Here is an 84,654-nt window from a genome sequence, read left to right on the forward strand (position 1 = left end):
TTGGGCGCCCAGGGATTCCTGCTACGCAACGACCAGCAGTTCCACTGGCGCAATGACGGCTACAAGACCTTTGATGATTTCCTGGGCTCCCTGAACTCCCGCCACCGCAAGGCGATCAAGCGCGAGCGGCGCGAGGCGGTTTCCGCCGGCATCACCATCCACCGCCTGACCGGTGCCGATATCACCGAGGAGGCTTGGGACGCCTTCTTTGCGTTCTACATGGAGACCGGCTCGCGCAAATGGGGCCGGCCGTACCTCACGCGAAAATTCTTCTCGCTGATCGGCGAGAGCATGAGCCGGGACGTGCTGCTGGTGATGGCGCGGCGGAGCGGCCGCTGGATCGCCGGCGCCATCAATTTCATCGGCTCCGACACCCTGTTCGGCCGCAACTGGGGCGCGGTCGAACATCATCCGTTCCTGCATTTCGAGGTCTGTTATTATCAGGCCATCGAGTTTGCGATCGAGCGCGGTCTGACGACGGTGGAAGCCGGCGCGCAGGGCGAGCACAAGCTGGCGCGCGGATATCTGCCGCAGACGACCTATTCGGCGCATTACATCGCCGATCCCGACCTGCGCCGGGCGATCGCCGACTACCTGAAGCGCGAACGCGCCTATGTGGCCGAGGTCGGGCGGGAACTCACCGAGGCCGGGCCGTTCCGCAAAGGCGCCGACGAGGCTTGACCTTTACAATATCGATCCGAGAATGAGACCAAACCGAGGGAACCGCTATGTCCGCCGCCTATGACACCAACAACATCTTCGCAAAGATCCTGCGCGGCGAGTTTCCCTGCCACAAGGTCTACGAGGACGAGCATGTGTTCGCCTTCCTCGACATCATGCCGCGCTCGCCCGGCCATACGCTGGTGCTCCCGAAGGCCGCTGCCCGCAACATCCTCGACGTCACGCCCGACGACTACGCCCATGTCGCCCGCGGCGCGCACAAGATCGCGGCCGCCGCGATGAAGGCCTTCAAGGCCGACGGCATCACCATCCAGCAATTCAACGAACCCGCGGGCGGACAGGTCGTGTTCCACCTGCACATGCACGTGTTGCCGCGCCACGAGGGCGTAGCCATGCTGCCGCCCGCCAGCCGCAAGGAAGACGTCAAGGTGCTGGAAGATAATGCGACCAAGCTGATCGCGGCGTTGCAGGGGTAGCGCGCACGTTTCTGCTCCGTCATTGCGAGCGAAGTGAAGCAATCCATACCTCCGCGCAGGAAGTATGGATTGCTTCGTCGCTGCGCTCCTCGCAATGACGGATGAAGGAACTACTCCGGCTCGAAGTCTCCGGCCTGCGGCGTGAATTCGCAGCGGTCGGGCTTCAGGTCGATCAGCGGCGTCTCGTCGAGGCAGTCGAGGCCGCGCACCAGCACGACGTTACCCTCGACGCCGACCAGCTTGACGATCGAGGTGCCGATCGGATTGGGCCGCACCGGCGAGCGCAGCGAGAACGCGCCGCGCGTGTTGCCGTTGTTCTTCGGGCTTTGCAGCACGAGGTCGCGGCGCGACTGGTGCAGCCAATACAGCACTTCGAGGTTGGAATAGAAATCGACGCCCTTGATCGCGGGCACCCAGGGCTCGAAAATCTCCAGCCGGCACACCGGGCCGTCGTGACGGCCCTGCCGCGGGGTTTCCAGCCGCGATTTCCATGGCGTGCGGATGCGGCCGATGAACACCAGGCCGGCATCCCTGGCCGGCGGCATGTCGACGGTGAGTTCGCCGTCGCGGATTTCGTTTTCTCGAACCATATCCTAATGCTCGTAAGTTTGACGCGTTTTCTTGACGCGAACCGGTGCCCACTTCGCTCGAAAACGCTAGTCCAGTGAGATGTTCAGGGCCTTGATGACACCGGCCCAGCGCGCGCGGTCGGTGGCGATGAACTGGTCGATCTCGGCCTGGCTGCGCGGCCGCAACGGCGGAAAGCCGACCTTGTCCAGCGAAGCGCGGAACGTATCATCGGCCAGCGCCTTGTCGAGGCTGGCGGTGATTTTTTTCGCGATATCGTCCGGCAGTTTTGAAGACGCGGAAACGCCGTACCAGACGCTGACGCCATAATCAGGGTAACCGCTCTCGGCCATGGTCGGAACATCGGGCAAATCAGCGATGCGTTGCGCGGAACTGACCGCCAGCGGGCGCAACAACCCGCCTTTCACCGGCGGCAGCGCGGTGCCGAGCGTGTCGAACATCAGCTGGATATTGCCCGATATCAGATCTGTCAGCGCGGGCCCCGCGCCCTTGTAGGCGACATGAACCATGTCGACGCCGGCCATCTGCTTGAACATCTCGCCGGCCAGATGAATGGTGCCGCCGGTGCCGGCCGATCCGAAATTGAGCTTGCCGGGGTTCTGCTTGGCATAGGCCACGAACTCCGCGACCGTCTTGGCCGGCACGGAAGGATTGATCTCCATGACGACGGGCAGATCGGTGATCAGCGCCAGCATGCGGAAATCCCGCTGCGGATCATAGGGCAGCTTCTTGTACAGCATCGGGTTGAGCACGAAGATCGATGCCGCCGTGAAGAACAACGTATAGCCGTCTGGCTCGGCCCGTGCCGCCGCCTCGGCGCCGATCGCGCCCTGCGCGCCGGCCTTGTTCTCGATCACCACCGGCTGCTTCAGGTCGCGACTGAGATATTCGCCGACCATGCGCCCGAGCACGTCGGTAGGCCCACCCGCCGCATAAGGCACGATGAGTTTGATCGCGCGGGTCGGATATTCGGCGGCCTGCCCTTGCGGCGCGGCTGCAAACAATCCGAAGGCCAGAGCCACCACTGCGCGCCAATTCATGTCGTTTCCCTTACCGTTTCTGAGTTGAAGGGACACTACCGGATTATGCGGCGGCTGCAATCAACCGAGCCACCATTTTCCCGCCACCATCGCGACCTCGCCCGAAACGACGCCGGCAAAGATCGAGCGACGCGTCAGCATGAACACCGTAAAGCCCGCGGCGACCGCGCCGTAGCGCAGCCAGTCCGACACGCTTGCCAGCGCGCCCGGCGGCTGCACCAGGATCTGCGAGATGACACCGGCGAGGATCGCGGTCGCTACCGCCCGCACCCAGATCAGCACTTCCGATCCCTCGTCGACGCCGCCGCCGAGCCAGAGCCCGAGCATGCGCCAGACCTCGTTGGGCAGGAAACCGGCGATCACGAGCACCAGCAGCGCGTGCGGGTCGCCGAAAAAGTTTGCGAGCCAATCGCTCATGCGCGCGCCCGCCACCAATGCGCGCCGTAGGCGATCGTTCCGGCCGTAATGCCACTGATCAGGATGTCGACGCCGGTGTGCAGCATCGACACCAGCGGATACAGCGCCAGCCCGAGCACCAGCGCCAGCACGTCCGATAACTGGCGGCAGTTGCGCGCGGTGGAGAGCAGGAACGCCAACGGCGTCAGCATCAGGATCGCCGCGGCGAACAGCACCGGCAGATTGGCGGCCAGGCCGTAGCCAAGCGTGGTCGCAACCAGACAGACGGAGACTAGACCGCAGCCGAGCCCATGCGTGAACGCGATGCGCCGCGCGCGCGGCACCAGCGGCAACAGCCTGTAACATTCGACCCACAGCGTGACCGCGATGAAATGCGTTGCCAGCACGAGATGACGGCGTTTTGTCTCCGGCATCCGCATCAACGGCAATACCGACACCACGATCGGAAACAGCCTGACAGCGCTGACGGCAACCGCAATGGCCGCCTGCACCACAGTCGCACCGGAACCCAGCGTCGAGATCAGAATAATCTGCGCCGGTCCCGCCCAGACCAGAAGCGTGCTGCCGAGCACCCAGCCCAGGCTGAAATGGCTGTCATGCGCCAGAGCGCCGATGCCGAGATAGGTCGCGAACAGCACCAGTGTCAGGACCGTCGTCGCAACCGAGCGCATGCCCAATGCGAAGGCGCGCAACGGGGTTTGCCATTTCACAGAGTCGAGCGGAGGGAGCGCCACGTATACCCGGCCGAGGGTGAATCCTGGCGGGCATAACGGCGGTGAAACAAGGTCGCGTCAAGCGAGGCCCGCCTCAGGGCTGGCATGCAACCGCCCTCGCCCCTATGACGCAGCCATCTGCCGGACGGCGTCATCGTAATTGCCGAGCACGCGCTCCTCCAGATCGGTATCGCAATATTCGATCACCTCGGCGATCTTGTCGCCGCGAAACCGAAATACAAAGCAGTATTCATTGTTGTAGCGCTGCCCGCGCTTGGTCTGCACGTCGCCGCGGACTTCCGCCACAACGTAATCGCCCTCGGCGACCAGATTGATGGCGTGCGCGCGGTACTCGGTCGCGAACAGCGCGAACAACGGCTTCAGCAGCTTGTTGCGAACTTCGTCCTGACCGGAGAAGCGTTTCGACCAGCTGCTGTGCCCCGGAAACCGCCAGACGTAGTCAGAGTGCACGGACGCGCCGAACACGCTGCGATCGCCGGTCTGCAGCGCCTCATAAATGCGCCGGATGGTTTCCTTGTTCTCGATGGTTCCCATTTGAATTCTCCGTTGTGGGTGCAACGGTGATGCCTGAGCGGCGGTCTATTCGTCCAATCGATCGATTGTATAATTGCCATTCGCCCAGTGAATTCATCCCGGCACGCCCTTATTCCGCAGCACAAAGCACGCCCCGCCGGCGCGGCGGATGCGGTTGCAGAGATCGTCCGCCGCGGGCCGCGTGTCGGCGCCGATCCGTACCTGGTAGAAGGCCCGCGTGCCGCGGCTGCGCATCACAGAGCTGAGCAGGCTCGGGTCCTGGTCGCCGATCACGGCGCTCAACCGCTTCATCGCGCGCGCATACATGGCCAGCGCCTTGTCGCGGTTGAAGCCGGCCGCGAGCTGCACACCCCACACCTTGGCGGCAGAAAGCGTGATGCGTTGTTCGAGGCCCGTCACGAAGGGATTGGGTGCGCGCTTGAGCAAGGCCATCAGGTCGCGGCAACCGGAGGCCGGTGCGGCTTCCGGCATCTTGCCGCTGCGTCCCGCCGTCGACCACTCCTCGACGGTCGAGCCGGTGATCGCGACGACGTAGTTGCGGGTTTCCTGCGGCATGTAGCCGGTGCCGGCGAGCCATTCCTGCACCCGCCTCGGGCCGGCATTATAGGCCGCCGCCGCGAGGCCGAGATTGCCGAACTGCTCGCGCAACTCGCTGAGGAACTCGGCGGATTTCGGCAATGCCTGCACGGGATCGAAGGGATCGAGCAGCCGCCGCTCGCTCGCGGTTCCCGGCATGAACTGCGCAATGCCCTGCGCGCGCTGGCCGCTTCTGGTCATCGGCCCCACCGCATCGGATTGAAAGCGGCTTTCCTGCCAGATTACGCGCGCGAAGAATTCCAGCGGCAGATTGGCCGCCCGCGCCGCCGATTCAACCATCAGGCACAGCGCCTCGCGCGTATCGCTCTCGCGCGCGGTCTCCTTGGGCTGTTCCGGAGGCGCCGGGCCTGGGCCTGGCGTTGTCGCGGGTTGCTCGACGCCCGGCCGCGCGGCGTCGGTCGGCGCGGGTGACGCGTCCTGCGCGATCGCCTGCGCAGGCAGTGCCAGCATCGCCAACAAGCTCAAGGCGGCGCGGAGGCCCTGACCTGTTCGCCGTCTGATTTCCATCGGAAGTACTTAATACCGGCCGGACGGTGCCTGTTCCAGAGCACGTCGTAACCATGTTTGGGGCTCCGGAAGCCCTGAATCCGCGCCATCGCGGCCGATGTTGGTTTACGTTAACGGCGCATTTTGCCGGCAGAAGCCTTTCGCGGCCGATAAAGCGGCGTAAAAGTCTCCCTTTGATTGGGAGATATCGATGCGGGACCGACGCGAGAGCGCGCGCGACAAGGTGATTTACGGCGGTATCGCGGAAATCGGCGAGCACGGCGCGAGCCGCGAATGCATCGTCCGCAACATCTCCGACACCGGCGCCAGCGTCGAATTCAGCAATGCCGTCAAGCTTCCGAGCGAGCAGATCTCGCTGCGCATTGCGCGCAAGGGCCGCTCCTTCCTCGCCAGGGTGGTGTGGTGGCGCGACAATTTCGTTGGCCTTGCCTTTAGCGGCGAGCCTGCGGAGCCGGTTTCCGACCTGGAGGAGCGGCTGCGCAAGAGCGAAATCAAGAAGCGGCAGCTGCAGCGCCGCATCAAGGAACTGCTCGGCGAGCGCTGAGAGGTCTGACGCGTCCGCTGGACACAGCCCAGCAAAAAGCCGGCGGTCTTTCGACGCGCCGGCTTTTTCAATTCGCCAGTTCAGCAGCTAAGAATCCGCCGCTCAGACCTTAACCAGCGGCCCCCGCGAGGCCGGCCCCTTGGAGCCGCCGCCATTGGGACCGCCCGATTTCGGCTTCCGCTTGCGCGCACCGGGCAGTTTTTCCGGCTTCGGCGTCACCGGACCTTCGACGAATTCGAAGCCGATCTTGCCCTTGTCTTCCGCGTCCGCTTCGTCCTTGAGCAGAACGACGCGGACATGGCCGCCACCCTTGAGTTGACCGAACAGCACTTCATCGGCCAGCGGCTTCTTGATGTGCTCCTGGATCACCCGCGCCATCGGACGCGCGCCCATCTGCTCGTCGTAGCCATGCTCGATCAGCCAGGCCTTGGCGGGCTCCGACAATTCGATGGTGACGTCGCGGTCGGCCAGCTGCGCCTCGAGCTGAAGCACGAACTTCTCGACCACCATGCCGATGACGTCGGCATTGAGATGGGCGAACGAGACGATGGCGTCGAGCCGGTTGCGGAATTCCGGCGCGAACTGCCGGTTGATCGCTTCGTGGTCGTCGCCTTCCCGCTTGCTGCGCGTGAAGCCGAAGGCCTGGCGCGCGAGGTCGGCCGCACCCGCATTGGTCGTCATGATCAGGATCACGTTGCGGAAATTGACCTGCTTGCCGTTGTGATCGGTAAGCCGGCCGTGATCCATGATCTGCAGCAGCACGTTGTAGAGATCCGGATGCGCCTTCTCGATTTCGTCGAGCAGCACCACGCAATGCGGATGCTGGTCGACGCCGTCGGTCAACAGGCCGCCCTGGTCGAAGCCGACATAGCCGGGAGGCGCGCCGATCAGGCGCGACACCGTGTGCCGCTCCATATACTCGGACATGTCGAAGCGAATGAGTTCGACGCCGAGCGAGGCCGCGAGCTGTTTTGCCACTTCGGTCTTGCCGACGCCGGTCGGACCGGAGAACAAATAGGAGCCGATCGGCTTTTCCGGCTCGCGCAGGCCGGCACGCGCCAGCTTGATCGACGCCGACAGCGCGTCGATCGCCTTGTCCTGGCCGAACACCACGCGCTTCAGGGTCTGCTCGAGATGCTTGAGCACCTCGGCATCGTCCTTCGATACGCTCTTGGGCGGAATCCGCGCCATGGTCGCGATCGTGGTCTCGATCTCCTTGATGCCGATGGTCTTCTTGCGCTTGTTCTCGGCCACCAGCATCTGCGCCGCACCCGACTCATCGATCACGTCGATCGCCTTGTCCGGCAGCTTGCGGTCGTGGATGTAGCGTGACGACAACTGCACCGCGGCTTCGATCGCCTCGTTGGTGTATTTCAGCCGGTGATAATCCTCGAAATAGGGTTTCAGGCCCTTGAGGATCGCGATGGCGTCTTCGACCGTCGGCTCGTTGACGTCGATCTTCTGGAACCGGCGCACCAGCGCGCGATCCTTTTCGAAGTGCTGGCGGTATTCCTTGTAGGTGGTCGAGCCCATGCAGCGGATGGTGCCCGATGCCAGCGCCGGCTTGAGCAGATTGGACGCATCCATCGCGCCGCCGGAGGTGGCGCCGGCGCCGATCACGGTATGGATCTCGTCGATGAACAGGATCGCGTTCGGATGCGCCTCCAGTTCCTTCAGCACCTGCTTCAGCCGCTCCTCGAAATCGCCGCGATAGCGCGTGCCTGCGAGCAGCGTCCCCATGTCGAGCGAGAACACGGTCGCCGCGGCCAGCACTTCCGGCACTTCGGAGTCGACGATGCGCTTGGCGAGGCCTTCCGCGATCGCGGTCTTGCCGACGCCGGCTTCGCCGACGAACAGCGGATTGTTCTTCTGCCGGCGGCACAGCACCTGGATCGCCCGGTTGATTTCGGAATTGCGTCCGATGACGGGATCGATCTTACCGTCGCGCGCCTTCTTGTTGAGGTTGACGCAGTAGGTATCGAGCGCCTCGCCCTTTTTCTTGGCGTCCTCGTTGCCCTTGGTCTCGGTCTCCTCGTCGACGCCGCGAACCGGCCGCGCTTCGGAAACACCGGGACGCTTGGCAATGCCGTGGCTGATGTAATTGACCGCGTCGTACCGCGTCATGTCCTGCTCCTGCAGGAAATACGCTGCGTGGCTTTCGCGCTCCGCGAAGATCGCGATCAGCACGTTGGCGCCGGTCACTTCTTCGCGACCGGACGACTGGACGTGAATCACCGCGCGCTGGATCACGCGCTGGAAACCGGCGGTCGGCTTGGCGTCGTCGGCGCCATCCGTCACCAGATTCTCGAATTCGGTCTCGAGATAATTGACGAGGCTGGTGCGCAGCTTGTCGAGATCGACGCTGCAGGCACGCATGACCGCGGCGGCATCGGAGTCATCGACCAGCGACAACAGCAGGTGTTCGAGCGTCGCGTATTGATGATGCCGCTCGTTTGCAATCGCCAGCGCACGATGCAGGGATTGTTCAAGGCTTTGGGAAAAAGTTGGCATTCGCGTCCTCTGTGGCCCCCGGTCATCATGATCGCCATTACCCGGTCAGGCAACAACAACCTTCGTCGTCCCGTGTCATATAGTTACGCACGATCGTGGCGAAAGACAGGTTCCGCAAACAGTGGTTTTCCTCTAAATCTTCGCACCACCGCGTTACGAGAACCAACCCCGAAAACTACCGGGTCGCCGCCTGCTTGCGCCAGGGCCGACAATGCAAGACCCGTTCCTCTTTTAGCCGGGTCGAGGGTGACGCCGCGGCTATTTCTTTTCCATCACGCACTGCAGGGGGTGCTGATGCTTGCGTGCAAAATCCATCACCTGCGTCACTTTGGTCTCGGCGATTTCATAAGTGAACACGCCGCACTCACCGATACCGTGGTGATGGACATGAAGCATGATCTTGGTGGCGGCTTCCGCATCCTTCTGGAAGAACTTCTCCAGCACATGAACCACAAACTCCATCGGCGTGTAGTCGTCGTTCAGGATCAGGACACGATAGAGATTCGGACGCTTGGTCTTCGGCTTGACCTTGGTGATGACCGAAGTCGATGGACCGCCGGTCCCCGCATTGCGGTTTTCGTCATTGCTCATCCGGGGAGCAGAAACGGCTGTCGCGGCCGGCACGGACCAAAAGGCTTTGGAAGTTAACTGCAACATGGCTCAGGCGTTCGACATTCCGGACGAAAATCATTGCGGGAAACCGGACAGCGCATCATCGCACACCAGCGCAGGCCCAAGACGACCGACACAAGGTGTATCCAGCAACGCTTTCCAGATCGCCGCTCCCGGTCCGACCCAGCGGCGGATCGGCTTTGGGAATATGGGTCCAGTTGCGGATCGCCGCAAGCGCATCACCGCTGCTCTGCTGCGACCGCAACCGGCCCGAATCCCGGTCCGGCAATCCAGCCAAGGTTAATCGTTTCTGGCGGATTTGACAAAGGATTGGCCGCTGCCCGTTTAGCGGCCATTCAGGATAGAAGCCGCTTTTTGCCGGCCGGCTTCCCGATACATCGGGTTTGACCCGTTTTTGCGGGAACCGATTTACCACCTGTTCAGCGGCCCAGGCCGAAATACCCGTAGAAACCCCTATTTCGGTGAGAGCCATGCTCAATACAGCCATTTTCAGTCGTCTGCGTGCGGCCGCCGGGCGTTTTGCCAAGGCCGATCAGGGTAACATCGCGGTGCTGTTTGGCATCGCCGCCGTCCCCATCCTCACCTTCGTCGGCGCCGCGATTGACTATAGCCGCGCCAGCAGCGCCCGGTCGGCGATGCAGACTGCCCTGGATTCCACCGCCTTGATGCTGGCGAAAGACCTCTCGAACGGAACCATCAAGACCTCGGACATCAACACCAAGGCCGAGGCCTATTTCAGGGCGCTCTACACCAACACCGAAGCCAGGGGGGTAACGGTCTCTGCAACCTACACCGAAAACACCGGCAAGGGCTCGACCATCAAGGTCAACGGCTCCGGCAACATACCCACCGAGTTCATGAAGGTTGCCGGCTTCCCGAAAATCGGCTTCGACACCAGTTCCACCTCGCTCTGGGGCAACGTGCGCATGAGGGTGGCGCTTGCGCTCGACGTAACGGGGTCCATGAGTTCTGACGGCAAGATGACCGCGATGAAGCCAGCCGCCAAGGCCCTGATCGACCAGATCGGCGCGCTCGCCAAGAACACGGGTGACATCTATATCTCGGTCATTCCCTTCGCCAAGGACGTCAACGTCGGCGCCAGCAACTACGACCAGAGTTGGATCGAGTGGAGCGACTGGGATGCTGCGAACGGCACATGCAGCAACACTTACTACAAGTCACAAAGCTCCTGCCTGTCTGCCGGCAAGAGCTGGACGCCCAAAAATCGCGATACCTGGAACGGTTGCGTGACCGACCGTGACCAGGACTACGATACCAAGAACACGACGCCGAACTCCGACTATCATACCAAATTCTACGCCGAGCAATACAATGCGTGCCCGGCCCAGTTGGCGCCTCTCACTACCGACTTCGCCTCGCTCAAGACCAAGATCGACTCGCTGACCCCGAACGGCGGCACAAACCAGCCGATCGGGATCGCCTGGGGATGGCAGTCTCTGACCCAGGGCGCGCCGCTCAATGCGCCGGCCGAGGAACCCAATTACGAATACAAGAAGGTGCTGATCGTGATGTCCGACGGACTGAACACCCAGGATCGCTGGCCGTCATACGGCAACGGCCAGACCCAGTTCAACGGCGCGATCGACGCCCGCCAGCGCATCCAGTGCGACAATATCAAGGCCAATGGCGTCATCATCTACACGATGCATGTCAACACCAACGGCGATCCGACCTCCAGCGTGCTCCAGTATTGCGCCAGCGGTTCGGACAAGTTCTCTACCGTGACCTCGTCAAGCCAGATCGCGACAGCTTTCAGCGCGATCGGCACATCGCTGTCGAAGCTGCGCGTCGCGAAATAGCCATCGCCCTAACCGGCGCAAGAACAACGCAAAGAAAAAGCCCGGCCGAACGACCGGGCTTTTATTTTGAATAGATGGCGCTGCGATTAGTGCGTGGCGGGAGCGAACTTCGCGACCAGGCCTTCGTAGGGCTTGAAGGTCTGCTTGGCCAGATCGGTATAGAGGCCGGCGATCTTCTGCGACTCGGCGACAAACGTCTCATAAGCCGAGCGGGCGAATTCGGTCTGCGCTTCGAGCGCCTTGTCCACCGACTTCACGCCGGACAGCTTTTCAACAAACGACTTAGTGTCCTCGAACGACTTCTTGGCGTAGTCGCCGTAGGCCGTCGCGATCGCCTGAACGCCGCTCTGCAGGTTGCTCGCGGATGCGGCGACCGTTTCGAGATGCTCTTTTCCGTAGCTCTGAATGTCTTCAACCTTGACCATCTTGGAGTCCTTTCCCAGACTGAACGTAATTAATCGCCGGGAGGTCCCGGCTCCCTGACCACCCCCTCCTTTTAGTGCACCGCACAATGATGTCAAGGAATCTTGTGCGTCGCACAAATCTCGACGATTTGCGCCAAACACCGGAGTGTTACGCAACGGTTACTTAACCTTTTGGAAACTCGCGCCGCCTAACCTGATTCCCGGACGTGTTCGCCTTCCGACTGACAGCCTGAAAGCTGTTTGTAAACAGCACCTTAGCTAGAATAGCGACCTGATCGGCCAGCCGGGCCGGATTTGCAGCCCGGCCACGCGCTTCGACCAGGGAAGCGTCACCGGGCCGATGGGCACAATTTCGCCTCACGAACCGGTGATCAAGATAGAAATTGGGACGGGGAAGTAAATGCTTCGTACAACCTTAGCTTCCTCGCGCACCTTGCGAGTTTGCGTTCTCGGGCTGGTCACTCTCACTACTGCAGTCATCTACACCAGCGACAGCGCGGAAGCCCGCCGCTACCGGCAGCGCCACCATGCCCGGCACCACGCCGTGGCGAGCTATAGCCCGCAATTCGCCTCCATCATCGTCGACGGCAATTCCGGCACCACGCTCTCCTCCAACAATCCCGACGCCATCCGTCGCCCGGCGTCGCTGACCAAGATCATGACGCTCTATCTGCTGTTCGAGCAGCTCGAGCGTGGCAAGCTGAAGCTCGACTCCGAGCTGGAGGTGTCCGCGTATGCTTCCCGGCAGGCGCCGACCAAGCTTGGCCTGAAACCCGGCCAGACCATCAGGGTCGAAGACGCCATCAAGGGACTGGTCACGCGCTCCGCCAACGATGCCTCCGTGGTGATCGCGGAAGCCATTGCCGGCGATGAAGATGAATTCGCCAAGCTGATGACGCGCAAGGCGCGCGCGCTCGGCATGACCAAGACCGTTTATCGCAACGCCAACGGCCTGCCCAACGAGGAACAGGTCACCACCGCGCGCGATCAGGCGACGCTGGGCCGCGCCATCCAGGAACGCTTTCCGCGTTACTATCGCTACTTCGCGACCAACGTATTCCACTACCGCGGCCAGGCGATCCGCAACCACAATCGCCTGCTCGGCAACGTCGAAGGCGTCGATGGCATCAAGACCGGCTACACCCGGGCTTCAGGCTTTAATCTCGTCAGCTCGATGCGGCGCGGCAACCGCCATCTGATCGGCGTGGTGCTTGGCGGCCGCAGCGGCGGATCGCGTGACGCCACCATGCGCACTTTGCTCGCGGAGAACCTCGACAAGGGCGCCACCACCCGCACCGCCGCCGCCATCACCGAACGAAATTCCGCCGAGGCCAGTGTCGAGGTGGCCGAAGCCGCCAGCACGCCGCGTCCCGCCGAGGCGGTCCAGGCCAACAGTGCCGCCGCGGCCTCCGAGCCCAGCATGGCCGCAATGCACGCGACGCGCAGCGTTGCCCCGGCCAAGCCTTCGCTGATGGCCGCTGCTGCCGCCGCCCTGCCGGCGCCGCAACCCAAACCCGAACAGTCCAAGTTTGCAGCGCAGGCCAAGCCCGAACCGGCGCCGCTGACCAGCGGTGTGATTCAGACCCAGGCCATTTCGGCGATCCCGGGCTCAGCCGAGCCGATGAAGCCGGTCAAGGTCAAGACGGTTCAGGTCAAGGCCGGCCCGATGAAGCTGGCTTCGGCCGGCCCCTCGCAGACTGTTGCCTCTCCCGTGACCAACGCGATTGCGCCGCCGGCCCGCCCGGAAGTGGCGGAGACTTCCAGCGCCGTCGTGGCGCGGGCTGAGCCCAAATCTGACGCCATCAAGCCGGAGGTGATCAGGCCGGAAATGGCCCGTGCCGAACTGCCGTCGAAGCCCGCCAATCACGGTACCGGGCATGGCGTGCTCGGCGTGTTGCCCGCCGCCAGCGTGCCGGCCGCCGCCCCGCCGCAGACGCTCGCCTATGCCCAGCCACAGACGGTCCAGCAGAACGGCGCCATCAAGCCCGCGGCCAGCGCCACCCACACCGGCTGGATCATCCAGGTTGGCGCGCTGGAAAGCGAAAGCGAAGCCCGCGCCCGCCTCGATCAGGCGCGCAATCAGGCCCGCGGCCTGCTCGGCAAGGCCGATTCCTTCACCGAGCCGGTCGTTGCCAAGGATAATCGCAAGCTGTACCGCGCCCGCTTCGCCGGCCTCGAGCGCGATCAGGCCGAGGCGGTCTGCAAGACGCTGAAGCGCGCCGACATCTCCTGCATCACCGTCCGTAACTGATCCTTCTCTCTTGTTCGCAAAGCCGGCGCCGCAAGCGCCGGCTTTGTTGTTTCCAGGGCACAGTTGCGCGCGCTGTTCGGTCGCTTGGGGCAATTCGGCCCTGCGAAAACTTCTCGTCAAGAATTTACGGTTAAGTTTCCCGGAATGAAGGATCGACCACGCCGGCAAACGGCGGGCGACACGGGGCGTCAACCAGAGAACAAGGCAGAAGCAGCTTTCGGTTTGTAGCGTTTGATAGCGTGAGCCGGAGTTAGCTGAGATGCGTGCGAAGCAGAGTATCCTTGGCCTCGTTTACACGGGCAGCGAGGTACGTCGAGCCCCCCTGGTCGGGATGCAGTTTCTTCATCAGGGCGCGGTGCGCCCGGCTGATGTCGTCACGCCCCGCCCCCGGCTGCAGGCCAAGGATCTGATAGGCCTCCTCGTCCGTCATTTTGCTGCTCGACGCCGCGCGGCGCTGCCCCCCTGCCGCATCGCCTTGCGCGTTCTGACGCCAGGCGGGAAACCGGCGGTCCAGATAGCTTTCAAGTAACGCGACGCTCTCGGCGTCGAAGCCGGCCATGATCGTCGTCAGCTGCGGCAGGTCGAACTCGTCGAGCGAGCGGCCGGCATGGGGCCCGTCCACGATCTGGCCCGACAGCTCGCCGCTGTCGTGATCGAGGCTCATATCGAGAAACTGCGATCGGACCCGCGAGGTCTGTCCCGGCGAGCGCTGGGCGCCGCCACCGAATATCCCGCCGATGTTGCTGAAGCCGGACGGGCCGAAGGGCGACCAGCCGAGCAAGCCCGCGCCGAAGATGCCGAGCGGGATCGCCACCGCCAGTTCGCCCCTGAGCCCGGTAAAGGCCGCAACCGCCAGCGCGATGACGCCGCCGCCGATCTTGACCAGCCGCGCGAGCACGACCGGATTGGCTGCACGAAACATCTGCAGCAGCATGTAAAGCAGGACAACAGCGACGACGCCGGCAATCAGGGTTGGCATGGGCCTAATATAGTGGCATCGGCGGCAAAAAGCATGGCGATCCGCAACGGAAGAACCAAGGCGGCTTTCACTTCATCTGGCCGATCAGTTTGGCCGCGCCGCTGGCGGTCCTGGACAGCCGCAGCAGCGCTTCGCGTCCGCCCGCGGCATAGGCCGCGACCGCCCGCAACAGCTCGCGCAACTGGGCGGCGGCTCCGGGATCGAACCGGCACCATGCCCCGCCGGTGAGCCGCGCGATCTCGCGGAACGCCTGCTCGGCCGCAACGTCATGGCCTTCCTGGAACATGAACACCGGCACCTTGAGCAGGCCGAGTTCGCCGGCCTTGGCGCAGAGGTCGTCGACCGCCTCTTCCATCGCGTCGCCGACGAACACCACCGCGCGCACGCCGGAAGCGACCGCCTCGCGGCGGGCCTCCGAGAGCACCTTGCCGATCTGGGTATTGCCGCCCTGGCAATTGATCTTGGTCATCAATCTGGCGAGTTGCGCCGAGTCGGAGATCCATCCCGTCGCGCGGCATTCATTGAGGCCGCGGTAATACACCAGGCGGATGTCGAGACTGCCGAGCGAGGCCGCCTCGCGAAACATATCGGCCTGCAGCGCGCAGGCCATGTCCCAAGTTGGCTGCCGGCTCATGGTGGCGTCGAGCGCGAACACCAACCGTCCCTTCGCGCCGGTGCCATGCGGCGACATCGCGCGCGCCTTGGCGACAAAGGCCGCGATGTCCTCGGTGGCCGACGGCCGGGCTTCCGGCAGCGGAGAGCTGCGCGAATGCGCCGGCGAGACGTCGGCGGAAGATTTCGGTTTGGTGGGTTCGCCGGCCATGAGCGCTCGCAAATTGCAGCAAGCTCTATGTGGGACCGGCCATACAGGGCGTCAATGCGCCCGATCGGGGTGCGCCGGAATCCAGCCGCCAGAATCAGCCTTGGTGGTGGATCAGCCTTGGTAGTGAATCGGCCTTGGCGGGGCGGCTAGTTGGTTGCCGATTTGCCGGTGGACGGGTTGCTCGCCAGCGGCCTCGGGCCGGGCAGCGGCACCGGTCCCGGATGGCTCGCGAGCGGATCCGGCACTGTGGTCGGGACCGGCTTCAGGGCACTGCTGTCGCTGTTATCCACGATGAACTTGTCGAGCATCGTCTGGATCGAAGACTTTGCCGCATCGGGTCCGGTGTCGCGCATATCATTGTGCTGGTAGCCGGTGTTCACGACGGTAATACCGGCTTTCTCGCACTCCTCGTCATCCGGCACGACGCCCGGGTCCGGTTTGAACTGCGTATCCTTGGAGCGGAACGACAGGATCTTGAACTTGCCCTCGGTCAGGAACGGCACGCGCAGATTGTCCAGCGTCACCACCTTCTTGATCTCGTCGGGATATTGCTTGGCGAAATACATCGAGATATCGCCGCCCATCGAATGCCCCACCATGGTCACCCTGGCGTAGTCGGCGTTGGGCTGGACCTTCTTCATTTCCTCGATGGCAAAATGGATGTTGGCGACGCCGCGCAGAATTTGCGGCAGGCGGCCGACATAGAGTTCGCCGGCCTTGGTCACCATCGGCGGGTCGCTGGGCAGATCATGCTGCGGGCTGACCGCAAGATAGCCGCGCGCGGCGAAGGCGTTGGAGAGGAACGAATACTCGGTGTGCTTGACGGTGTTGCCGTGATTGATGATCGCAACCGGCAGCGTAATCATGCCGGCATTGGCCTGCATTTCCTTGTCGCGCCGGACGGCGATATTGACCGCAACCAAGCGGTTGTCCCGCGCCGGATCATGGAATGCGATAGTCTCGTGACGGATCGCCCACTTGCTCGCGGTGAAATACGCGACCGCAACCAGTACGGTAAGTGAAAGCAGAACGGCTATTCCACGTTTCATCGGCGTCCTCGGGCTCCCCCTGCGGGGGCTATGATCGTCGAGACTCTTCGGCCTCGTTCTTGATGATATATGTCACAGCGGCGTGACATAAAGACCAAATGTTGTGAATTGACCGCCTGATCGTTGTGCGACGCACCCATCGATTGTGCAAATGCTCACTACCCGGCCGCCAGTTCCAATCTCCCTATATGACGGTCCCAACCAAGCCTGGGTTCGACCGACCGATAAAACTCTAATGAAAACGGTATTCTAGGCGGTTGGTTCCCTTTCTTGCACGACGCGCCTGCCGGGGAAATCCCGAAAACCACGGGATTCAGCCGGCGGTATAAATGATCAGCTTCAGCGCCGGATCGTCATTGGCCTGGAAGCTGGCATATTCCAGCTTCAGCCGCCCCTTCCGGGGATGGCTCAGGGATTTCCGGCCGGCCGAGACGCCGCCGATATCGTGGGCCTCCCACCAGCCCGCAAATTCCGGACAGCCCTGCCGCAGCCGTGCGAGCAGTTCCTGGAATGCGGGATCGCCGGCCCACAAATCATGTGTCGCGCGGAACTGCGCCACGATGCGCCGCGCCTCTTCCTCCCATGAAGCGCCGAACAGCCGCCGCGTCGCGCGGTTGGTCAGCACGGTGAGGAGAATGTTGCGATCGCCCTCCGGCAGCTGGCTGAACGCAAAGATCTCATCCGCGGCCGCGTTCCAGGCCAGAATGTCCCAGCGGCGGCCGGTGACATAGGCCGGCAAATTGAGCTGCTCGACCGTTCGGCGCACCGCAGGCGGCACGGTTTCCGGGACGAAGGCGCGGCGGGCGGCATTCTCCGTCAGCGCCCGCAGATGCTTGTGCTCGGCTTTGCCGAGCCGCAGCGCGCGGGCCAGCGCGTCGATCGTCGCAGCCGACGGACTGACGGTGCGTCCCTGCTCGAGCCGGATGTACCAGTCGACGCCGATGCCTGCGAGTTCGGCAACCTCCTCGCGCCGCAGGCCGGGCGTGCGCCGCCGCCGCCCGACCGGCAGGCCGACCGCCTTCGGCGACAGCTTTTCCCGTCGCGAGCGCAGGAAGTCGCCGAGTTCGCTTTGCCTGGGGTTCACGGGCGGGACCTCGTCAGCGGGGGACTATTCAATCCTAGGATAATACCAGGTCTTGTTGGCGAAATGAAGCGTAGCGAAAATGGGCTCCTTGTTGCGAAAGGATGCCCCAATGAAAGCCGCCGTCTTGAAACAATTCGGATCGCCGCTCGTGATCGAAACCCTGCCCGATCCCGTCCTCGGCACCGGCGAAGTGATCGTCGACGTGATGGCGAGCCGGGTTCTCGCCTACGCCAATGAAGTCTTCAGCGGCGAGCGCAAATACCTGCTGGAATTGCCGGTCGTGCCGGGTCCCGGAGCGATCGGCCGGGTCCGCGCGATCGGTCCGGATGCGACCCACCTGGCCAGGGGCGACTGGGTCTATTGCGACCCGACCGTGCGCTCGCGCGATGATGCGTTGGCGCCCGACATCGCCCTGCAGGGCCTGACCGCCGGCGGCGAAGGCGGTCTGCGGCTGCAGCGATACTACCGCGACGGCGCATGGGCCGGACAAATGCGGGTGCCGACGGAAAACGCCATCCGGATCGGCAGCATTGCCGAAGCGGATGCCGCGCGGTGGTGTGCGCTGGGCACGCTGCTGGTGCCGTATGGCGGCTTCCTCGCCGCGCATTTGCAGGCCGGAGAAACCGTGCTGGTCAACGGCGCCACCGGCAGTTTTGGCAGCGCGGCGGTGGCCGTCGCGTTGGGAATGGGCGCGGCGCGGGTCATCGCGACCGGCCGCAACGAGAAGGCGCTGGCCGATCTCGTGCGCCGGTTCGGCCCGCGCGTTCGGACCGTGCCGATGCGCGGCGAGGAGGAAGACGACCGAAAGCGGATCCTGCAAACCGCTCCGGGCGCAATCGACTGTGTGCTCGACATCCTGCCGCCCGCGGCCAGTGCGATGCAGGCGCGGACGGCTATCCTTGCCGTGCGGCCGTACGGACGCGTGGTGCTGATGGGCGGCGTCGGCATGCTCGGCGGCGCCGGCCTCGACCTGCCCTATTCCTGGATGATGCGGAACTGCATCACGCTTCGCGGCCAATGGATGTACCCGCCGCACGCGAGCCTTTTGATGGTCGGGCTCATTCGCGCAGGCCTGGTCAGCCTGGGTCAATTCGAGGTCACGGCCTTTGCGCTCGACGACGCCAACGCCGCGGTCGCGCATGCCGCCAGCAACAGCGGTCCGTTCCGGATGACCGTGATCGAGCCGCCGAGATCGCGCTAAGATCAGGCGATGGTCGAGCGCCCGATCAGGCGCCGATGCCTTGTCAGGCGCCGATGATGTCGTGGACTTCGAGCGGCTTGTCGACCTGGGTGAACCATTCGGCGCGGTTGGCGGCCCGCCGCCGGCCGCGCTCGTCGAGCGGCAGCTTCAACTGACGGAGCAGGCTCGTCACCTCCTCGCGCGCCGTGACATGGCCCATGCTCGGCCGGGTGCCGAGCGTCGCCTCGTCGATGTCGTCGAGCGCGGTCAGCCCGCGCGGGAAGAATTCGCGGTAGACCACCCGCTCGGCAAGGCCGTCGATCGAGCGGAACCCCAGCCGCAACGACAGATCCTTCAGGCTGTCGGCGACCAGCTGCTTGTTGCGCGAGCCGATCATCGACAGCCGGTTGCGCACCACGATCCAGTCGGTGGAAGCGCCGTCGAGCTGGCGGCGCTTGCGCCTGACGTCGCGCACCATCTCCGCATAGTGGCTTTCGCCGGTTACCGAATAGGTGGCGGGGTCGACGGTGCCGAGCACGTCGAAATCGAGGAAGCTGTCGTTGATCGGCGTCACCAGCGTATCGGCCATCGAATGGGCCAGCCGCATCAGGTAGGAATCCGAACCCGGCGTATCGATGACGATGAAGTCGAAGGCGCGCTCGACGGAACTCACCGCTTCCATGAATTGCTGGAATTCGGAGTTTTCATTGTCGGCGATCTGCATCGTCTCGCCGAGCTTGATGCAAAAGTGCACTGGAATTTCGAGATCGAGGCCGGTGCGGCGCGCCCACGCGGTGCGGTTGCCGATGTACCGCGTAAAGCTCTGCTGGCGGCAGTCGAGGTCGATGGTGGCGACGCGTTGACCGGCTTTCATCAGGGCGACAGCGATGTGCAGGGCGGTGGTGGACTTGCCTGAACCGCCTTTCTCGTTGCCGAGCACGACCACGTGCGCCGAGCCTGATTGCCCCTGACTAGCCTGCAACAACATGATTCAACCCCTTTGATATCTTCAAATCACGCGCGGCTGCGGTCAAGTGAAATGCGCGACAACGGTTTCAAATCATTGTCGGTCTGCCTTAATCATGAATCGAGCTGACCGATGTCGCGCTGTCTGTGATCGAGCGCACGCTCGCCGCGCGCCAACCGAAGCAGTCGTGCACCCATGCAGCTACGTCGGGCTGCCCTGGTTGGTTGCACTGGCTGATCGCCTTGGCGGCGATCGCTCGGCCTTATAAGGTCGGCGTGCCCGCCGAGAGGCCGTGGCCAACGGCCCCCCTCACCTCACACCATCGTGCAAGAGATCGAGCCCAGATGCCGCGAAGTCCCATGGTCGTCCGTACCGTCCCCGCATTGCGCCGCGCCCTCGATGGCCTGCGCGCCAGAAAGGCCACGGTCGCGCTGGTGCCAACCATGGGTGCGCTCCATGACGGCCATGTGTCGCTGGTTCGGCTCGCCAAACGCCGCGCACAGAAAGTCGTGGTCTCGATCTTCGTGAACCCCACCCAGTTCGCGCCGACAGAGGATTTTGGATCCTATCCGCGGACCTGGAAGGCCGACGTCGCCAAACTCGCCGCCGAGAAGGTCGACCTGATCTGGAATCCGCAACTCACGGCGATGTATCCGGAAGGCTTCGCCACCCGGATCGTGCCCGAAGGTCCGGCCACCGCCGGGCTCGAAGACCGCTTCCGCCCGCACTTCTTCGGCGGCGTCGCCACCGTGGTCGGCAAGCTGTTCACCCAATGCCGGCCGGATGTCGCGATCTTCGGCGAAAAGGACTTCCAGCAATTGCGGGTGGTGAGCCAGATGGCGCGGGATCTCGATCTCGGCGTCAAGGTGATCGGTTCGCGCACCGTGCGGGAACGCGACGGGCTGGCGATGTCCTCGCGCAACGTCTACCTCGCGCCCGACGAGCGCCAGGCGGCGCCCGAGCTCTATCGCGTGATGAAGCTGAGCGCCGCCCGGCTGCGCGCCGGCGAAGCCGCCGACGCCGTCATGGGAGCTGGCGCTGACCTGATCCAGACCGCCGGCTTTGTGCTCGATTACTTCGAGGTGCGCCACGCCGCCACGCTGGCGCCGATCGCCTCGCTCAAGGACGGCCCGATGCGGATGCTGGTCGCCGCCAGGATCGGAACCACGCGGCTGATCGACAATATCGCGGTCTAGGCCGCCGAAGGCGCACCCCGCTTGCGCTGGCAACCTCCGCGTGAAATATATCCGCAGGGATAGCGGGGGAAGTGCCAGCATGGGTGTTGGATCGATAGCTGCGGCCATATTCGGCGCGCTAATCACCATTTTTGCGGCCGGCTCCGCCCAGGCTCAGGCGCCGACGCCAGGTCGGCCAGCGGTCGGCGGCATCGGCCAACTGCCTGATGCCATGATCTTCTACGTCGCGCGCGGCACGGTTGGCGCTTGCGGGCCGGGCTGCTCCGAATGGATCGCGGCCGAAGGCACCGTGTTGTGGGATACCCACAAGCGGCTGATCAACATTCTCGACAGGACCGCCGGGCGCAAGCTGCCTGTCGTGATCCATACCCGAGGTGATTCCGATGTCATTGTCGCGATGAGTCTCGGCAGGATCCTGCGCAGCCGCGGCATCGACGCCACGATGGGACCCACCGAAGTCGAAGCGTGCCGCGGCAAGACGGAGGCCGATTGCTTTGCGTTCAAGCGTCTCGGAGGGCCACTCGATGCGAAGCTGAAGCTCCCGCAGGACCCCTGCGATTTTGCTTGCGTGCTGATCCTGGCCGGCGGTGTCCATCGCACCCTACCGGCCGGTGCCCGGGTCATGCTGACCGGTTATTACGTTTATAACCGGATGGCGCCCAACCTTTCCAAGGACGAACGCGTCGGCCTGACCACACGGTATGATGAATTGTTCCGCGTCTACTTGCGCCAGATGGGCATTGAGACCGAGTTGATGGACATCGTCGACAAGACCTCCTCTGTCCGCCGCCGGATCGAACTGCCGCCCTCCGATTGGATGCGGCTGCATCTCGTTACCGCGGTGTCCCTGTGACGCCTGGCGACGCACGGTGGAGGCGGCCGAATTGATCCAGTCTCAGAGCAACCCGAGATCGCGCAGTTCCCGGCGCATCGGCTCCGGCATCGACGCCACGCTGGCCGCGGCGGCCTTGCCGAGATCGGCCGGCGCGCCATCCTCGTTCAGATAGCGCCAGCCCTGGAACGGGCGCATCGGCCGCGGCGAGACGGCAATGACCTTGGGCTGCATCACCAGGCGGCAGCGTCCGATGCCGTCCTTGTCGCGGAACGGTTCGATCGCGATCAGCTTTTCGCGCGCCGCGATCTCCCCCTTGATCACCCAGTAGAGCGAACCGCCGGCGAGCAGTTCCTCGTCGCGTTTCGGCGTCATCCGCGTGACGTGAATATGCCGGAGCGGCAGCCCCTTTTTCCTGGCGGTTGCCATCCGTTCGGCAACCCAGCCCTTGAGTTCTTTGACCGACTCGCAGCCAACGGCGAGCTTGATGAGATGAAGCGGCATGCGCGCCGGTTTAGCGGGCCGCGCGGACTTTGAAAACGATCATTCGTTGGCGGGCGCGGCGGCTGTGGATGACGTGCCCGGAGCCCCCGGCGCCGGCGAAAGCTGGACTGGAGCGGCCGGCGCGCGTTTCGGCGCCGGCGGCGGCTTCTTGGCCGCTGCCAACGCTGGTGCCGCTGCCGCGTTGGGTGCCGCGGCTGCGTTTGGTGCTGCGGCCGCGGTTGGTGCGGTGGCGGTGGCGGGCCGCTGCTGCGCCGGCGCGCCATTGGCCGCAGGCGCGGAGCGGATCGCCGGGGCGCTGGTCGGCTCCGCCGTCATGATGTTGACCGGCGGCGTCGAGGCCGCGCTCGGAAACTCGGCATTGGTGGGCTTGCCTGTCGGCATCGACGGCGGCAGCGCCGCGACCATGCCCGGGGCCATTGCTGCTTGCGGCGGCGCGTTCCATGACGGCGCGTAGCGCGTGATCAGGCTCTCGTAGAGCCGTTCATTCATATTGGCCACGACCTGCCGTTTGTCGGCCAGCGCGCCGAACGCCGCGCATGAAGCCGGCGTGCAATGGTCGCGCGCCATCAACACATAGGCCATCAGCCCATAGCGGTCGCGCTCGACGGCGCGGCGCAGCGCCTGCAGATCGGAACTTCCAGCTTGGTCGGCCGTGAGATCGCCGAGCCCGGTCAGGCGGGTGATTTGGGCCGCCGCATAGGTCACCGCGGCCGCGGCCGAGTCGGCGGAACCGAACAGCGTTTTCTCGCAGGCGTTGAGCACGGCATCGCCGGCGAGTTCGTCAATACAGGAGAGCTGCGGCAGCGCCGCGCTGACCGGAGCCAGCTGCCGGCTTTCAGCGGACGACATCCCGCTCCCCGGCCCGAAGCCGCGCAGGGTCGCGGTGACGGCGACGCCGATCGCGAGCAATGTGATGACCGTCAGCGTGCCATTGGCCACGGATTTGTCCGCGCGCAGCAGCGTGATCAGAACGATGATTCCGAAAAATCCCGCCGCGGCCAGTGTCAGCCACAGCGGAAAATTCGGTAAGCGCCAGATCTGATCCAGCGAAGCGGCCCAAGCCCAGTCCATGCGCGGTGTCCCTCACGCAGCATAAAACCCGATCAGCGGAAGTGTATGCGTGTTTGCCCGCACGCACTTCCGACAGAATGGTCCTGCGAACCGGGCCTTTTGACGGCAATCCAAAACGGAACCGCATCGACGGCGGCTTGCGCACAACTCAGGAGACCGCGAGTTGGTCTCAGGAGACCGCGAGCTGGCTTTCCTTGGCTACCCGTTCAAAAGCTTCGGTCGAGTTTTTGATGCGATACTGGCAGTCGTCGCCGTCGGTCGGAAGCAGCCGGATCACCTCATAGGTGCCGCTGGCGGCCGGTCGTGCAACGTTGCTGGCAGTAAAATAGACAGTCTCTCCAACGGAGTACTTATGCTTCAACGCCCTCTCCATCACGCAAGATTGTCGGCGGCGCTTAACGTCCCGCTGAGCTGTCGGCCGACTTGAGAACCCCTGCGGCAACCTAGCACACCGGGCCCCCAAAAAGCCAGCACCATCGAGGCATCGAGAACGCGAACATTCTGGAGATATTTCAGAGCGTTAAGTGCCCGTTTGGAGGAATTTGCATAGCCGCTATTCCGGCCCCAATTCCCCGTCCGCGGCCGTATCCGGCAGCCGGGGCGGCCAGTGGCCGGAACAGGAAGGGGCCAAACGCCCGCCTGTCTCAGATCGCCTCGAGCCGGTCGATCAGCATCGTTTCCGCCAGCCCGCCGCGGGTCCATTCCTGGAATGCCGGCAGCGCGTTCATCGCATCGACATAGGGCTGCGCCTCATCAGCGACCGGAATCGCGTAGGTGCGGAAGCGATGCACGACGGGTGCAAACATCGCGTCCACTCCACCGAAAGCGCCGAACAGGAACGGACCGTCCTTGCCGTAGCGCTGATGGCACTCGGCCCAGATCGCCTGGATCCGCGCCACATTGGCTCGCGCGTCATCCGACAGCGCCACCGCGCGGATCGGGCGGTGCAAATTCATGCCGCATTCGTTGCGCAGCGCCATGAAGCCCGAATGCATCTCCGCCGAGACCGACCGCGCATGCGCGCGGGCCGCGCGGTCCTCCGGCCACAGTTTTATTTGCGGGAATTTTTCGGCGAGATATTCGATGATCGAGAGCGAATCCCACACCGTGACGTCGCCATCGACCAGCGTCGGCACCTTGCCGGCATCGCTGAAGCTCAGGATGCGCTGCTTGTCGGCCGGGTTGTCCGTGTACAGAGGAATCAGGACCTCCTCGAACGGAATGTCGTTGACGCGCAGCGCCAGCCACGGCCGCATCGACCATGACGAATAGTTCTTGTTGCCGATGACCAGTTTCAACATTTCGAGGAAATCCTGTTTGATCGCCATCTTGGCATAGTGCACCGCAATCGTTCAACCTGTACATCTCGCGAGACTAGGCCACTACGGAGACAGCAGAATGAGCGGATACTGGGTCGATATCGCCGCCATCACGTTCTTCGTCGTGGAGTGGACGGTATATGCCTTCACCCTCGAACACACCGCCTATGGACGCGACAGCCTGTCCGCCCGTATGAACCGCTATCGCGAGGTGTGGGTGCGCAACCTGCTCGATCGCGAGGCCCGCATGGTCGACATGCAGATCATGACGAGCCTGCAAAACGGCACGGCGTTCTTTGCCTCCACCAGCCTGATCGCGATCGGCGGCGGGCTGGCGCTGCTGCGCGCCACCAATGACGCGCTGGCCGTGATGGGCGCCCTGCCGATCGACCTCACGCCCTCGCCCGCGCTGTGGGAAATCAAATGCGTCGGGCTGATCCTGATCTTCATCTACGCCTTTTTCAAATTCGCCTGGTCGTACCGGCTGTTCAATTATGTCGCGATCCTGCTCGGCGCGATGCCGCCGGTCTCGCAAAAGGACACGCCCGAGGCGGAAGCCCATGTCATCCGCACCACGCGCCTGTTCGAGGCCGCCGGCCGGCATTTCAACCGCGGCCAGCGCGCATTCTTCTTTGCGCTCGGCTATCTCGGCTGGTTCGTCAGCCCGTGGGTGCTGTTCGTGACGACGGCCGCGGTGGTGATCGTGACCTGGCGGCGGCAGTTCGCGTCGAATGCGTGGAAGGCGATGGGGAGCTGAGAGGGACGAGAACTTTCTCCCCGTCATTGTCTGCAACAAACGCGAAGCGTTTGTGCATGAGAGCGGAGCGAAGCAATCCATTGGGCGCCTCTATCTAAAATCCGTCATCCTGAGGTGCGCGCTCTTGCGCGCCTCGAAGGACGACGGCCCGGCTGTGGCCGATTCATCCTTCGAGGCTCGCTGCACTCGCACCTCCAGCGACAACGGCGAAGCCGTTGCGCGGGGATGACGGGGATATAGTTTCGCGTTCTCGCGGCTTGATGTGCCCGAGTCTTGCAAGAAATCTTTCGCCCCCAAATTCAGAGGGCGCAGGGAATGCCGGATGCGCGCTGCACCCGCGATCTCGTGTGCGTAGTGCACAAACAAAGGTGCACACGAGCATACAGGCTCTCGCGCCGTTCGTTATCGGCGCTACCAGCGTCCACCGCGACCCGTCCCAACGATCGTGACGATCATGATACGCCCCTCTGGCGGGACGGGATGGCGAAGATATAAACTGATTTTCATTTCTGTAAAAGCGAAATATTTTTTGTTATCTATAATTTTTGGCTTGACACGATTTCCGAAAACCGGAACTGATTTGCCCGTCGGGTTGATTTGTCGCACGCGACCCACGAGATTCCGCTTGCATGCGACGCGACGCAGTATGTAGGGCGGGCGCTTTAACCCGCCATCTCGCATGGAATGCGGCGGGTTAAAGCGAACCCGCCCTACACGCTAGACTTATCCCTGCCTCTATCAACCGCGACCCGTTTGCGCGCCTACTCGAAACCGACGAACACCGTGGCTTCGTCGACAGACTTTCGTTCGGACACGACCGCATTTGCCGGGAAACTTTCATCCGGCCAGCCCAGCGCGATGCTTTTCATGATGACCTGATCGTCGGCAATGCCGGCATGCTCGCGCACCACAGGTGATTGCATGATGCCCTGGCTGTTGATCACGGCGCCGAGCCCGCGGGACCAGGCAGCATTGACCAGGGCGGTCGCCACGGCGCCGCAATCGAAGGGCGTATCGTCGCTGCCATCCAGCACGCGGTCATAGGTCACGATCACGCATACAGGCGCGTCGAATTGGCGGAAGCCGCGCAGCACCCAGTCCTGGCGCTTATCCTTGTCATCGCGCGCGATCCCCATGGCGGAGAATAATTGCTTGGCGACCCCAACCTGCCTGTCGCGGTGCTGACCTGTAAAGGCCTGACCGGTGCGGAATTCGCGCGACTGAGGTATGCCTGTCACCATCCGCTCAGTGTTGCCGGCGCGGATTCGATCCAGCGGTTCGCCGGTGACGATGTAGAAATTCCAGGGCTGGGTGTTCATCGACGACGGAGCGCGCATCGCCAGACCGATGATTTCCGCAATCAGCGCCTTGGGTACTGGATCGGGTTTGTAACCGCGGATACTCCGGCGACCGAGGATAACGTCATCAAACTGCATTTGTCTTGGATTCCCCAGATGACTCTCTGAACCAGTCTGGATTTTCGCTGTTTCTTCGCCTTCACGCAAGCTGGAGGCAGGGGCTCGGTGGATGACGCGACCTGCGCCACGAAAGCGCATCTAAAACATCACGAACCCAAAAAATCCTGCGTCGTAAAACTGAGGTCGAGCACCTTCCACTCGCCGTAGCGGTCGACCGGCAACATCGCATAGGGCTGGCAGGCTTCCAGCGCGCTGATGGCGCTGCGCATCAACAGCGGCCCTTTGGCGGAAGCGCTGGCCTCGATCAGCTGCGGGCAATTACGGTGACAGTTCTGGACTGCACCCCTGGAATGAGACACGATAATTTCTGTGACAGAGAATTACGATGCACCGAACGCCAGAGTTAAGTGCACTGTCACCGTAATGCGCGTAATGCCGTAGCTCGCAGAGCGAAGGCGGAAGGCGTAATCCGCCGCCCCGGTACAACGCCAATATCCTTTGTACTGTCCTGCGCCATATCGAATTATTGTGGCGCGTGCGCAATTTGCGAGCGGCGATTGCGGCGAACAGCGATGATTTGCTTAGATGGCGGATTACGCCTTCCGCCTTCGCTCTGCGAGCTACGGCGGACAGGTCGGCTCCAATCCGCCTACGAGCTGTCACCGTAACACCAGATCCGATCAATGCGACATCAATGTCGGTTTGGTCATCGAAGCAAGCATACCACGTGTCGTCCCACCAAGTATAAATTCCCGCAGCCGGGAATGCCCGTACCCGCCCATGACAATGAGGTCGGCACCTGTATCGGCTGCATATGACAGGATTGCATTGAAAACATCGATCTTGCTGACGGGAATGCGCTCAATCGTGGCGTTTACTCCGTGACGGGTCAGATGGGTCGCGATATCCGCACCCGGAAGGTCTGCGCTTTTGGCGCTCTGAGTGTCCGCAACAACAATACTCGTCGTGCCGGAGCGGGTAAGAAACGGCATGGCATCGGCGACCGCTCGGGCGGCTGCCCGGCTGCCATCCCAGCACACCATGACATGATCGAGTTTGAGGCGCTCCTTCTGAATAAAAGGTACGATGAGCACCGGTCTTCCGGATTCGAACAGCGCTGCTTCAAGGACGATATTCGTGGTTCGATGATCCCGGTCCCCTTCAAATTGGCCAATGACGGAAAGATCGAATCGTCTTGCGATATGCGCAAACTGGGATGGTCCGTCGCCGCCGTCAGTTTCAATTCTGCGTGTTTCGGCTGAAACGCCGGCGCGACGCGTCGCCTCGTCAAACGCGGTGGCCACGGACTCTGCGCGTTCGTGAGCTTTAGCTTGCTGGGCTCGAATAAAGTTAGCCGACAGGTCAATGCCACCGACCACTGCCGGATAGAAGGCGGTCCCCATGATGTGTGCGCCGAATGTTTCCGCAACCGACAAGGCGTAATTGGAAACGCCATCTTGCGATGCACCGTAAGACAGATTGACAAGAATATCTTTGATCATGGGTCTGCCTCCAGTTAGGTGATCGCGCATCTACGTTAATTCCGGTGCCCATCTTTATCCCGGCGGCGCACCATTCCCGTGTCCCGGGAGCTGCGTGCAGGGCAAACGGGACCACGCTGAATGCTATCGAGACACTCCTCATTCGGCCGTCACCAGATGGCGGTCAGGCTGAGACTTCAAGCAACTACCCGTCCCATCAGGTCATGGGCGACCGGCTGATGCCAGCGATCGTGCCAGCAGTTGATGATCGGTCATCCGTTCCCAGGCTGCAAATGAGATCACCGATATACGGGACGGAAGTTCGATTTGATCGCTCTGTCTCCATGAGTGCAATGTGACTAAACGTATCAGTGCCGATCGCCTGCATTGATTCCTCGTGTCGCACGCGCGACATTGCCAAAATGAAAATGCATTGCTCAAACTCAAAATGCCATCTTTGCCTTCCGTAATTTTGGGCGATTTCGGTATTCCAATTTCACGAGTCGTAATCGCGCTCGGGCTGGTGTTCTCCCGGAAGTATATGATTGTGCGTACAGAGCTCACACTGGACGTCGGGATTACGGTTTTTCAAACGAGGCATGCCCTCGGATTTGATCAGGGTGCAATCCGGTTCGCGTCAAGAAAACGGATTATCACGAGCCCGGAAAATCCTGCGTCGTAAAACTGAGGTCTAGCACCTTCCATTCGCCGTAACGGTCGACCGGCAGCATCGCATAGGGTTGGCAGGCTTCCAGCGCGCTGATCGCGCTGCGCATCAACAGCGGCCCCTTGGCGGAAGCGCTGGCCTCGATCAGCTGCGGCTCCGCGGCGAGCTTGCCGTCCTGGCCCATGAACACGCGCAGCTTGACCTTGACGTCGTCGGAGCCTTTCAACGCGGGTGGAAGTTTCGAGCAGGATCGCAAGTGCCGCCGGAACGCCGCCACCACGCTCGAGCTAACGTCGGCGGACGTGGTCGCGGGTGCGTCGAAATTGTCTGTACCCTTTGCTTCGGATGATGGCGCGCCCGGCAAGATGTCCGGCGGCAGACCGAGCATGACGTTGTATTTGACCGTCAGATCAGGCTCGGGCGGCCGGTAGGCCGGCGGCGCCGCCGCCGCTTGCGGTGGCGCGGCGGGCTGCGGCGCCGGGGGCGGTGCAGCCACCGCCGCCTGCTGCTGCTGCTTTGGCGGTGCCGGCGGCGGCTGTTGAACCGCAGGCGCCTCCGCCGGGACAGGTTTTTCGAGTGCCGTGAAATCAGGTTGCGGCGTCGGCGTCGCAACAGGTTCGGGCGTCTTCTCGACCTCGGCCTTTTCGGGGACGTCCTGTTTTTCGGGAATGTCCTGCGGCGCCACGATATCGACCGCGATCGATTCAGGCGCCACCGCGCCGAACGGACGCACGTCGGAAAATACGAACAGCAACGCCAGCAGCGACAGATGGACAATCGCCGATGCCGTCATGTCCGAAGGTATGATCTGCCGCAGGTTCATCGTACCAGGATTATCGGAGGGCCTTGCGATGGGCTATCAGCATACCGCCCGGCGCGACTGTTGCTCAATCCCATTTCGGCGCGAAGGCGAAATCGGTGAGCCGGCCGCCGGCGCTGCCCATGCCGGAAATCTCGCGCATGTCTTCATCGGACAATTCGAAATCGAAGATCTCGATATTCTCCGACAATCGCTCCAGCTTCGAGGTCCGCGGGATCGCCGCCACGTTCTGTTGCACCAGCCAGCGCAGGCAGACCTGCGCCGCGGTTTTGCGATAGCGCTCACCGATCCGCTTCAGCGCCTGGTCATTCTTGATGCGGCCCTTGGCGACCGGGCTATAGGCCACGACAGCCATGCCATGGCGCGCGCAGGCATCCCTCACCTTGGCCTGGTCGAGATAGGGATGGTACTCGACCTGATCGCAAACCAGCGGCTCCGGGCACGCCGCCACCGCCTCCTCGATCAGCGCCACGGTGAAATTGGAAACACCGATATGCCGGGCAAGCCCAAGCTGCCTGGCCCGCGCCAGCGCACCCAGCGTCTCCGCCAGCGGCACCTGCGAATTGGGCCAGTGCAGCAGCAGCAGATCGACCTCGGTCAGGCGCAGTTTTACGAGGCTTTCCTTGGCCGATCGCTCCAGATCGTTGGGCGTGAAATGGCTGGTCCAGACTTTCGTCGTAACGAACACCTCGTCGCGCTTGACGCCGGAGCCGCGCAGCCCCTCGCCCACGTCGCGTTCGTTCTCGTAGACCTGCGCGGTGTCGATGTGGCGATAGCCGAGCCGCAGCGCCTGCTCGACCAGCCGCGCGCAGGTTCGTCCGCGCAATTCCCAGGTGCCAAGCCCGATCGCCGGGATTCTTGCGCCGTTGGCTTCGATGAAGATCATCGCCCATTATGGGCTGCCGACAATGCGCTGCCAATCCGCGAGAGCGTGAGTTGAGGCTAAATGGCAGCCGCGAAGGAACTGCGCCCCCTCTCCCGCGCTTGCGCTGTCGTATTCACACATCTTTCGGAGTCTATTCAACGAGTTAGAGGAAACCGCAGGGGACCGGTACATTTGCGCGAGGCCAAACCCACCAGAATTTTGGCTTCGTGCGGTCGCCAAGTCCTTGATGATGAGTCCTTTTTCGTCTCGAAACGATGTGTGAATCGAACAGCGCGCTTGCGGGGGAGGGTTGGGGTGGGGGTGCCTCCGCGAGCGACACTCTTCGTGGGGAGAGAGCCCCCACCCGCCGCGCTCTTCAAGCGCGTCGACCTCCCCCGCAAGCGGGAGAGGTGCAGCGAGTCTGCCGCCCGACCGATTCCAACTTCATCGCGGCTAGGCGGACGCGGGTTCCGTGGCCAGCGCCGCAAAGACCGTTTCCGGCGAGTGGGCAATGACGGCAAGCAGCGCCCGCGCCGGTCCGCGCGGTGCGCGTTTGCCCTGCTCCCAGTTCCGGATGGTCTCGACCGGCACGCCGAGGCGTGCGGCGAATTCGAGCTGAGTCAGGCGCGCGCGGCGGCGCAGATCACGAACGGCAAGCGGTGCGCTGTCGGGTGCGGCAAGCCCGGGCATCGCCGTAGCGAGCCTGGCCGGCGCGGGCGCGAGAGGGAACTCCTGCCCGTCCCGCAGTTCCACGATCCGTCCGTCTGCCTTGAGCCGCAAGCGCTGCATGGTCGATTCCCGATCCGGGAATCATCGGCCAAGCCCGTTAAGGCCCGATTAACGATAGCCTAAGCGTTTTCAAGCGAAGTGGATACCGGTTCGCGTGAGGAAAACGCGTCAAACAAAAGGGCGCCCCGCGCCTATTTGAGCCCGAACCACAACGTGGCGATGCCGAGGAACGAGAAGAAACCGACCACGTCGGTGATCGTGGTGACGAAGGTGCCGGAGGCCACCGCCGGATCGGCTCGCACCCGCTCCAGCGCCATCGGGATCAGGATGCCGCCAAGCGCGCCGGCGATCAGATTGCACATGATCGCCAGCCCGATCACGACACCAAGGCCGGGGATTTTGAACCAGGCCACCGCGGCGACGCCCGTGATCACGGCAAAGGCGAGCCCGTTGACGAGCCCGACCATCGCCTCGCGCAGGATCACACGAAGCGCGTTGTTGGAATGAAGTTCGCGGGTGGCGAGCGCCCGCACCGCCACCGTCATGGTCTGCGTCGCGGCGTTGCCGCCCTGGCTGGCCACGATCGGCGCCAGCACCGCCAGCGCCACCATCTTTTCGAGCTGGCCCTCGAACAGGCCGAGCACCGAGGACGCCAGAAACGCGGTGGCCAGATTAACCAGCAACCAGTTGAAGCGGGCGCGCGCGATGGTCCAGACCGTGTCGGACAATTCTTCGTCGCTGGTGACGCCGCCGAGCGCCTTCAGATCTTCGTCGGCCTCTTCCTCGATCACGTCGACGACGTCGTCGATGGTGATGACGCCGACCAGCCGGTTGGCGGTATCGACCACTGGGGCCGCGACCAGATTGTATTTGCCGAACATCCGCGCGACCTCTTCCTGGTCGTCGAGCACGGAGACGCGGCGGCGGTCTTCCTCGATCAGATCGGCGAGCGGCACCGGCCGCCTGGCCCGCAACAGCGTGTCGAGCGAGATGGCGCCCTGCCAGTGCTGGTCGGCATCGACAGCGTAGATTTCATAAAACCGCTCCGGCAGGTCCGGGGTGTCGCGCATGTAGTCGATCGCTTGGCCTACGGTCCAGTCCGGCGGCACCGCGATGAATTCGGACTGCATCCGGCGGCCGGCGGAGTTTTCCGGATACAGCAGACGGCGCTCCAGCACGATGCGCTCGGAGGGCGGCAGTTTGTCGAGGATCTCTTCCTGGTCCTCCTCGTCGAGGCCCTGCAGCAGTTCGACGGCGTCATCCGATTCCAGTTCGCGAACGCCTTCCGCGACCGTTTCCGGTTCCAGCTCTTCGAGGATCTCCTCGCGGACGGCGTCGTCGACCTCGTTCAGCGCCGAGAAGTCGAAATCGGTGCCGGTCAGTTCGACCAGCTGGACGCGGTCGTCAGGCTCAAGCGCGCCGATCAGATCGCCGAGATCAGCCTCGTGCAGCTCGGCCACGACCTCACGCAGCCGCGGCGCGTCGGCGGCCTTGATGGCGCGCGTAATCGCTTCGACAAATTCATGGCGGATTTGACCTTCGTCATCCCGCATCTGGTCGAGTGCGGACCCGTCCACGGGTCGCGCGGCGGCGGTGGCAGCGTCGATATCCTCGGCCATGCCGTGCCTCACCGGTTTGACAGAACTGGAGAACTCGTCTTGAGCTATTGCCGCCCGCATTACCCAATCGGCAACGCAAAGCGCAATGCTAAAGATGCACAACGGCCAATGACCGCAAAATTCACCCAAACGCTCTGCGCAGCCATCACGACGGCGTGGGCGGGGGCGGCACACGCCGCCGAATGCCCGCGCAAGGACGCGCTCGGCACCTCACGCGTTCTGCGCGTCGATGCCGCTACTTCACCGCGCGTCGGCCTGAAGAGCTTTCCGCAGACGCTGCCGCTGCAAGACCGCGAGGTGGTGCTGACCTTCGATGACGGGCCGTGGCCGGGCACCACGCCCCGGGTGCTGGCCGCGCTCGCGCATGAATGCGTGCGCGCCACGTTTTTCCTGATCGGCAAGTCGGCTGCGCAGCATCCGGAACTGGTGCGCAGGATTGCCGCACAGGGCCACACCATCGGGCACCACACCTGGTCGCATCCCCACATCAAAACCCTCAAGCCGGACGCGGCCGTGGCCGACATCGACAAGGGATTTGCGGCGGTCGAAAAGGCGCTTCACGGCACCGCCACGACGACCCCGGGGCTCGCAATTGCGACCCCGGAGATCGCAATTGCGACCCCGGAGATCGCAATTGCGACTCCGGGGATCGCAAGGGCGACTCCGAGCACGCCGTTCTTTCGCTACCCCTATTTCGAGATGACGCCAGCGACGCTCGACCTGCTGCAAAACCGCGGCATTACCGTGTTCGGCGCCGACCTCTGGGCCAGCGACTGGGAGCCGATGAAGCCGGAGCAGCAGTTGAAGGTGCTGACCGAGCGGCTGCAAGCCGCCCGCAAGGGGATCATCCTGCTGCACGATCCGAAGGCGCAAACCGCGGCCATGATGCCGGCCTTCCTGCGCTATCTCAAAGACAACCACTACCGCGTGGTCCATCTGGTCCCGGCAACCGGCGCGACCACGGCCGCAAGCACCCTCAAGCCGAAATAAGTGTGGTATTTCGGCGATTAAGGCGGCATTCATGGCCCCGCTGTAATGATTTCAAACATGCCATTTTTCGAGTGAACCGAATACCGGTCCGCGCGGACCAAAGTTCGATTGGGAATGAAGCCGGGGTTCTATGATCGCTAGCGCAGGTATGGGGCTCCGTCAGCGGGCATCGATTGCTCTTTCAGCCGCAATTTCAGCTGCAGTTTCTGCCGCAGTTTTCCTGGGCGTGCTGACCGGCGTCACGGCGCAGGCCGCCCCGGCCGCCAATTGTCCCGGCCATCCCGATGCGCTCGGCACGTCGCGCACGCTGGTGGTCGATCCGCGCCAATACCCTCTCATCGGCACCATGCAATATGCCAAGACGCTGCCGCTGGAGGACCGTGAAGTGGTGTTGACCTTCGACGACGGTCCGCTGCCCAAATACAGCAACCAGGTCCTCGACATCCTCGCCGCCCATTGCGCGAAAGCGACCTTCTTCCTGGTCGGACGGCAGGCCAACGCCAACCCCGAAGGCGTGCGCAAGATGCGCGATGCCGGCCACACCATCGCCACCCATACCCAGACCCATCCCGGGAATATGAACCGGCTGACGCTCGATCGCGCGCAAAAGGAAATCGAGGACGGGATTGCGTCCATCACGGCGGCGCTCGGTGACGGCACCACGCCGGCGCCGTTCTATCGCATTCCCGGCCTCGGCCGTTCCGATGTCATCGAGGCCTATGCCGAAGCAAAAGGCCTGCAGATATGGAGCGCCGATTTTCCTGCCGACGACTGGCGTCCGGTTTCCGCCGCGCGCGTCTACGACCTCGCGATCCAGCGGCTCGAGGCCAAGGGCAAAGGCATCCTGCTGCTGCACGACATTCAACCGCGCACCGTTGCCGCCCTGCCGCGGATCCTGAGCGAGCTGAAAGCGCGCGGTTACCGCCTCGTCCATGTCGTGCCGGCGACGCCGGACCGCCCGGCGACACCGACCGAGCCGTCGCAATGGCAGTTGCATCCGATCTCGGAGCAAGTGGCGACGTCACGCTGGCCCAGGATTCCGAATTTTGCCTATACCGCGACCGCCACCCTGCCCGCGCCCGCATTGTCGGATGTCGATTGGCGCAATACGGCGCCTGCGGATCGCGCGCAGCGGCGCGCCCTGCGCGACGCGTTATGGTCGCGGCAAGTGACGCTGGTGCTGGACCCGCCCGCACTGCCGGTCCCGGCGCCAGGCGTGTTCAAGCTTCCGGAATCGATCCGCGTGACGATGCTGTATTCGCCGCCATCCGCGAAGGCGGAACGGATCGCGCATGCCCACGCACATGAAGTGTCCGCCAGGCAGGCTCCGGCGCGGGCCGGCAAGGGCAAACACGCGGCGCGGGTCAAGCCGGCCAAGAAGAACGCGGCCAAGAACGCGGTCCGCGTGGCCGGCCTGAAGAAGCGCTAGAGCTTCGGCTCTGATGAAATCAGAACCGAAGCTCTAGATTCTTGTTTGGCGCGTTTTCTACCGCAGATAAGCCTACGCAATCCGCGTAAACTTGATTGCTGTGCGAACCGGTATCCACCCCCGGATCAAGTCCGAGGGCATGCTTCGCTCGAAAACGCGCTAACCCGCCGCCGACTGCGCACGGCCCAGCAACCCGCGTTGCTCGGCAACGGCGTGTGCTTCGTCGAGCGCCGCCGCCACGGCGTCCATCATTTCGTCGATCTGCGCCGGCGTGATGATCAGCGGCGGGCAGACGAAGACGGCGTCGGGACCGGCGCGGACGATGACGCCGCGCGCCATCGCGCCCTGCTGGATCAACGCGCCGATACCTTCGGCCGGCGGCAGCGGCCGGCGTGTGGCCTTGTCGGCGACCAGTTGCAGCGCGCCGATCAGTCCGACGCCGCGCGCCTCGCCCACCAACGGATGCGAGCCAAGCGCGCGCAGCCGCGATTGCAGATGCGGTGCCAGCGCCTTCACCTGCGCGACGATGTCGCGCTCCTTGTAGATGCGCAGCGTTTCAAGCGCGACGGCCGCGGCGACGGGATGCCCGGCATAGGTGAAGCCATGGGCGAAATTGCCGAGCTTGCCGGAGTGCCGCGAGATGGCGTCGGCGATGGTGTCGCTGATGATCGTGGCCGAGATCGGCAGATAGGCCGACGAAAGCGCCTTGGCGACGGTCATGATGTCAGGCTCGATGCCGAAGGTATCGCAACCGAACATCTCCCCGGTGCGGCCGAATCCGCAAATCACCTCGTCGGCGATCATCAGGATGTCGTAGCGGCGCAGCACCTGTTGAATGCGCGGGAAATAATCCGCCGGTGGCACGATGACGCCGCCGGCCCCGTTGACCGGCTCGGCGATGAAGGCGCCGATCGTATCCGGCCCCTCGCGAATGATCATGTCTTCGAGATTGGCGACCAGGCGGTCGACGAACTGCGCCTCGCTCTCGCCCGGCCGGCCGTATAAATAGTGGCTCGGGCAGTCGGTCCGCAGCACGCCGCCGACCGGCAGATCCCATTCGACGTGGTTGGCGGGCAGCCCCGTCATGCTGCCGGAAAACACCGTGATGCCGTGATAACCGCGCACGCGGCCGATGATGCGCTTCTTGCGCGGCCGGCCCAGCGCGTTGTTGTAGAACCAGACGATCTTCGCCGCCTGGTCGTTGGCCTCCGAGCCGGAATTGGCGAACAGCACCTTGCCGAGCCCTTTGGGGACGATCTTGAGGAGTTCCTCGGCGGCCTCGATGCTGGGCTCGGTCGAGCGGCTGTTGAAGATGTGGTAGGTCGGCAATTGCTCCATCTGGCGCTGCGCGGCGTCGACCAGGCGCTTTTCGCTGAAGCCGAGCGAGGTGCTCCACAGCCCGGCCATGCCCTCGAGATAGCGCTTGCCGGTTTCATCATAGACATAGACGCCTTCACCGCGCGCGATGACGAGCGGACCGTCGGTCTTGTGCTTGTCGAGATTGGTATAGGGATGGATGAGCGAGGCGACATCGCGAGCCGCCAGGGAGTTGGGTCTGCCCGTCATTGGATTTATTGCTCCGATTCTTGTTGATGGGTGAGAGCAGACCACGAAAAGCCGGTTCCCACCATTTCGATTCTACCCTCAGCCGCGGGCCGACAGGAATCCGTTGAGGAAACTGCCGAGATTCCGGCGTAGTGCATCGACCGCATAGCCGCCTTCCTGGATGATGACGCTGGGCAGCCGCAATGCCCCGATCCGCGCACCGATCGCGCCGAAGCCTGCGGTGGTGACCCGCATCATCTCGGACGAATCCTCCTCGAACGCATCGAGGCCGAGGGCCACGACGCACGCCTCCGGCTCGAACGCCCTGACGGCTGCGAGCGCGTGGTCCAGCGCCTCCAGGTAGGACGCGTCTGATGTGCCAAGCGGCAGCGGCAGATTGAGGTTCTTGCCAAAACCCTCGCCCTCGCCGCGCTCGCCGGCATAGCCGACCTGCCAGGGATAGCCGGTATTGGGATCGCCATGGATCGAGACGGTGAGGACGTCGCCGCGTTCCCAAAAGATGCCCTGGGTGCCGTTGCCGTGGTGCACGTCGACGTCGAGCACCGCGACGCGGGCGAAGCGGCCGCGCAGATGCTGGGCCGCGAGCGCCGAGTTGTTCAGGTAGCAATAGCCGCCGGCCAGATCGGCATAGGCGTGGTGGCCGGGCGGCCGGCACAGCGCGTAGCTTTCGGACGCGCCGCCCCGCACGGCGTCCGCCGCTTCCAACGCGCAATTCGCCGAGGACGCGATCGCCCGCCAGCTGTGCGGACCGATCGGCACCGAATTGCCCGAGAGGAAGAAGCCGAGCTGGCCTTCGAAGCTTGTCGGCAGCGTCTTCATCTGCCGCATGGCGTAGCTGTTGGCCAGGACAAACGGACCGCGCGGCTCGGGCAAGGTCTGCCAGTTGTCCCAGGCGTTGGCGAGGAAGTGGATATAGCGCGGGTCGTGCACGCTGAGCAGCGCGTCGCGGCCGAAATCGCGGGGTGAGCGGATCTCGTGCGCGCCATCGCGCAGCGCCGCCAGCAGTTGGTTGGCCCGCTCGGGCGATTCCCGCACCGCAATTTTCACGCCGCGCGATATGAAATGATCGGGATCGTGCAGCGCGTTGTCATCCGAATAGACGGCCAGCATCGACGGGAAACTCCTCGCATTCCCGTGCACCGCACGGACTTGCGCGCCGCACGGTCTCGTGCGCAGGGAGCAATTTCTATGCCGCGCAGCAGTCCCCGCATGCATGGCATGCCGGCAAAGCTGCCGCCAACCACGCGACGCAGATCGAGAAAGTCAAAAGCAATGCGCCGGATTTTCGTTCAGTTGGTCACGATCTTGGCGATGCAGAGCAGGATGACCAGAGCGAGGAACAGCAGGTCAATATAGGCCTTTATCTCGCCGGCGTGGCGAAGCCCGCTGACCTCGGTGACGATCTGCTTGCGCGAGGCGGCGGCACCCGGCCCTTCGGCCGCGACCGACGCGAGCCGCCGCGCCTCCGCTTCCAGCCGCTCGATGCGTTGGAAGAAATAAAACGAACGCAGCGCCGAGGCGGCGTGCATGGCGGCGTAGACCAGCACGAGGACCGCAACCATTGCGCGCTGCGGATATTTATCGAGGAAGTTCAGGCTGAAATAGACCAGCGCCAGGAACACAAAGTTCGACACGAATCGGTAGGCGTAGCTCAGGAACGTCATTCATGTGCTCCGGGTGGCGCTGGAAGCTCCGAACGGCGGCCACAGGGCCGGCCGATGCCCCATTGGTTTACGCGAACGCTGTAACAGCAAGATTCCCATCGTGGCATGCGGACAAATACGCGCTTCTCACCGAATCGATTGGGTTGGGCCCAACTGCATGATTTGTTGTGCGCTCGGAGAGCGCAGAAGATGTCAGCGACTTCAATAGCTTGCCGAGTTGGGCGAATGTCCGAAGTGCTTTTCCCGCCTATAGGTGCTTTTCAAGCCAAGCGCTAGAGCTAACTAACCAAGTCGGGAGCGACGCCGATGGAGATCGGTGTGATAGCCCGGCCAGGTCGCGACCCGATGGGCGCGCTCCGTTGTCGGAATAGGCCCTCGGTCAGATTCGGGCGTCAGATCGCGTCGTCGACGATCAAATGGGGCTTGCCCTGCGAGCAGGATTCGACGCGTGCCCTGATGCGAAAGGTTGCGGCAAGGTTTTCCGGCGTCAGGACGCCAGCCGCCGTGCCGAAATCGTGCAACGCCCCATCACAGAGCAGAGCGACCTTGTCGGCGAATTTCAGTGCCAGGTCGAGATGATGCAGCGCGATCAGCACCAACATACCATCATTATGCGCAAGGCTGCGCACCTGCCGCATCGCCTCCAGCTGGCGGTGCATGTCCAGCGCGCTGGTCGGCTCGTCTAGAAGCAGCACCTGCGGCTCGCGCACGAGACATTGGGCAAGCCCGACGAGCTGGCGCTGTCCACCGCTCAGCTCGGAAAGGATTTCATTGGCAAGATCGCCCATATCGAGTGCTGCCAGCGCCTTGTCCACCGCCACCAGATCAGACTTCTCCAGACGCCAGCCGCTGACCTGCTTGCGTGCAAGTAGGACGGACTCGAATACCGTCAGCACGGCGCTGGCCGTTTGGTCTTGAGGCATGTAGGCGACGGCGCGATCCGCATCGCGCACGCCTTCCAGCCGGCACTCGCCGGACCCCGGGAGAATGGCTGCGAGGCGCCGGAACAGCGTCGACTTGCCTGCAGCATTCGGTCCGATGACGGCCACCACCTCGCCGCCATGACAGGGCGGAAGCGTCACATCACGTAGTACCTGGCGTGATCCGTAGCGGGCGCCGAGGCGATGGGTGCTGAGCACTACCATATCTCTCTTCCGCTTCTCAGGATCAAATAAAGGAAGACCGGCAATCCGATCGCCGAGGTGACGATGCCGATCGGCAGGACGGCGCCGGGTACCACGATTTTGGCCAGGATCGAGCTGGACGACATGATCAGCGCGCCGGTCAACGCGCTCGCGGGCAGCAGAAAGCGCTGGTCTTCGCCGACCATCATGCGGGCGATGTGCGGACCGACGAGACCGATAAAACCGATCGTGCCGACAAACGCGACGGGGATCGCCGTCAAAAGCGAGACAAGGATCAGGGTTTCGAGTCGCAGGCGCCGCACCGGAATGCCGAAGCTTGCCGCGCGCGCCTCGCCAAGACGTAGCGCCGTCAACTGCCAGCGGCGACGCAGAAAGACCGGCAAGGTGATAGCCACGACCAGCGCGGTGATGGCGAGCTTGGGCCATGTTGCCTTGGTGAGGCTGCCCATGGTCCAGAAGACGATGGCCGCAACCGCTTGCTCGGCGGCGAAATATTGGGTGATAGCGAGGGCCGTATTGAAGCTGAAAACCAGCGCGATGCCCAACAGCACGATCATCTGGATCGAGGCTCCGCGACGAAGGCTGGCCAAATGGATCAGGAAGGCGGTTGCCATGGCCACGACGAACGCATTGGCCGCGACAACATAGTCGCCTACCATGGGAACCAGCGCGACGCCGAAGGCGAGCGCCAGCGCCGCGCCGAAGCTGGCACCGGCGGAAATGCCGAGCGTGAACGGGCTCGCCAGCGGATTGTTCAAGATGGTCTGCATCTGGGCGCCGCCGATGGCCAGCGCCACACCGACCACGACGCCCATCAGGGCCGATGGCATGCGGATCGACCAGACAATGACGCGCATCTGTGCATCCGCCTCTGCGGGCAGGACGAGCGTGCGCAGAACCTCTCCAAGACCGTAGCTGGCCGGCCCGGTCGAAAGGTCGCCGACCAATGCCATGCAAACCCCGGCCACCAGCACCAGGAGAACGATCCACCGCCTGACGCTGAGCGCTTGATAGGCGTCGCGTCCGGCCAGTGGCAGTGTTTCGGTATGGAGATCCGTCATCGCTGGCCGTCGGAAAGGCTGATGCTATAACCGGGCCGGTACTCTATGGGCAGGAAGCGGCGATGGTATTCGGCAAAGGTTGCGTCGGGATCCAGATCGGCGAACAGATCGGGATGGAGCCACTTCGCCAATTGCTGGACGGCAAAAAACTCGTATGGGCTGTTGTAGAACTGGTGCCAGATGCCGTGAAAATTCCGCGCCTTCTTTGCCGCGATACCGGTATAGGCGTCGCGCGTAGTGAACCATTCGAGCTTCTTGCGCGTCAGCCGAGGGTCCGCCCCCGGCCCCAGCGGAATCCAGTGGCCGCCGGGCACATAGGCCTGCCAGTCGGCGCTGGTAACCACCACATGAACGGGATCGGCGACGATGACCTGTTCGGGGCTCACCTGTCCGAAGGTCGAAGAAATGATATCGCTGCCAATGTTATGGCCGCCAGCGAGTTCGACATATTTGCCGAAATTCTCTGCGCCGAATGACAGGCAGCAATCCTGCGAGTAGCCGCCGATCCGCTCGATGAACACTTTGGGGCGCTTCGGTTGCTTCATCGCAAGGACGTTGGCAACCGCAGCCATGGCCTGGCGGCGGAACGCGATGATCTCCTCCGCACGGGCCTCGCGTCCCATGACCCTGCCCAGAAGCCGAATGGTCGGCTCGGTATTTTCCAGCGGGCGGTGACGAAAATCGACATAGACAACCGGTATGTTCAGCGTCGCGAGCTTCTCGATGTAGTTGGCGTCCTTGTTGGCCTGCATGGCTTCAAGGTTGAGCAGCACCACATCAGGCTTCTGGATGATCGCAGATTCGATGTCGATCAGGCTGTCTTCCTGGCCCTTGAAGGAAGGAAGCTTCGCCAACCCGGGAAACACTTTGAGATACTGCGCATAGGTGGCCGGGTCGGCCGCGATCAGATCGGTGCGCCAGGCAACGACGTGGGCCAGCGGATCTTTGGGTTCCAGCGATGCGATGAGATAGAGCTGCCGGCCTTCGCCCAGAAGCATGCGCTTGACGGGCGCGTTAAGCGTCACCTGACGGCCCGCGATATCCGTGAGCGTCAGCGGCGCTTGTGCCTGCGTCAGTTCAGTTGCGCCGGCAGATGCGGCCAGCGGAAGCAGAGCGGTCAGGACGAAAGCCGTCACCGCGGCACGCAGCAGCGATCGGTGTTCCGTCATGCTCGGCTTCCTTGTTTGAGTGGGGTGCGCAGTTTGAGCCATATGCCGAGAGCCGCCAAAAATGACAAGGCGTAAAGCGTAGCGACGAGCGGGAAAGCGGCATCGAGACCAAAGAGCTGGGTGACCGCGACACCGGCAATAATGCCGCTCGCGGAAGCGCCCTGCTGGGAAGCGTGCGCAAGGCCCAGAACCGAACCTTGCCGGTCATTGGTCACGGCACCCGAAATAAGCGCGAGAAGGATCGGCGTCGTTCCCCCAAGAAGCGCGCCCCAGATAAAATACAGGAACGCGAATACGGCAACGGAGCCCGAGCTGCCGGCCAGATGCGTAACCAAAACGCACGCGGCCGAAATCAGCACGCTCCCGCCCAGCACATAGGATGGCGTTCGATTCTCGAAGTGCCGCGCCCATAGCGGCGCGGCCACGACAAAGCCGCATGCCAGCAGCCCGTAAGTGAGGCCGGCAACCCAGTGCCGGGCGCCAAAAACCTGGGTGACGTACATTGAGAAAGGAACCTGCATGACCATGCGGCTGGCCAGCAGCATTCCCATCAAGGCAAGAACTGCGATCGGAACACCTGTGGACGCCGTCGGCCTCGTACCTGCATTGCCGGGATTGGCGGCAATCGTTCCTGGCGCCGGTAGCGGCAGACTTAACCAGGCGAGGCCAGCGCACAGCGCACAAATTGCCCCGGCGGTCAGATTTATCGCAGCAAAGGCGAAGCTATCGAGAATGAGCCCGCCCAGCAAAGCGCCGCCCAGCGAGCCGACATTGGTGGCCACCTGAAGCCAGGCAAAAAGGCTCGCGCGATTCTTTCCGCCGGTAATCTGCACGGCATAGGCTTGCGCCGGGGCGATATACCCGGCGCACGCGCCCTGCAAGAAACGCAGCGCCATGATCGTCCAGACATCCTGCGCCGCAGCAACAAGCAGCTGCGTGACCGCGAGACCGCCGAGCGCCCGAACCATCATCAGCCGATTGCCGTAGCGATCACCCATTCGCCCCCAAAAGGCGCTGGTCAGCGACATGCCCAGCATCGGGCCAACGTAGACACCAACGCCTGCGAGTCCAAAGACGCTGTCGGAAGGGCTCAAGCCTTTGATTTGAAGCGGCCAGAATGGGCCACTCATTTCCATGGCCCCCATGGAAATGAATTGCAGCCCGAACAGAAAAACAAAAACAGGTCCGAAGCCGCGAACCGCGGTGGAAGCATTTGTCATTCCGCTTCCGCTCGACAGCACATGCAGCGCTTACATGTCCACGGTCATCGACAGCAGATACGTGCGCGGCGCGCCCAGGAAGAACGTTCCGAATGAGGCGACGCTGGACCAGTAGTTGGTCCCCGTCACATTCTGAATGTTCGCGCGGAAAATCGTCTTCCGGCCATTGATCGCCGTGGTGTAGCGGGCGCCGAGATCGAGTCGCGTCCAGTCCGGGATCGGCTGCCTGTTCGCTGCATCGACGAACTGCCTGCCCGTGTAAATGACTGCCCCATTCAAAGTGAGCCCTCTCATCCACGGCAGATCCCACTCGGCTCCAATATTTGCCTGCACGTTCGGAACGCCGATCGGCGAATTGCCCACACGTGACGCAATGGCGGACTTCGTCAGGGTGCCATCCAGCAACGAAACGCCACCGAGGACACGAACATCGGGCATGAGTTCGCCGTAGACGTTGAACTCGAGCCCACGTATTTGCGTTTCGGCAGTCGGCGTGGCGACCCCAGCCACCAGTTCGCCGCTCCCCTTCGATATGTCGAAGGCGCTGAAGGTGGTTGCGACCCGGCCGAAGTCGACCTTGATGCCGGCCTCGTACTGCTTGGCGATGTGGGGCGGGAGCAGTTCGCTGCCATTGGAAACGTTCGGCTGCGACGGTGCAATGTCGCCCCGACTTAGACCTTCGATGTAGTTCGCATACAGGGAGACGTTGTCCCAGGGCCGGACGACGAGGCCGACCACGGGAGTGGTCGCGCTCTTGTCATAGGAGTTCAGCAGCGTTCCGACATTAGAGAGATAGTTGTTCGCCTCGACGCCCTGGCGCCGGACACCCAAAGTCAGCAGGACACGCTCATCGAGCACGGACAAGGTGTCGGCAATCGAGAGCCCCGTGAGTTGACTGTCCGAGAGCCGAGGGCGCCCGCTGATCTCATTCGCGAACTGAGTTGGCGCCACGGTCGGATTGTAGATGTTCGAATTGACCCCACTGCCGTTGGTGAGCCGCCGGTACAGCGCGTCATGATAAACCGAGGCCTGGAAGGTGACGGCATGGCGAACGAATCCGGTATCGAAACGGGCGCGGACGCCGCCATCATAGGTGTATCGCTCAATGCCAAGTCCGAAGAATTGCGGCGTCGAGGTGGTGTCGCCGTTCGTGTTCCTGATCGTCGGAAGGCCGAAGAAGCGCTCGACATTGGTCCGCGATCCGCCGACGTCGGCGAACAGCGTAACCTGGTCGTTCACATCGTATTCGTTGCGCCACAACACGGATTGATCGTTGATGCGCGACCATTCCCAGGGTTGCGTCACGTTCAACCGGCCGTCCGGCGCCTTTGGCACCGGCAAGCCCGCAGTCATGAGGAACGGACGTGACGGGGCGTCGAAGCGATCGGTCTGGGCGATGAGGTAGAGCCAGGACCTGTACCGTTGGCCCTGATAGTCGAGGGCCAGCGCCCCGACGCCCGTCGTTTCGGACTGACGGTCGATGGGCGTGTCGCCGCCGCGCAGACTGCCGCTGGTGCGCACGCCCCATTCTCTGCTGTCGCCATAGCGTCTTGCAATATCCCAGTGACCGCCGAACCGTGCGGTCGAACCGTAACCCGCGGTGAAGCGGGTCAGGTCCTCTCCCGCACGCTTGGGCACAACATTGATGACGCCGCCGACGCCGCCATTGGGCGCGATCCCCGAGAGCGCGGCTGAGGGACCCTTGAGCACTTCGATGCGCTCGACGTAGTCAGTGAAAATGCGATAGCTCGGTGCGATCCCGTAGAGACCTTCGAACGCGAACTCGCCATTGTTGCCTTCGTTGATCGGGAAGCCGCGAATATTGAAGGAATCGACCACACCGCCGGTTGGGTGGGTACTGCGCACGGAAGGATCAAGGATCAAGGCATCCGCACCTGTCGCCGCCTGCTGATCCCGGATGAACTTGTCAGTGTAGCTCGTCACGTTGAACGGCGACTTCATTGTGTCGGTGTTTCCGAGCATTCCGAGCCGCCCGCCCTGAGCGACCTGGCCACCTGCAAAGGCGGGAACGACACCCGGCTGCGATGGCGCCGCGGCGGTTTCGGCTTGCGGGGCGGCAGGCGGCGAGGTGCGCCGTGAAGCCGGTTGGGCCCGGGCGGCATTTCGTTTGGTGGGCGCGCGGCGGACCGACTGTTGCGCCGGCGCATCGACGGTAACGGGTGGAAGGGCGTTGCCGGCTTGCGGCGCCTGGGATTGAGCAGGCGATCCGAATCCCGCCAGCAAAGCCACTCCACCCAGCAATGTCGCACCAAAGCGAGCTACCGTTCCAACCCCAACTGCACGTCGCATTCCAGATAGTCCCCCATCAACAGCACGCCCCCCGGCGTGACATGCCTCTACGCTCGGCCAGCAACGACCACGGACCGAAGACCCCGCTCTCCGCGTCCGAGTTTCGGCCAACACCCATCGACCTGTGAATCAGATCCGCCCGCAGACTCGCACCCCAGGTTGGTTGCCTGCGCTTATCGGCAAAGTCCGATCGCTAGCGATCTGCACCGCCTCTTTAGGGAGGCGCTCTGGTGACAGCAACGCAAATGCATGCGCGACGATTTAGAATGTCTCAATCATCGACGAATCGAATCCGTCGACGCCGTGTTTAGAAAAATTCCAAATGCGTTTTTGAAGATTTCAAATCAGTGCTGTTGAAATTTGGCAGAAACGCTAGACGAGAGCGCTCTCGCTGCCGCTTGCCGCGTTGGCGATGAAGCGCGGCAAGCCCGTGGACTTCACCGGCTATATGCAGCGGCACGTTGCCGACTGAGACTCCCGATCTCTTCGCTTTGAAAGTCAGCCAGTCGGCGATCCTGGTCCGGACGTAATCGAGACCGAGGAACGGGGTTACGTTGAGAAGCTTGTCCCGCATCCGGCCGTTGAAGCTTTCACAAAAGCCGTTCTGCATCGGCTAACCCGATGCGGCGAAGTGCCAGGTGATCCCGCGCAGGAACTCGGAAGTAGCATGTGAATATACCGCAACTTTAGATTATTTCATTCTTGCATTGGAAGGAAAAATTGTGACAATCGACCTGTATCAATTCCGTCTCCCAAACCGGTAGTCCGGAGGCCAGCATGGCGTATATTAGGTGGACAGGCGCGACTAGCAACGACTGGTCCACTGCCACCAATTGGTCGCCGCCCACAGTCCCGCAGAGCTCTGATGTCGCGCTGATACCGCCGGGAACGTCGAGAGCTCCCACTATTTCCACGTTGGGCGTCAGTTGCGCCATGACACTGGGCCAGGCCGAGAGCGGATCTGTCGCATTGAATGTCGCGGCGGCATTCGGCGCCACCCCGATGACGATCTGCGGGAAAGGCGGCACTTCGGCGCTGGATGTGACGCTGTCGATCCAGCAGGCTTGCACCTTCTCCGGCCAGATCAGGATCGTAGCACCCGGCAGTATCGTCACGATGACCGCCGCCCCCGACGCCGCCTTCACTTTTGCCGAGGAGGCCTTCGTGCTTGTCGCTCCGGGAAGCACGCTCGATCTGGCCGCCGGTTGCTTTAACACCGCCGGCCTCTTCGAGATCGCTGGCGCCGTCTCCACCGCCAGTGACGTCACGGTGCAGGGAAACGGCCTCCTCGCGATTGAGAACGGCGGACAGCTCGCCATTTCGGGGGTCATCCAGCAGGGACAACAGATCGCCTTCGCCGATGGCACGGGCTGCATCACGCTCAACAATCCCGCCGCCTTCCAGGGCACAATCGGATTTGCGGCCGTTACCGACGTTGTGGGAGGTCTCATTGCCCTGCCGGGCCTTTCGGCCCAATCCCTGACGCTGACGCCCCAGGCCGGCTCCGAAACGGTTTTTGTCATGACTATTTTTGGAACCGGCGGAGCCGCCACGCTCTGCGTGAACCTCTTGGACCAACAAAATCTCACTGCGATCCAAAATCCGGGTTGGACTGCCGATGATTTCGCGGTGACAAACACCCCTGGCTCCGGCACCGTCGTGACCTACGTGCCGCAGGGAACGCTGTCGCTGCAACAATCCCTGCCGATAGCGCTCGTTGCCCCGGCAGGCACGCCGGTGCCGCTGTCGACGATCTTCCAGAATGCCTTCGGCACTCAGGAGCCGGGCTTCTACAGCATCACTCTTCAGACGCGGACAATGCCGCCTAACACGCCGACCGACCAAAAATACTGGTGTTCCCCGAATGTAGCTCCCGTCTGGCTCGACACCGATGGCATGGTAGTCACGAAGAAGACGATCGATGTCAGCGACATCAGCGCCTATTCGCTTTGCCCGGGAAACAACATCCTGTTTCCGGCCCAGTTCGTGGCGCAGATCACGCCCCCCGGCAGCCCGGCCGCAGCGACGGTGACCTACAGCATATGGGCCGCCGATCCGGCGGTGGTGCAGGGCACGCCAGGCACGCCACAGCCCGGAGATGTCGTCCTCGCCGCCCAGGCCATGAATGCCGCCTACCCGGCCGTTCCCAACACGAACCTGTGCAACTGGATCGCCGACTGCGTCGCGGCGGCCGCCGGCGTGCCGATGCCGTTGCCCAACACCCTGTACACCCCGCTCAACAACGTCGACGGGGGCTTCTGGCGCATCGCCTATCGCGGCGACGGCAAGACGCCCTATGCAGATTGGGGCGTCGAACTCCTGGCGGGCGACATCGTCCGCTTGGAGTGGCAGAACCAGAAGTATGGCTCGTCTGGGCCCGTGGTGGGCCATACGACGACCATCCTGCTACCGCCGATACCGCCCATACCGCCGATACCGTTCGGTCTGAAGATGCTGGTCTACGACAATGTGGCCGAGGGCCCGGTGCCGGGCGACAGCGTCATCGGCATACACACGGATGCCTATTGGGCGAAATCGAACCCTGCCAGCATCACCATCTACCGGCTTGACCCGAAGCAGCAATATCTGATCTACGGCTCGCCTCTCGCTGAGGTTATCCAGGGCAGTATCTATAACAACCTCATCATTCCGGGAGGCGGCGCGGACATCATCACTGCGGGGCCGGGCAAAAACGAGATTCAGGGCACGAAGACCGAGCTGGCTGCGATCATAGTCACGGATTTCCAAGCCGGTGACTTTTTCAATTTCACCGACCTCGACCCGAACACCGCGACAGTCGGCTTCAACGAAGGTGTTCTCGCGGTGCTGGAAAACCGCATAGAGGTCGCTGCTATTGCGCTTCCAGGGCTCGCAGCGGGCACTAACTTCACTGTCTCGTCGAACGGAAACCAGCCGCCCGAGCGCGTGGGGACTCTGATTTGGATTGTCCCAGCGTCCTAGCATCTACATCGCTAAAGCGAACCGGGGCTCGGCGTGAGCGGCATGGACAAGATCGCGACGTTCGATCGGAGCCAATCGTTGGAGGATTTCATGCGGCAGCCTGGCGTGAACGGGGCCGGAACCTCAGGCGCGAACATAGTAGTAACTTCGCGTCGTCCTTAATGATTCCAACGCCAAACGTGGGTTTGTGGTGCGCTCGGAGGGACTCGAACCCCCACGATTTTACTCACTGCCACCTCAAGGCAGCGCGTCTACCAATTCCGCCACGAGCGCTAGGGATACCGGCTGGAAGGATGTCGGCCTGCCGGATCAACCGGCGCCGATGTAACAAATCAGAGATGGAGGGACAAGGCGGTTTTGCGACCGAATTAACTACCTAACACCCGGCAATTTCGGCAGCATTTGCTTGACTTCGACCGCGATCCGGTTGCGGTCGACCAGCACCACGCCGGAAGCCACCGGGAGGTTGTTGGCGAGGATCTTGACCTCGTCCGCCTCGGTGGCGTCCAGTTCGATGATGGCGCCGCGGGATAGCCGCATCACCTGGTGGATGGGCATCGTGGTGGTGCCGAGCACCACCATGAGATCAACGCTGACTTTATCGAGGGTGGGCACTGCGAAACCGCCAAACCGGGACTAGATCCTGCACTAAATTGTGTGATTTCACCTGACCACGTTATGGTTAGCCAATGGTTAATGACCGCCAAAGCCTTGATTTGACGACGTTCGCGCGGGCCCCCGGCGGCAGCGAGGTCGAATGGCGGATTGCGGCCAAACCGGTGCCCTACCCTGACGCCGTGACGGAGATGGAAGCGCGGGCGGCCGATATCGCGGCCGGGCAAGCGCCTGAGCTGGTGTGGCTGCTGGAACATCCGCCGCTCTACACGTCCGGAACCAGCGGCAAGGCCGGCGATCTCCTGGACCCGCGCTTTCCGCTGTTCGAAACCGGGCGCGGCGGCCAGCTCACCTATCACGGCCCCGGCCAGCGGGTGGCCTATGTGATGCTCGATTTGAAGCGGCGCCGCCCGGACGTCCGGGCCTATGTCGCCGGTCTCGAGCAATGGATCATCCGCACGCTCGCCGCCTTCAACGTGCACGGCGAACGCCGTGAGGACCGCGTCGGGGTCTGGGTGGCCAGGCCGGACAAGGGCCCCGGTTATGAGGACAAGATCGCCGCGATCGGCGTGCGGCTGCGGCGCTGGGTCTCGTTCCACGGCATCGCCATCAATGTCGAGCCGGAGCTGTCGCATTTTTCCGCGATTATCCCCTGCGGCGTCGTCGATGCCAGGTACGGCGTCACCTCGCTGGTCGACCTTGGCCTGCCCGTGACGATGGAGGACGTCGATGTCGCACTCCGGCAGGCGTTTGAGGACGTGTTCGGCGCGACCAAGGCCCGCCTGCCGGAAGCGACGGCGTAATTTAATTTGATGCCGCGCCGCTTCCGGGTCCCGCTCCGAGCCCGCTGACTTGCGGCCGTCAGGCCTTGCGGACCAACAGGTCGGTATAGCGCCTGAGGTACAGCGGCCAACCCTGATCGCCCGCAACTCCGTCGCGCACGCTTTGCCAGCCTTCGCCGTGCCGTTCCAGGTTCCGGTGCTCGATCTCGACGCGGGTGCGGTCAGCCGTCTCGGCGGTGAAGCGCACTTCCCATTCGCTGGTCCTGTCCGGATCGGTCTCGATCTGCCATCGCGGGCTGATGTCCCAGCTCAGGAGCACCCGGTTGGGTGGCTCGTAGGCCAGCACGCGCGCCCAGCGGCACTCGCTGCCGTCGATACCACGATCATAGAGGTGACCGCCGACCCGAGGCTCAAACACCGTCCTGGCAATCGGGACAGCAAGCATGTTGTGCTCGGGCGGTTTGAAACTCCCGAAGTCCTCGGTGAAGACCTTGAATGCGCGCTCGATCGGCGCCTCGACCACGACGGACTGCTTCACGGACGCAATTGCGATACGCGTGTTCATGGTCACTCCTCTGGTTGTTGCTCGACGGCGACCTTGTAGGCGGCCAGCGTTTTGTTCCAGAACCGGTCGAGCCAGGCACGCATCTGGCCAAGCCCGTGTGGATCGATGTGGTAGACATTGCTCGCGCCCCTCGGCTCGGAACGGACCAGACGCGATTCGCGCAGCACCTTGAGGTGCTGGGAAACAGCCGACTGCGAGACCAGAACCTTCCGGGTAATTTCGGCGACCGACCGCGGATGCTCCGCGATCAGCTCGAATATCGCGCGGCGGGTCGGATCACCGAGAGCGGTAAGCTGGGCACTTTCAACAGTCATGACTTATCATTAGTATAAACTAATGATGCTGTCAAATGCATCTCGCGCGGCCGGCGCCGGGTCTCGATGATGCTCTCACCGAAGGCGCCCGTGTCGGGGTCTGGGTGGCCAGCCCGGACAAGGGCCCCGGTTGTGAGGACAAGATCGCGGCGATCGGCGTGCGACTGCGACGCTGGTCTCGTTCCACGGCATCGCCATCAATGTCGAGCCGGAGCTCTCGCATTTTTCCGCGATTATCCCCCGCGGGGTCGTCGATGCCAGGGCGTCACCTCACTGGTCGACCTTGGCCTGCAATGGACGATGGAACGGTATTATGGCGCAAACGCCACAAGAACTTTGAACGGTCCACCGCCATCTAGGCGGTATGCCCCACGCCAAGATACTTCCCTACCACGCACTAAAGACCCTGACGCAACTTCACGCCGAACTGGCCGGGAAACTCTCAGCCAACCAGCGGGAGACCAAGCGGCTACGGCTGGCAATATTCCAGGTTGAAGCGGTCATGAAGATGCTGAGCCCGGACTTCAATATCCGGCTGATCGCGCCCAAGCGCCGCAACGTCGGCAATCCGTGGTTCAAGCGGGGGACGCTCGCCAGAGCCGTCATAGACACGCTACGGCGGTCTGCGGTGGCCATGACGACGCGGGAGATATCGGACTTGCTGTAGCCGGAAAGAAGCCAGAGGCCACGCGCCATCAAGCTATGGTGTTGCAGGCCGCAATCCTAGCGGCGCTACGGGCGCGCAACGGGACGGCGGTGGCTGGCGATGGCCCGCGCGGGAAGTGGCGGCTGAAAGAAGCCACCGACTAAGACGGAATCAGTGGTATCGTTGGCGGTGTTGAGGCGCTCTATCTGGGGAGGAAGTGCCATGGAATGGTTTAGCCGGAAAACATCGATAGGCGGCAGTCAAATTTCCAATTGGGTACTCGTTCTGGCGGCTGTCGTCATAGTCTGGCTTATCTACTCATTCGCCGTGCGCTGAGTGAAGACCGGCCAGTGGCGACGAGATGGTTGGGGTCGCGCGGGCGTTTGGGGTGGCTAGTCATGCAGGCTTTCCATCTGGACGCTTGACCAGTTCGAATGTGGCAACGTGAGTGTCTTCCGCCCAAGACTCTAATACCGCCCCGCAGACTTCACAGGATACGTGGCCGCTGTGCGGCATTAAGCTCATTGGTTCGACGCGCCTATATTCAGCGCCGCACCGGCACTGGACAACTGTTGTTTCCATTCTCGAAATATGCGCCCGGAACCGCCCTTTTTCCAGCCCAGAACCCCGCCACAATCAAACTGACCCACTACCCGAATGAAAGAGGCGGCCAACTGAGGCGGCCTATGGCTTCACCGCGACGTTGCACGTCGCGCACTGGAAGTTGGGACCATCCTCGGTGGCAACGACGTTGAAGCCATCCGGCACAGAAAGCACGATTGGCTCGTCGTCGCCCTGAGACAGGCTGGCCCTGCCAGTCTTGCCGCAGATTGGACACCGCAGACTTTCGTTCCATTCGTCCTTCATCTGAAGAAAATGTAGCGGGCCGGGGCTTCGTTCCAATCCAAAACAGGCCACTAACGCAAACAGCGCCCCCAAGCTTGAAACGATGCTTGGTGGCGCTGCAATCTTTGTTTATGGTGGGATCACTTACAGAGATGTCTTCAAGAAGAACCGAACGACCAATTTCAGGTTGATCTACGGCGGAAGCGAACCCAACCGCCCGGCCTTTTGAAGCACGACTATGAAGGCAAAGAAGCTGATTAAGGCGACGTGAGCCGCCCCTCGTGGTCCACGCATCGTTCATTCCTTTCAAGAATGAACGGCATTAGGTGCGAACGATCAGGCCGTTAGGCTTGTGGCGTTTGCGCCATAATACCGCGATGGAAGACGTTGACGTCGCGCTCCGGCGGGCGTTTGAGGACGTGTTCGGGGCTACAAGAGCTCTCCTGCCCGAGGCAACGGTCTAACTGTTCTGCATAAGGGCTCGAACCCGCAGCCATTTCTTGATCGGGCCGAGGCGGCTCTTCCGCTTTGGGTGGACCGCGCCACATATCCAGAGGTAGGCGGATTTGGAACAGGAGGTCACGATGAAATCGCGTCGGCTTCCCTTCGAGAATCGATGGACCAACGGCGCACATGCCTGGGAATGGAATTGCGAACTTAACCGCCTGGGCGTGCCAAATGTGCGGGCGATGTTCGCAGATCACGAGACTCATGATCCCGACAGGCCCGCCGTCGTATTCGACGTTCCGGCAGGCTTCGTCCGGGACTGGCTTGCCTTCCAGGATCGCCGAGTCGCGCGCCAGCAACTTCTCTGGCGCGCCACCGTGCTTGCACTCACCCTTGTCGCAGCCACCGCAGCAGTGCTGGGCGTGCTAAGGGTGTGACACGCGCTCCGCAATGAATTCACGCCGCCGCCGTGTGCGGCGCGACCTCGAGCTTGCCGGCGATGTAGCGGCGCTCCTGTGTCAGGCCGCCGAAACCGTAGGCATCGCCCTTGACCTCGTCGACATGCGCGTAGCTCTCGTGGTGCAGCGGCCCGAGCAGTTCGCCCATGCGCTCGAACACGGCGGCGAGATAAGCGGCCTTCTCGTCCTTGGTGTTGGTGCCCTCGCTGACATGGACGTCGAGCCAGAAACTGGCGAGGCTCTGTTCGGCCAGCGATTGGCCGCCGGCGAACCAGTCCGCGGCATCGACCGCGCGGACGATCACCGCGGTAACCTTGGGATCCTTGCGCAGGATTTTCGCGGTGAGTTCGCTGACGGCGGAGGCGATTTCGGCCTGCAATGACGGGGCCTTGCGAGAGGTCGAATAAGTGACGGTGATCAGCGGCATGGTGGTTCTCCTTCAGAATTTCGCGAATATCGATCGCGTCCCCCATATCTAGACCTGCTCCCATCATTTTGGTATCTTATCTCTTTTCATAACAGTGATAACCAATAGTGATGATGCCATGAGCACACTGGATATCGACACCGTTCAGGCCTTCCTGCTGGTCGCCGAGCTGCAGAGTTTTACCCGCGCCGCCGAGGCACTCGGCACCACGCAGGCCGCGGTCAGTCTGAAGCTGCAGCGGCTGGAGAGCGTGCTCGGCAAGCGGCTGGTCGAGCGCTCACCGCGCGCGGTGACCCTCACCGCCGAGGGCACGGCGTTCCTGCACCACGCCCGCCTCTTGATGGAGGCGCATGACCGTGCGCTGTCGGGCGAAAAGCCGGTGCGGCAGCGCTTGACACTCGGGATCAGCGATCACGCCGCGGGTGCCGAACTGGTGCCGCTGCTGGAGCGGCTGCACGCGATGTCGTCGCAATTGGCGCTTTCGGTGACGATCGGCTTTTCGCGGGCAATGCTCGATGCCTACGATTCCGGCGAACTCGACGCCGTGGTGGTGCGGCAGGAGGGCAGCCGCCGCGGCGGCGAGCAATTGACCGAGGACACGTTCGGCTGGTTCGCCTCGCCGCGCTTTGTCTGGCCGCGCGGTGACGCTCTGCAACTGGCGACGCTGGCACCGCCCTGCGGCGTCCGCGCGATCGCCGTCCGCGTGCTCGACAAAGCCGGAATCCCCTGGAGTGAAGCCTTTGTCGGCGGCGGCCTCACCGCCGTGGTCGCCGCTGCCCTGGCGGGATTGGCGGTTGCGCCGCTGGCCCGCAGGATCGCGCCGGCAGGGTTGGTGGAGATCGGAATAGCGCAGAAATTGCCGATACTTGGCGTATCGAAGGTGATGTTACACTCGAAGGTGAGCGACCCCACAAAACTCGCCGCGCTGCGGACACTGGCGGCGACGTTTCGCAGTGTGGTTGCGGTTTCCCGCGCCATCGCTTGAGCCTCTACGCAGTTTACAAGATCGCCTCGAACGCGCTGCGCAGCGTTTCGTGGCGGAACTTGAATCCATTCATCATCGCTTTGTTCGGCAGCACCCTCTGCCCGCCGAGCAGAAGCTCATTGGCAAAATCGCCGCCGACGCGGCGCAACAGGCTTGCCGGAATCCGGAACACTGCGGGCCGATGCAATCGCCGGCTGAGCTCCTCGGTGAATTTCAGATTGGTGACCGGGATCGGCGCCGTAGCATTGATCGGGCCGGAAATATCGCTGCTGGCGATGACATGCGCGATCAGGCGCACGAGATCGTCGCGTTCGATCCAGGACATCCATTGCTTGCCTGACCCGAGCGGCCCGCCGAGCCCGAACTCGAACGGTGTCAGCATCCGCGTGATGAACCCGCCATCCGTCCCGATCACGAGGCCGATCCGCAGATGGACCACCCGCACGCCGTGATCCGCCGCCGGGCGCGCCGCATTCTCCCAGGCATCGCACAATTCATGGCTGAAGCAGGCGTGGGATTTGGCGGACTCGGTCAGCACCTGATCCTGCCACAGCCCATACCAGCCGATCGCGGAGCCGGACACCAGCACGGCCGGCTTGCGTTCGAGACGGCCAATCAAATCAACGACATCGCCGGTGATCTGAATCCGGGAATCGAGGATCTTGCGACGTTTTGCTTCGGTCCACAGCCCGTTGCCGATCGGCTCCCCGGCGAGATTCACGATGGTGTCGATCCTGGTGTCCGCGGGAATCTGGTCGAGGCTGGTGATCAGCGTGATCGGCAGCGGCAGTTCCGCTTTCGTGGGGTTACGGACCAGCGCAATGACCTGATGGCCGGACGCGGTCAGGCTGGCGACCAGCCGGCTGCCGATGAAGCCGGTGGCGCCGGTAACGAGCACGATCTGACGCCCCTGCAATTTCTCCACGAGGCCGATGGCAGGCGCGCTGTGCATCCGCCCGAGACGCCGGGCCGCGGTAAAATCCCTGATACCGCAGAGCGCTGCGCCGACGGCCGCCGCTGCGGCGACGATGCTGAGCCATCCCGTATAGGCCGATTTGATCCCGGTCGGCTGCATCGCCCATCCGATCAGGACCGGCAGCAGCAACACCAGAATGGCCCCGTAGTTGATCGCCAGCAGCGTGTGGTTGATCCGCTCGCTCGCCGGCAGTTTCCGGCTCATGTCCTCTTCGACGAAATCCAGCAGCGTGATGATGATTTCCGCGACCAGCACCGCGACGATGACGATCGCGAGGATGCCGTGGACTTCGAGCCAGCCCAGCACCAGGAACAGGAACGCGTACATCATGTTGCGCACGCCGTGCAGCTGCAGTTCGTAGCGCTGCGAGGGACGCCAAGCCAGCCGCTCGGTCAGCTCGTGGTGATAGAACGTATCGAACACGCCCATCACGATCTGAACGGCGATGAGGATCCAAAGCAACGACGTCATGATGCGGCCTCCCGGAACACGGCGGACTGGCGAATGAGCCTGCCAAAGCGTGGATGAACGATATCGAGCGTGAAGCGGAACGCGCCGCCGCCGAGATCGGCATGGGTCACGGTGATGTCGCCCGGCGTCAGCCAGGGCGGCAGCGCCAGCCGCAGCGGCCCGATCTGCAAGGAATAGCCGACACTGCGAAACACCAGCGCTTCGCACTCGACGAAGATCCGCAGCGCCATGCTGATGCCGTGGCCGACATATTCCTCGAGCCCCGTCGGGCCCGCGAAGCGTTTCGAGGAATGGATGACTTGCGGAAATCCACTGCGGCGGGCGCAGATGCGGGTCCAGATCTGGCCGCCGCTCGCGGCGTCCTCGGTCACCGTCACCACCATCGGCACGCCGGTCTCGGCCGCGGTCGGCAGCGGCCCGCCGACCAGCCGCGCCAGTTGCGCCAGCCACCAGCCGATCCGGCTGAAATGGGCCTCCTCGACCTCGCCGACATAGACGACCGTCGCACCATCCGCATGGCGTTTGGAGAAGCGCCGCCAGATCGCCAGCGGCAACCGCCCCCAATCGGCATCGGACAGCAGCGCGTGGAACCTGACATCGTCGAGCAGAATGTCACGGGAACGCTTGTCGAAAGCAGTGGACGCTGGAAGTCTTGAGATCCTGATCGCTGACGCCATCGAACGCTCCCGCTACTCTCCCGCCACGCCCTGCCCTATTTGGTTTTCCCCATCGGCAGGAAGCTGACGATCTTCTCGCCAAGCTTGATCAGGGCGACCAATCTCGGCCGCGGCACCTTCAGCATCTGCATGTACCAGCGGTCGACCAGCTCGGTGAATTCCAGCATCTCCCGCAGCCGCTTGCTCGCGACCTCGCTGATGGTTGGATCATCGGCGGCGTCGGAGACGCAGGCGCGCAGCGCATCGACCGCGGGGTCGATCTCGCGCTCCTTGCGCCGGGACGCGATCCGCGCCGCCACTTCCCAGATGTCGGTCTCCGCCTCGTAATGATCGCGGCGGTCGCCGAGGATCGGCACCCGGCGGATCAGGTTCCAGGACAGCAGCTCCTTGATGGAGTTGGAGACGTTGGACCTGGCCATGCCGAGCGTCTCGGCGATTTCCTCGGCCGTCATCGGCGCCTCGGCGAGATACAGCAGGCCATGAATCTGGCTGACTGAGCGGTTGACGCCCCATTCGTCGCCCATGTCACCCCAGTGCAGGATGAACCGCTCGACGGCGGCCGGGAGTTTCTTCTTTTCGGTTGCTTCTGTCATAACAGAAATATCTGACATTACTGGACCGAAGTCAAGTGCCCAGAGCGGGCCGCGCCTCCGGCTAAAATGTGCCTAAAACTTGGCCGGTCGGCGGAACAAAACCGGCCTGCGGCGCGTTTTCGGCCACTGACGTTTAGGGGTTCGGATGTCCGGAAGAGACCAGCAGCGGGATCTGTTCGAGAGCGAACGCAGTTTCCGGCTTCTGGTCGAGGGGGTCGCCGACTACGCGCTGTACATGCTCGACCCTGCCGGCATCATCACCAGCTGGAATATCGGCGGCCAGCGCATCAAGGGCTATTCGCCCGGGGAGATACTGGGCCGGCATTTCTCGACCTTCTACACCGAAATCGATCGCGCCAACGGCAAGCCGGAGCGCGCGTTGCGCATCGCGCACGAAACCGGCCGCTATGAGGAGGAAGGCTGGCGCGTCCGCAAGGACGGCACCTTCTTCTGGGCCAGCGTGGTAATCGACCCGATCCACGAGGACGGCAGGCTGGTCGGATTTGCCAAGATCACCCGCGACATCTCCGAACGCCGCGAGGCCCAGCTCAAGCTCGACCAGATGCAGGCGCAGCTGGCGGAGTCCCAGAAGCTGGACGCGCTCGGCCAGCTGACCGGCGGCGTCGCGCACGATTTCAACAATCTCCTGATGATCATCAGCGGCAGTCTTCATACGCTCAGGAAAGGCGTCGATGACGACCCCAGACTTCAGCGCGCGCTGACGGCGATCGACGCGGCGACAAAGCGCGGCGCTGCACTGACCAGCCAGTTGCTGACATTCGCGCGGCGACAGAGCGTCAATCCGCAGTCGGTCGATGTCATCGAAAGAATCAATGCGGTGCGCGATGTTCTCGCTACCGGCGTCGGCAGCACCGTGACACTGCAGTTCGACCTCGACCGCCGCGTCTGGCCGGTCATGGTCGACATCACCGAACTCGAGACGGCACTGGTCAATCTCGTGATCAACGCACGCGACGCCATGCCGGACGGCGGCGCGATCAAGGTCGCCGCCGATAACAGCCGGCTCAGCGAGGAAGCCCATACCGGAGACTACGTCGCCATCTCCGTGGCGGATACCGGCACCGGCATCGCGCCTGACGTGCTGAGCAGGATATTCGATCCCTTCTTTACCACCAAACCGATCGGCAAGGGCACCGGTTTGGGTCTCTCGCAGGTGCACGGCTTCGCTCATCAGGCCGGCGGAACGGTGAAGGTTGCCAGCGAACTCCGCAAAGGTACCGAGATCACGATCCTGCTGCCGCGACAGGTCGGCGGCCTGCCGCGTGACGATGTCAGTACTACCGAAACCGCTGGAAGCGGCACCGTGTTGCTGGTCGACGACAATCCGGAAGTCGCCGCGGTCAGCACCAGCCTGCTCGAGCAACTCGGCTACACCGTGCGCAGGGTAGCGAATGCCGAGGCGGCCTTGCGCGAGATCGAGCGCGACGGCATCGACCTCGTATTCACCGACATCGTGATGCCCGGCAATATGGACGGCCTCGGTCTGGCGCGCCGCGTCAAGGCGATGCGGCCCCAGCTGCCGATTCTGCTGGCGACCGGCTACAGCGATGCCGCGGTGAACGTGCGCGGCGATTTTCCGATCCTCCGCAAGCCCTACGAGATCCATCAGCTGAGCCAGGCGATCGCTAAATTGCCACGGTAACCGGCAGGCCGCGCCGGGTAGCCGCCGTCCCGGTTCCACCGGCACTGCGAGCGAAATCCAGCTTCCTCCGTTATTCTCCTGACAGACTTATTAACCGCATCGCCACCTATTGGCCGCTAGATTCGGAGGCGACGCATTTAGCTTGCCGGTCAGAACGATTTGGCACTCCCCCCATCAAGGCGGAAGATGCCCGATCGACACTTCGCAAACCATGGCGGCTTCCTCCGGCGGATCACGCCGGGAATGGTCGTGGTGTGCTTTGCGCTGGTCATGACGGCCTGTATCCTGGGCGTCGTGGTCTGGAAGGCGCTCGAAGCCAAGTCGGCCGCGCTGGCGCGCGGCGCTACCGACATTCAGAACCTCGCCCACTCGCTGGCCGAGCATGCCGGGCACACCATTCAGGCGGCCGACATCGCGATGAGCGGCATGGTCGACTTGCTCAAATACCGCAATCCGGCGCCGGGGCGATTCAATAAATATCTGGCCGACACCGCGGCCGCGCTGCCGCAGATACGCGAGATCGGCGTACTGGATAGCGAAGGCAATTGGCGCTACTCGTCCCTGCCGGAAACGCCACGCTACAACAATGCCGACCAGAGTTACTTCGCCTATCATCGCGACAGCGCGGACTGGGCGCTCCGGATCAGCGAGCCGATTCAATCACGCCTCACCGGGCGGCCGACGATCCTGCTGTCAAAGCGCGTCAGCAAGGAGGACGGCAGTTTCGGCGGCGTGCTGACCGCCGCGATCGAAAGCGACTATTTCAGCAGCTTCTACCGGGCCTTCCAGCTCGGCCCGGACGGCGGCATCAGCCTGCTGCGCAATGACGGCGCCGTATTGTCCCGTTGGCCGTTCGCGAGCCAGAGCACCGATCTTTCCAGAACGGACCTGTTCACGAAACATCTCAAAGCGAATTCGGCCGGATATTACAAAATCACCTCGCCGTTCGATGGCATCGTGAAATATTTCGGGTACGAGAAAACGCCGCAATATCCGCTGGTCGTGACCGTCGCGATGTCGGAAGAGTGGGTGCTGTCGGCTTGGTCGATGGCACTGCGCACCGATGCACTCGTTGCCGGCGTACTGCTGTGCATGATCATCCTGCTCGCCGCCCTGCTCTCGTCGCAGTTCAATTTTCGCATCAGGACCGAACGCGCGCTTCGAGACAGCGAACAGCACTACCGCCTGCTGGCGAACAACATTGCCGACGTCGTCATCCTGCTCAATGGCCACGGCACGCTTCGTTACGTATCGCACTCGGTCGAGCAAATGCTGGGCGTTCGTCCGCAGGACCTTGTCGGCAAGTCCTGCTTCGAGATGGTGCACGCCGGGGACAAGGAAGGCGTGATGGCCGCAAGCGCGCGGCTGAACGGATCGGGTGCCGTGAGCACGACCGAGTTCCGGATCTGCCATGCCGATGGATCCGTCGTTTGGGTCGAGAGCAACTTCAAGCAGGCGTCCGCGCGCGACAATCCCGCCGAGGCCGAGTTCGTCGGCGTGCTGCGCGACATCACGGAACGCAAGCGGATGGAGGATGAGCTCACGTTGCTCAACCGCCGTCTCACCCAGCTTGCGGCAACCGACGGACTGACGGGATTGACCAACCGCCGCACCTTCGACGGCTTTCTGGCGCGCGAATACGCCGCTTGCGAGGAGATTTCGGTGCTGCTGTTCGATATCGACAACTTCAAGGGCTACAACGACAGCTACGGACATCAGGCCGGCGACCGCTGTCTGCAGGCCGTCGCCAAGGCCATCGGCGATGCGAGTTCGAACACACCGGGCCTCTGCGCCCGCTATGGCGGCGAGGAATTCGCCGTCGTGCTGCCGAACACTTCCGAAGACGATGCATTGAAGGCAGCCGAATCGATCAGGCTGACCGTGCGCGCCCTCGGCCTCCCCAACACCGCCGCCACCCGCGGCTTCGTCACCATCAGCGCCGGCATTGCCACCAGGACGCGCTCGACGCCTGGTGAAGCTGCGCTGGTCGGAGAGGCCGACGTCGCGCTCTACGAGGCCAAGCGTCTCGGCCGCAATCGCAGCTTCGTCTATTCATCGCCGGACCTGCGATATGTCGAGGCCGGTTCGATCCAGCACGATCCGGAGTTGACGTTCGACGAACGGAAACTGGCGCATTAGAGCGCTTCGAGCCTGCCTCTCGGATTTGATCCGGGTGGACGCCGGTTCGCATAAAAAAGCGTGTCAAAACAAAAGGGCAAAACAAAAGCTAACCTGACGCATACGCGCGAGCCGATTTCGGGCAAGACGTTCCGCACGCCAGTTCTGCATGTCAGCCCTGCCCGATAGCGACCGACATTGGCGCGTGCGCACAAATTATGTGCGAGCTGCGCCAGCCTGGACCCTTCTGGTGCCACATTGATCCAGAACAATCCTCGCTGTCGAAAACGCTGTAGGTTCCTTCCATGAGAATATCGGATTTCACCTGCCCGTGCTGCGGGTCGGCCTACGAGGTTGCGGAATCAAGTTTACCGATTGGAGGGCCGGGTCGCGTTGAATGCACCGTCTGCGGCCAGCTTCTCGATAATTGGCAGGATCCCAAGCTGAGAGCCTATCGGCTGGTCTTGTCGTCGGAACACAAGTATCGGCACATCGCTGCGCCGCCATCTCCGATTCGCGTGACCGCATAGGCCGACAATCGCACGTCGCGCACGTCATCAAACGCGCGTAGTCTCCGAGGCCAGCACACGGCTCGAGGAGACGGCGAGATGACCAAGCCCGAATTTGTTTCCGCTGAAGTCGGGACGCGGGTCACGGCGCACGCGCTGCACGTTGGCGACCGGATCAATACGATCGGGTTCGAAGCAGAAGCCCTCGCGGCGAACCCGCTCGCGGTTCGGGTTGGCAAGAGCGGCGTCGCCGTACTGTTCCGCTACGGTGTGGCGGTACTGATTGGCCTCGCGCCAGACGAAGAAGCCCGTTTCCTGGACACGTTGAGACCGCGAATCGACGGGAACCTGGCGCGCCCTGAAGAGGAAGCCGCTACCCTGGCCCTTGCCGGTGAGACCGAGGATCAGGTGCAGTCCGGCGGCCCGATCCAATTGCGCGACATGTCGCCGGCACGGCTTCTTGTCGTTGCCGACGTGCTGGCCAAGAGCGTCGTGCTGGCGCACGACGAACGCGAAGTGGCGAAGGTGTTCGAGATCATCGAACCATTTGCCAAGGAGCTGGCAGATCACGGACGAACCCGGCGGCATCGCAAAGGGGTGATGCAGCTGATCGGAAGTGCCCTTCTGGTGCAACACAGGGTATCCGGCCGCGTCGCGATTGGCGAGAAGCCTGACGCGCTGTGGGATCGTCCCGACCTCGAGCGGCTTTACGCCCGGCTCGAAGACGAATACGAGCTCAAAGAGCGGCTCGATGCCCTCAACCGGAAACTTGCCGTGGTGGCGGAGACGGCCAACACGCTTGCCGATATCATCGACACGCGCCGAACCTTGCGCCTCGAACTCATCATCGTCGGGCTGATCGCGTTCGAAGTCATCATCACGCTCTATCAACTTTACATGGGCAAAGGCCACTGACGGCGCGCTTGGCCCCGATTGCCGCCCGCCCGCGCCACCGCTAAAGCGTGATGAAGTTAAGGTGAATCGGTGGGGCCGCAGATTCGGTGCACCTCTCCCGCTTGCGGGGTCGAGACGAGCGAAGCTCGCTCTTAGGTCGACGCGCGAAGCGCGGCGGGTGGGGCTCTCTCCACGAGTCGTATGCGCGGGGTCACCCCCACCCCAGCCCTCCCCCGCAGGCGGGAGAGGGAGCGCACCTGCTTCGCGGCTCGCAATCAGACCCAAACTCACCACGCCTTAGCGTGTCGTCGGCCGCCACGACAGATCATCCGACCACAGATAGATCGCGATTGCGGCCAGGCACAGCACGAGCCCGACCCAGAACATCGGCGAATGATGGATCGGCCTCGAACCGCGTTCGGGAGTCGGCTGTTTCATCGGATCACCTCGTCGATGGCCTTTTTGACGGTGGCGGTATTGCCACCCATGGCGTGCGCTCAGATCGTCGGCAGCACCGAGAATTCTTCCCCTGCCCGCCGCAGCTTCAGCGCGTCCGGATGGCCATCCTCTTCCTGCACCGCGGCGACCCGCGCCACTGGCGGCCCGCGCCGGCACGATGCGATCATGGCCGCGACAACATCCGTGGGTCCTGCGAACAGCGCCTCGACGCTGCCATCGCGGCAGTTGCGCACCCAGCCTTCGAGATTGCACGCCGATGCCTCGTCGGCGACCCAGGCGCGATAACCGACGCCCTGCACCCGGCCCGAGACTGTGACATGGCGGATCGCGCGGCTCATCTATTTCTTCAATCCGAGAAATTCGTTGCTGCGCGCCTTCACATCCGCCGCGCGCATGGCCCGGCCGGTCAACTCGGATGACGCCAGCCCCTTGAGATTTTTCGGCGCGGTGCCGTCACGCAACGCTTTCAGCGTGTCATGGACCGCTTGCGTCGCGGCGGCGAACGGCGCGTGGCCTTGCAGCGCGATTCGCACCCGCTGACTTGAGAGAAAGGCCGCATCGTCGAGTTCGCCCTGCGGGTTGCCGAGCACGATCGGCAGCGTCGTCACCGCGGCAATCGCCTCGACTTCCCGGCGCGTCGTCAGCCCGGTGAAGAACAGCGCATCGACGCCGGTGGCGTCGTAGGCCTTGGCGCGCACTAGGCACTCCTCAAAGCTCGCCGCCGACGGGCCACCGCCGCGCGTCCCGGTGCGGCCCATGATGACCAGCGAGGGATCGCTGCGCCCGTCCAGCGCCGCCCTCATTTTTCCGACGCCCTCCTCGAGCGGGATCAGCTGCGGCTCCGAAACGCCAAAGGCCTGCGGCAGCAACGTGTCCTCGATGGTGAGGCCCGCGGCACCCGCGCTCTCCAGTTCCTGCACGGTGCGCCGGACGTTGAGCGCGTTGCCGTAACCATGGTCGGCATCGACCAGCACCGGCAAGGTCGCGGCGCGCGACATCCGGCGCATCTGTTCGGCGAGTTCGCTGAGCGTGATCAGCGTGATATCGGGATCGCCGAGCACCGCCAGCGAGGCCACAGACCCGCCGAACATGCCGAGCTCGAAGCCGAGGTCTTCGGCGATGCGGATCGAAGTGGCGTCATAGACCGATCCCGGCCGGATGCAGGTCGACCCGTTGAGGATGGCGCGCAGTTTCTCGCGGCGTTGGTGGAAAGCCATCACTTACCCCTCTCCGTCATTCCGGGATGGTCCGAAGGACCAGACCCGGAATCTCGAGATTCCGGGTTCGATGCTTCGCATCGCCCCGGAATGACGGTACTTACGCAAACTCCAAAATAAGCGCGTCCACCGCCAGCGTTCCGCCGGCGGCGGCGTGGATCTTCTTCACGGTGCCGTCGCGCTCGGCGCGCAGCACGTTCTGCATCTTCATCGCCTCGACCACGGCCAGCGTTTCGCCGGCCTTGACCTCCTGGCCTTCGGCAACCGCGATCGAGACCACGAGGCCGGGCATCGGACACAGCAATTTCTTGCCGGTATCGGCCGCCGATGTCACCGGCATCAGTCGCGCCGCGGCGGCCTCGCTCTCGGTGAAGACATTGACCGGGACTTCAAAGCCCTGATGCGCGAGGCGGATGCCGTTCGGGATCGCGCGTACCTGCATCGCCACGTAATAGCCGTCGATGGTACCCTGCCAGACCGGCACGCCCGGCGTCCAGCTCGAGACCAGTTGATGCGGATTGCCCGGCAGATCGTCGGCGCCGATGAAGCGCACCGCGATGCCGTCGGCCTCGCGCGCGACGTCGAGCGCGATTTCCTCGCGGTCGAGCCACACCGCGCGGCGGCGCTCGCGCTGCACCAGCCGGCCGGTCAGCTGGCCGGAAATCTGCCGCTTGCGTTCGCCAAGCACGTGGTCGATCGCCGCCCCCACCGCCGCCAGCCGCCGCGCGATCTCGCCTTCCGGCGGCCGCGCTGCAAACCCCTTCGGGAACTCCTCGGCGATGAAGCCGGTGGACAAATTACCCTCGCGCCAGCGCGGATGGCTCATCAGCGCCGACAGGAACGGAATGTTGTGGCGGATGCCGTCGATGTAAAACGAATCCAGCGCCGCCGACTGCGCCTCGATCGCGGCCGCCCGCGACGGCGCATGCGTCACCAGCTTGGCGATCATCGGATCGTAGTGGATCGAGATCTCGCCGCCTTCCTGCACGCCGGTGTCGTTGCGAACCGTGATGCCGTCAAGGCTCATTTCCGCGGGCGGCCGGTATTTCACCAGCCGGCCGATCGAGGGGAGGAAATTGCGGAACGGATCTTCGGCATAGACGCGCGATTCCACCGCCCAGCCGGTCAAGGTGACATCCTTCTGCGCGAGCGACAGCTTCTCACCGGCGGCGGAGCGGATCATCTGCTCGACCAGATCGATGCCGGTGATCAGTTCGGTGACGGGGTGCTCGACCTGCAGGCGGGTGTTCATTTCCAGGAAGTAGAAGCTCTTGTCCTGGCCGGCGACGAATTCCACCGTGCCGGCGGAATCATAATTCACGGCTTTGGCCAGCGCGACCGCCTGCTCGCCCATCTTGCGGCGGGTGGTCTCGTCGAGCAGCGGCGACGGCGCCTCCTCGATGACCTTCTGGTTGCGGCGCTGGATCGAGCATTCGCGTTCGCCGAGATGAATCACGTTGCCGTGCTTGTCGCCGAGCACCTGGATTTCGATGTGGCGGGGATCGACGATGAATTTCTCGATGAAGACGCGGTCGTCGCCGAACGAGGATTTGGCCTCTGCCTTGGCGAGATTGAAACCTTCGGCGACTTCCGACTTCGAATGCGCGATGCGCATGCCCTTGCCGCCGCCGCCGGCGGACGCCTTGATCATCACGGGATAGCCGATCTCGTCGGCGATCTTCACCGCATGCTTTTCGTCCTCGATGACGCCGAGATGCCCCGGCACCGTCGAGACTTTTGCTTTCGCGGCGGCCTTCTTGGATTCGATCTTGTCGCCCATCGCGGCGATGGCGCCGGGGTTGGGCCCGATGAAGACGACCCCAGCCTCAGCCAGCGCGCGCGGAAAGGATTCGCGCTCGGACAGGAAGCCGTAGCCGGGATGCACGGCCTGGGCGCCCGTCTTGCGGCAGGCCTCGACGATCTTCTCGATCACCAGATAGCTCTCGGACGCAGCCGGCGGGCCGATCAGCACCGCCTCATCGGCCATTTCGACATGGACCGCGTCGCGGTCGGCCTCGGAATACACGGCTACCGTTTCGATCCCCATGCGCCGCGCAGTCTTGATGACCCGGCAGGCGATCTCGCCGCGATTTGCGATCAGAATTCGTTTGAACATGTGCTTCTTGCTTGAGCTTCGGGCGGGATCCTCACCCGCAATGTGACATGCGGGGACGCGGCTAACAAACCCGTCGTACAGCAAAAATCGACCGAGGCAACGGTCCAGTTTGAGGTCGCCTTCGCCGCCCACGGCCCTCAACGGCCAATCAGCCAGAATAGCTCTGAAACCGGCCGCGCGCATAGGCGTGCGAAACCGCTTTCATCAGCTCGCCGACCTCCGATTCCAGATATTCGTTGGCCACGATCAGCGCCCGGATGGTCGCGCGCAGATCCCCGCCGCAGGCCGAAATGGCCTGATCCACCGCCGTTTCCAGCTCGTCATTCGGTTCGGTGGCTGGATGGGAGGAAGAGGACATCGACTGATCTCGCGGCGGAGGACCATGTTCTTATTTTGTTCTCACGAAGTCAATGAATATGCAAGTGCATGACGCGATGTCCCCGACTGAGCCGAAAGTCGCCTCGGCCATTTTCGCCGCATCGTCATTTGCATTACATCTTTGGGATGGCCAACGACGCATTGATCGCCGCCTATTCGGCTCCGGGTCGCCACTATCACGATCTGGCGCATATCGAGGATTGCCTGGAAAAGTTGTCGTCCGTCGATAGCCTTGGCGCGGCCGAGCGTGATCTGCTCGTTCAGGCGATCTGGTGGCATGACGCCGTCTACGACGCCACTAAATCGGACAATGAAGAACAGAGCGCACGGCTTGCCGAGCAGGCCGTGCCGGCGGATATCCGCGAAGAAGTCGGAAGGCTGATCCGCCTCACCAAGTCACACAACGTCGCTCCCGGCGATCGCCTCGGCGCGATCCTGATTTCGATCGACCTCAGCATTTTGGGGGCCGAACCGGACCGGTACGACGCCTACGCCGCGTCGATCCGGAAGGAATTTTCCCATGTCCCGGATATAGCCTATCGGTCCGGGCGGTCCGAGGTGCTGAGGCGCTTCATTGCCAGGCCGGTCATCTTCCCCGATCCCGATTTTGCAACGCGATACGACCGGCGCGCTCGCGCAAATATGGCGAGAGAAATTGCTTCACTGAAGAATAGTGGCGCCTCGTAGCGCTGACAGCACTTGGTTTGCGGACGGCAGCATGTGCTAGAAGGTCATCGCGGATAGGAAACACATTTGAAGTGAGACACATGCGGTCACGGGTTGTTCTTCTGATTATTGCGCTGTTATTGGCATCTCTTTCGGCGTCCCGGGTTTGGGCCGCTACAGCGACCGTCAGAGATGGCGGCACGCTTCAACTGGGCAACATCACCTACCGGCTCGACGGTATCGACGCCCCGACATTCGATCAGCTCTGCATCGACGAGCACGCCGACGCCTGGACCTGCGGCATCGAGGCGCGCGATCAACTGACGAAACTGATCGGCGGCCGCCAGGTCCGCTGCGACGATCTGGGCGCCGACCCCATTTCCAAAAAACGACGCCTCGGCGTGTGCAAGGTCGAGGGCGAGACCACCAGCATCAGCCAGTTGCTGGTCCGCCAGGGCTTGGCCCTGAATGTCGACGCTTCTGCAACCGGGCGTTTCAAGACCGACGAGGCCCGCGCCAAAGAGGACCGTCAGGGACTCTGGAAAGGCTGCTTCGTTACACCGCGAGAGTTCCGGCTTGGCAACAAGGATGGCACGCTGCTGGGCGCCGCATGCCGCGCCGACCGCGACCGCCAGATTCGCCAGGTGATATTCCCCGAGGATTTTGTGATGCCGTCCGGCTGCAACATCAAGGGCAAGTTCGCGGTCCGCGCCCGCGTCACCGGCAATCTCGGCATCTATCATTTGCAGGCATGCCGCAGCTATCCGGGGCTGGCCAATCCGGACCGCTGGTTTTGTTCCGAGGACGACGCGCAGGCCGGCGGATTCCGCAGAGCCTATAATTGCCGGTCGCCCGCCAAGACCAAGTAAGGGAAAAGGAAGGCAAATGATGCTGGCAAAGCCCTCGCATCTCATGTGACACTGCGCGGGAGGCTGCAGGCGCGCGCATGACCCCTCCGGATCGTCCCAACCTTCTCCCCGAGACCGAAGCGGCCGAAAGGCTGCGGCAGCATCTGGAGGAAATCGCGCGTGAGCGCGACCGGGCGCATCGCGAGCTGCAGGAACGCGAGGCGGAGCTGGCGCGGATCCAGCGAATAGCCCGTGTCGGCGGACTCGAAATCGATTTTCGCGACGGCGTCAAGAACCGCCGCTCGCCGGAATATCTCCTTGTTCACGGGCTGCCGCCTGAGGCGGCCAACGAGACCTATGGGGATTGGGTCAGTCGAATCCACCCCGAAGACCGTGAGCGAACGATCAAGCATCTGTTCGGCGTGCTGCGGAGCGAGAGCGAAGACTATACGGCCGAATACCGCATCATCCGGCCGAATGACGGCGAAATCCGATGGATCCGCGTCGTTGCCAAGATCGAGCGCGGCCGCGACCGCCGCGCATTGCGCCTGGTCGGTGCCGATCTCGACGTGTCGGATCAAATGCTGGCCCGGGAAACGCTGCGCGAAAGCGAGGAGCGCTTCCGCCTGATCGCGGACAGCGCCCCGGTCCCGATCTGGGTCACCAAGCTCGACCGCACGCGCTCCTTCGCCAACCAGGCCTATGTCGATTTCCTCGGGTTGCCGTTCGAGCAGGCGATTGCGTTCGACTGGCGCAAGGTGCTGCATCCGGACGACCAGGCCCGCATCGTGCAGGAATCGATCGCCGGCGAAGCCTCGCTGAAACCGTTCGTGCTGGAGGCCCGCTACAAGCGCGCCGACGGGCAATGGCGCTGGCTGCGGTCGGAATCCCAGCCGCGCTGGGACCCGAACGGCAACCACATCGGCTTCATCGGCGTCGCCCACGACATCACCGCGGCCAAGCAGGCCGAGCGCGATTTGCGCCGGCTCAACGACATTCTCGAATTGCGGATCGCGGAGCGGACCGCGCAACTGGAATCCAATGAAGCCCAGATGCGCGCGATCATCGAGAGCAGCCATCAGTATCAGGGGCTGCTCAACCAGCACGGCGATATGCTCTATGCGAACAAGACGTCGCTGACGGGCATCTGCGCCGAAGCCGCCGACGTGGTCGGCCGGCCATTCTGGGAGACGCCTTGGTTCAGCGCCACCGACGGCATGCGCGACGCCGTTCGCGATGCCTTTATCGAGGTCATGAATGGTGGCGAGGTGAAGACCGAGATGCGGCTGCAACTGCCGATCGGCGAGCGCTACTTCGATTTTGCGATGCGCCCGCTGCGCGACCAGCATGGCGTGGTGATCGGCGCGGTGCCCGAAGCCATCGACATCACCGAGCGCCGCCAGGGTGAGGAAGTGCTGCGGCAGGCGCAGAAGATGGAAGCCGTGGGCCAATTGACCGGCGGTGTCGCGCACGATTTCAACAATCTTTTGACCATCATCCGCTCCGCCACCGATTTCCTGCGCCGCCGCGACCTGCCGGACGAGCGCCGCCGCCGTTACATCGATGCGATTTCCGATACGGTGGAACGCGCCTCGAAACTGACCGCGCAATTGCTGGCGTTTGCCCGCCGGCAGCCGCTCAAGCCCCAGGTGTTCGACGTCGGCGCCCAGGTCGAAGCCGTGGCCCAGCTGGTCCGCCCGCTCGTCGGCCCCCGGATCAGGATCGAGGTCGATATTTCCGCGCCGGACTGCTTTGCGATCGCCGACATCGCGCAGTTCGAAACCGCCCTGATCAATCTCGCGGTCAACGCCCGCGACGCCATGGACGGCGAAGGCCGGCTCGCCATCAGCGTCAGGAAGGCGCGTGCCATCCCTGCCCTGCGGGCCCAGACCGCGCGCAGCGGCGACTTCGTCGCCATCGCCATGACCGACACCGGCGTCGGCATCACTGCCGAGCACCTCGAGGCGATCTTCGAACCGTTCTTCACCACCAAGGAAGTCGGCAAGGGAACCGGGCTCGGCCTCAGCCAGGCCTTCGGCTTTGCCAAACAATCCGGCGGCGATATCGCGGTCGTCAGCCAGCCCGGACAGGGCGCGACCTTCACCATCTACCTGCCGCAGGCTGCGATGCCGCCGGCGGAGGCGGCGGAAGCCGCGGCGGCCGGCCAGGAGCCCGCCGCGCGCGGGCGCGGCTACCGCGTTCTGGTGGTCGAGGACAATGACGATGTCGGGCAGTTCTCTACCGAGCTGTTGGAGGATCTCGGCTACATGGTGCGCCGCGCCGACAACGCCGACACCGCGCTGGCGATCCTCGCCGAGGACGAGTTCGCCGCCGATCTCGTGTTCTCCGACGTCATCATGCCCGGCATGAACGGGGTCGAGCTTGCCGGAATCATTCGCGAGCGTTATCCGGGGCTGCCGGTGGTGCTGACCAGCGGTTATAGCAACGTGCTGGCGGAAAACGCCCATCGCGGCTTCGAGCTGATCCAGAAACCCTACTCGGTCGAATTGCTGTCGCGCATCCTGCGGAAGGCGATTTCAGACGCGCGGCTGTAACTGGTATCCAACCCATCGATATCTAAATGCGGTATAGATTGGGTAGGCGGCGCCTGATGTCTGACTGTCATGAGCGTTTACCGAACCGCTCACCGCGTCTTATCGACAATCCGGCACTCTTTAAGCTCGAAGTAATCGGTCTTGAATTTCGCTTCACGCAATGCGGCGGCCAACGCCTCGCTCATGAAAAGCCCGTCGCGGGCGATCTCCTCGACCCATAGGTCAGCGCCGCCCAACGCTGCCTCGGAAAGAGCGACATCGCCATCCTCGGCCCAGGGGTTTACTTTCCAGATCTCGATGCCGGTCGTGCTATTCGAAGCGACCAACTTGACGTTCTTGCTTTCGCTGGGCAGCACGCTTCTCTTTCTGGCGCCCAAATTCAGGAAGTAAAACTTTCCTTGGACCGGCGTTGTCAAATCCTCCTGGTAAATCGTCAACGGAACCAAGCCGCCATCGCCAAGGTCGAAGCGCGCAAACACTTCAGCCAGCCGCTCCCTGACAACGAAGATCCCTCCGACGACAAACAGGTCCCGGACACGGCTAAAGCACTTTTTGTCGAAGACCGCGGATGCCTCCGGAAGGTCCGAACGCTCCAGCGGGTAGCCTGCCGCGTGCCGCTCCATTGCAGCGAAGGCCTTTTCGTCCAGCGGAGCCAGTATGTGTTGCGCTGGGGCCCAGTCTTTTCCGTAGAATTTGTGACGAAGCCCTTGTTTGTTGCCGATGAGGTAATTGCCCATCACGCCGCTGAACCAGACTCTCATGCGGCCCTCCCCACGAACATCGTCCGGTCGTCGCGGCCCATGAAATCATCTTCCGGATGAATATCCCGTACAGTGCTGTGTTCGTCACGGCGTACCTGCAAATTTCCACCTTGAGAAGTCGGCAGCGCCCGTTACGCCGCAGCCTCGACCGCGGCCGGGCATGCGGCCAGCAGCGCGCGGATTTCGTGGGCCGGGCGCGCCGCGCTGAACAGATATCCCTGCATCTGCGTGCAGCCGAGATTCTGCACGGTTTCGCGCTGCCGCAAGGTCTCGACGCCTTCGGCCGTGGTGATCATGTTGCGGTCGGCGGCGATGCTCACCACCGCCTTGATGATGGAGGCCGAGCTTGAATTGCGGGTGACTTCCTTGACGAAGCTGCGGTCGATCTTGATCTTGTCGAACGGGAAGCGCTGCAGATATTGCAGCGAGGAATAGCCGGTGCCGAAATCATCGAGCGCGATGTGAACCCCGAGCGCGCGCAATTGATTGAGCGCAACAAGCGCGGCGTCATCGTCCGCGATCAAGACCGCCTCGGTGATCTCGAGCTCCAGCCGGCGCGGATCGAGCCCGGTCTCGGCGAGGACCGCGGCGACCTTCAGCGACAGCGACTGCGAGCGGAACTGGACCGGCGAAACGTTGACGGCGATGCGCACGTGCGCCGGCCAGCTCGCGGCTTCGGCGCAGGCGGTCCGTAACACCCACTGCCCGATCTCCTCGATCAGGCCGGTATCCTCGGCTACCGGAATGAAATCGGCGGGCGAAACCATGCCGCGCAGCGGATGTCGCCAGCGCAGCAGCGCCTCGCAGCCCCTGACCTCGTCGTTGCGCAAATCGACCAGCGGCTGGTAGTGCAGCTCGAACCCGCCATCGACCAGCGCCGCGCGCATGTCGCTCTCGAGCTCGCGGCGGAGGTTGGCCTGCTTTTCCATCGCCGGTTCGAAGAAGCGATAGGTCCGGCGGCCCGCCGCCTTTGCCGCGTACATCGCCAGATCGGCGCTCTTCAAAAGCCCGAACAGATCGGTGCCATGCCGCGGCGCGATGGCAACCCCGATGCTGGCGTCGCCGGAGAGGCGATGGCCGTTGCAATCGAACGGCGTGCGCAACCGATCGTAGATCCGCGCCACCAGAATGCTGACGTCATCGTCGCAGGTGACGCCGCGCTGCACGACGGCGAACTCATCGCCGCCGAGGCGGGCGATGAAGTCGTCGGGCCCGACCGACTGGCGCAGCCGGTCCGCGACGCCCTTGAGGAATTCATCGCCGATCAGATGCCCGAGCGAATCGTTGATGCGCTTGAATTCGTCGATGTCGATGTAGAGGATCGCGAACGGCACGATGTCGGCTTCCCCGAGCAGCGCCTCGGCATGGCGCTGGAACAGCGTGCGGTTCGGCAGATTGGTCAGCGCGTCGTAATGGGCGAGATGCTGGATCCTGGCCTGGACGCGCCGCCGCTCCGTCACGTCTTCCAGCGTGGTCGCCCAGCCGCCATCGGGCGAGCGCTGATAGATCAGCTGGATCGTGCGTCCGTCGGGTGTCATCGTCTCGGTGTTGCCAACGCCGTCGTCCGTGGGATCGAGAAATCGCGCGCAGTAGGCATCGACGTCGCCGACGAAGCTTCCGCGCTGCTGACGATGCAGCACCAGATCGCGCAGATGGCAACCGGGCCTGGCGATCTCCGGCGACAAGCCGAACATGTCGATATATTGCTGGTTGCAGATCACCAGACGGGCCGAGGCATCGAACAGCAGCAGACCCTGGGTCATGTTGTTGATGGCGGTGCCGAGCTGCTGGGTCTTTTCCGACAGCTTGTGCTGGGCCGCCGCATGCTGGCGGCGCAGCTGGCGCACGATCAGGAAGATCATGGCGACGACGACCACGATCGCGAGCGCCGCCGCGCAAAACTGCAGCTTGGTCTGCGCCCGCCAGTCGGCCAGCGCGGTCTCGGTCCTGGTGGTCGCGACGATCAGGATCGGAAAGTTCACCAGCGAGCGGACCGCGCCGACCTTGTCCTCGTTTTGCGATGAGCTGGTGAAGCGTCCCGAGATGTTGCCGTTGAGCGCGAGCGCCCGCTGAAACGACGGCGACTTGGCGACGCTCACGCCGACCAGTCTGGCGTCTTTCGGATAGCGGGCGATGATGGTGCCGTCACGGTGGATCATCGAAATCGCGGTATCGCCGTCCAGCGCCAGCGAGCCGACAAAATCCTCGAAATGCGCCGGCTCGACGCCGCGGCTGGCAAAACCGATGATCTCGCTATCGCGGTTGACGATCTTGCGCGCGAACACCGTGGTCCAGACCTTCGTGACCTTGCTGACGACCGGCTCGACGATCACGTCGGGAGTCGGCTTTCCCGAGGTGAATTCCTTGAAGTAGCGCCGGTCGGCAATGTTCACGTCCCCGACCGGCCACATCTGGGAGGTATTGATCAGCCAGCCCTTGGCATTGAACAGGTTGAGGGCGCCGACATGCGGCAACGTCGCAAGCCTGGCGCGCACCATCTCGTGCGCGCTCAGTGTCGACATCTTCCGTTCGAATTCGTCCGCGGTGTTGACCCCGTTGGCCCTGACATAGCCGAGGACGTCGTCATGCACATGCTGGAGATCGCTGAGCTGCTGGTCGAAATGCCGCGACAGCAACAGCGCCGTGTTGTTGAGTTCGCGTTCGGCGACTTCGAGCGCACGCTCGCGGAACTGCAGCGCGAAATAGCCGGTGCCGAGCATGATCGCGATCACCATCGCCGCGGCGCACAGAATGAGCCACTGCACCACGCCCAGACGAATCCGCGACGGCGCGCCGGTTATCGGCCGCAGCATGCTCCCCGCGATGACGCCCTCAGATGAACTAGCCGGCATTTTCGCCTCGCCCCCCACAGTCGCTTTTGTAAGGGAACACAACCGAAGGGAGCGTTAGCAAAATCAGTTATCGCAAGGTTAAGACGCGCCTTCGCGGATCAGGCCATTTCCGCTGCTTCTGGAACTTCCGCCTCTTTCAAGGAGCACTCGATCAAGGCCCCGTCGATCGCAAACGCCGAGAACGGCGAAAGCTCTGTTACGACCTGCAGTGCGGCGAAGAATTGCGCATCGCCGGGGCTCTTGAGGAAGAACCGGATATGGCCCGCCGACAGCGTGTCCCGCGACAACCATACGATCCCGGAGAACAGGGCGACCATGGTCTGCGCGTATTGGCCGGCGGGAGCCACCCCGAGTTCGTAGAGCGGCGAGACGACGACAAAGCGCGCGCGCAGAATCGGGGTTGGAAATTTGCTCATCATCAGGCGGCTGACCTGGCAGGCCGCGTGAATCTTCTCACCGTCCGAAAGGCAATACAGGGTCGGGTTGTCGCCGTCCTTGGTCAGGGCGTCGAACGCGGCGTAGCTTCCGTTCGCAAACGTGGAAAAATCCTCGCCGACGCTTTCGGCGTCCTTCTTCCATTGAGCCTTGATCGAACGCCAAGGCTTGTCGGGGCTCATCGGCAGCAGGCGCATGATTAACCGCGGGTTAATACACAAGGTGATCACCAGCATTTTACAGGCGGCGGCTAAACGTTTGCTTACGGCCTGGGCCCGGCGGCAAACATTTGCGCGGCGCGCACTTGCACCACCTGAGAATGCGCGTTGCCCACGACGCATTCTGCGCGACGTCGGCGCACGCTCACCGTGGGTGGCGCCTGCCGCGCGACGGCGTCGTCCGCCGGCCGGCCAATCGAAGGATGCGGTATCGGTGCGGGCCGGCTTTTGATACGGTGCGGTTTTTACCGACGAGGTTTTGGATGAGGCATTTCATTCCTGCCGCGCTGTTTTCAATCGCGATTGCCCTGCCCGCGTCTGCGCAAAAACTGGTCGATCCGGCCAGCGTTGCCCCGGAATTCCGCGAGGCGGCCGAAAAGCGCCGTGCCGAACAGATCAAGCAGCGCGACTGCGCCAACAAGGCGAACCTTGAAAAGGTGATGCCGCGCGAGCGTGCCGCGTTCGTGATCCATTGCCTGGAAGCCGATACGGGGAAATAGAACCGGCTGACCTCTCGACGGTCGGAAGACCTGCTCGAATCGTCGCCCAGTCGCTTCGAAGCGCCGATCAGCCGATGTCGATGAGCGCGATGCCCAGATCCGCCCGCTTCTTCCGCCGCAGCCGGTCGGGCACTTCGGTCAGGACCACCTCGAGCGTGGGCCGCACCGTGCCCGCCAGCAGATGCCCGCCCCGCGTCGATCCATCGGATAGTCCGAGCACGGCGTGGATGTGAAGGCTGGCCTTGCCGTCATCGCCGACGGCAACGTCGCCGAGCGCGCTCAGGACTTCGCATTGTTGGTTGACCTCGATCTTCCTGTAGGTCTTCGTCGCGAAATCGAACCAGCCGACCACAGCCTTTTCGAAGGCGCCGATCGCCGAGACCGACGCCGCCGTAATTTTTGCCTCGTTCGCAAACCGCGTCAGCGCCGCGAACGCTTCTTCGCCGCTATCCAGAATGACGACGTGGATTTGCCCGCCGCGGTCGTCGGAAACAAGCTTGTTTTTCATCCCGCACCCTCCTCACGCCGCGCTGCGTCGGGTGTGGCGGCCTTCCTTCACCTCCTCGATGACCTTGGCGCTGAAGGCATGGAGATCGCCGGGATTGCGCGACGTGATCACGCCCTGATCGACCACCACTTCCGAATCCTCCCACTTCGCCCCGGCATTGGCGACGTCGGTCTTGATCGATTTGTAGGACGTCATCTTGCGGCCCTTGGCGATTCCTGTTTCGACCAGCAACCACGGCCCATGGCAGATCGCCGCGACGATCTTCTGGGCGTCGAAGATGTCCTTGATGAACTTGAGTGCCTTCGGTTCAACGCGAAGCAGATCGGGGTTGATCTGTCCGCCCGGCAGCACGACCGCATCGTATTCGGAGGCGGAAACCTGATCGAGCGTCTTGTCGACCTTGACCGGCCGCCCCCAATCCTTCTTGTCCCATCCCTTGATTTCGCCGGCCGCCAATGAAACCACATCGACGCTGGCGCCGGCCTTCTTGAGCTGTTCGCGCGGCCCTTCGAGTTCCGATTGCTCGAAACCATGGGTGGCCAAAATCGCGATCTTCTTGCCCTTCAGATCCATTGGACTCTCCTTGAAGAATGCGCGCTTCCAATTGAACGCCATTGAACGCGGCGATGTTCGATTGGAAAACAATTGCTCAACCGATTTTGCATGAAACGGTTCCTGTTTCGGATCGTCGTCGCTCCGGCTCCGCGCGGAACAGGAACTGAAACCTCACATCCGTTTGAAGCGAACGTCTCACAATTCCGGAACGGTCGCTTTCGCTGTTGGTTGGCCCGGCGTCACTACCATGGAGACAGCGAATGAACTTGAAGCTCTTGACCGTAGCCGCTGTTCTTTCCACGGCGATCGCAGCGCCTGCAGTGGCGCAGGATCCCCACGCGAGGTCCACGGTCGTTCGTCAACAGCAGGATGCGGCACGCACCTATCACCGCCATCCCGGCTTCTGGCCGGGCGAAGTAGCCGCCGGCGTAGTTGGCGGCGCGATCGGCACGGCGGGCGCAATCGCGACCGCGCCGTTCCGTTACGATACCTACGCCTATAACGACCGCTATTACGGCCAGCGTTATTATGGCGATTACAACAACGGCTTCGTCTGTCAGCCCGGAACCACGTTCATCGGCGAGGACGGGCGCCGGCACATCTGTCAGTAGCGCAAATAGCGCCTGACATGGAGAGGGGGCGGCCCGAAGGCCGCCCCCTCTTTTGTCGCTGCTGGACTTGTTGCAGCTGATGGCTCTGCCGCCAAACAATCTCGCGGCTTGCAGCTAGACTTTCTTGCCGGGCGGGTCGCCGCCTCTGTTCACCCGGCTCACCTGCTGGGCGCGCGCCTTGTCCTTTGGCTGCTCCTGTCCGCGCTCATCGCGGACGATGCCCTGATCCGGACCCTTGGCCTTTTCATTGGGTCGATTCCTGGTTTGATCGTTGGATTGATTGTCGGTTTGATTCTTGGTTGGCTCGGAGGGATCAGATTCCATTTCCGCTTTCCGCAACCGCGCCTGGCCTTCTCGCACCAGCAATTCGTCGCCGAGCATCTGTCCAATCACCTGCTCGGTTTGGGCCTCTGCTTTCTCTCTGAAGGTGCTCATGACGGCCTCCTTCAACAGAGAACGGCGCGGAAGCAGCAATGTTTCCGGTCGAGCCGATCAAAGATCTGAGTCGGAGGGTTCCGGCTGCACGCGAGACGGTTCCGAACCGCTGTAACAAATCTGTCCTCACGCAAACTGCGCGAGGCCATTGCCGACGGACCAATTCTCCTTCGCAGCGTCGAGAACAGTCACGAACACGTCCTCGGGCCGTATACCGGGGTTTTCGCCGAGCAACTCAGCGGTCCGCCGAAACAGCGCTTTCTTCTGTTCCGCGGTGCGGGTGTTGAACACGGTGATCTGGATGTACACGACGTCTGCACTCCGGTTGACGCCGTAGGCATTACCGGTACGGAAGTTCGCGGCGTCATGCTCGGTGATGGTCATGAACTGGTCGTCTTCGGGCACGTTCAACGCCTCGCGCATCGCGCGATAGAGACTATCGAAGATCGCCTGACGGTAGGCTTCCGGCTTTCCGGCGCGCAGTGAGATGTGAAGCAGCGGCATCGCGAGTCCCTTTCCATTCTGTCCTGGCTGAACCAATAGATGCCACCTGATTATTTTGATATGCAATAGATATGCATATCAGATATAATGCTTGGAAATGACCGACCTCCCCCTCGACCTCGATGCCGTCAGGGCCTTCGTCCGCATCGCCGAGCTTGGCAGCTTCACGCGCGCGGCTGAAGCCATGGGAACGACGCAGGCCGCGGTCAGCCTGAAGCTGAAGCGGCTCGAAGCGCGGTTCGGCTGCCGGCTGATCGATCGGACGCCCCGCTACGTGCAGCTTTCAGCGCAGGGCGCCGCCTTCCTCGAACACGCCCGCGAACTGCTGGCGGTACACGATCGCGCGCTCGCGGTATTTGCCGGAGCCCGGCAGCGCCTCACCATCGGCATCAGCGACCATGTTGCGGGGCCGGAGTTGCCCGCACTGATCGCGCGCATGAACGTGCAGGACCCGCATCTGTTGATCGAAATCCGGATCGGATCGTCGGGCGACCTGCTGCAAAGCTTCGACCGGCGCGAACTCGACTCGGTGATCGTCCGCTTTGAAGTCGGCCGCAGCGACGGCGAAATTCTGACCGAAGAAAAGTTCGGCTGGTTCGCAGCGCCAGGCTGGCAGCATCGCGCGGGCGAGCCGCTTCCGGTGGCCACGATGGCCGAGCCCTGCGGCGTGCGTGCGATGGCTGGGCGGCTGCTCGATGCGGCCGGCGTGCCCTGGACCGAAATTTTCGTCGGCGGCGGTGTGTCAGCGGTCGCGGCGGCCGTCATGGCCGGGATCGGCGTTGCGGCATTGGCACCGCGCATGCTGTCGTTTGGCGCCGTTGACGTCGGCCCGAGGCTCGGGCTTCCCGATTTGCCGCGCTTGCCGGTTCTGCTTCACTCGAGGGTCAGGGACGGCCGGCCGCGCGATGCGCTCACAGCGCTTTCGGCGGCCTTCAGGAGCGCGGTGCGCGGGTAATGCGCGCCAACGCCCGTAGCTTTACGGAGTGACGCCGGCGCGCGACCTCGCCTCCGCCTCAAATTGCTTCGCCGACGGCCGACGCAACCACCTCAGCAGTTCGCGGGCGCTGAAGGCGATCACCACCTCGTGGTGCCGCATGCCCTTGCCGCCCTTGACCAGGCCGAGATCCCGCACAAGGCAATAGCGCCCGCTGCTCATGCGGGCGAGACGACAGCCTTTGAAGAAACCGAACATGCCGGGATGATGCACCGGCGCGCGATGCCGTCAATTCTTGACGGCGCGCGAATCCTTTTTGCACGCGGGTTTCGGTGCGCGAACAAACGCAGCACAGATGCAGATGTGGAGGTTTGAACTTACCGTCTTCAGCCGACGCGGCACGCCGCGTGCGCGATCACGGGATGAGCCATCGGCCCTTATGAATGTCGAATTTCACCAGGCCTTCGTCGCGCATTTTCAGCAGCAGCGACTGGCAGGCCTCCTCATTCGGCAGGTTGGCGCGCTTCATGATCTCGTAGACCTTGAGCGGCTTCTCGCGAAGCGCATTCAGGATATTCTCGCGATCCTTGAGCATGACTATTCCCTGTAGACCAAAACCGACGTTACTGATGAACGGGCCGCTTAGACCATGGCGAGTTTGATTTGACCATCGTCAGGGATTCCAGCCGCGAGAGCCTCACGCGCCATCCGTTCGACAATGAGCCAATTGGTGAGCAGATATTTCTGGGCCAGCGACTGCGTCGGAAGATCGGTTTGCAGAATGCAACGCTGCCGCACATTCCCGTTCGCGATCTGAAAGGATACCGCTTGCGGCCCCTCGAGGATTTCTTGTTCGGTGGGTTTGGCAACCAGCCGCATAGGTTATTCCTGTGAAATTCTTGGGTCAGGCTATTCGGATCGACCGCGACTGTCGCGGATATATCGACGGGCGGCCAGTTAGGACTGCTCGTTCTCGACCTTCGGGGAGCGTTTCGGCTTTTGATCCGCGCCGGACTCGGTGTTGCGGACCGCCTCGGTGAGCATCAGCCGCAATTCAGCCTTGGTCATCGACGGTTGCTTCGCGACAGATGCTTTCCATTGTGCCATCCGCTCTATATGGGGTGCCGGAGAGGGAATTAAAGGGCCTCGTAGGGCGCGTTCGCTTTAACCCGCCGCTTGATTGCTGGATGGCGGGTTAAAGAGAACCCGCCCTACACCCGCCTAAACTCAATGGTCAATGGTTCCCGCTAAACTTAGAGGCTCGCGCGGCGTCTGATTTGTATCGCAGTTTACCGTCAACGTAATTTGTCTTAGATCGTATACGCGATGGCGAGTTACACTAACGCAACCCGCCCAGCACGCGTAGCCTCCGGTCTCGCGTTCTCAATGATTCAATTTCATGACCGGATTCAGGAACTCGGCGAGCATCGTCTAATTGCATACTTCGCGCGAAGAGCCGGAGACCCCCCCTATGGCGGCGTTTCCATGTACAATTGTGCATCCTTTTTTTGCCGGCCGACACCCTTGATGATCACAAAGGACCTGACCGGACGCCTGCGGCTTGCCCCGCTCCGGTTCCGCCTTGGCACGCTCTGCTCGATCCCGCTTTTGCTCATCGCGCTTTGCCATCGGCTTCTTCACTTCGATCTTTTCGCAAGTGTTGTCGTCACCGACTTTGTAACCGGCACGACATGTAATCTTTGAGCAGCGATCGCCATCGGCGTTGAACCCGTGATCGCAGATCAGCGGGCAAACGCGCCCCCGCTTCGTCTTGATCGCATCGAACGCATCTGCGCTGGCCAGCTTCACATCGAATTTTGTGCCGGCATATTTGTTGAACAGGGTCAAGGAACGTTGCGAAGCTACGCTCCATTCGCCATTCGGTAGCGTCGCAAGACAACCAACCCGACGCAATTCAAATTGCAGGGATGTAACTAATTCAGATGGCGACAGAGCAGTACCGGATGGCAGCTCCGCGACCAGCTTTTCGGCGGCCAGCTTTTCGGCAGCCAGTTTCTCGGCCACCGTTCGCGCCTGCTCAGCCGCAACTTCCTTCTCCAGCTGGATCTGCTTGGCCTTTTCAGCGGCAAGCCTTGCATCTTCTGCAGCCTTGGCTTGGGCGGCCGCCTTGGCCTGTTCGACCTGCTTGGTGCCCTCGGCTGCAAGGCGCGGCTGCTCTTCCTGCGCTGCCTTTGCCTTGTTTGTCGCCTCGACCCGCGCGGCTTCTGCTGCGAGCTTGTCACGCTGCGCTTTGGCGAGTGCGGTAAAGAAGCCGGACGGATATTTCTCGATGAAGGCTTCCCACACCGGCTTTGTCCCGACCCGATCGGCGAATTCATAGTCGCGCCGCATCGTGGCGTCCTGATCGACCGGCGCAGACGCGACAGGCGCGGCAGGCACCAGCGTCACGTCGTTGCCGCCCAACGAGCCATAGACGAAAGGCTCTTGCGCGTTATTGGTTGCCTTCAAGACATCGTCGCGCACGAAGCCGAACGCCTTGCGAAGATCAAGGCCGGGCTTGGCGAGGTGATTGACCAGCGCGGCGGCAAAGGGACTGTTCTTCGAGTCGCCGTCAGATGCGGTTGAACCGGCTTTAGCCGCAAACGCGATCATGGTATTCGGGCTTGACGGTTCGACCCTGGCGAGGCCGCGACCGACCGCGCGTGACGCGGTCGTCCGCTTCATGTTTTTTGCAAACGGGTTATCCCGGCAGGCATCGAGGATGACCAGCCGCAATTGCTTGGCCGGCTCGACCGCAACCAGCACCCGATCCAGCGACAGCGCCTCGTCCAGAACATCCGTATCGGTCTCGAGCGTCGCGTCGACCGGGATGAGATAGTTGGTGCCGTCGAGCTCGATGCCGTGGCCGGCGAAATAGATAACGGCGACATCCGCGTCACGGCTCTTGTTGCCGAAATCGCGCAGCGTCTTGCGCAACTCGCCGACGGTCAGGTTCAGCCTGGACTCGACCGTGTTAAAGCCTGCCGACTTGAACATCGCGGCAACAGCCGCCGCATCGTTGGCGGGGTTACTGAGCTTGGCGACGTTCCGGTACGATGAATTGCCAATCACCAGCGCCACGCGCTTGTCAGCCAACGCGGGTTGGCCAGCCAGGCAAATGAGCCCGACCGTCAAACCGATGCTTAGCAATACGCGCATAGCCATTCTCAATTGCACACTTCGACAGATGCTCCCGGCAGATTGGGTCCACCTACTCTGCCTGCTTCCAACCTGCATCCCCTGGCTACCGGCCTGCAACCACCTTGGCCGCAAACAATTTGTCCTGACGACTGCGGCTTCGACGGCGCCGACTCTACCCGCTTGCGTTCGGCGTCGCGTTCTGGACTCGGGTCGTCACGCTTCGCGACTGGCTTCTTCCCAAAAACCTTTTCGCACTCATTCTCGTCATTGATCCGATAGCCCGCGCGGCAGGTGACCTTGGCGCAACGTTCACCATCAGCCCTGAACCCGTGATCGCAGATCAGCGGGCAAACGCGCGTCGTCTTGCTCTTGACCGCATCCAGAGCATCAACGCTGGCGACCTTCACGTCGAGTTTCACGCCAGCGTGCTTGTTGAACAGATCGAGCGAGCGCTGCGATGCCGCATTCCAGTTGCCGTCCACAGCACCGGTGTTGCAGCCGACGCGGCGCAATTCGGATTGTAGTGAACGCGGAAGATCGACCGTCGTCTGCTGGTCGGACTTGTCGGCCGTTGGATTCAACGCTGCAACCCTTTCTTCCTTGGCCTTCTGTTCAGCGGCAGCCTTTTCTTCCCTGGCTTGTAGTTCGGCCGCCAGCTTCGCCGCTCTCGCGGCGTTGACGGCTTCGGCCGCCTTGACACGCTCAGCTTCCTTTTCCGCTGCCTTGGCCTGTGCCGCAGCCTTGACGCGTTCGGCTTCGGCAACTTTGGCTTCTTCGGCTTTTTTGGCCGCTTCCGCCGCGAGCCGTGCCTTTTCGGCAGCCTTGGCCTGTTCTGCGGCCTTCGCTTGCTCGGCCGCTCTGGCTCCCTCGGCCGCGAGCCGGGCTTGCTCTTCCTGGGCTGCCTTTGCCTTGTTCGTGGCTTCGACCCGCGCGGCTTCTGCCGCGAGCTTGTCCCGCTGCGCTTTGGCGAGCGCCGTGTAGAATCCCGACGGGTGCTTTTCTATGAAGGCATCCCATACGGCCTTCGAGTTGACTTGCAGGGCATAATCGTAATCGCGCCGCATCGGCGCGTCCTGATCGACCGGGGCGGACACGACGGGCTTTGTCGGAACCAGCGGCACGTCGTCGCCCCCGAGCGAAGCGGAGACATAGGGTTCCTGCCGGTTGCCGGTAGATTTCAACACGTCGTCGCGCACGTAGCCGAACGCCTTGCGAATATCGAGTCCTGGCTTGATAACGTGTTTGACGAGTGCCGTCGCGAACGGGCTGTTCTTGCCGTCCCCATCCGATGCGGTCGAGCCGGGTTTGGTAGCGAACGCGATCAGCGTGTTCGGGCTCGTGGTCTCGATTCGCGCCAGCCCTCGGCCAACCGCGCGGGACGCCGCCGTCCGCTTCATCGACCGCGTGAACGGATTGTCCCGGCAGGCATCGAGGATGACCAGCCGCATTTGCCTGGCCGGCTCGACCGATACCAGAACCCGTTCGAGCGAGAGGGCTTCGTCGAAAATGTCGACGTCGCGTTCCAGCACGGCGTCCACCGGAATGAGATAATTGGTGCCATCGACTTCGATGCCATGCCCGGCAAAATAGATCACGGCGACATCGGCCTCGCGCGACTTGTCGACGAAGTCGCGCAGCGCGCGCCGCATGTCGCCAAGCTTCAGGTCGCGGCGCATCTCGACGCTGTCAAAACCCGCGGCCTTCAAGGTCTCGGACACCAGCGCCGCATCGTTGGCCGGATTACCGAGCCGCGCGACCTTTTCGTAGCTCGAGTTGCCGATAATCAGCGCAACCCGCTTCTCCGCGAGCGCCGGGCTTGCGCCCAGGCACGGCCCCGCCAGCAGCAGCAGCGACAGGACAATCTTGCGAAGCGCGCGCGTCACGATCCCTCAATCCGGTGTGGCGCTCGATCATCGATCCAAAAAGGCCAAGAATCGGTAAAAAAGCTCCGTTTGCAATCCCGTCATGGTAGTTCGGGCCGACCAGGATTCAAGGAAAAGCCTTACTACGCGCGCCTGTAAGGCGACAATCGGTTTGGAGCCTAACCCTTGTGGGGTAGCCATTGCCCGTCGCCCTGCGACAAAATGGCCGACGGGCAAATCAGTTCTGATTGTCGGAAATCGTGTCAAGCCCCGAAATAAAAAATATTTCGCTTTTCCGGAAGTGAAAATCAGTTTATATCTTCGCCCATCCCGTCCCGCCAGAGGGGCGTATCATGATCGTCACGATCGTTGGGACGGGTCGCGGTGGACGCTGGCAGCGCCGATAACGAACGGCACGAGAGCGTACGGCGAAGGCGTGTGGTCCTGACGTCGCGGTGCTGGCGTCAATGCACCTGGAGG

84 protein-coding genes, 1 tRNA gene and 2 pseudogenes (1 of these 87 only partly in view) are annotated in these 84,654 nt (G+C 62.9%); 27 read left to right on the forward strand and 60 right to left on the reverse strand.

Annotation, left to right across the window (positions count from 1 at the left end; genetic code table 11):
* A protein-coding gene (locus ACSQ84_RS20830; RefSeq protein ID WP_436213570.1) for a GNAT family N-acetyltransferase crosses the window boundary here: on the forward strand, window positions 1–681 show its 3' portion. It extends 567 nt beyond the left edge of the window; 681 of the gene's 1,248 nt are visible here — the last part of the coding sequence; its start codon lies off the left edge, out of view; the stop codon is at window positions 679–681.
* 47 nt (window positions 682–728) lie between these two features.
* Window positions 729–1,157: an HIT domain-containing protein gene (locus ACSQ84_RS20835; protein WP_436213571.1), complete on the forward strand. Its 429-nt coding sequence runs from the start codon at window positions 729–731 to the stop codon at window positions 1,155–1,157.
* 110 nt (window positions 1,158–1,267) lie between these two features.
* Here the strand turns inward: ACSQ84_RS20835 and tsaA are convergent, their stop codons facing one another.
* The 6 genes from tsaA to ACSQ84_RS20865 form a co-directional block, all read right to left on the reverse strand.
* Entirely contained in the window at window positions 1,268–1,747 is a 480-nt protein-coding gene (tsaA, locus tag ACSQ84_RS20840; RefSeq protein WP_436213572.1) for a tRNA (N6-threonylcarbamoyladenosine(37)-N6)-methyltransferase TrmO, read from the reverse strand.
* Window positions 1,748–1,813: 66 nt separating this feature from the next.
* Window positions 1,814–2,785, reverse strand: a complete 972-nt coding sequence (locus ACSQ84_RS20845) for a Bug family tripartite tricarboxylate transporter substrate binding protein (protein WP_436213573.1) — start codon at window positions 2,783–2,785, stop codon at window positions 1,814–1,816.
* A gap of 60 nt (window positions 2,786–2,845) precedes the next feature.
* A complete protein-coding gene (locus tag ACSQ84_RS20850; protein WP_436213574.1) occupies window positions 2,846–3,202 on the reverse strand; it encodes an AzlD domain-containing protein in 357 nt (118 codons plus the stop codon).
* Window positions 3,199–3,936, reverse strand: a complete 738-nt coding sequence (locus ACSQ84_RS20855) for an AzlC family ABC transporter permease (protein ID WP_436213575.1) — start codon at window positions 3,934–3,936, stop codon at window positions 3,199–3,201. The genes ACSQ84_RS20850 and ACSQ84_RS20855 overlap by 4 nt, the downstream gene beginning before the upstream one ends.
* A 102-nt stretch (window positions 3,937–4,038) precedes the next feature.
* Entirely contained in the window at window positions 4,039–4,470 is a 432-nt protein-coding gene (locus tag ACSQ84_RS20860; RefSeq protein ID WP_436213576.1) for a nuclear transport factor 2 family protein, read from the reverse strand.
* Window positions 4,471–4,563: 93 nt separating this feature from the next.
* The gene (locus ACSQ84_RS20865) at window positions 4,564–5,517 is read right to left on the reverse strand and encodes a transglycosylase SLT domain-containing protein (RefSeq protein WP_436213577.1); all 954 of its coding nucleotides are present in this window, start codon (window positions 5,515–5,517) and stop codon (window positions 4,564–4,566) included.
* A 247-nt stretch (window positions 5,518–5,764) separates the two neighbouring features.
* On the opposite strand from ACSQ84_RS20865, the gene ACSQ84_RS20870 reads away from it, so the two are divergent.
* Complete coding sequence (locus ACSQ84_RS20870) at window positions 5,765–6,118, forward strand: PilZ domain-containing protein (RefSeq protein WP_436213578.1); 354 nt, start codon at window positions 5,765–5,767, stop codon at window positions 6,116–6,118.
* A gap of 102 nt (window positions 6,119–6,220) precedes the next feature.
* Here the strand turns inward: ACSQ84_RS20870 and clpA are convergent, their stop codons facing one another.
* The 3 genes from clpA to ACSQ84_RS20885 form a co-directional block, all read right to left on the reverse strand.
* A complete protein-coding gene (gene clpA / locus ACSQ84_RS20875; protein ID WP_436213579.1) occupies window positions 6,221–8,629 on the reverse strand; it encodes an ATP-dependent Clp protease ATP-binding subunit ClpA in 2,409 nt (802 codons plus the stop codon).
* 258 nt (window positions 8,630–8,887) lie between these two features.
* The gene (gene clpS / locus ACSQ84_RS20880; protein WP_028345585.1) at window positions 8,888–9,220 is read right to left on the reverse strand and encodes an ATP-dependent Clp protease adapter ClpS; all 333 of its coding nucleotides are present in this window, start codon (window positions 9,218–9,220) and stop codon (window positions 8,888–8,890) included.
* Between the two features lie 121 nt (window positions 9,221–9,341).
* Entirely contained in the window at window positions 9,342–9,734 is a 393-nt protein-coding gene (locus tag ACSQ84_RS20885) for a hypothetical protein (RefSeq protein ID WP_436213580.1), read from the reverse strand.
* Here ACSQ84_RS20885 and ACSQ84_RS20890 point away from each other — a divergent pair.
* On the forward strand, window positions 9,733–11,082 hold the full coding sequence (locus ACSQ84_RS20890) for a pilus assembly protein TadG-related protein (protein ID WP_436213581.1): 1,350 nt from the start codon (window positions 9,733–9,735) through the stop codon (window positions 11,080–11,082). The two genes, ACSQ84_RS20885 and ACSQ84_RS20890, sit on opposite strands and share 2 nt — an antisense overlap.
* An 86-nt stretch (window positions 11,083–11,168) precedes the next feature.
* Here ACSQ84_RS20890 and ACSQ84_RS20895 read toward each other — a convergent pair whose 3' ends face one another.
* On the reverse strand, window positions 11,169–11,507 hold the full coding sequence (locus ACSQ84_RS20895) for a phasin family protein (protein ID WP_436213582.1): 339 nt from the start codon (window positions 11,505–11,507) through the stop codon (window positions 11,169–11,171).
* 400 nt (window positions 11,508–11,907) lie between these two features.
* Here ACSQ84_RS20895 and ACSQ84_RS20900 point away from each other — a divergent pair, with 400 nt between their 5' ends.
* A complete protein-coding gene (locus tag ACSQ84_RS20900; protein ID WP_436213583.1) occupies window positions 11,908–13,758 on the forward strand; it encodes a D-alanyl-D-alanine carboxypeptidase in 1,851 nt (616 codons plus the stop codon).
* Window positions 13,759–14,008: 250 nt separating this feature from the next.
* On the opposite strand, the gene ACSQ84_RS20905 is transcribed toward ACSQ84_RS20900, so the two are convergent.
* From ACSQ84_RS20905 to ACSQ84_RS20920, 4 genes are all read right to left on the reverse strand, one after another.
* Window positions 14,009–14,737 carry a DnaJ domain-containing protein gene (locus ACSQ84_RS20905; RefSeq protein ID WP_436213584.1) on the reverse strand — a complete coding sequence of 243 codons (729 nt, stop codon included), beginning with the start codon at window positions 14,735–14,737 and terminating at the stop codon, window positions 14,009–14,011.
* Between the two features lie 67 nt (window positions 14,738–14,804).
* Window positions 14,805–15,560: a VWA domain-containing protein gene (locus ACSQ84_RS20910; RefSeq protein WP_436213585.1), complete on the reverse strand. Its 756-nt coding sequence runs from the start codon at window positions 15,558–15,560 to the stop codon at window positions 14,805–14,807.
* Window positions 15,561–15,706: 146 nt separating this feature from the next.
* Window positions 15,707–16,609 (reverse strand): alpha/beta fold hydrolase, encoded by a 903-nt coding sequence (locus ACSQ84_RS20915; protein ID WP_436213586.1) that lies wholly within the window; start codon window positions 16,607–16,609, stop codon window positions 15,707–15,709.
* A 313-nt stretch (window positions 16,610–16,922) separates the two neighbouring features.
* Window positions 16,923–17,693: a helix-turn-helix transcriptional regulator gene (locus tag ACSQ84_RS20920; RefSeq protein ID WP_436213587.1), complete on the reverse strand. Its 771-nt coding sequence runs from the start codon at window positions 17,691–17,693 to the stop codon at window positions 16,923–16,925.
* A gap of 109 nt (window positions 17,694–17,802) precedes the next feature.
* On the opposite strand from ACSQ84_RS20920, the gene ACSQ84_RS20925 reads away from it, so the two are divergent.
* On the forward strand, window positions 17,803–18,894 hold the full coding sequence (locus tag ACSQ84_RS20925; RefSeq protein WP_436213588.1) for a zinc-binding dehydrogenase: 1,092 nt from the start codon (window positions 17,803–17,805) through the stop codon (window positions 18,892–18,894).
* A gap of 43 nt (window positions 18,895–18,937) precedes the next feature.
* Here ACSQ84_RS20925 and ACSQ84_RS20930 read toward each other — a convergent pair whose 3' ends face one another.
* Window positions 18,938–19,861 carry a division plane positioning ATPase MipZ gene (locus tag ACSQ84_RS20930; protein WP_436213589.1) on the reverse strand — a complete coding sequence of 308 codons (924 nt, stop codon included), beginning with the start codon at window positions 19,859–19,861 and terminating at the stop codon, window positions 18,938–18,940.
* A 323-nt stretch (window positions 19,862–20,184) separates the two neighbouring features.
* On the opposite strand from ACSQ84_RS20930, the gene panC reads away from it, so the two are divergent.
* Both panC and ACSQ84_RS20940 read left to right on the forward strand, forming a co-directional pair.
* Complete coding sequence (panC, locus tag ACSQ84_RS20935; RefSeq protein WP_436213590.1) at window positions 20,185–21,036, forward strand: pantoate--beta-alanine ligase; 852 nt, start codon at window positions 20,185–20,187, stop codon at window positions 21,034–21,036.
* Window positions 21,037–21,115: 79 nt separating this feature from the next.
* Window positions 21,116–21,889, forward strand: coding sequence for a hypothetical protein (locus ACSQ84_RS20940; protein ID WP_436213591.1), 774 nt, complete (start codon window positions 21,116–21,118; stop codon window positions 21,887–21,889).
* A gap of 42 nt (window positions 21,890–21,931) precedes the next feature.
* Here the strand turns inward: ACSQ84_RS20940 and ACSQ84_RS20945 are convergent, their stop codons facing one another.
* The 4 genes from ACSQ84_RS20945 to ACSQ84_RS20960 all read right to left on the reverse strand — a co-directional run bounded on the left by ACSQ84_RS20945 (window position 21,932) and on the right by ACSQ84_RS20960 (window position 24,744).
* Window positions 21,932–22,372, reverse strand: coding sequence for a DUF1489 family protein (locus ACSQ84_RS20945; protein ID WP_436213592.1), 441 nt, complete (start codon window positions 22,370–22,372; stop codon window positions 21,932–21,934).
* A gap of 39 nt (window positions 22,373–22,411) precedes the next feature.
* Entirely contained in the window at window positions 22,412–23,443 is a 1,032-nt protein-coding gene (locus tag ACSQ84_RS20950) for a hypothetical protein (protein ID WP_436213593.1), read from the reverse strand.
* A gap of 169 nt (window positions 23,444–23,612) precedes the next feature.
* Window positions 23,613–23,816 carry a hypothetical protein gene (locus ACSQ84_RS20955; RefSeq protein ID WP_436213594.1) on the reverse strand — a complete coding sequence of 68 codons (204 nt, stop codon included), beginning with the start codon at window positions 23,814–23,816 and terminating at the stop codon, window positions 23,613–23,615.
* Between the two features lie 271 nt (window positions 23,817–24,087).
* The gene (locus ACSQ84_RS20960; RefSeq protein WP_436213595.1) at window positions 24,088–24,744 is read right to left on the reverse strand and encodes a glutathione S-transferase family protein; all 657 of its coding nucleotides are present in this window, start codon (window positions 24,742–24,744) and stop codon (window positions 24,088–24,090) included.
* Between the two features lie 97 nt (window positions 24,745–24,841).
* Here ACSQ84_RS20960 and ACSQ84_RS20965 point away from each other — a divergent pair, with 97 nt between their 5' ends.
* The gene (locus ACSQ84_RS20965) at window positions 24,842–25,519 is read left to right on the forward strand and encodes a DUF599 domain-containing protein (RefSeq protein WP_436213596.1); all 678 of its coding nucleotides are present in this window, start codon (window positions 24,842–24,844) and stop codon (window positions 25,517–25,519) included.
* A gap of 761 nt (window positions 25,520–26,280) precedes the next feature.
* On the opposite strand, the gene ACSQ84_RS20970 is transcribed toward ACSQ84_RS20965, so the two are convergent.
* The 7 genes from ACSQ84_RS20970 to mgtE all read right to left on the reverse strand — a co-directional run bounded on the left by ACSQ84_RS20970 (window position 26,281) and on the right by mgtE (window position 33,118).
* On the reverse strand, window positions 26,281–26,955 hold the full coding sequence (locus ACSQ84_RS20970; protein WP_436213597.1) for a nitroreductase: 675 nt from the start codon (window positions 26,953–26,955) through the stop codon (window positions 26,281–26,283).
* A 128-nt stretch (window positions 26,956–27,083) separates the two neighbouring features.
* Window positions 27,084–27,296 carry a hypothetical protein gene (locus ACSQ84_RS20975; protein ID WP_436213669.1) on the reverse strand — a complete coding sequence of 71 codons (213 nt, stop codon included), beginning with the start codon at window positions 27,294–27,296 and terminating at the stop codon, window positions 27,084–27,086.
* A 321-nt stretch (window positions 27,297–27,617) separates the two neighbouring features.
* Window positions 27,618–28,439 (reverse strand): universal stress protein, encoded by an 822-nt coding sequence (locus ACSQ84_RS20980; RefSeq protein WP_436213598.1) that lies wholly within the window; start codon window positions 28,437–28,439, stop codon window positions 27,618–27,620.
* A 632-nt stretch (window positions 28,440–29,071) separates the two neighbouring features.
* Entirely contained in the window at window positions 29,072–29,878 is an 807-nt protein-coding gene (locus tag ACSQ84_RS20985) for a hypothetical protein (RefSeq protein WP_436213599.1), read from the reverse strand.
* 94 nt (window positions 29,879–29,972) lie between these two features.
* Window positions 29,973–30,791: an aldo/keto reductase gene (locus tag ACSQ84_RS20990; RefSeq protein WP_436213600.1), complete on the reverse strand. Its 819-nt coding sequence runs from the start codon at window positions 30,789–30,791 to the stop codon at window positions 29,973–29,975.
* Window positions 30,792–31,223: 432 nt separating this feature from the next.
* Window positions 31,224–31,559, reverse strand: a complete 336-nt coding sequence (locus ACSQ84_RS20995; RefSeq protein WP_436213601.1) for a helix-turn-helix domain-containing protein — start codon at window positions 31,557–31,559, stop codon at window positions 31,224–31,226.
* 131 nt (window positions 31,560–31,690) lie between these two features.
* Window positions 31,691–33,118: a magnesium transporter gene (mgtE, locus tag ACSQ84_RS21000; protein WP_436213602.1), complete on the reverse strand. Its 1,428-nt coding sequence runs from the start codon at window positions 33,116–33,118 to the stop codon at window positions 31,691–31,693.
* Between the two features lie 108 nt (window positions 33,119–33,226).
* On the opposite strand from mgtE, the gene ACSQ84_RS21005 reads away from it, so the two are divergent.
* Both ACSQ84_RS21005 and ACSQ84_RS21010 read left to right on the forward strand, forming a co-directional pair.
* Window positions 33,227–34,108, forward strand: a complete 882-nt coding sequence (locus tag ACSQ84_RS21005; protein WP_436213603.1) for a polysaccharide deacetylase family protein — start codon at window positions 33,227–33,229, stop codon at window positions 34,106–34,108.
* A gap of 226 nt (window positions 34,109–34,334) precedes the next feature.
* Window positions 34,335–35,537 carry a polysaccharide deacetylase family protein gene (locus ACSQ84_RS21010; RefSeq protein ID WP_436213604.1) on the forward strand — a complete coding sequence of 401 codons (1,203 nt, stop codon included), beginning with the start codon at window positions 34,335–34,337 and terminating at the stop codon, window positions 35,535–35,537.
* 159 nt (window positions 35,538–35,696) lie between these two features.
* Here the strand turns inward: ACSQ84_RS21010 and ACSQ84_RS21015 are convergent, their stop codons facing one another.
* The 9 genes and pseudogenes from ACSQ84_RS21015 to ACSQ84_RS21055 form a co-directional block, all read right to left on the reverse strand.
* Window positions 35,697–37,103: an aspartate aminotransferase family protein gene (locus ACSQ84_RS21015; protein WP_436213605.1), complete on the reverse strand. Its 1,407-nt coding sequence runs from the start codon at window positions 37,101–37,103 to the stop codon at window positions 35,697–35,699.
* A gap of 78 nt (window positions 37,104–37,181) precedes the next feature.
* Complete coding sequence (locus ACSQ84_RS21020; RefSeq protein WP_436213606.1) at window positions 37,182–38,213, reverse strand: histone deacetylase family protein; 1,032 nt, start codon at window positions 38,211–38,213, stop codon at window positions 37,182–37,184.
* A 179-nt stretch (window positions 38,214–38,392) separates the two neighbouring features.
* Complete coding sequence (locus tag ACSQ84_RS21025; protein ID WP_436213607.1) at window positions 38,393–38,767, reverse strand: hypothetical protein; 375 nt, start codon at window positions 38,765–38,767, stop codon at window positions 38,393–38,395.
* A gap of 392 nt (window positions 38,768–39,159) precedes the next feature.
* Window positions 39,160–39,912 carry an ABC transporter ATP-binding protein gene (locus ACSQ84_RS21030; RefSeq protein WP_436213608.1) on the reverse strand — a complete coding sequence of 251 codons (753 nt, stop codon included), beginning with the start codon at window positions 39,910–39,912 and terminating at the stop codon, window positions 39,160–39,162.
* Complete coding sequence (locus tag ACSQ84_RS21035; protein ID WP_436213609.1) at window positions 39,906–40,973, reverse strand: FecCD family ABC transporter permease; 1,068 nt, start codon at window positions 40,971–40,973, stop codon at window positions 39,906–39,908. The genes ACSQ84_RS21030 and ACSQ84_RS21035 overlap by 7 nt, the downstream gene beginning before the upstream one ends.
* Window positions 40,970–42,142 carry an ABC transporter substrate-binding protein gene (locus ACSQ84_RS21040; protein ID WP_436213610.1) on the reverse strand — a complete coding sequence of 391 codons (1,173 nt, stop codon included), beginning with the start codon at window positions 42,140–42,142 and terminating at the stop codon, window positions 40,970–40,972. The genes ACSQ84_RS21035 and ACSQ84_RS21040 overlap by 4 nt, the downstream gene beginning before the upstream one ends.
* Window positions 42,139–43,362, reverse strand: coding sequence for an MFS transporter (locus ACSQ84_RS21045; RefSeq protein ID WP_436213611.1), 1,224 nt, complete (start codon window positions 43,360–43,362; stop codon window positions 42,139–42,141). The genes ACSQ84_RS21040 and ACSQ84_RS21045 overlap by 4 nt, the downstream gene beginning before the upstream one ends.
* Before the next feature lie 30 nt (window positions 43,363–43,392).
* Complete coding sequence (locus ACSQ84_RS21050) at window positions 43,393–45,612, reverse strand: TonB-dependent receptor (RefSeq protein WP_436213612.1); 2,220 nt, start codon at window positions 45,610–45,612, stop codon at window positions 43,393–43,395.
* A 562-nt stretch (window positions 45,613–46,174) separates the two neighbouring features.
* Window positions 46,175–46,315: pseudogene (locus ACSQ84_RS21055) on the reverse strand (integrase core domain-containing protein); the annotation flags it as partial.
* A 290-nt stretch (window positions 46,316–46,605) separates the two neighbouring features.
* On the opposite strand from ACSQ84_RS21055, the gene ACSQ84_RS21060 reads away from it, so the two are divergent.
* Entirely contained in the window at window positions 46,606–48,633 is a 2,028-nt protein-coding gene (locus tag ACSQ84_RS21060) for a hypothetical protein (protein ID WP_436213613.1), read from the forward strand.
* A 188-nt stretch (window positions 48,634–48,821) separates the two neighbouring features.
* Here the strand turns inward: ACSQ84_RS21060 and ACSQ84_RS21065 are convergent.
* Both ACSQ84_RS21065 and ACSQ84_RS21070 read right to left on the reverse strand, forming a co-directional pair.
* Window positions 48,822–48,906: transfer RNA gene (locus ACSQ84_RS21065), tRNA-Leu, on the reverse strand.
* A gap of 99 nt (window positions 48,907–49,005) precedes the next feature.
* Complete coding sequence (locus tag ACSQ84_RS21070; protein WP_044537514.1) at window positions 49,006–49,248, reverse strand: FliM/FliN family flagellar motor switch protein; 243 nt, start codon at window positions 49,246–49,248, stop codon at window positions 49,006–49,008.
* A 74-nt stretch (window positions 49,249–49,322) separates the two neighbouring features.
* Between ACSQ84_RS21070 and lipB the strand changes: the two genes are divergently transcribed.
* Window positions 49,323–50,051 (forward strand): lipoyl(octanoyl) transferase LipB, encoded by a 729-nt coding sequence (gene lipB, locus ACSQ84_RS21075; RefSeq protein WP_436213614.1) that lies wholly within the window; start codon window positions 49,323–49,325, stop codon window positions 50,049–50,051.
* A 58-nt stretch (window positions 50,052–50,109) separates the two neighbouring features.
* Here the strand turns inward: lipB and ACSQ84_RS21080 are convergent, their stop codons facing one another.
* Both ACSQ84_RS21080 and ACSQ84_RS21085 read right to left on the reverse strand, forming a co-directional pair.
* Entirely contained in the window at window positions 50,110–50,595 is a 486-nt protein-coding gene (locus ACSQ84_RS21080; protein WP_436213615.1) for an SRPBCC family protein, read from the reverse strand.
* A 2-nt stretch (window positions 50,596–50,597) separates the two neighbouring features.
* Window positions 50,598–50,909, reverse strand: a complete 312-nt coding sequence (locus ACSQ84_RS21085; RefSeq protein WP_436213616.1) for an ArsR/SmtB family transcription factor — start codon at window positions 50,907–50,909, stop codon at window positions 50,598–50,600.
* 89 nt (window positions 50,910–50,998) lie between these two features.
* On the opposite strand from ACSQ84_RS21085, the pseudogene ACSQ84_RS21090 reads away from it, so the two are divergent.
* The 3 genes and pseudogenes from ACSQ84_RS21090 to ACSQ84_RS21100 form a co-directional block, all read left to right on the forward strand.
* Window positions 50,999–51,212 (forward strand): annotated as a pseudogene (locus ACSQ84_RS21090) (lipoyl protein ligase domain-containing protein); the annotation flags it as partial.
* A 199-nt stretch (window positions 51,213–51,411) separates the two neighbouring features.
* Window positions 51,412–51,576, forward strand: a complete 165-nt coding sequence (locus ACSQ84_RS21095; protein WP_436213617.1) for a hypothetical protein — start codon at window positions 51,412–51,414, stop codon at window positions 51,574–51,576.
* 1,409 nt (window positions 51,577–52,985) lie between these two features.
* On the forward strand, window positions 52,986–53,285 hold the full coding sequence (locus ACSQ84_RS21100) for a hypothetical protein (RefSeq protein WP_436213618.1): 300 nt from the start codon (window positions 52,986–52,988) through the stop codon (window positions 53,283–53,285).
* A 19-nt stretch (window positions 53,286–53,304) separates the two neighbouring features.
* Here the strand turns inward: ACSQ84_RS21100 and ACSQ84_RS21105 are convergent, their stop codons facing one another.
* Complete coding sequence (locus ACSQ84_RS21105; RefSeq protein ID WP_436213619.1) at window positions 53,305–53,733, reverse strand: tautomerase family protein; 429 nt, start codon at window positions 53,731–53,733, stop codon at window positions 53,305–53,307.
* A 118-nt stretch (window positions 53,734–53,851) separates the two neighbouring features.
* On the opposite strand from ACSQ84_RS21105, the gene ACSQ84_RS21110 reads away from it, so the two are divergent.
* On the forward strand, window positions 53,852–54,718 hold the full coding sequence (locus ACSQ84_RS21110) for a LysR family transcriptional regulator (protein ID WP_436213620.1): 867 nt from the start codon (window positions 53,852–53,854) through the stop codon (window positions 54,716–54,718).
* A gap of 13 nt (window positions 54,719–54,731) precedes the next feature.
* On the opposite strand, the gene ACSQ84_RS21115 is transcribed toward ACSQ84_RS21110, so the two are convergent.
* From ACSQ84_RS21115 to ACSQ84_RS21125, 3 genes are read right to left on the reverse strand one after another with little or no spacing between them, the layout of a single operon-like run.
* A complete protein-coding gene (locus ACSQ84_RS21115; RefSeq protein WP_436213621.1) occupies window positions 54,732–56,165 on the reverse strand; it encodes a TIGR01777 family oxidoreductase in 1,434 nt (477 codons plus the stop codon).
* A complete protein-coding gene (locus ACSQ84_RS21120) occupies window positions 56,162–56,842 on the reverse strand; it encodes a DUF4166 domain-containing protein (RefSeq protein WP_436213622.1) in 681 nt (226 codons plus the stop codon). The genes ACSQ84_RS21115 and ACSQ84_RS21120 overlap by 4 nt, the downstream gene beginning before the upstream one ends.
* Before the next feature lie 35 nt (window positions 56,843–56,877).
* Entirely contained in the window at window positions 56,878–57,435 is a 558-nt protein-coding gene (locus tag ACSQ84_RS21125; protein ID WP_436213623.1) for a GbsR/MarR family transcriptional regulator, read from the reverse strand.
* Window positions 57,436–57,580: 145 nt separating this feature from the next.
* Here ACSQ84_RS21125 and ACSQ84_RS21130 point away from each other — a divergent pair, with 145 nt between their 5' ends.
* From ACSQ84_RS21130 to ACSQ84_RS21145, 4 genes are all read left to right on the forward strand, one after another.
* A complete protein-coding gene (locus ACSQ84_RS21130; RefSeq protein WP_436213624.1) occupies window positions 57,581–59,098 on the forward strand; it encodes an ATP-binding protein in 1,518 nt (505 codons plus the stop codon).
* A 186-nt stretch (window positions 59,099–59,284) separates the two neighbouring features.
* The gene (locus tag ACSQ84_RS21135) at window positions 59,285–61,237 is read left to right on the forward strand and encodes a diguanylate cyclase domain-containing protein (protein WP_436213625.1); all 1,953 of its coding nucleotides are present in this window, start codon (window positions 59,285–59,287) and stop codon (window positions 61,235–61,237) included.
* A gap of 284 nt (window positions 61,238–61,521) precedes the next feature.
* Window positions 61,522–61,746: an MJ0042-type zinc finger domain-containing protein gene (locus ACSQ84_RS21140; RefSeq protein ID WP_436213626.1), complete on the forward strand. Its 225-nt coding sequence runs from the start codon at window positions 61,522–61,524 to the stop codon at window positions 61,744–61,746.
* 78 nt (window positions 61,747–61,824) lie between these two features.
* Window positions 61,825–62,640: an RMD1 family protein gene (locus tag ACSQ84_RS21145; RefSeq protein WP_436213627.1), complete on the forward strand. Its 816-nt coding sequence runs from the start codon at window positions 61,825–61,827 to the stop codon at window positions 62,638–62,640.
* Window positions 62,641–62,916: 276 nt separating this feature from the next.
* On the opposite strand, the gene ACSQ84_RS21150 is transcribed toward ACSQ84_RS21145, so the two are convergent.
* From ACSQ84_RS21150 to ACSQ84_RS21170, 5 genes are all read right to left on the reverse strand, one after another.
* A complete protein-coding gene (locus ACSQ84_RS21150; RefSeq protein WP_436213628.1) occupies window positions 62,917–63,057 on the reverse strand; it encodes a hypothetical protein in 141 nt (46 codons plus the stop codon).
* A gap of 59 nt (window positions 63,058–63,116) precedes the next feature.
* Window positions 63,117–63,416 carry an acylphosphatase gene (locus tag ACSQ84_RS21155; RefSeq protein ID WP_436213629.1) on the reverse strand — a complete coding sequence of 100 codons (300 nt, stop codon included), beginning with the start codon at window positions 63,414–63,416 and terminating at the stop codon, window positions 63,117–63,119.
* Window positions 63,417–64,295: an isocitrate lyase/PEP mutase family protein gene (locus ACSQ84_RS21160; RefSeq protein ID WP_436213630.1), complete on the reverse strand. Its 879-nt coding sequence runs from the start codon at window positions 64,293–64,295 to the stop codon at window positions 63,417–63,419.
* 100 nt (window positions 64,296–64,395) lie between these two features.
* Window positions 64,396–66,411 (reverse strand): acetyl-CoA carboxylase biotin carboxylase subunit, encoded by a 2,016-nt coding sequence (locus ACSQ84_RS21165; protein WP_436213631.1) that lies wholly within the window; start codon window positions 66,409–66,411, stop codon window positions 64,396–64,398.
* Between the two features lie 148 nt (window positions 66,412–66,559).
* On the reverse strand, window positions 66,560–66,769 hold the full coding sequence (locus ACSQ84_RS21170) for a hypothetical protein (RefSeq protein WP_436213632.1): 210 nt from the start codon (window positions 66,767–66,769) through the stop codon (window positions 66,560–66,562).
* A gap of 146 nt (window positions 66,770–66,915) precedes the next feature.
* On the opposite strand from ACSQ84_RS21170, the gene ACSQ84_RS21175 reads away from it, so the two are divergent.
* The 3 genes from ACSQ84_RS21175 (at window position 66,916) to ACSQ84_RS21185 (ending at window position 70,858) form a co-directional block, all read left to right on the forward strand.
* The gene (locus ACSQ84_RS21175; RefSeq protein ID WP_436213633.1) at window positions 66,916–67,476 is read left to right on the forward strand and encodes an HD domain-containing protein; all 561 of its coding nucleotides are present in this window, start codon (window positions 66,916–66,918) and stop codon (window positions 67,474–67,476) included.
* A gap of 80 nt (window positions 67,477–67,556) precedes the next feature.
* The gene (locus ACSQ84_RS21180; RefSeq protein WP_436213634.1) at window positions 67,557–68,324 is read left to right on the forward strand and encodes a thermonuclease family protein; all 768 of its coding nucleotides are present in this window, start codon (window positions 67,557–67,559) and stop codon (window positions 68,322–68,324) included.
* A 77-nt stretch (window positions 68,325–68,401) separates the two neighbouring features.
* Window positions 68,402–70,858, forward strand: coding sequence for a PAS domain-containing protein (locus ACSQ84_RS21185; protein WP_436213635.1), 2,457 nt, complete (start codon window positions 68,402–68,404; stop codon window positions 70,856–70,858).
* Window positions 70,859–70,947: 89 nt separating this feature from the next.
* Here ACSQ84_RS21185 and ACSQ84_RS21190 read toward each other — a convergent pair whose 3' ends face one another.
* From ACSQ84_RS21190 to ACSQ84_RS21200, 3 genes are all read right to left on the reverse strand, one after another.
* Complete coding sequence (locus ACSQ84_RS21190; RefSeq protein WP_436213636.1) at window positions 70,948–71,619, reverse strand: imm11 family protein; 672 nt, start codon at window positions 71,617–71,619, stop codon at window positions 70,948–70,950.
* Between the two features lie 131 nt (window positions 71,620–71,750).
* Window positions 71,751–74,471 (reverse strand): bifunctional diguanylate cyclase/phosphodiesterase, encoded by a 2,721-nt coding sequence (locus ACSQ84_RS21195; RefSeq protein WP_436213637.1) that lies wholly within the window; start codon window positions 74,469–74,471, stop codon window positions 71,751–71,753.
* Window positions 74,472–74,569: 98 nt separating this feature from the next.
* Window positions 74,570–75,142: a hypothetical protein gene (locus ACSQ84_RS21200; protein ID WP_436213638.1), complete on the reverse strand. Its 573-nt coding sequence runs from the start codon at window positions 75,140–75,142 to the stop codon at window positions 74,570–74,572.
* A 68-nt stretch (window positions 75,143–75,210) separates the two neighbouring features.
* Between ACSQ84_RS21200 and ACSQ84_RS21205 the strand changes: the two genes are divergently transcribed.
* Window positions 75,211–75,624 (forward strand): hypothetical protein, encoded by a 414-nt coding sequence (locus tag ACSQ84_RS21205; RefSeq protein ID WP_436213639.1) that lies wholly within the window; start codon window positions 75,211–75,213, stop codon window positions 75,622–75,624.
* Between the two features lie 67 nt (window positions 75,625–75,691).
* Here the strand turns inward: ACSQ84_RS21205 and ACSQ84_RS21210 are convergent, their stop codons facing one another.
* Window positions 75,692–76,132, reverse strand: a complete 441-nt coding sequence (locus tag ACSQ84_RS21210) for a PPC domain-containing DNA-binding protein (RefSeq protein WP_436213640.1) — start codon at window positions 76,130–76,132, stop codon at window positions 75,692–75,694.
* 12 nt (window positions 76,133–76,144) lie between these two features.
* A complete protein-coding gene (locus ACSQ84_RS21215) occupies window positions 76,145–76,705 on the reverse strand; it encodes a type 1 glutamine amidotransferase domain-containing protein (protein ID WP_436213641.1) in 561 nt (186 codons plus the stop codon).
* 242 nt (window positions 76,706–76,947) lie between these two features.
* Here ACSQ84_RS21215 and ACSQ84_RS21220 point away from each other — a divergent pair, with 242 nt between their 5' ends.
* Window positions 76,948–77,298 carry a hypothetical protein gene (locus ACSQ84_RS21220; RefSeq protein WP_436213642.1) on the forward strand — a complete coding sequence of 117 codons (351 nt, stop codon included), beginning with the start codon at window positions 76,948–76,950 and terminating at the stop codon, window positions 77,296–77,298.
* Between the two features lie 114 nt (window positions 77,299–77,412).
* Here ACSQ84_RS21220 and ACSQ84_RS21225 read toward each other — a convergent pair whose 3' ends face one another.
* Window positions 77,413–77,748: a hypothetical protein gene (locus tag ACSQ84_RS21225; RefSeq protein WP_436213643.1), complete on the reverse strand. Its 336-nt coding sequence runs from the start codon at window positions 77,746–77,748 to the stop codon at window positions 77,413–77,415.
* A gap of 111 nt (window positions 77,749–77,859) precedes the next feature.
* Window positions 77,860–78,237, reverse strand: a complete 378-nt coding sequence (locus tag ACSQ84_RS21230; RefSeq protein ID WP_436213644.1) for a tautomerase family protein — start codon at window positions 78,235–78,237, stop codon at window positions 77,860–77,862.
* A gap of 97 nt (window positions 78,238–78,334) precedes the next feature.
* Here ACSQ84_RS21230 and ACSQ84_RS21235 point away from each other — a divergent pair, with 97 nt between their 5' ends.
* Window positions 78,335–79,192: a LysR family transcriptional regulator gene (locus tag ACSQ84_RS21235; RefSeq protein ID WP_436213645.1), complete on the forward strand. Its 858-nt coding sequence runs from the start codon at window positions 78,335–78,337 to the stop codon at window positions 79,190–79,192.
* 21 nt (window positions 79,193–79,213) lie between these two features.
* On the opposite strand, the gene ACSQ84_RS21240 is transcribed toward ACSQ84_RS21235, so the two are convergent.
* The 5 genes from ACSQ84_RS21240 to ACSQ84_RS21260 form a co-directional block, all read right to left on the reverse strand.
* Complete coding sequence (locus ACSQ84_RS21240; RefSeq protein WP_436213665.1) at window positions 79,214–79,393, reverse strand: hypothetical protein; 180 nt, start codon at window positions 79,391–79,393, stop codon at window positions 79,214–79,216.
* 193 nt (window positions 79,394–79,586) lie between these two features.
* A complete protein-coding gene (locus tag ACSQ84_RS21245) occupies window positions 79,587–79,766 on the reverse strand; it encodes a hypothetical protein (protein ID WP_436213646.1) in 180 nt (59 codons plus the stop codon).
* Between the two features lie 47 nt (window positions 79,767–79,813).
* Entirely contained in the window at window positions 79,814–80,050 is a 237-nt protein-coding gene (locus ACSQ84_RS21250) for a hypothetical protein (RefSeq protein ID WP_436213647.1), read from the reverse strand.
* 552 nt (window positions 80,051–80,602) lie between these two features.
* Complete coding sequence (locus tag ACSQ84_RS21255; protein WP_436213666.1) at window positions 80,603–82,330, reverse strand: caspase family protein; 1,728 nt, start codon at window positions 82,328–82,330, stop codon at window positions 80,603–80,605.
* A gap of 8 nt (window positions 82,331–82,338) precedes the next feature.
* Window positions 82,339–84,174 carry a caspase family protein gene (locus ACSQ84_RS21260; protein WP_436213667.1) on the reverse strand — a complete coding sequence of 612 codons (1,836 nt, stop codon included), beginning with the start codon at window positions 84,172–84,174 and terminating at the stop codon, window positions 82,339–82,341.
* Window positions 84,175–84,654: the final 480 nt, after the last annotated feature.

Origin of the sequence: Bradyrhizobium sp. LjRoot220 (assembly GCF_964252915.1) — a bacterium.
In the GTDB taxonomy this organism is placed as follows: domain Bacteria; phylum Pseudomonadota; class Alphaproteobacteria; order Rhizobiales; family Xanthobacteraceae; genus Bradyrhizobium.

What these genes read in the sequence shown, in the direction of transcription:
- ACSQ84_RS20835 (WP_436213571.1), top strand. Translation starts at nt 729, where the DNA reads ATGTCCGCCGCCTATGACACCAACAACATCTTCGCAAAGATCCTGCGC.
- tsaA (WP_436213572.1), bottom strand. Translation starts at nt 1,747, where the DNA reads ATGGTTCGAGAAAACGAAATCCGCGACGGCGAACTCACCGTCGACATG.
- ACSQ84_RS20845 (WP_436213573.1), bottom strand. Translation starts at nt 2,785, where the DNA reads ATGAATTGGCGCGCAGTGGTGGCTCTGGCCTTCGGATTGTTTGCAGCC.
- ACSQ84_RS20850 (WP_436213574.1), bottom strand. Translation starts at nt 3,202, where the DNA reads ATGAGCGATTGGCTCGCAAACTTTTTCGGCGACCCGCACGCGCTGCTG.
- ACSQ84_RS20860 (WP_436213576.1), bottom strand. Translation starts at nt 4,470, where the DNA reads ATGGGAACCATCGAGAACAAGGAAACCATCCGGCGCATTTATGAGGCG.
- ACSQ84_RS20865 (WP_436213577.1), bottom strand. Translation starts at nt 5,517, where the DNA reads ATGCTGGCACTGCCTGCGCAGGCGATCGCGCAGGACGCGTCACCCGCG.
- ACSQ84_RS20870 (WP_436213578.1), top strand. Translation starts at nt 5,765, where the DNA reads ATGCGGGACCGACGCGAGAGCGCGCGCGACAAGGTGATTTACGGCGGT.
- clpA (WP_436213579.1), bottom strand. Translation starts at nt 8,629, where the DNA reads ATGCCAACTTTTTCCCAAAGCCTTGAACAATCCCTGCATCGTGCGCTG.
- clpS (WP_028345585.1), bottom strand. Translation starts at nt 9,220, where the DNA reads ATGAGCAATGACGAAAACCGCAATGCGGGGACCGGCGGTCCATCGACT.
- ACSQ84_RS20890 (WP_436213581.1), top strand. Translation starts at nt 9,733, where the DNA reads ATGCTCAATACAGCCATTTTCAGTCGTCTGCGTGCGGCCGCCGGGCGT.
- ACSQ84_RS20885 (WP_436213580.1), bottom strand. Translation starts at nt 9,734, where the DNA reads ATGGCTCTCACCGAAATAGGGGTTTCTACGGGTATTTCGGCCTGGGCC.
- ACSQ84_RS20895 (WP_436213582.1), bottom strand. Translation starts at nt 11,507, where the DNA reads ATGGTCAAGGTTGAAGACATTCAGAGCTACGGAAAAGAGCATCTCGAA.
- ACSQ84_RS20900 (WP_436213583.1), top strand. Translation starts at nt 11,908, where the DNA reads ATGCTTCGTACAACCTTAGCTTCCTCGCGCACCTTGCGAGTTTGCGTT.
- ACSQ84_RS20905 (WP_436213584.1), bottom strand. Translation starts at nt 14,737, where the DNA reads ATGCCAACCCTGATTGCCGGCGTCGTCGCTGTTGTCCTGCTTTACATG.
- ACSQ84_RS20910 (WP_436213585.1), bottom strand. Translation starts at nt 15,560, where the DNA reads ATGGCCGGCGAACCCACCAAACCGAAATCTTCCGCCGACGTCTCGCCG.
- ACSQ84_RS20915 (WP_436213586.1), bottom strand. Translation starts at nt 16,609, where the DNA reads ATGAAACGTGGAATAGCCGTTCTGCTTTCACTTACCGTACTGGTTGCG.
- ACSQ84_RS20925 (WP_436213588.1), top strand. Translation starts at nt 17,803, where the DNA reads ATGAAAGCCGCCGTCTTGAAACAATTCGGATCGCCGCTCGTGATCGAA.
- ACSQ84_RS20930 (WP_436213589.1), bottom strand. Translation starts at nt 19,861, where the DNA reads ATGTTGTTGCAGGCTAGTCAGGGGCAATCAGGCTCGGCGCACGTGGTC.
- panC (WP_436213590.1), top strand. Translation starts at nt 20,185, where the DNA reads ATGCCGCGAAGTCCCATGGTCGTCCGTACCGTCCCCGCATTGCGCCGC.
- ACSQ84_RS20940 (WP_436213591.1), top strand. Translation starts at nt 21,116, where the DNA reads ATGGGTGTTGGATCGATAGCTGCGGCCATATTCGGCGCGCTAATCACC.
- ACSQ84_RS20945 (WP_436213592.1), bottom strand. Translation starts at nt 22,372, where the DNA reads ATGCCGCTTCATCTCATCAAGCTCGCCGTTGGCTGCGAGTCGGTCAAA.
- ACSQ84_RS20950 (WP_436213593.1), bottom strand. Translation starts at nt 23,443, where the DNA reads ATGGACTGGGCTTGGGCCGCTTCGCTGGATCAGATCTGGCGCTTACCG.
- ACSQ84_RS20955 (WP_436213594.1), bottom strand. Translation starts at nt 23,816, where the DNA reads ATGGAGAGGGCGTTGAAGCATAAGTACTCCGTTGGAGAGACTGTCTAT.
- ACSQ84_RS20960 (WP_436213595.1), bottom strand. Translation starts at nt 24,744, where the DNA reads ATGTTGAAACTGGTCATCGGCAACAAGAACTATTCGTCATGGTCGATG.
- ACSQ84_RS20965 (WP_436213596.1), top strand. Translation starts at nt 24,842, where the DNA reads ATGAGCGGATACTGGGTCGATATCGCCGCCATCACGTTCTTCGTCGTG.
- ACSQ84_RS20970 (WP_436213597.1), bottom strand. Translation starts at nt 26,955, where the DNA reads ATGCAGTTTGATGACGTTATCCTCGGTCGCCGGAGTATCCGCGGTTAC.
- ACSQ84_RS20980 (WP_436213598.1), bottom strand. Translation starts at nt 28,439, where the DNA reads ATGATCAAAGATATTCTTGTCAATCTGTCTTACGGTGCATCGCAAGAT.
- ACSQ84_RS20985 (WP_436213599.1), bottom strand. Translation starts at nt 29,878, where the DNA reads ATGACGGCATCGGCGATTGTCCATCTGTCGCTGCTGGCGTTGCTGTTC.
- ACSQ84_RS20990 (WP_436213600.1), bottom strand. Translation starts at nt 30,791, where the DNA reads ATGATCTTCATCGAAGCCAACGGCGCAAGAATCCCGGCGATCGGGCTT.
- ACSQ84_RS20995 (WP_436213601.1), bottom strand. Translation starts at nt 31,559, where the DNA reads ATGCAGCGCTTGCGGCTCAAGGCAGACGGACGGATCGTGGAACTGCGG.
- mgtE (WP_436213602.1), bottom strand. Translation starts at nt 33,118, where the DNA reads ATGGCCGAGGATATCGACGCTGCCACCGCCGCCGCGCGACCCGTGGAC.
- ACSQ84_RS21005 (WP_436213603.1), top strand. Translation starts at nt 33,227, where the DNA reads ATGACCGCAAAATTCACCCAAACGCTCTGCGCAGCCATCACGACGGCG.
- ACSQ84_RS21015 (WP_436213605.1), bottom strand. Translation starts at nt 37,103, where the DNA reads ATGACGGGCAGACCCAACTCCCTGGCGGCTCGCGATGTCGCCTCGCTC.
- ACSQ84_RS21020 (WP_436213606.1), bottom strand. Translation starts at nt 38,213, where the DNA reads ATGCTGGCCGTCTATTCGGATGACAACGCGCTGCACGATCCCGATCAT.
- ACSQ84_RS21025 (WP_436213607.1), bottom strand. Translation starts at nt 38,767, where the DNA reads ATGACGTTCCTGAGCTACGCCTACCGATTCGTGTCGAACTTTGTGTTC.
- ACSQ84_RS21030 (WP_436213608.1), bottom strand. Translation starts at nt 39,912, where the DNA reads ATGGTAGTGCTCAGCACCCATCGCCTCGGCGCCCGCTACGGATCACGC.
- ACSQ84_RS21035 (WP_436213609.1), bottom strand. Translation starts at nt 40,973, where the DNA reads ATGACGGATCTCCATACCGAAACACTGCCACTGGCCGGACGCGACGCC.
- ACSQ84_RS21040 (WP_436213610.1), bottom strand. Translation starts at nt 42,142, where the DNA reads ATGACGGAACACCGATCGCTGCTGCGTGCCGCGGTGACGGCTTTCGTC.
- ACSQ84_RS21045 (WP_436213611.1), bottom strand. Translation starts at nt 43,362, where the DNA reads ATGACAAATGCTTCCACCGCGGTTCGCGGCTTCGGACCTGTTTTTGTT.
- ACSQ84_RS21060 (WP_436213613.1), top strand. Translation starts at nt 46,606, where the DNA reads ATGACACTGGGCCAGGCCGAGAGCGGATCTGTCGCATTGAATGTCGCG.
- lipB (WP_436213614.1), top strand. Translation starts at nt 49,323, where the DNA reads ATGGTTAATGACCGCCAAAGCCTTGATTTGACGACGTTCGCGCGGGCC.
- ACSQ84_RS21080 (WP_436213615.1), bottom strand. Translation starts at nt 50,595, where the DNA reads ATGAACACGCGTATCGCAATTGCGTCCGTGAAGCAGTCCGTCGTGGTC.
- ACSQ84_RS21085 (WP_436213616.1), bottom strand. Translation starts at nt 50,909, where the DNA reads ATGACTGTTGAAAGTGCCCAGCTTACCGCTCTCGGTGATCCGACCCGC.
- ACSQ84_RS21095 (WP_436213617.1), top strand. Translation starts at nt 51,412, where the DNA reads ATGAAGATGCTGAGCCCGGACTTCAATATCCGGCTGATCGCGCCCAAG.
- ACSQ84_RS21100 (WP_436213618.1), top strand. Translation starts at nt 52,986, where the DNA reads ATGAAATCGCGTCGGCTTCCCTTCGAGAATCGATGGACCAACGGCGCA.
- ACSQ84_RS21105 (WP_436213619.1), bottom strand. Translation starts at nt 53,733, where the DNA reads ATGCCGCTGATCACCGTCACTTATTCGACCTCTCGCAAGGCCCCGTCA.
- ACSQ84_RS21110 (WP_436213620.1), top strand. Translation starts at nt 53,852, where the DNA reads ATGAGCACACTGGATATCGACACCGTTCAGGCCTTCCTGCTGGTCGCC.
- ACSQ84_RS21115 (WP_436213621.1), bottom strand. Translation starts at nt 56,165, where the DNA reads ATGACGTCGTTGCTTTGGATCCTCATCGCCGTTCAGATCGTGATGGGC.
- ACSQ84_RS21120 (WP_436213622.1), bottom strand. Translation starts at nt 56,842, where the DNA reads ATGGCGTCAGCGATCAGGATCTCAAGACTTCCAGCGTCCACTGCTTTC.
- ACSQ84_RS21125 (WP_436213623.1), bottom strand. Translation starts at nt 57,435, where the DNA reads ATGACAGAAGCAACCGAAAAGAAGAAACTCCCGGCCGCCGTCGAGCGG.
- ACSQ84_RS21130 (WP_436213624.1), top strand. Translation starts at nt 57,581, where the DNA reads ATGTCCGGAAGAGACCAGCAGCGGGATCTGTTCGAGAGCGAACGCAGT.
- ACSQ84_RS21135 (WP_436213625.1), top strand. Translation starts at nt 59,285, where the DNA reads ATGCCCGATCGACACTTCGCAAACCATGGCGGCTTCCTCCGGCGGATC.
- ACSQ84_RS21140 (WP_436213626.1), top strand. Translation starts at nt 61,522, where the DNA reads ATGAGAATATCGGATTTCACCTGCCCGTGCTGCGGGTCGGCCTACGAG.
- ACSQ84_RS21145 (WP_436213627.1), top strand. Translation starts at nt 61,825, where the DNA reads ATGACCAAGCCCGAATTTGTTTCCGCTGAAGTCGGGACGCGGGTCACG.
- ACSQ84_RS21150 (WP_436213628.1), bottom strand. Translation starts at nt 63,057, where the DNA reads ATGAAACAGCCGACTCCCGAACGCGGTTCGAGGCCGATCCATCATTCG.
- ACSQ84_RS21155 (WP_436213629.1), bottom strand. Translation starts at nt 63,416, where the DNA reads ATGAGCCGCGCGATCCGCCATGTCACAGTCTCGGGCCGGGTGCAGGGC.
- ACSQ84_RS21160 (WP_436213630.1), bottom strand. Translation starts at nt 64,295, where the DNA reads ATGGCTTTCCACCAACGCCGCGAGAAACTGCGCGCCATCCTCAACGGG.
- ACSQ84_RS21165 (WP_436213631.1), bottom strand. Translation starts at nt 66,411, where the DNA reads ATGTTCAAACGAATTCTGATCGCAAATCGCGGCGAGATCGCCTGCCGG.
- ACSQ84_RS21170 (WP_436213632.1), bottom strand. Translation starts at nt 66,769, where the DNA reads ATGTCCTCTTCCTCCCATCCAGCCACCGAACCGAATGACGAGCTGGAA.
- ACSQ84_RS21175 (WP_436213633.1), top strand. Translation starts at nt 66,916, where the DNA reads ATGGCCAACGACGCATTGATCGCCGCCTATTCGGCTCCGGGTCGCCAC.
- ACSQ84_RS21180 (WP_436213634.1), top strand. Translation starts at nt 67,557, where the DNA reads ATGCGGTCACGGGTTGTTCTTCTGATTATTGCGCTGTTATTGGCATCT.
- ACSQ84_RS21185 (WP_436213635.1), top strand. Translation starts at nt 68,402, where the DNA reads ATGACCCCTCCGGATCGTCCCAACCTTCTCCCCGAGACCGAAGCGGCC.
- ACSQ84_RS21190 (WP_436213636.1), bottom strand. Translation starts at nt 71,619, where the DNA reads ATGAGAGTCTGGTTCAGCGGCGTGATGGGCAATTACCTCATCGGCAAC.
- ACSQ84_RS21195 (WP_436213637.1), bottom strand. Translation starts at nt 74,471, where the DNA reads ATGCCGGCTAGTTCATCTGAGGGCGTCATCGCGGGGAGCATGCTGCGG.
- ACSQ84_RS21200 (WP_436213638.1), bottom strand. Translation starts at nt 75,142, where the DNA reads ATGCTGGTGATCACCTTGTGTATTAACCCGCGGTTAATCATGCGCCTG.
- ACSQ84_RS21210 (WP_436213640.1), bottom strand. Translation starts at nt 76,132, where the DNA reads ATGAAAAACAAGCTTGTTTCCGACGACCGCGGCGGGCAAATCCACGTC.
- ACSQ84_RS21215 (WP_436213641.1), bottom strand. Translation starts at nt 76,705, where the DNA reads ATGGATCTGAAGGGCAAGAAGATCGCGATTTTGGCCACCCATGGTTTC.
- ACSQ84_RS21220 (WP_436213642.1), top strand. Translation starts at nt 76,948, where the DNA reads ATGAACTTGAAGCTCTTGACCGTAGCCGCTGTTCTTTCCACGGCGATC.
- ACSQ84_RS21230 (WP_436213644.1), bottom strand. Translation starts at nt 78,237, where the DNA reads ATGCCGCTGCTTCACATCTCACTGCGCGCCGGAAAGCCGGAAGCCTAC.
- ACSQ84_RS21235 (WP_436213645.1), top strand. Translation starts at nt 78,335, where the DNA reads ATGACCGACCTCCCCCTCGACCTCGATGCCGTCAGGGCCTTCGTCCGC.
- ACSQ84_RS21240 (WP_436213665.1), bottom strand. Translation starts at nt 79,393, where the DNA reads ATGAGCAGCGGGCGCTATTGCCTTGTGCGGGATCTCGGCCTGGTCAAG.
- ACSQ84_RS21245 (WP_436213646.1), bottom strand. Translation starts at nt 79,766, where the DNA reads ATGCTCAAGGATCGCGAGAATATCCTGAATGCGCTTCGCGAGAAGCCG.
- ACSQ84_RS21250 (WP_436213647.1), bottom strand. Translation starts at nt 80,050, where the DNA reads ATGCGGCTGGTTGCCAAACCCACCGAACAAGAAATCCTCGAGGGGCCG.
- ACSQ84_RS21255 (WP_436213666.1), bottom strand. Translation starts at nt 82,330, where the DNA reads ATGCGCGTATTGCTAAGCATCGGTTTGACGGTCGGGCTCATTTGCCTG.